Below are 88,542 nucleotides of genomic sequence, written 5' to 3' on the forward strand. Positions count from 1 at the left end.
GGGCGGGTGGATGCGGAGTTGGCAGCGGCTGCCGGGGTGGCGATGCCCGGAGACACCACGGCGTCGCGATCATTGAGCGGGGTATCGGCGCAGCCCACCAGGGCGATCGCACCTGCCACTGCAGCAGCGAACGCACACAGCCGGCTGCTGAGGAGGTCAGAGATTCGTCGGATCACGGGATCGTCTTGCTTTGGAGCGTAAGGGGTTGGCAAAGGTCTGCCATGATAGAGGAAACCCATGCGGCAAAGTTCCGAAATCTCCCGACTTAAGGGTTCTACCCGAAGGGAATGCATGCGGGATGTGCAGCAGAGTGCAGCGTAGGGCAGCACAGGGCAGTGTTTTGCCCGGCTGCACGGGCCGCCCGGGGATGGCGGCGCGAGGGGTGATACTCGAGTGCGGCACGAGTGAGCCCGGCGCGCTTGCCAGTGAGGCCCGCCACGCCATGCGCGGCGGGCCTCGCGGTGTTCAACGCCTTCGAATGCGAAAACGCTGAACCCGCTCAGATCGTCTTGACGAAGGCCTTGAGGTCGTCCAGCAGCGCGTTGAGGTCTGCCTTCAGCTTGCCGAAGCCCGCGTTGTGCACCAGGCCGACTTCGTCCATGTACAGCTTGCGGTTGATCTCAAGCTGCAGGCTGTGGCGCTTTTGCGCCGGCTGGCCCACCACGCGCACGATTTCCACGCCCTTGTAGGGGTGGTTGCGCCAGACGTCGTAGCCCATGTCCTTGAGCACGCCTTCCACGCGGTCCGTGAAGCGCGTGTCGCAGGTGGTGCCGTCGCGGTCGCCCACCACGAAGTCCGGATGCTGCAGCCCGGGATGCTCGGTGGCGTACTGCGCCGCCTGGCTGGGCATCGAGTGGCAGTTGATGTGCCAGGCGCTGCCGTGCGTGGCGATGGCCTGGTCGGCCAGCTTTTGCAGTTGCGCGTAGTAGGGCAGGTAGTACTGCGTAATGCGCGCCTGCACCTCGGCCACGCTCAGCTTGCGGTCGTAGATGGCCTCGCCGGTATCCAGCACGCGCCACACCAGGCCCTTGCCAAGACGGGTCTTGGAGGTTTCCTGGCGCGGGCCGGGCCAGGGCGCGTCGAGCACGGCTTCGTCGATTTCCTCGATGCCGCGGTTGGCATCGAGGTAGCTGCGCGGGAAGCCCGCGCACAGCAGCGCAATGCCGCGTGCGGGAGCGTCGGCGTACAACTCGTCGACGAAGGTGTCTTCTGCCTGGCGCAGCAGCGGCAGGGGCAAGCCGGCCGCCGGCCGGAAATCGGCCGGGTAGCTGGTGGCGCTATGCGGCGAATCGAGAAAGAGCGGGCTGCTCTCGCCTTGCGGCAGTTGCAGGAGGTAAGGGCTGAGCCCGGTCTTTCGGTCTGCTTCCGTCATGATGTGCGTCGTTTAATCCAGGGTGATCTTGGCTGCGGCGGCGATGCGCTTGTTCTTCGCCACTTCGGACTTGATCTGCGCGGCGAATTGCGCCGGCGTGTTGCCAACCGGCACCGCGCCCAGCTTTTCCAGCTTAGCCTTTACTTCGGGCAGCGCCAGTACCTTGACGGTGGCGTCGTGCAGCTTGGCTTGCACGTCGGCGGGCAGGTTGGCCGGTGCGATCAGGCCAAACCAGGCGGCGTCGTTGACTTCAGGCAGGCCGAGTTCGGCAAACGTCGGCACATTGGGCAGGGCCGGCACGCGCTTGGGCGAGGCCACGGCCAGGGCGCGCAGCTTGCCGCCTTCGATGAACGGCAGCGAGGACGGCAGGTTGTCGAACAGCACCTGCACCTGGTTGGCCAGCGCGTCGTTGAGCGCCGGGCCCACGCCCTTGTACGGCACGTGCAGCAGCTCGGTCTTGCTGCTCATCTTGAACAGCTCGCCCATCATGTGCGAGACGCTGCCGTTGCCGGCCGAGCCGTAGGCCATCTTGTTCGGCTGGGCCTTGGCCAGCGCGATGAAGGCTTTCATGTCGTTGGCCTTCACCGCCGGGTTGATGCTCATCACGTTGGGCACCGAAGCCAGGTTGGTGATGGTGGTGAAGTCCTTGGTGGCGTCGTACGACAGGCGCGGGTACACGGCCGGGTTGATGCCGTGCGTGGAAGCGGTGGCGATGCCCAGGGTGTAGCCGTCCGGCGCGGCCTTGGCCAGGTAACCGGTACCGATGCTGCCGCCGGCGCCGCCGCGGTTGTCCACCACCACGGTCTGGCCCAGTTGCTGGCCGAGCTTGTCGGCCACGATGCGCGCGACGATGTCGGTGGTGCCACCTGCCGGGAACGGCACAACCAGCGAGATCGGCTTGGTCGGGTACGTGCCCTGGGCAGCGGCCGACAGCGACAGGCCGGCGGCGGCGGCGCCAGTGGCGGCGGCAAGGAGGCGGAGCATGTTACGGCGTTGCATGGTTCGGTTCCTGATTGGAGGGAGGAGAGAAGGAGAGCGATTAAAGCTGTGAAAGCGGCGAAAGCGCGGAAAAGAACGGCTTCCCTGATTCTGCTTGTTCGTGCGGGCACACCGCAAACGAAATAAAATCGTGCGATCATTCCGTTTGGTAGTGAAGTAAGGGGTTATCTATGCGACGCTTATGTCCGTCGCTGACTGAATTGCAGGCCTTCGAGGCCGCCGCACGCTACAACAGCTTCACCACGGCGGCGCGGGAGCTTCACGTCACCCAGGGTGCCGTGAGCAAGCAGGTGCGCAGCCTGGAGGCCTTCCTTGGCGTGGAACTGTTCGAGCGCGTGCGCCAGCGCTTGATGCTGACCGATGCCGGCCAGCGCTACCTGGACCGCATCCGCCCGAGCCTGACCGAGATCGAGGCTGCCACGGTGGAACTGATCGCCAGGCAGGGCCGCGGCGGCACCCTGCATATCGCCAGCATGCCCACGCTGGGCGCCAAGTGGCTGATTCCGCGCTTGCCGCAGTTCTTCGAGAAGCATCCCGACGTCAGCCTTGAATTCGTCCCGCACGCACAGGGCTACGATTTTTCCCAGCCCGACCTCGATGCCGCCATCCGCTTCGGCGACGGCATGTGGCCTGGCAGCCTTGCCGACTACATGACTGGCCGCGAAGTGCTGCCCGTGTGCCGCCCGGCCCTGCTGGCCGGCGAGCCGGAAGGCATGGCGCGCGTGCCCTCTGCGCTGCTGCGTTTTCCCCTGCTGCATCACACCACCGTACCCGAAGCCTGGCCCGACTGGTTCGCCGAGCTTGGCGTGGCGACGCGCAAGGCATGGAGCGGCGCGCGCTTCGACCAGTTCTCGCTGCTGACGCAGGCGGCGATGTCGGGGCTCGGCATCGCGCTGATCCCGCGCTGCCTGATCGAGGAAGAGCTTGCCACCGGCGTGCTGGTGGTGGCGCATCCGGCGCGGGTGCTGAGCAAGAAGGGCTACTACCTTTGCTATCCCGAGCAGAAACAGCATCTGCCGGCGCTGCAGACCTTTCGCCAGTGGGTGATGGAAGGCGTCGACGTGGTGGCGTGAGCCGCGCGCCGCCGCTGTAATCAAAACTTACGCTTTTCCGCGACGGTTTTTTCCGCCCGACTGCGTTTAAGAGACAGACAGACAAACATGACAAGCCTGCGCGCAAACCGCGCCAGGCTGTGGATTGTGGACTGGAGCTTCTCATGCGCAGATCAATGCCCCTCTCATCTAGCCTTGCCCGCCTGGGCGTCGCCGTGACGGCGGCGTTCGCGCTGGCGCCGGCATTCGCTCAAACCATCGTGATCGCACCCACGGCGCCTCCGCCGATGCGCCAGGAGGTCCTGCCGCCCGCGCGTGGCGGCTATGTCTGGGATCCGGGCCACTGGCAATGGCGCAATGGCGCCTACGTCTGGGTGGGCGGCCATTGGCGCCCGGCCAGGGCGGGCTACCGCTGGGTGCCGGGGCACTGGGTGGCGCGTGGCCCGCAATGGCGCTGGGTCGAAGGGCATTGGGCGCCATGAGCGGCATGGCATTCGTCAAGTGTGATGGCAGTCACCACAGCAAGGGGTAACCGATGAAAAGCCTTCTGATCGCGGCGCTTGTCGCCGTCACGTTGTCTGGCTGTGTGATCGTGCCGGCCCGGCCCGCTTACTACCACTATCGCGCGCCGGTTTTTGTTTACTGACGAGGCAAGCCGCGCCCGCCCCAGGGGGGCGCGGCTTGCGAGAAGGACGAACCGGCAACGCGGAACCACATCCATTGAGCGACACAGATCCGGACGATGCGCTGCTGGCGCGGGTCGGCAGGCATGATGCAGCCGCAGTGCGCGAAATGGTCGCGCGCAAGCTGCCGCGTGTGCTGGCGCTGGCCACGCGCATGCTGGGCGACCGCGGCGAAGCGGAAGACGTGGCGCAGGAAGTCTTCGTGCGGTTGTGGAAGCACGCCGCGCGCTGGCAACCCGGGCGGGCGCGCTTTGACACCTGGCTGCATCGTGTGGCGCTGAACCTTTGCTACGACCGCTTGCGCGGCGCGCGCGAGCAGGCCGTGGAGCCGGTGCCCGAGCAGGCGGCGCCCGGGGCCGGGCCGGAGGAAGCGCTGGATGCGGTGGCGCAGGGCGCACGCGTAGGCGCGGCGCTGGCGAAGCTGCCCGCGCGCCAGCGCGAGGCGCTGGTGCTGCAGTATTACCAGGAGTTGCCTAATGGCGAGGCCGCCGCGCTGATGGGCATCAGTATCGAGGCGCTGGAAAGCCTGCTCGCTCGCGCACGCCGCAACTTGCGCGATTTGCTCATGCAAGACGGCCATCATGGGGATTTGCGATGACACCCGAGAGATTTCGCGCACTGACCGAGAGCTATGGCGCCGATCCGGCACGCTGGCCCGAAGCGGAGCGAGCCGCGGGCCAGGCCATGGCCAGCGCGCCCGGGCATCTTGGCGCGCTGGCCGAAGCCGCCGCGCTCGACCGCTTGCTGGCCGCGCATCAGGTGGCCGCGCCGGAGATGGCGTTGCAGCGCCGCATTGCGGCGAGCGCGCCCGCGCCGCGCGCGCCGTGGTGGTGGTCCGGGCTGGGCCTGGCCGGCGTCGGCCTGGCCGGCACCTTGGCAGGCGCGTTGCTGGTCTCGGCCGTGCTGGCCACGGTGCCGGCGCCGGCCGCTATCGATCTGCCCTACGCCCCGACTGGCTTCGGCGGCATGGCGCATAACGGGAGCGAGGAATGAACGAGCGTACGCCGAAGCGGCTCAAGGTAGCGCTGGCGGTATCCGTGCTGGTCAACGTGTTCCTGCTGGGCGCGATTGGTGGTGGCGGCTATCGCTGGTACGCCGTGGAGCGCCAGGCGGCCGCGCAGCCGCGCGGCCTGCGTTTTGCCGCCGACGGGCTGGAGGCCGAGCAGCGCAGGCAATTCCTGCAAGGCTTGCGCGCGGCGCGCCGTGCCGCGGGGGCCGATGTGGACGCCGCGCGCGACGGTCGCCACCAGGTGGAGCAATTGCTGCGGCAGCCGCAGTTCGAGCGCGACGCGCTGGCGGCGGCTTTGGCCCGCACGCGCGAGGCCGATGCCGCGGTGCGTGCCCGCCTGGAAAGCAGCGTGGTGGATTTCGCCGCCACGCTGTCGCCCGAGGAGAGGCAGACGCTGGCCGATGCACTGGTCCAGCGCGGCCCGCTGCGCACCGGCCAGGCGCGGCCCGCGAAGGCGGCGCCATGATGCGGCGATCGACCACGACCACGATGGCAATGGCGATAGCGATAGTGATAACGACAAAGTGATAGCGACAAAGCCAGCAGGCACTTCCCAGGGGAGCAACGCATGACAAACACCGCCATGACGGCCGCGGCTGTCGCGGTCAACCGGTTCGGGCTGGGCGCGCGCCCGGACGAGCCGCTGCCAGCCGATCCGCGTGGCTGGCTGCTGGGCCAGTTCGAGCACTACGAGGCCAGGCCGGCGGCCTGGAGCGCGCAGCCGGATACGGCCGCGCTGGCCGGCGAGTTCGGCGCCCAGCAGCGCGAGGTGCGCCAGGCGCAGGCCGACGCCAAGACCGCGGCGCGCCAGCAATTGCAGCGCGAGACGCGCGAGGCCTATCGGGATGCCGTCGACGCGCGCGTGACCAGTGCGCTGGTCACGCAAGCGCCATTCGTCGAGCGGCTGGTGCATTTCTGGTCCAATCACTTTGCGGTGTCGGTGGAGAAGCCGGCCGTCGCCGCGCTGGCCGGCGCCTTCGAGGCCGAGGCGATTCGTCCCCATGTGCTCGGACGCTTCGAGGACATGCTGGTCGCGGTGGAGCGCCATCCCGCCATGCAGGTCTTCCTGGACCAGGTCCGCTCGATCGGCCCCGACAGCATGGCCGCGCGGGTGGCGGCGCAGCGCGCACCTGAGCGCCAGCTCGGATTGAACGAAAACCTCGCACGCGAGATCATGGAACTGCATACGCTCGGCGTGCGCAGTGGCTACCAGCAAGCCGACGTGACCGAGTTCGCTCGCGCGCTGACCGGCTGGAGCATCGGCGGCCTGGGCGCGCGCGAAGACGGCGAGCCCGGGCGCTTCCAGTTCCGCGCGCGCGTGCATGAGCCTGGCACCCGCACTATCCTCGGCCGCAGCTACCCGCAGCAGGGCGAGGCGCAGGCGCTGGCCGTGCTGCATGATCTTGCGCAGAGCGAGGCCACGGCCAATCACCTGGCCACCAAGCTGGTGCGCCACTTCGTCTCCGATGCGCCGCCGCCCGCGCTGGTGGCGCGCTTGTCGCAGGCGTACCTGCGTAGTGGTGGCGCGCTGCCCGAGATGTACCGCGCGCTGGTGCAGTCGCCCGAGGCCTGGGCCAGCGAGCCGGCAAAATTCAAGACGCCGTGGGAGTGGACCCTTTCCTCCTTGCGCGGGTTGGGTTTGCGCGAGGCGGGCGCACTGCACTTCGCGCCCATGCTGACCCAGCTCGGACAGCCGGTCTGGCGGCCGGGCTCGCCAGCGGGCTACGACGACATTGCCGCAAGCTGGGCCGCGCCCGATGCGCTGGTGCGCCGGGTTGAGCTGGCGCAGCGGCTGGCGGCGCGCGTCGGCGACCGGATCGACGCGCGCGAACTCGGCCCCAAGCTGCTTGCGGGCACGTTGTCGGCACCAACCGCTGCCGCCATCGCGCGTGCCGAAAGCGCGCAGACCGCACTGGCCTTGCTGCTGGTGTCGCCCGATTTCCAACGGAGGTGATTGCCATGTTTTCCCGCCGAGATTTCCTCCGCGTCACGGGCGGCGCCGCCGCCATGCTTGCGTTGCCGCGCCTCACGCTCGCCAGCGTCGATTCCGATCGGCGCTTCGTCTTCGTCATCCAGCGCGGCGCCGCCGATGGCCTGAACACGGTCATTCCCTACGCCGATCCTGGTTACGCCCGCCTGCGTGGCGCGCTGGCCATCGATGCGGCGCAAGCCACCAAGCTCGATGGCACGTTCGCGCTGCATCCCGCGCTGACGGAAACGGCACGGATGTACGCCGCCGGGCAGGCGCTGTTCGTGCAGGCGGTGGCATCGCCATATCGCGAGCGTTCGCACTTCGACGGCCAGAACGTGCTGGAGACCGGCGGCGCCGCGCCCTACCAGGTGAAGGATGGCTGGATGAACCGGCTGGTGAGCCTGCTGCCCAAGCGGCCCGAGAATGCCATCGCCTTCGCGCCCACGGTGCCGGCGGCGCTGCGCGGGCCGGTGGAGGTCGGCTCCTATGCGCCATCGGCACTGCCGTCAGCGCCTGATGACCTGCTCGCCCGCGTCGGGCAGCTCTACGAGATGGACCCGCAATTGCATCCGCTCTGGAACGCGGCCATGCAGGCACGCGGGCTGGCAGGCGACGCCGGTGCGCGCCAGGACCCGGCCAGCCTCGGCCGTCTTGCCGCCGGCTTCCTGGCGCGCGCGGACGGGCCGCGCATTGCCATGATCGAGACCAGCGGCTGGGATACGCACAGCGCGCAAGCGCCACGCCTGGCGGCTCGCCTCAAGGCCCTGGACACCCTGCTGGCAGCACTGCGCGACGGGCTGGGCCCGTCATGGGAGCGCACCACCGTGGTGGTGGCCACGGAGTTCGGGCGCACCGCCGCTGCCAACGGCACCGGCGGCACCGATCACGGCACCGGCGCGGCGGCGATGTTGCTGGGCGGCGGGGTCAAGGGCGGGCGCGTGCTGGCCGACTGGCCGGGGCTGGCGCAGGGATCGCTTTACCAGGGGCGCGACCTGGCGCCGACCACGGAACTGGATGGGTTGATCGCCGCGGCAGCGGCACAGAGCTTCGGGCTGGATAGCGAGCGCGTGGCGCGCACGCTGTTCGGGCGCGGGCGGGCGGACGGGCAGGGGGGAATGCTGGGCGGACTGCTGCGCGCCTGAAACACAGGGGGCAGCAGCCCAGACCCGGTGGCGTTACTTAGAGAGCAGGCGCATCGCCTGCTCGAGTCCGCCGAGCGTGACCGGATACATGCGCGACTTCATGATCTGGTTGATCACCGTCACCGACTGCCGGTATTGCCATAGCCCTTCGGGCTCGGGATTGAGCCAGACGAAGCGCGGGAACTGCTCGATCAGGCGGTTGAGCCATACCGCCCCGGCTTCGGGGTTGTTGTACTCCACCGAGCCGCCGGGCTGCAGGATCTCGTACGGGCTCATGGTGGCATCGCCGACAAAGATCACCTTGTAGTCCGGCGTGTACTTGTGGATCAGGTCCCACGTGGCGATCTTCTCCGCATGGCGGCGGCGATTGTTCTTCCACACGTAGTCGTACACGCAGTTATGGAAGTAGTAATACTCCAGGTGCTTGAACTCGGTCTTGGTGGCCGAGAACAATTCCTCCACGCGCTTGATGTGGTCGTCCATCGAGCCGCCGACGTCCATCAGCATCAGCACCTTGACCTTGTTGTGGCGCTCCGGGCGCAGCTTGATGTCGAGCAGGCCGGCATTGGCGGCGGTGGAGTGGATGGTGTCGTCCAGGTCCAGCTCGGTTTGCGCGCCTTCGCGCGCGAAACGGCGCAGTCGGCGCAGCGCCACCTTGATATTGCGCGTGCCGAGCTCGACCTGGTCGTCGTAGTCCTTGTAGGCGCGGGTTTCCCACACCTTGATGGCGGTGCGGTTGCCCTTGGACGGCCCGCCGATGCGGATGCCTTCCGGGTTATAGCCGCCGTGCCCGAACGGCGAGGTGCCGCCGGTGCCGATCCACTTGTTGCCGCCCTCGTGTTTTTCCTTTTGCTCGTCGAGCAGTTGCTTGAGCCGCTCCATCAGCTTGTCGAGGCCTCCCATGGCTTCGATCTTGGCTTTTTCCTCGGCCGAGAGCTCGCGCTCCAGCGTCTTTTGCAGCCAGTCCAGGGGGATGTCGGATTTCCAGTCGACCAGGCTCTCAATGCCCTTGAAGTAAGCGGCAAAGGTCTGGTCGAACTTGTCGAAGTGCTTCTCGTCCTTGACCAGCGTCATGCGCGACAAGTAGTAGAACTCGTCGATCGACGGCGTGATCACCTCGGCCTTGAGCGCTTCCAGCATGGTCAGGTATTCCTTGACCGAGACGGGCAGCTTGGCGTGGCGCAGCGAGAAGAAAAAATCGATCAGCATGGTGGGCTCGCTTAGAGTTTCCCGCAGCGGGGGCGGCGGTTTGCGTGCAGGTTCACGAGGCGCGCCCCGGCAGGTCCAGGCGGTATTGCAGGTGGCGCTTCACCGTCGGCCATTCGCTGGCGATGATGGAGAACACCACGGTATCGCGCAGCGAACCGTCGGGCATGCGCTGGTGGTTGCGCAGCACGCCGTCCTGCTTGGCGCCAAGCCGGGCGATGGCGGTGCGGCTCTGGTGGTTCATCCAGTGCGTGCGGAATTCCACGGCGATGCATGCCAGCTGCTCGAACGCGTGCGTGAGCAGCATCAGCTTGCATTCGGTGTTCACGGCGCTGCGCTGCACGCGCTGCGCATGCCAGGTATGGCCGATCTCCAGGCGCCGGTTGGCACCGTCGACATTGAAGTAACGCGTCGCGCCCACCACCGCGCCCGGCACGCCATCGCGGACCTCGCGGATCACGAACGGCATCGCGCCCTGCTGCTCGCGCATCTGCAGCGCGGTGTCGGTCCATGTGCGCACCTGGTCCGGCGCCGGCACCGAGGTGTACCAGAGCTTCCACAGCTCACCATCGGCGACGGCGGCCTGTACCTCAGCCTCGTGCTCCGGGCGCAGCGGCTCCAGCAGGGCGTGCTGGCCGCGCAGGGTGACGGGTTCGATAAAGCGTGCCATGGCGCGGCGCTCAGCGGTTGGCGCGGTTCATGAAGACGAGACGCTCGAACAGGTGCACGTCCTGCTCGTTCTTCAGCAGCGCGCCGTGCAGCGGCGGGATCGCGGCCTTCTTGTCCGGGCTCTTGAGCGCTTCGGGCGGGATATCCTCGGCCATCAGCAGCTTGAGCCAGTCGATCAGTTCCGAGGTGGAGGGCTTCTTCTTCAGGCCCGGCAGGTTGCGCATCTCGTAGAACGACTCGAGCGCCGCGGCCACCAGCTCGCGCTTGATGCCGGGATAGTGCACGTCGACGATGCGCTGCATGGTCTGCGCATCGGGGAACTTGATGTAGTGGAAGAAGCAGCGGCGCAGGAAGGCGTCGGGCAGCTCCTTCTCGTTGTTCGAGGTGATGATCACCAGCGGGCGGTGGCGCGCCTTGACCAGCTCGCGCGTCTCGTACACATAGAACTCCATGCGGTCGATTTCACGCAGCAGGTCGTTCGGGAATTCGATGTCGGCCTTGTCGATCTCGTCGATCAGCAGCACCACCTGCTGGTCGGCCTCGAAGGCCTGCCAAAGCACGCCCTTGATGATGTAGTTGCGGATGTCGTGGACGCGGTCGTCACCGAGCTGCGAATCGCGCAGGCGCGACACCGCGTCGTATTCATACAGGCCCTGCTGCGCCTTGGTGGTGGACTTGATGTGCCACTGCAGCAGCGGCATGCCGAGTGCCGCGGCCACCTCCTCGGCCAGCATGGTCTTGCCGGTGCCGGGCTCGCCCTTGATCAGGAGCGGGCGCTGCAGGGCGCGGGCGGCATTGACGGCCAGCTTGAGGTCATCGGTGGCGACGTATTGCTGCGTGCCTTCGAAACGGATTTGCTGGTTCTGGCTGGCGTTGGTGGTGTTGGACATGGGGCAACCTGAAGGGGTTTGTGCGTGTCGGAATTGGCCAGTATAAAAGAGCTTTTCGGTTCGCGTGTGGCTCGCCGTGCCATGCTGGACTGCCACGTGCAGCGTGCTGTACAATGCGGCGGTTTGACGCGCCCCCCACGTCCAAGACTCCACCCCCCTCGCTTCGTCCGCCTTGTCACTCCCGCGGTCCTTGCCGGGAGGCGGCGATGACAAGAGATGGTTACAGAATGAGGCGGAGACAACGCCGAGATGCACCGGCAGCGCCAACCACGGCGCCCGGGTATCCGGCCCACGCTGGCAGCACCGCATCTACCCGCGGGCAGATACGGTCCGGCCGGACGCATTCTGAAGCCATTTCCGACCGGTTGGGCAGGTCACGCAGGGTTTAACACTTCCAATCAGCTACGACAATGAAAAAGCTCCTCACGATGGTGGTGCTGGGCGCGGCCGCAACGGCTGCGCAAGCCCAGGAAGTCAAGGGCAATGTGGACGCCGCCAAAAACAAGGTCGCGATGTGTATTGGTTGCCATGGGATTCCCGGCTATCGCGCCTCCTTCCCCGAGGTGTACCAGGTGCCCCTGCTCGGCGGCCAGAACGCCAAGTACATCGAGAATGCGCTCAAGGAATACCAGAAGGGCGACCGCAAGCACCCGACCATGCGTGGCATTGCCGCGACCCTGACCGACCAGGACATCGCCGACGTGGCTGCCTACTACGCGCAGCAGTCTTCCAGCACGCAAAACAACACCCAGAAGTAAGAGGACCCACCCATGAATACGCTTAAGACGCTTTCGCTCGCGATCGGCGCACTCGTGCTGGGCGCCTCGGCCATCACTGCCTCGGCTGCCGACCTCGCGCGCGGCAAGGCGCTGGTGGAGAAGGGCAACTGCGCGGCCTGCCACGGCGCCGGCATGAATGCCCCGATCACCCCGGATTACCCGAAGCTGGCCGGCCAGCATGCCGACTACCTGTACCACGCGCTGGCCGCCTACCAGATCACCACCAACCCGCAGGTGGGCCGCTCCAACGCCATCATGGCCGGCCAGGTCAACGCCAACCCCGGCGTGACGGGCAAGGATGGCAAGCCGCGTCCCTTCACCCGGGATGAGCTGAAGGATATCGCCGCCTACATCGAATCGCTGCCGGGCGGCCTGGTCCTGAAGAAGTAAGCCAACTGGCGCCGGCCCACGCCCGCGCGGGTCCGGAACAAGAAAAAGCCGCTGGTCCCAGCGGCTTTTTCTTTGCCCGCGCGCCCGGTGCGCTTGCGCCCCGGGCGGCGTCAGGCGGCTCAGTTGCCGGTGCCCTTGGCCAGGCGGCGTGCCTTGACGGCGCTGGCCAGGGTTTCGAGCACCTTTACCGAATCGTCCCATCCGATGCAGGCATCGGTGACCGACTGGCCGTAGGTGAGGTCTTCCACCGGCGTGCCCTGGGCGTGATCCTGGCGGCCGCCCACCAGGTGGGATTCCACCATCACGCCGACGATACGCTCGTCGCCCGCGGCCATCTGGCGGCCGATGTCCTCGCAGACCGGGATCTGGTTCTCGTGCTTCTTGCTGCTGTTGGCGTGCGAGGCATCGATCATCAGGCGCGCGGCCAGGCCTGCCTTGGAGATCGCTTCGCAGGCTTCCTGCACGCTGGCGGCATCGTAGTTGGGGGTCTTGCCGCCGCGCAGGATGATGTGGCAATCCTCATTGCCCGAGGTCGACACGATGGCGGAGTGCCCGCCCTTGGTCACCGACAGGAAATGGTGGGGCTGCGAGGCGGCCTTGATCGCATCGACAGCGATCTTGACGTTGCCATCGGTGCCGTTCTTGAATCCGACCGGGCACGACAGTCCGGAGGCGAGTTCCCGGTGCACCTGGCTTTCGGTGGTACGCGCGCCGATGGCGCCCCAGCTGACCAGGTCGGCGATGTATTGCGGGCTGATCATGTCGAGGTATTCGGTACCGGTCGGCACGCCTAGTTCGCTGATGTTCAGCAGCAGTTCGCGCGCGGTGCGCAAGCCATCGTTGATCTTGAAGCTGCCGTCCATGTGCGGGTCGTTGATCAGCCCCTTCCAGCCCACGGTGGTGCGCGGCTTTTCGAAATACACCCGCATCACGACCTCCAGCTCCCCGGCGAAACGGTCGCGCTGGACCTTGAGCAGCTTGGCGTACTCGAGTGCGGCGCGGGTGTCGTGGATGGAGCAGGGGCCGATGATCACGATCAGGCGGTCATCCATGCCGTGCAGGATCCGGTGCATGGACTGGCGCGCGCCGTAGATCACGTCGGACGCCTTTTCGGAGCAGCCGAACTCGCGGATCAGGTGCGCCGGGGGCAACAATTCCTTGAGTTCGCGAATACGCAGGTCGTCGGTGTTCTTCAGCATGATGGCTCCGGATTTTGTAGGGTCGTGTGTTTGGGGTGTCTGGGCTAGAGCTGGGTGCGGGCCGGTATAAAAAAAGCCGCCAGGTTCGCTGGCGGCTTTTTTTGAATTCTGGAGGCACTTACGATCGTCCCTCTCCATCCGCCAGCGGTGCGAGATCGCTAAAAAAGTAAAAATAAAACTTAGCGGACATGGATGGGATGCGGCTCAAATGGCGTCGGTTATTTGCGGCAACGCGTCACGAGATGGCAGAAAATTGCGCTGGCCTTGCCAATTCTGCCGGCGGAGGCGGTTGACCATCGGGTAACGAAGCATCTTTATAGCGCGTTTTAAGGGGCTTGGCAAGCGTCCGGCATTGGCCCGGCCACAATTTCCGGCCGTCCGATGGCGGGGCCCGGATCCAGCTCCAGCCCGCGCATCACGGCGGCGGTGCGGTTCTCCACACCCAGCTTCACGTACACATGCTGGAGGTGCTTTTGCACCGTGCGGGCGCTGATGCCGAGCATGCCCGCGATTTCACGGTCCGTCTTGCCGTGCGCCAGCCAGCGCAGCACCTGCTGCTCGCGCGCGGTCAGCCTGGCGAGCATGGAGAGCGCCTGGTCATCCTGGCTGTGGCTGGATGTGAGCATTGCGGCGGCTTTGGGCTGCGCGCCGGTACGCAATGCTGCGTATTGGCGCCTTCCCGTGCGTGAACCAACATGAATGAGGCCAGTATAGGCGTCGCCAGCGCGCACCGCAGTGCGGCGGCGGCACCTGCACCGGTTTGCCCGGGGGAAGACAGGCGAACACGGCGTGCCGGGCAGCCCAGGCACGCGGGGCTGAGGCGAGGGGGAGGGAAACACCATGGCGATCGATGAGGGGAGGCTAAACGCCTTCATGGGGCAGTTCGTCCAGGATCTGGGCGCGGTGATGCATGCCGCCACCATCGTGGTCGGCGATACGCTTGGCCTGTACAAAGCCTTGGCCGAGAAACCGATGACAGTGCAGGTGCTGGCCGAGAAAACCCATACCGATGCGCGCTATCTGCTCGAGTGGCTGTCCGCGCAGGCGGCCAGCGGCTATGTCGCGTACGACCCGGCCACCGATCTGTTCAGCCTGACCGAGGAGCAGGCCTTCGCGCTGGCCCAGGAGGGCAGCCCCGCTTTTATTCCCGGCGCCTTCCAGATCGCGGTCGCGCAGTTCAAGGCAATTCCCAAGATCGTGGACGCCTTTCGCAATGGGCGCGGGCTAGGCTGGCATGAACACGATCCATCACTGTTCCACGGCACCGAACGGTTCTTCCGTCCGGGCTACGCGGCGCACCTGACGGCGGAATGGATTCCCGCGCTGGAGGATGTGCAGGCCAAGCTGCAGGCTGGCGCTCGCGTGGCCGACGTGGGCTGCGGGCATGGCGCCTCCACCATCATCATGGCGCAGGCGTATCCGGCATCGGAGTTCTACGGCTTTGACTACCACGAGCCGTCGATCCGCTTCGCCACCGAGGCGGCGGCGCGCGCCGGCGTGCAGGACCGCGTGCATTTCGAAGTGGCAAAAGCCAAGGAGTATGGCGGCAAGGATTACGACCTGGTGGCCGTGTTCGACTGCCTGCACGATATGGGCGATCCGGTCGGCGCCGCCACGCATGTGCGCGAGACCTTGCGCCCGGACGGCACCTGGATGATCGTCGAGCCTTTCGCCAACGACCGGCTCGAAGACAACCTGAACCCGGTCGGGCGGGTGTTCTACTCGGCCTCGACCTTCATCTGCACGCCAGCGTCGCGCTCGCAGGAGGTGGGGCTGTGCCTGGGCGCCCAGTCGGGCGAGGCACGCATGCGCTCGGTGGTGCAGCAGGGCGGTTTTTCGCGTTTTCGCCGGGCGGCGCAAACGCCGTTCAACCTGATCTACGAGGCGCGGCCCTGAACGGCAAGGGCCCGCGCCCGACCTGCCCGACCTGCCCGACCTGCCCGACCTGCGGGACGGCAATCAGGCCGTGCCGCCCACCGTCATGTTCTCAATGCGCAGGGTCGGCTGGCCCACGCCCACCGGCACGCTCTGGCCTTCCTTGCCGCACACGCCCACGCCCGAGTCCAGGCGCATGTCGTTGCCGATCATGGTGACGTCCTTGAGCGATTCCGGGCCATTGCCGACCAGCGTGGCGCCCTTGACCGGGGCGGTGATCTTGCCGTCCTCGATCAGGTAGGCCTCGCTGGCGGAGAACACGAACTTGCCGTTGGTGATGTCGACCTGGCCGCCGCCGAAGTTGACCGCGTAGAGGCCGCGCTTGACGCTCGCGATGATCTCCTGCGGGTCGCGGTTGCCGTTGAGCATGTAGGTGTTGGTCATGCGCGGCATCGGCAGCGCGGCGTAGCTCTCGCGGCGCGCGTTGCCGGTTACCGGCATCTTCATCAGGCGCGCGTTGAGCGTGTCCTGGATGTAGCCCTTGAGGATGCCGTCCTCGATCAGCGTGGTGCACTGGGTCGGGTTGCCCTCGTCGTCGAGGTTGAGCGAGCCGCGGCGGTTGGCCAGCGTGCCGTCGTCCACCACCGTCACGCCCTTGGCCGCCACGCGCTCGCCCATGCGCCCGGCGAAGGCCGACGAGCCCTTGCGGTTGAAGTCGCCTTCCAAGCCATGGCCGATGGCCTCGTGCAGCAGCACGCCGGGCCAGCCCGGGCCGAGCACGACGGTCATCGCACCGGCCGGAGCCGGGCGCGCCTCGAGGTTGACGAGCGCCGAGGCCACGGCCTCGTCCACGTACTGGCGCAGCAGCTCATCGGTGAAATAGCCGTAGGCATAGCGCCCGCCGCCGCCGGAGGAACCGATCTCGCGGCGCCCGTTCTGCTCGGCGATCACCGTGACGGAGACCCGCACCAGCGGGCGCACGTCGGCGGCGATGACGCCGTCGCTGCGCGCCACCAGCACCACGTCGTATTCGCCGGCCAGGCCTGCCATCACCTGCACCACGCGCGGGTCCTTGGCGCGGGCCATGCGTTCCACGCGCTCGAGCAGCGCCACCTTTTCGGCGGCATCCATCGAGTCCAGCGGGTCATTGGGCGAGTACAGGTTGCGCCCGCCCTGGGAAGCCATCTTGCTCGCCACCTTGACGCGGCCGCTGCCGGCGCGGCCGATGGTGCGGGTTGCGGCGCCGGCCTTGAGCAAGGCGTCCAGGCTGATGTCGTCGGAGTAGGCAAAGGCGGTCTTGTCGCCGGACACGGCGCGCACGCCAACGCCCTGGTCGATGCTGAAGCTGCCCGACTTGACGATGCCTTCTTCCAGGCTCCACGCTTCGTTGCGGGTGTACTGGAAGTAGAGATCGGCGTAATCGACCTTATGCGTGAAGATGTCCGCCAGCACGCGCTGCAGGTTGGTTTCGTCCAGGCCGTAGGGTGCCAGCAGCAATTGCTGGGCGGTGGCGAGGTTGCGGATTCCGAGGTCGCCGGCGTTCATGGTTGTCCTTTATCGTCGTGCCGCGGTGGCGAAATGACGCCGCCGCGTAAAAATCTGGGATGCTGGCGATTCCGGGGAATCGGGGAATCGGCCAGGTCATTGCTTGTACATGCTACAGCACCCGATGGCGCAGCGCAGGCAGGTTCTGACGCACCTCGTCCAGGCGCGCGGGGTCGATCAGCCCGCTTACCACGCCTTCGCCTTCCGGCAGCACCCCCATCACCTCGCCCCAGGGGTCGATCAGCATCGAGTGGCCCCAGGTGCGCCGTCCGTTCTCGTGCTTGCCGCCCTGTGCGGCGGCCAGCACATAGCACTGGTTTTCGATGGCGCGGGCGCGCAGCAGGATCTCCCAGTGCGCCTGGCCGGTGGTGTAGGTGAAGGCGGCCGGCATCAAAATCAAGCTGGTGCCGCCGCCCGCCGCGAGCTGTCGGTAGAGCTCCGGAAAGCGCAGGTCGTAGCAGACCGACATGGCGACCCGCCCACAGGGCGCCTCGAAGCTGACCGGAGTCTGGCCGGCCAGGATGGTACGCGATTCATCGTAGCTTTCGCTGCCGCGGGTGAAGCCGAACAGGTGGATCTTGTCGTAGCGCGCCACCCGTTCGCCGCGCGGGTCGTAGGCGAGCGACGTGTTGTAGACGCGGGCTTCGTCCTCGCACCACAAGGGCAGGGTGCCGCCGACCAGCCAGATCCGGTGGCGCCGCGCGGCATCGGCCAGGAATGACTGGATCGGCCCGTCGCCGTCGCGCTCGCGGATGGCAACCTTGTCGCCTTCGCGCAGGCCCATCATGCAGAAGTACTCCGGCAGCAGCACCAGCTCGGCGCCGCCCTTGGCGGCCTGCGCGATCAGCGCGTCGGCGCGGGCCAGGTTGGCCTCAGGCGAAACCCCGCTGATGGTCTGGATGGCGGCGACGCGAAAAGGGGTCGCGCCGTGGGCCGCGCTGGGTGCTGATGCGGAGGCGTTTGCGGTCATGAAGCGGTTTCCTTGGCTTGCGGCGGCTGCGCGGCGGGGCTCGGACGGCGGGGCCAGTCGCTACGGTTATGGCGCCGGGTAGACACGATTGAACAAACCCTGCACGGGCGGCGAATCGGTCTTATTCTCCCCCACTTTGATGATCTGCGGGTTCGCCCAGCCACCGCTGATATGGTAGCGGCGGCTGAAGGCCTTGGAGAATTCGTCAGCAAACAGCAACTGCGCCGCCAGTGTGCCGATGCCGAGCGCGGGATTGATGAACGCCGCCGCTACCGAGGCGGAGGTGGCGTTGATGCGCGGCACTACCGTCACGTCCAGGTCCTGCGTTTCGCGCGGGATGTTCGCGCTGCCGGTCATCGAGGCGCGCAGTTGCCCACCCTTGAGCGCGAAGTCCTTGGTGCTGGCCACACCGTTCTCGATCGTGCCGATGCCGGTGATCTCGTCAAACACCATGCCCTGGCCCGCCACGCCGCGGAAGTCGAAGGTGGCCAGCCGCATCAGGCCTTGCAGGCTAAGCACGCCCAGCAGCTTGGCCGCGCCCGGGTCCACGCTGAGGATCTGGCCATTCTCCAGTTGCAGCTTCATCCGGCCCGACAAGGTAGGGTAGTCGATCGACAGCGGCGAGCCGCGCCAGCCGACCCGGCCTTCGAAGGTGCCATGGCCATCAGCCAGCATGTGGGGCAGGCCCATGCGTTCGAGCACCTGGCCGCCGTTGCGCACGTCGAGCTTGAAGTCGAGCAGCGTGCGGCGCTCGGCGGCAGCGCCCTCGCGCACCCGGCGCGGCAAGCGCCAGCTGCCGCTGCCGGTAAACGTGGCGCCCGGTTGCTCGATGACCAGACGGTCCAGCGTCCATACGGGCTCGCCGCCGTCTTCGCTGGAGCGCGCCTTGACCTCCAGCTTGCCGAAGTCGCGGCCGTGCAGTTCGAACCGATCGGCGACCAGGTCCAGCGCGGGCAGGTCGCCGGTGCTGCTGTCGAGCGGATCGCCGGCGCTGGCGGCGTCGCCCGTGTCGGGAATGCTCAGATGCGACAGGCGCAGCGTGAGCGCGCCTGCGGGGGTGGCCGCATCGCTGCGCCAGCGCAGTTTCCCCGCCACCTGGCGGGACTCGATCTGCATGCCCCAGCCAGCGCTCTCGCGGGTGGCCTCGAGCACGACATCGTCAAACTCGCGGCCAAAGGCGTGCAGCGTGCGCGTGCGCGCGGAAATGCGTTCAGGCAGATAGGCGGACACCGGCGCGGCATTGCCTGCGCTGGCCTTGCCGGCCTCCCCCAGCAGGGCGCGCCACGCGTCCAGGTCGAAGCGGCTGGCGGTGAGCGCCGCGGTGACGCCGCTGGCGGGCTGCGGCGCCGGCTGCTCGATGCCGATCCCTCCGGCTTGCACTTCCATGGCGTCGCCATTTCGGCGCAGCAGGTAGCGTGCATTGAGCACGTTGCCATACTGCACCAGCATCTCTTCGCTGCCGGCGCGGGCGGCTGCCGGGCGCAGCTCGAAGCGCATTGGCACGGGCTGCGCCGCGCTCTTGGCCATGGGGGCAGGCAGGTTCACCGCCAGCCCGGCCAGCTCCGATGCGACCGTGATCTGGGGCTGGTGATCGCGCACGCCGATCACGGCGCTGTAGGCAGTGCTGCCTTCCAGCTTCTGTACCAGCGCGGCCGCCGGCGAGGCGCCAAACGCCTCGCGGATGCCCTGGGCGGTGAGGTTGCCACCGGCATTGACCCGGATCGTGCCGTCGGGCTGGCTACCCCCGCCGGCGCGAATCTCGCCGCCCAGGAAGCGGGCGCGCAGGTCGTTGAGCTGGAAGCCGTGCTCGTTGAAGGCGACGACGCCGGTGGTGCCGGCCAGCACCGGCAATTGCGGGGTCAGCACCACCTCGTTGCCGGGCAGCCGGAACTGGCCGTCGACCTTGGTCGCATGCGCCTCGGTCAGCGGCAGGTCAAGCTTGAGCCGAAGCTCGCCGTTGCCCTGGGCGCGCATATCCGTCAGCACCTGGCCGGTCCAGTCGCGCACCGGGCTGGCGGCGACGAAACGCAGGAAGCCTGCCATCGACCCGCTGGCGCTGCCGTCCAGCACCAGGCGGCCATGCTCGCCGAGGTCTGCGATGCGGCCGTTGACGTCCTGCAGCGTGACGCCGGTGGCGCCTTGCACGCCGGCGCGCTGCGCGACGAACGACAGGCCGCCGCGCTCGAACAGCAAGTGGCCGCTGATGTCGGTGAAGTTCGGCCAGGCCTTGCCGCCATTGCTGGCGCTGGCGACGCTGCCCGCCGGCGCGCTCACATGGGGCGCGATCTGGTAGCTGACATGCTGGATCGGCACCTCGACCCGGAAGTCGCCGGCACCCTCGAACGGGCTGTGGAAGGGGAAGTGCTCCAGGTCGCCCTTGACCAGGAACTTGACGTCGCTGGCTTCGCCGCCGACCAGGGCGCCAGCCAGGTACTGGCGCGTGGAGGCGGGTATGCCCATGGGCAGGTAGCGCGGCACACGGCTGACCTGGGCGCGGGTCAGCTCGCCAGTCAGGTCGGCAATGCCGCCGTGCCCGTCGCCACCGGCGTGCCATGTGCCGCGTACGCTGCCGGCGGTATCCGCGTTGGCGAATTGCACGCCGTCGGTGCGCACCGCCAGCTTGCCGTTGTCATTGGTCCAGCGCACCTCGCCGTTGATCTGGTCGAACGACAGGCGCGGATCCTCGAACATGCCGGGCAGCATCAGCGCGGCATTGTTCCCTTCAAAACGGGCGCTGCCCTGGCGCTCGTCGAAACTGAAGCTGCCGGAGATCCGCGAAAAGCCCGGCACGCCCAGGTGCGGCTTGCCATTCGCGCCGACGGGCGGGTTGGCGGGCTGGCCAAGCACCGAGACGCTGCGCAGCGTGCCCTGCACGTTGAAGTGGCGCTGGCCATCGCGGCGGCTCAGCATGCCCTGGCGATCCCGGGTCCAGTTCACGTCCAGGTTGTCGACATGGCCGGAGGGCTGGAGCGCGCGCAGCTGGCGCGACAAAGCGGTGTCGAGCGGCAGCGAGGTGGCCAGCGCGCGCACGGTATTCAGGTCGAAGGTGGGTGCCTTGAGCGTGAACTTGCGCAACGCGCCCTTGTTGTCGGTGGCCCAGCCGACCACTACCTTGCGCATGCCTTCGCGCCAGGCGCCTTCGCCGCTGGCCAGGCCGGCGGCCGCGCTGGCGCCGCCGGGGGAGGCCGCTGCTGCGGAAGCCGCCTGCGCTTGCTGTGCCGGTGGCACGGCCGGCCCTTCCGCCGGCTCGGGCTGCCACAGCAGGGTGTCGATGGTGAGGATGTTGTCGCGGTCGCGCCCCGCGCGGTGCAGGACAAAGGCCTGGGCACTGGCGAGCTTGAGCGCTTCGGGTGCGCCGGAGAGCTTCAGGTCCACGCTGTTGGCGCGCAGCCGGGCCTGGCTGCGGGTGATCTGGCCGCCGCGAAACTCGATGGTGCCGTCGGTGCTGAAGGTGCCGCGCGTGACCCGGTCGAAGATCGCGAGATAGCGCTGCAGCACCGGGAGCTCCAGCCGGCCAAGGTCCCAGCTGGCTTGCCCGTACCAGTTGTGCCAGTCGCCGGTGCGGTGCAGGTATTCATGGCGGAAGTCCGCCTGCACCACCAGCGGGCGTGGCGCAAGCGTGGCCGATTGCGCTTCGAGCTTGAACGTGTGGCGCGAGCCGTGGCGCTGCACGCTGAGCTGGATATCGCCCACGTCCAGTTGCGGCAGTTTGTTCTTGTCGTCGAGCCAGCGCAGCTTGCCGTCGGTCAGCTCGACCTTGCCCTGGGACAGCAGCCAGTCGAACAGCCGGTTGTCCTGCGGCTGGGCACCGGTGGTATCCACGGCCATGCCGGCCACCTTGAGCTTGCCGTCGGCGGAGCGGCGGATCAGCAGGTCGGTCCGGCTGGCGGAGATCCGCTGGAACAGCACGTCCATGCTGAACAGGGAGCGCCATGACAGCTTGCCGTCAAGCTCGCCCGCCGCCAGCAGCACGCGCTGCTCGGCATCGACGGCCTTGACGTCGCGGGCATGGAAAGCGGGGTGCCAGCCATCCCAGTAGGTATCCAGCTGGCCGATGCTCAAATGGGCCGCGAGCGCCACCGAGCCGCGCTGCTCGAGCCAGGTGCGGGCGGCGGAGGCCTGCGGCCAGAGCACGAAGCGGATCAGGAGCCCGGCGAGCAGCGCCAGCAGCACCAGCGCCAGTGCCAGGCGCACCAGCACGCGTCCCAGGCCGCGCCAGACGGGATGGCGCAAGCCTGCGAGCAGGGCGCGGCCGCAAGCACGCACAAACGCAAGTGCGCGCAGGTTGCCTTGCTGCGGTGGGGGTGAGCCTGCACCGGCGGCCCCTTCGAGTGCCGGCGTGCCGCCGGCGGTGGCGGCGGAGGGATCGGCAGGTGGGGTGGCGCGGCTGGACATGCGCAGATTATCCGACAATACTAGGCGCTCTCCAATTCGGTGCCTGACCGGCCGTGCATAACGCGCGCGCCGGCCCAGGGCCGGCTCACGCGCTACCAAGTAACAGGAATGACTTCCACTGATCCGACGAGTTCCGCAGCCGCGCCCGATACTGCTGCAACCGAGAGCGCTGCCGGCGAACATGCGCCTGGCAACACTTCCAGCGCTGCCAGGCAGGCCGTGGCCGACATGGCCACCGGCCCGTTCTCGGTGGTGGCCGCCGTTGAACTCGTGCCGGTCGATTGCGCCGGCATGGCATTGTACTCGCCCGCCTATTCCCATTACACCCGCCGCATGGTGCAGGCCCGTCCCGAGCTGGCCGAAATCGTCGCGCTCGCGCGCGACCAGCCGCTCACGCGCGCCTGGATGGAGGCACGGCTCAAGGTCCTGCATGAGCCGTGCGCCGATGTGGACGACGCCATCAAGCGCGCGCTGCGCCGCTTGCGCGCGGAAGTGATGTGCGTGGTGATCGAGCGCGATCTGCGCGGGCAGTCGACGCTGGGCGAAGTCACCGGCGCTATGACGGATCTGGCCGAGCTCGGCATCCAGTACGGCCTGGCCATGCTGGAAGCGGACCTCGCCCCGACCTACGGCCGTCCAGTCGGGCAGAGCAGTGGGGAAGTCCAGGAGCTGGTGGTGGTCGGCATGGGCAAGCTGGGTGGCCGCGAGCTCAATGTGTCGTCCGATATCGACCTGATCTTCCTGTACGACGAAGACGGCGACACGCGCGGCGGGCAACGCAGCCTGTCCAATCACGAATACTTCATCCGCCTGGGACGGCGCCTGATCAACCTGCTGGCCGACGTGACCGGAGACGGCTACGTGTTCCGCGTCGACATGCGCCTGCGCCCCAACGGCGACGCCGGGCCGCTGGCCTGCAGCTTCGGCATGCTGGAGCAATACCTGATGGTGCAGGGGCGCGAGTGGGAGCGCTACGCCTGGATCAAGGGCAGGGTGGTGTCGGCGCTGGATACGCCGCATGCGCAGCGTACCGCCGCGCAACTGGCCAGCCTGACCACGCCCTTCGTCTTCCGCCGCTATCTCGACTACGGCGTGATTGCGGCGATCCGCTCGCTGCATGCGCAGATCCGCGCCGAGGCGGCCAAGCGCAGCGGCGGGCTGGCGGCGCCAGGCGGCGGCCAGCGCGTCAACCAGCGTGCCTTCAATATCAAGCTCGGCCGCGGCGGCATCCGCGAGATCGAGTTCATGGCCCAGGTCTTCCAGCTGATCCGCGGCGGCCAGGACCCGGCGCTGCGCATCCGGCCCACCCTGGAGGTGTTGACGGTGGCGGTGGAGCATGGGCTGTTGCCTGCGGGCCAGGCCGAGCAATTGGCGCACGCCTACCGCTTCCTGCGCCAGCTAGAGCACCGCCTGCAGTATCGCGACGATGCCCAGACGCACCACCTGCCAACCTCGGAAGAGGAGCAGCTGGCAGTGGCGAAGATGATGGGCTGCGCCGACTGGCCGGCCCTGCTCGAGCGGCTGGCATCGCTGCAGGATCCGGTGGCGCAGCAGTTCGAGGCCACCTTCTCGGACCCCGATGAAGCGCACGCGCCGTGCGAGGCGTTGTGGCCGGCGCTGATCCAGGAAGAACAGGATGAACCGCCGTGCGAACGCCTTGCCTCAGCCGGCTTCAGCGATTGCACCGGGCTGCTCGACCGCCTGCGCGCCATCGGCGGCTCGCTGCGTTACCGCGCGCTGTCCGAGCCCAGCCGGGTGCGCTTTGACCTGCTGGTCAACCGCGCGCTTGACCTGGCCTCGCGCCAGGAAGATGCCGACCGCACCATCGCCCGCTTTGTCGATTTCCTGGATGCCATCAGCCGCCGCGCGTCCTACCTGTCGCTGCTTTCCGAGTACCCGCAGGCGATGGCGCGCGTGGCCGACACGCTGCACGCATCAAGCTGGGCCGCCGCCTACCTGACCCGCCACCCGCAACTGCTCGACGAACTGCTCGACAGCGACGCCCTGGCGGGCGCGCCCGACTGGGCTGGCTTTCGCAGCCGCCTGGCCGCGCGCCTCGACGCGGCCGACGGGCAGATCGAAGCGCAGATGGACATCCTGCGCCGCGAGCACCACGCCGAGACCTTCCGCATCCTGTTGCAGGACCTGCAAGGCATGCTGACCGTCGAGCAGATCGCCGACCGGCTGTCGGACCTGGCCGATGCCATGCTCGAGGTGACCCTGCAGGCCGTCTGGCGCCAGCTGGCGACCCGCCATGCCGAGCAGCCGCGCTTTGCCGTGATCGCCTACGGCAAGCTGGGCGGCAAGGAGCTGGGCTATGCCTCCGACCTCGACATCATCTTCCTCTACGAGGACGAGCACGAGCGCGCCCCGGATGTCTATGCCGCCTACGCGCGCCGCCTGATCACCTGGCTGACCAGCCATACCGCCGCCGGCACGCTGTTCGATGTCGACACGCGCCTGCGCCCCAACGGCGAGGCCGGGCTGCTGGTGACCAGCTTCGAGGGCTTTCGCCGCTACCAGCAGCGCGAGGGCGACAACACCGCGTGGGTGTGGGAGCACCAGGCCCTTACCCGCGCGCGTTTTTGCGCGGGCGACCCCGAGATCGGCGCGCATTTCGAAAGCCTGCGCGACGAGATCCTGCGCCAGCCGCGCGACGCCGCCACGCTGCGCGGCGAGATCGTCGCCATGCGCCACAAGGTGGCCGATGGCCATCCCAACCCAAGCGGATTGTTCGACCTCAAGCATGATCGCGGCGGCATGGTCGATATCGAGTTCACGGTGCAATACCTCGTGCTGCTGCACAGCCACGAGCATCCCGCGCTCACGCGCAATGCCGGCAATATCGCGCTGCTGCGCACGGCCGGAGAAATCGGCCTGATCGATGCCACGCTGGCGCGCGAAGTGGGCGACGCCTATCGCCTGTTCCGTGCCCGCCAGCACCAGCTGCGCCTGGACGGGCAGGTTCACGCACGGGTTGCGCCGGCCGTGGTGGCGCAGCAGGCGGAACACGTGCGCACCCTCTGGCAAGCGGTGTTCGGCGAGCCGGTAGCCGCCGGCGGCAAATGAACGTGCAGGCGGCTGGCGCGGCGCGCCGGCCGGGATGGCCCGGCATGCTGGCCGTACTGGCGCTCACGGCCGCCCTGGGTGCTGCTTTTACCTTTATTCCGTGGCTGCATGCGCACGGGCTCTATCTGCGCGATGCGGTCATGGGCCAGGGCGTGGCGGGCCAGTGGTGGCGCCTGCTGACGGCAATGTGGGTCCACCTTGGCTGGCGGCACTGGCTGGCGGACCTGCTGGCCGCCGCGGGCCTGTTCCTGCTGATTGGCCGCGAGGAGCGCGCCGGCGCGATGTTGGCGGTCCTGTTCGCCTGCGGCGTAGCCGTGCAACTGGCGTTGTGCCGGGTGCCGTCGGTGGGCTGGTACGGCGGATTGTCCGGCGCGTTGCACGGGTTGGCCCTGTGGGGCGGGCTGCGGCTGCTCTATGGCAGCGGTGTGTCGCGCGTGCTCGGCGTGGCGCTCTGCCTTGGCGTGTTGGTCAAGACCTGGCTTGAGCAGTCGTGGCTCGCGCCCGTGGTGTTCGACGCGCAGTGGGGGTTCGGGGTCGTGCGCATCTCGCACGCGGCCGGCGCGCTGGCCGGCCTGGGGCTATGGCTGGTGCAGGAGTGGTGGCAGCGCCGCCGGGGCGAGCCACTGGCATAGGCGCGCTGACAAGGGGCGCTGACAAGGGGCGCGGCCGGCGCAGGCCGGACGGTGCCCCTCGGTCGCCGCGAATTCAGCGCGGTTTCAGCGCGACCGCGCCGGGCGCCGGCGGCGTCCGACCCAGTTCAACAGCGAGCCAAGCGCGCCCAGCCCGAGCGCGAGCGGCCACGAAACCGCGCCGCCGCCGCCACCCGAGGAGGTGGCTGGCGCGGCGGGCGCCGGCTGGACCACCTGCGTGCCGGCGGCCACGGCAGCATTGGCATCGAGCAGGCCCGCGCCGCAGATGCCGGCATTGGCGGGGGCCGTGCAATACGTGCCAGCCGGATGGGGCCGTGCCGAACTCTTCAAGGTGGCAAGCACCTGGGCGGGCGTGAGCGCCGGGTTGGCGGCGAGCATCAACGACACCACGCCCGATACCAGCGGCGCGGCAAAGCTGGTGCCTTGCGAATTGATGACGTTGTAATTGCCAAGCGAGGTGGTGCCGTCATTTGACAGGGTCCGGATGAACGACTCCGCCACCGAGCATTTGCCGCCCGACACCTTGGAGTTGCCGCAGCCGCCGCCCGGCGCGCTCAGCGTAACCTGCGGTCCCACATTGGCATAGCTGGCGTTCTCGCCGTCATTGGCATGTGCCGTTACGGCGACCACGCCGGTGCAGTCGGCTGGCGCCTCGACCGCGCCGGCGCTGTTGCCCGTGGCGGCAACCACTACCACGCCATTTGCGGCGAGGTCGGTCACGGCTTGCTGCTCGATGCTGGAGCAGGTCCCGCCGCCCAGGCTCACGTTGATCACGCGCGCCGGGGTGGGGTTGGCCGGCGCATTGGGTACGGAGAGGCCGCCGGCCCAGCGCATGCCATCCACGGTGTCCGAGAGCAGCGCGCCGCAGCGGCCGGAGACGCGCACCGGCTGGATGCGGGCGTTCCAGTCCACTCCGGCGATGTTCACCCCGTTATTGGTGAGTGCGCCGAGCGTGCCTGCCACGCGGGTACCGTGCCAGCTATTGTTGGTTGCGGTCGTGGTCGGCGTGGTGGTGCCTGGGCAGGTGAAGCCCGCCGGCACGCCGTCGCCGGCGTCGGTGGCATCGGCGTCCCGGCCATCGCCGTCGTTGGCGATCTTCGGATCGGTAATGAAGTCATAGCCGGGCACGATGCGGCCGGCGAGATCAGGGTGGGGCAGGTAGCCGGTATCGACCACGGCGATCACCAGGCTGCTGCTGCCGCGCGTGCGGTCCCATGCGGGCGGCAGGTTCACGCCGCCCACCACCTGGGCGGGGGTGCCGAGGTAGGGCTGGTTGAGCGCGAACTCGGGATCGTTGGGCACGGTGTCGTGCAGCCGCAGCCAGCGGTCCGGCACCACTTCCGCGATGCGCGGATCCCGGCGCAGCCGGGCGGCGGTACCTTCAGGGTCGGCGGCATCGCTGCCGGAGACGCTCAGCAGTTGCAGGCTGCCACCCATCTGGCGCTTGACCGAGAGTGCCACGCCGGTGCTCTGGCGCACGCTCAGCATGCGCTCGGACAGGCCGCTGGCAGCGGCGCTGTCACTCGCGCTGGTGGCGTTCGCGCCGGTGGTTGTGCTTGTGCTGCCGTCACGCCAGCGCACGATGAAGTTGCCGGTGTAGTGCGGCGCGGGGCGCGCGGCGGGGTCGGGGGCTGCGCTGGCTGCGGTCGGCGCACCCAGCCAGAGGGCGGTGGCCAGCAGCAGTGCCGCATGGGACGCCACGCGCCGCGTTTCGCCAGATCGAGATGGAAGCTGCTCCTGCATGTCTACGTTCTCCCGTTGAGCCCGCTTCGGACTGACCGCGGTTACAGCATTCAATCTTCAGCTTTCAGCCTTCAACGTCCAAGCCATGCATTCCGTCGACAGGAATCGGGCCGCTGCGGGATTCAGCTCGCGGGCATGTCGCGGCCGACGGGCTGGGTGCGGTTCGGCTTGAGCACACGGTCGGGTTCGGCCAGCTCGATGCGAGGGGAGCTGCGCAGTGTGGCAAGCGCCTGGTCGATCGTGGCATCGGCCGACGCGGAGATCGCGGTGACCAGCCACACGCCGCCCGACATGGGCCGCTTGACGACGAAGCGGATCGGCCCGGCAATCGACGCCAGCAAGCGATCGGCGTCTTCGGACACGGTGACGGGCGGCGCGGAGAACCGCACCATGATATCGCCTACGGCGCGATCGGCGCTGATGCTGTTGAGCGGTGGCGCAGACGGGCGCTGTTGCGCCTGGCAGGCGGTCAGGGCCAGCAAGGCCAGCAGGCCGCAGGCGGCGGTGATCCGCAGCGGGCGAGCCAGTGAGCGGGAGTGTGGCTGTTTGCCGAGTGACATGGGGAAACTCCTGAATGGTTACGGGCCAGGGCGCAGGCTGTCAGCCTGCGCTGCGCCGCGAGCGGCGCGCCTCCCGGGCCGTGCCGGTGGTGCCGCGCAGGCCTTGCGCGAGCATCTCCTCGGCGTGTTGCACTGTGGTGGCCGTCACGGTGGTCCCACCCAGCATGCGTGCGGTTTCGACCACGCGGCCGGCGGCGTCGAGGGCGCGAATGCGCGAGCGGGTGACCGAGCCTGTGCCGTCGCGCTGGCTGGTCTCCTTGCTGACCAGCAGGTGGGCGCCGGCCTGGGCGGCCACCTGCGGCAGGTGGGTCACGCACAACACCTGGCGGGCGCGGCCAAGTTCCTGCAGGCGGCGGCCCACCACCTCGGCCACCGCGCCGCCGATGCCGGTGTCGACTTCGTCGAAGATCAGGGTGGGGGTGGGCGCGGCCTCGCTGGTAATGACGGAAATCGCCAGGCTGATCCGGGCCAGCTCGCCGCCCGACGCCACTTTGGCCAAGGGGCGCGCGCTGACGCCGGCATGGCCTGCCACCAGGAATTCGACTTGTTCCAGACCGTGGCTCTGCCCTTCGTCGAGCGGGTGCAGCGCCACCGCGAAACTGCCGCCCGCCATGGACAGGCCCTGCATGGCATCCGTCACGGCGGCCGACAGGCTTTCGGCCGCCACCTTGCGGGCAGCGCCGAGGTGCTGGGCGATGGTGAGGTAGGCGGCACGGGCCGCGGCCTCGCGCGCCATCGCCTTGTTCAGGTCCTGGGCGGACTGGAGGTCGTCCAGTTGCTGGCGGCGCGCCATCAGTTCGTCCGGCAGCTGCTCGGGCGGCATCCGGTACTTGCGCGCGGTGGTGTGCAGCGCCTGCATGCGCGCCTCCACCACCTGCAAGCGTTCGGGGTCCAGGTCGATCCGGTCGACGTAGCGGTTGAGCGAGTGCGCGGCCTCCTCGACCTGGACCAGCGCTGGGTCCAGCGCTGCCAGTACGTCGCCCAGCGCGGGGTCGACGTCAGCCATCTGCCGCAGGCGCTGCACCACGCTGTTCAGCCCGGACAGCACCGAGCCATCGGCCTCGGACAGCGCCTCGAGCGCGGCGCGGCTGCCCTCGATCAGCCCGGCGGCGTGCGACAGCCGGTTGTACTCGGCCTGGATGTCTTCCCATTCGCCCGGTTGCGGCGCCAGCTTCTCGAGCTCGCCGACCTGCCATTCGAGCCGCTCGCGTTCCAGCTGCATCTCGCGCGAGCGGTGCTCGACGGTTTCGCGCTGGCGCACGCACGCGCGCCACGAGCGCCAGGCTTCGGCTACCGCACCGGCCTGCGCGGTGAGTCCGGCATGGGCATCGAGCAGCAGGCGCTGGGCGTCCGGGCGCAGCAGCAGCTGATGGGCATGCTGGCCGTGGATATCGACCAGGCGGTCGCCAATGTCGCGCAGCTGGCCCAGCGTGGCGGCGGCGCCATTGATAAAGGCCTTGCCGCGCCCGCTGGCGTCGACCGTGCGGCGCAGAAGCACCGTGCCTTCGTCGCCGGTGAGCTCGTGTTCGGCCAGCCAGGCGTCGAGCCCGGCCGGGGTGGAAAAGGTGGCGCTGATGCTGGCCCGGGCGGCGCCTTCGCGGACCACGCCGGCGTCGGCGCGCTCGCCCAGCACCAGCGCCAGCGCGTCGATCAGGATCGACTTGCCGGCACCGGTCTCGCCGGTGAAGACGGTGAAGCCCGGGGAGAAGTCGAGGTCGAGGGTATCGACAATGACGAAATCGCGGATGGACAGGCTGCGCAGCATCGTGGTCGACGGGTCGGGGCTGGGTGATGTCAGGGGACGGATCTGGGCCGGATCGGTGCGGGCCGGGGCGGATCAGAGCCGGTTGTCTTCGCTCGGGTACTCATGCCAGTGCAGCTTCTTGCGCAGCGTGGCGTAATAGTTGTAGCCGATCGGGTGCAGCAGGTCGACGGTCTTGGCCGAGCGCCGCACCACGATGCGGTCGCCGGGCAAGAGCGAGGTCAGCGACTGCATGTCGAAGTTCACGCTGGCGTCACGCGCCGTGGCGACCTCGATCGACACTTCGGCGTCGTGCGGCAGGACGATCGGGCGGTTGGACAGCGCATGCGGGGCAATCGGCACCAGCACCAGGCCCGACAGGGTCGGGTGCAGGATCGGGCCGCCCGCCGACAGCGCATAGGCGGTCGAGCCGGTCGGCGTGGAGACGATCAGGCCATCGGAGCGCTGGTTGTACATGAAGTGGCCGTCCACCGACACCGCCAGCTCGACCATGCCTGAAATGCCGGAACGGTTGACCACGACGTCGTTGAAGGCCAGCGCGGAGAAGATCACGCCATCGTCGCGCACCACCTGGGACTCCAGCAACATGCGGGTCTCGGACTCGTAGCGGCCCGCCAGCATGTCGGGCAGCACCGAATGCACGTCCTGCAACGGGATGTCGGTCATGAAGCCAAGGCGCCCGTGGTTCACGCCGATCAGCGGCACCGGGTAGCCGGCCAGCTGGCGCGCCAGGCCCAGCAGGGTGCCGTCGCCGCCGAGCACCACCGCCACATCGGCATGCTTGCCGATCTCGTCTGGCGCCAGCGCCGGATAGTCGGTCAGCCCGGTGGCCAGGGCCGTGTCTCGCTCGAACACCACATCCTGGCCATTCCTGAGGATACAGGCGGCCAGCTCTTCCAGCGGGCCCTCGATGCCGGCTGTGGCGTACCTGCCGATCAGGGCGACGGTGCGAAATGGGGCGCGCGCGGCGCCGGGCTTGGGGAGCGAAGACATGCCGGGATTAGACCATACCGCCGTGACCATTGTCAGCAGGAGGGCGCTTGGCGCCGGGCCGGATCGCCGATGAGCCGCCCGAATGGTGAAAACTTGCGTAAAATCAGGAGCATCATGGATGAACGTGCGAAAACGCTTCTCAAAACCCTCATCGAGCGCTACATCGCCGAGGGGCAGCCCGTGGGCTCACGGACCTTGTCGAAGTACTCGGGTCTCGACCTGTCTCCGGCCACCATCCGCAATGTGATGTCCGACCTGGAGGAAATGGGGTTCATTGCCAGCCCGCATACCTCGGCCGGGCGTATCCCCACGCCGCGCGGCTACCGGCTGTTCGTGGACACCATGCTGACCGCCCAGCCGCTGGATGGCGCGCTCAACCTGGCCGAGCTGACCGGCAAGATCCGGGGCCAGCTGCACGGCCAGCAGCTCGGGCCGCAGCGGATGATCACGTCGGCGGCGCACACCTTGTCCAACCTGTCGCAGTTCGCCGGCGTGGTGATGACCCCCAGGCGCGCCCAGGCGTTCCGGCAGGTCGAATTCATGCGGCTTTCGGACAAGCGCATCCTGCTGATCATCGTCACCCCCGAGGGCGACGTGCAGAACCGCATCATCCAGACCGAGCTGCCGTATTCCCCGTCGCAACTGGTCGAAGCCGCCAATTTCATCAATTCGCACTTTGCCGGCATGAGCTTCGACAATGTGCGCGACCACCTGCGCGGCGAGCTGCAGGCGCTGCGCATGGATATGTCGCAGCTGATGCAGGCCGCAGTGGAGGCGGGAAGCAGTGCCATGGCCGAGGGGGAAGACGACCACGTCTTCATCTCGGGCGAGCGCAAGCTGCTGGAGGTGGAAGACCTGTCCTCCAGCATGGAAAAGCTGCGCCGCCTGTTCGACGTGTTCGAGCACAAGACCGGCCTGCTCAAGCTGCTCGATGTCTCCAGCCATGCCCAGGGCGTGCAGATCTTCATCGGCGGCGAGAGCAAGCTGGTGCCGCTCGAAGACATGGCGGTCATTACCGCGCCCTACGAAGTCGACGGCCAGATCGTCGGCACGCTCGGGGTGATCGGGCCGACCCGCATGGCCTACGAGCGGGTGATCCCGATCGTCGACATCACCGCGCGCTTGTTGTCCAGCGCACTCAGCCAGAACTAGTGTTGGCCCGGCCCGGTCTCACAAACTGCCTGTTCCCCTCATCCTGTAAGCTCGGCGAGACCTGGCGGCCGCGCGCCCTGTGCCCGCGCCGCCCCGCCACACCGGAAATTACATGACGTTCACCCCTGAACCGGCCTACCAGCATGGCCAGGCGCCGCGCACGGCCATCCTGCTGATCAACCTTGGCACCCCGGATGCGCCAACGCCGAAGGCGGTCGGCAGCTACCTCAAGCAGTTCCTGTCCGACCCGCGCGTCGTGGAGATCCCACGTGCGGCGTGGCTGCCGCTGCTGTACGGCATCATCGTGCCGCTGCGCTCGCGCGCCTCGGCGATGAAGTATGAGTCGATCTGGCTGCGGGAGGCGCATATGACGGGTTCCCCGCTGCTGGTGCACACCGAACGCCAGGCGCACGCCTTGCAACTGCTCCTGAACCAGCAGGGCCATGAGGTGACGGTGGCGTGCGCCATGCGGTACGGCAATCCCTCGATCGGCTCGGTGCTGGAAGCGCTGCGCCGCCAGGGGACCGAGCGCATCCTGCTGCTGCCGCTGTATCCGCAATACTCCGGCACCACCACGGCGACGGGCTTCGACGAGGTGTTCCGGGTACTCAAGCGGTGGCGAAACCAGCCGGAGCTGCGGCTGGTCAAGCATTTCCACGACCATCCGGCCTATATTGCGGCCTTGCACCAGCAGGTGGGGGCATACTGGGCGCAGCATGGCACGCCGGATTTCGCGCGGGGCGACAAGCTGATCCTGTCGTTTCACGGCGTGCCGCGCCGCACGCTGGAGCTCGGCGATCCCTATCATTGCGAGTGCCTCAAGACCGGGCGCCTGCTGGGCGAGGCGCTGGGCCTGCAGCCCGGGCAGTACCAGGTCACCTTTCAGTCGCGCTTTGGCAAGGCGGAATGGCTGCAGCCCTATACCGCGCCCACCCTGCAGGAGCTCGGCAAGGTCGGCACCGCCCGGGTAGACGTGTTTTGCCCGGGCTTTCCGGCTGATTGCCTGGAGACGCTGGAAGAGATCGCCATGGAAGGGCGCTCCGGGTTCCACGTGGCAGGCGGCAAGGTGTTCCACTACATTCCTTGCCTCAACGATGCGGAAAGCTGGATTGCCGGGCTGGCGGAGATCGGCTTGCAGCACTTGCAGGGCTGGCCGCTGCGGCTGCCGCATCCGCATGAGCTGGAGGCCCGCCGCACGCACGCGCAGACGCGCGGCGCCGCAGCATGAGCGCGGCGCTGCCCAACGGATGGAGGTGACGACATGAGCGTATCTTTCGAGGCCGATGCCCGCCTGCGCATCGACAAATGGCTGTGGTGCGCGCGCTTCTTCAAGACGCGCTCGCTGGCTGCGGAGGCGGTGGACCGTGGCAAGGTGCAGGTCAACGGCCAGGCGTGCAAGAATTCGCGCGAGGTCAAGCCGGGCGACACCGTCGTCCTGGAGGCGCACCAGCAACGCTGGGAAGTCGTGGTGAAAGGGATTGCGGGGTTACGCGGCTCGGCCGCGGTAGCCCAGACGCTTTATGCGGAAACCGAGGCCAGCGAGGCGCGCCGGCGGCAGGATGCCGAGAACCGGCGGCTTAACGTGGAGCCTGCATCGCAGCTGCAGGGGCGCCCGACCAAACGCGATCGCCGCCAGATCGACGGCGTCAGGGGGTGAGGCGCACGGCGATCCAGGCTGTACGGACTCACCCGGCTGGGTCAGCGAACGTAGGGAATGATGTAGTGTTTGAATACCGCCTTGCCACTGCCGTACTCGGTGTCTCGCGGCGTGAAGGCGCCGGAGAGGCAGATGAAGACTGTCATCACCGATAATGCGGCGAGAAGGAAGACCGTCAGAACAGGCAGCTTATGCATGGCTAACCTTTCGAAAGTGGCCCCACTTGAGTTGCATCGTCGACCCCGTTATTTTTGTCATTTTTATACGGTTTCATCTTAGGGGGTGCGCTGCAGCAAAGCAATATGACCCCTATTTCCGTAGACCCCGCTTTGTAACCTTGTGTTTCAGTGCACTATCGCGGTGCGCTCTTGAAAATCCGGGGGCCTGCCACCAATTGCAGGCTACATTTGCCGATTGACCACCCGGCGGCCTGCACCAGGCAGGCCGCGCCTTTGTTTTATACGGATCGACATGGAAGAACAGAAGCAGACGCCATCCACCACGCCGCCGCTCACGCCAGCCAGCGAGGAGCTGAACACCGCCCCGGCCGGCCAGGCCGAGAACGCCGCCACCGTGGACGTGGCGGCCCAGTTGGCCGCGCTTGAAGCCAAGGCCAAGGAGAACTACGACATGTTCCTGCGGGCTACCGCGGAAGGCGAGAACATCCGCCGCCGCGCCCAGGAAGATGTCGCCAAGGCCCATAAATTCGCCATCGAGACCTTTGCCGACTACCTGCTGCCCGTGATGGACAGCCTGCAGGCGGCACTGGCCGACGGGTCGGGCGATATCGCCAAGCTGCGCGAAGGGGTCGAACTGACCGCCCGCCAACTCGTCAGCGCCTTCGAGAAGGGCAAGATCGTCGAGCTGAACCCGGTTGGCGAGAAGTTCGACCCGCACCGCCACCAGGCCATTTCGATGGTGCCGGCGCCGCAGGAGCCGAACACCGTGGTCACGGTGCTGCAGCGCGGCTATACCATCGCCGATCGCGTGCTGCGCCCGGCGCTGGTCACGGTGTCCGCGCCCAAGTAAGCGCCACCACTTTGCGGTCCGCCCGGCGGGCTGGCACAAGCAACGCCCGGTGCCGCTGGCCCGGGCGTCTGTCATTGCTGGAGACGTCTATGCCCTCAAAGCCAGACAATGCCGCCACGCCTGACACCACCGTGGATCCGGCGGCGCACCTCGACCACCTCGACCATCGTGCCTTCGACGCGTTCGGCATGCGCGAGGTGGACGGCGCCGGCATCGATGGCGCTATCGCCGCCGCAGGCGATGCACTGGTCTGCGTGTTTTTCTGGGGCGTAGACTGCTTCAATTGCGAGATGGCTAAGAAAGCCATGCTGGCCAATCCAGACCCGCTGCGGGCGCTGGAGCTGCACTGGCTGCACGCCAACGTCTATGCGCACCCGGATATGGGCAAGCGATTCGGCCTGCACGGCATTCCGGTCTTCATGTTCTTCCACAAGGGCAAGAAGCTGGGGCGGGCCACCGGCTGGCATGGGCAGGGCCAGTTTGCCGCGGCGGTGGCCAACGCGCGGCTGAAGGCCAGTGGCAAGCCGCTGGCTGGTTAGGCGCGTAAAGAGCGTCAGCGCGTCAGCGTGACAGCGCATATCCCAGCCGGAATTGCCAAGGCAGCTTGCGGTTGTAATCCAGCAAGCTCTCGCCATAGCCGATGAAATAGCCTGCCATCAGGTAACCCGCCGTGCCGGGGATCAGCCTGGCCAGCGGATACGTCACCGATGCGTCGACGCTGCCGTAATACTTCTGCGTGCCTTTGCGCAGGGTGGTGGCGAATTCCCATGAGTCCGGCTTGCCGTAGGCCAGCTTCAGGTCCATGTAGCCGCGATAGCTGGCAATGTCCGAGTTGTCGTTCTTCTCGATGTAGTAGTACAGCTTGGGCGACACACTCCAGTGCCAGTTGCTCATGTCCCCCAGGTAAAACGTGGGTTTGACGAACACCGTATTGATGCTGCGCGACTGGGCGCCATCGCGGCCATTCGATTCATGCTCCAGGCCAGCCGCGAGCGAAAGCCGGCTGATCACGCGGTTCTGCACGCCGGTATCCGACAGGTAATAGAACAGGCTAGGGCGGTAGTTGGTGTCGCGGAAGGGCCGTGAGTCGCTCGACAGATCCCACAGGGAGAACTGCGTGTAGCCGAAGTACAGGTTCTCAAGCAAGCCGTGCGAAGCCGGATTCTCGCCTTGGTAGATGCGGAACTTGAAGCTGAACTGGAACTTGGCGTTGGCCCCGCCATGCGCCCCGACCAGGAAGTACATCGGGTCGTTGAAGGTCAGCCGGCCCTGGTCGCGCAGGTCTGCCGGGACGGGTGACGCCTGGCTGGCGGCTGCTACGGGAATGACGGGCACAACCGGCGCTGCAGGGGTGCTTCCTTCGGCGCTTGTGGCGGGTGCCGGGGTCGCCGCGACCTGGGCCGATGGCGGATCGTCGGCGCGCGGGGCGCGGTTGAGCGTGACCAGCACAGGCGCGGCGTCGATGTCCACGGGATCGAGTCGGACCACGCCGCGCAGGTTGGGCGGCAATGGCGCACTGTACTCGACGGTGCGGTGCTCGCCCTTGCGCAGCTTGATCGTCGAGGGGCCCGCAGTGGCGCGCCGCATGCTGAGCCTGACAGGGGCCTGCAGATCGGCCGAAGCCGTGACGTCGATCGCCTGGGGGACCAGGAAGCTGCGGCTCGCGCCGTCAGCGCTCAGCAACAAGGTCAGGGTCAGGGGCTTGGTGCCGTCGACCACCTTCGGCGGTTGCAGCAACGCCACGGCGGCGTGGCTAGATAGCGGCCCGGCGGCCACGAGGGCGAGGGCTAGCAGGAGCGCAGGCGGCTTGGCCGTGGCGCGGCAGATCTCGGGCTTGAGCGTGCTGAGCATGGGAGGCGGTAGCGCATCCTCGTGAGGAGGTGATGCGCACGCGGCAGGAGATTGTGACGCGGCACAGCCTATCACGTGCCTATCACGCCATGCGCCAGATTTTTGTGATGATTTGTACTCAACCAATCTGGAGCTAGTACGTCACCTAGCGGGTGGCGCGGCGCTGGATCGAGGCAATGTATTGCTCGCCATCCGGCGGCATGCCGGTGCGTTGCGCCTGCCAGAGCATTTCGCCGAGGCATTCCATGACCTGATGCTGCGCTTCGTGCGGTGAGTCCAGCCGCTGCGCCAGGGATTCGTAGGCGCGGCGGATGCCGGGGGGCTGGTCAATGGAAACCTGCTCGGAAATCGACAGGTGCATGGCCAGGTGCAGGAAGGGATTGGTCTGGCCACCTTCAGGCGTGTAGTCCTGAGTCAGCGCGCCCTCCGTGTCGGTGAGCAGGCTGTGATACTCGGGATGCTCGCCGATCCAGTCGACGGCAATGACTTCGAGGGGGGTGAGGACGCTGCCTGCGCGTTGCTTCTGCCAGGCTTCGCAGAAAAAACGGCGGACTTCTTCGCGGGAGGGATTGAACATGATGGCGCTATTGTAAACGAGCTCTTCCACTGCTGCAGTGCAGCGCAAACCGGCCTCGCTCCAAGCTGACCGAATCGGCTTGCCAGCCACTAAAATGCGGCGTTGCCCGGCGTCGCCGGGTCCATTTCCTGCCAGCGCGCCACCATGTCCGCTCCCCGTTCCTCCGCCGCCCGTGTCCGGCAGCCCCTGCGCCATGCCCGCGAGCAGCTCGCGGGCGTGTTGCTGATCGCCCTGTCGGCCAGCGCCTTTGGCGCCATGGCGATCTTCGCGCGCTTTGCTTACGACGCGGGCACCGATGTCTACGGCCTGCTGGCGGTGCGTTTCGTGCTGGCCGCGCTCGCGCTGGCGCTGGCGATGCGCCTGCGCGGCGTCGGCCTGCCGGGCTGGCGCAAGGTGCTGGCGCTGGCCGCCATGGGCGGCATCGGCTATGTTGGGCAGTCGTTCTGCTTTTTCACCGCGCTCAATCATGCCCAGGCCAGCCTGGTGGCCTTGCTGCTTTACCTGTATCCGCTCTTTGTCACCATCCTCGCCGCCGTTTTCCTCAAGGAACGGCTCGGCACCGCGTCCGTGATCGCGCTCGTGCTGTGCTCGGTAGGGGCGGGGCTAACGGTCGGTGGTGGCCAGGGCTCGGCGCTGGGCATCGGGCTTGGCCTGGCCTCGGCCGCGATCTACTCGGTCTACATCATCGTGGGCGCGCGCGTGACGGCGGGTGTCAATCCTCTGGCCACCACCACCGTGGTGTGCAGTGCGGCGGCGGTGGTCTACGTCGTGGTGGGGGTGCTGCGCGCGGGAGCTGGCGTGCCACCGCAGTTCCCCCAAAGCGTCGCGGGCTGGCTGGCGCTGCTGGCGATCGCGCTGCTGTCCACGGTACTGGCGATCCTGGCCTTTTTTGCCGGCTTGCAACGGCTCGGCGCGGCGCGGGCTTCGATGTTGTCCACCCTGGAACCGGTGGTGACGGTGGTGTTGGCGGCACTTTTGCTCGGGGAGCATGTCGGGATGACGCAGGCGCTGGGCGGCGGCTTGATCCTGGCGGGCGTGCTCTGGCTGACCAGCAAGGGTTCCGGCGCGCAGGATGTGCAACAGAATTGAACCCCTTGCTCAAATCGCTTGCGTGGCGAGGCGCGGCGTCTTAGATACAATCCGGTTCTCACTTTTTGTTCAGGAACCGACCGCATGAAACCGATCGACCAGGTTGCAATCGCCCAGCTGTTTACCGAAGCGCGTACGCACAACGTGTGGCAAGACCGTCAAGTGGACGATGCCGTGCTGCACCAGATCTATGACGCGATGAAGTTTGGCCCGACGGCTGCCAACGGTTCGCCGGCCCGCATCGTGTTCGTCAAGAGCGCAGCGGAAAAGGCTCGCTTGGTCGAGTGCGTGTCAGCAGGCAACGTCGAGAAGACCCGCTCGGCCCCGGTCACTGCTATCGTCGCATTCGACAACGCCTTCCACGATCAGTTGCCCAAGCTGTTCCCGCACGCCGATGCGCGTTCTTGGTACGCCGGCCAGCCGGAAAAGATCGCCCGCGACGCGCTGATGAACAGTTCGCTGCAAGGTGGCTATTTCATCCTGGCCGCCCGGGCCCTCGGCCTGGATTGCGGCCCGATGGCCGGTTTCGATGCTGGCAAGGTGAATGCCGCCTTCTTCGCCGATGGCAAGTGGTCGGTCAATTTCCTCGTGAACCTGGGCTATGGCGAGGCCGACAAACTGTTCCCGCGCAGCCCGCGCCTGTCGTTCGACGAAGCCTGCCGCATCGTCTGAGCGCAAGCGCTGCCAGATAGGTAAAGACCCGCTTCGCGCGGGTCTTTTTTTGCCTGTCCGTTACGCCTGCGCTCAGATGCGTGGCGCCTCGGTCTTCTCGCGGTATTCGCACAGCGGCTCGATCACGCAGTGCCAGCACTCGGGCTTGCGCGCCTTGCAGACATAGCGCCCATGCAGGATCAGCCAGTGGTGCGCATCGTGCATGAACTCCTGCGGCACGGCCTTGAGCAGCTTCTGCTCCACCACTTGCACGTTCTTGCCGGGCGCCAGGCCGGTACGGTTGGCTACCCGGAAGATATGCGTGTCGACGGCAATGGTGGCCTCGCCGAACGCGGTATTCAGTACCACGTTGGCCGTCTTGCGGCCCACGCCCGGCAGGGCCTCCAGCGCGGCCCGGTCGCGCGGCACCTGCCCGCCGTGCTGCTCGACCAGGATGCGGCAGGTCGCTATGACATGCTTGGCCTTGGTCTTGTACAGGCCGATGGTCTTGATGTACTCAATCAGCCCGTCCTCGCCCAGCGCCAGCATCTGCTCCGGGCTGTGCGCCACGGGGTAGAGCTTGCGCGTGGCCTTGTTCACGCCCACGTCAGTGGCCTGCGCGGACAGCAGCACGGCAATCAGCAGCTCGAACGGCGAGCTGTATTCCAGCTCGGTGACCGGGGTCGGGTTGACTTCGCGCAGTGTCTCGAACAAGGCGCGGCACTTGGCAGCGTTCATGAGTCCTTGGGGGCGGGGTTGGCGCCAGGCGTGGCATCCGGATCGGCCTGGCCCGGTGTGGCGGTGAGGCCGGCCCTGGCGCGGCGAGCCTCGGCGGCGTCGATCTGTGCCTGCACGGCAGGCGAGACGTTCTCGGTATTGCGCGGCTGCACCGCTTGTTGCTTCAGGCGCGCCCGCTCGATGGCGGCTTGGATGATGGCCTGCTTGCGTGCCTGCGCCGCCCGTTCCTCTTCACTTTGCGGGGCTTCGGCTTGCAGCGCCTGCAGTTTGGCGGCGGCCTTGGCCGCTAAGCGCGCATCGTTCTCCTCGCGCTCGCGCACGAGCCGCGAGCGGCGGGCGAGGTAGCGCGCGTGGGCCTCGTCCGCTTGCGCCTGCGACCAGGCGGCCCAGCCGGTGCGCTGCGCGGTAACGGGAACCATGGCAATGCAGTCGACGGGGCAGGGGGCCACGCAGAGGTCGCAGCCGGTGCACCAGTCCGCCAGCACGGTATGCATCTGCTTGGGCGCGCCAACGATGGCGTCGACCGGGCAAGCCTGGATGCACAGCGTGCAGCCGATGCACAGCGCTTCTTCGATCACCGCCACCGTGCGCGCCTGCTCCACGCCCCGCTCCGGGTCCAGCGGCTGCGGCGGCGTGCCGAGCAATGCCGACAGGCGGCGGATGCCCTCTTCTCCGCCCGGCGGGCACCGATTGCTGGCCGCTTCGCCCGTTGCCATGGCTTCGGCATAGGGACGGCAGCCGTCGAAGCCGCACTTGGTGCATTGGGTCTGTGGCAGCAGGGCTTCGAGGCGATCGGCGAGGGTCTGGGAAATGGCGGTCACGACAGCTTTTGGGGTTTGCGGGTACGGCGCGGATGCCGTTCTCTTTTTTCCTGGCCGGAACGGGCACGCGGCAGGGATTATCCCCGATTTCGCCGCAGTGCAGAAACGCGCGATGATGCGCCCTTTGCCGGGCCACTGCGCGCAAGTTGCCCTGTGCCATAATCCGCGCAACGATTCACCAGCCGTCGCATGCGAAACGAAACCAGAACCAAGCGGGACCCCGAGGGAACACGCCGCCGCATCCTTGATGCGGCCACCGAAGAATTTGCCAAGGGTGGCCTGGCAGGGGCACGCGTCGACCAGATCGCGCGCCGCGCCGAAACCAACGAGCGCATGCTGTATTACTACTATGGCAGCAAGGAGGGCCTGTTCCTGGCCGTCCTTGAAAAACAATATGCGGAGTTTCGCGCCGCCGAGGAGCAGTTGCACATCGTCGAGGAGGATCCCGTTGCGGCGGTCCGCACGCTGGCTCGCTTTGTCTGGGACTGGTACTACCGCAATCCCGAGTTCATCCGCCTGGTCAACAGCGAGAACCTGCACGAGGCGCGCCACCTGAAGAAGTCCACCCAGCTGCACCAGTTGATCAACCCGGTGGTTAACGTGCTCGCGGATATCGTCAAGCGGGGCCAGCGGCAGGGGGTGTTCCGCGACAACGTCGATGTCTCGCAGCTATACCTGACGATCTCCGCGCTTGGCTACTATGTGTTGTCCAACCGTTACACCATCAGCGCGGTGATCGGGCGCGACGTGGCGGCGCAGGATGAGCACGAACGCTTTGCCGAGTTGCACACCGATATGCTGCTGGCCTACCTGGAGCGCCGCTGAGGCAGTTTGCGGCCCCATGAAAAACGCCCGCAACTTGCGGGCGTTTTTTTATGGGTGCGGCGTGCCGCTTAAGCGCCGTGGCTCAACGATGCTTGAGCACGAAATCGCGCAGCTCCGGGTAAATCTCCTGGCGCCAGCGGCGGCCGGAGAAGATCCCGTAGTGGCCGCACTTGGCCGCGGTGATGTGTTGCTTGCGCGTTTTGGGAATGCCCGCGCAGAGCTCATGCGCCGCTGCGGTCTGGCCGGCGCCCGAGATGTCGTCCAGTTCGCCCTCGATCGTCAGTAGCGCGGTGCCCTTGATGTCCTGCGGGCGCACCGGCTGGCCATCGATCTCCCAGGTGCCGTTGGCAAGCCGGAATTCCTGGAACACTTCGCGGATGGTGTCGAGGTAGTACTCGGCGTCCATGTCGAGCACGGCGTTGTACTCGTCGTAGAAGCGCACGTGGGCTTCCGCGTCGTCGGCATCGCCCTCGACCAGGTTCAGGTAGTAATCGTAGTGCGAGGACAGGTGGCGGTCGGGGTTCATCGCCACGAAGCCGGCGTGCTGCAGGAAGCCCGGATACACCTTGCGGCCATGGCCCGGGTAGTTCGCCGGCACCGTATAGATCACATTGTTCTCGAACCACTCGAACGACTTGTTGGTCGCGAGCGAATTCACGGCCGTCGGGCTGCGCCGTGCGTCGATCGGGCCGCCCATCATGGTCATGGTCTTTGGCGTCTTCTCGCCGGCGGATGCCAGCAGGGAGATGGCCGCGAGCACTGGGACCGTAGGCTGGCACACGGAGATCACATGCAGGTTCTCAGCGCCGATATGGCGGATGAAGTCCTGGATGTAGTGGATGTAGTCCGCCAGGCGGAAACGGCCGTCCTCGATCGGGACCATGCGGGCATCGATCCAGTCGGTCACGTAGACCTTGTGGTCCTGCAGCAAGGTCCTCACGGTATCGCGCAGCAGCGTGGCATGGTGGCCCGACAGGGGGGCGCACACCAGCACCACCGGCTCATCCTTGAGCAGCTTGATGGTCTCCGGATCGTCGGCATAGCGCTTGAAGCGCACCAGCTTGCAGAAGGGCTTTTCGATGATCGTCTGTTCGACGATCGGGATGTCCCGGCCGTTGGAGCGTACCGATTTGATATCGAATTCGGGTTTTTCGTATTCCTTGCCGAGTCGGTACAGCAACTCGTAGCCGGCTGCCAGTCGCGTGGCGCCGGGCACCAGGGACATCGGGCTCAGGGGATTGGTAAAGGTCTTGGCCGTAGCCTGCGCCCATGCGGTAAGCGGGTGCAGCATCGAGCGCTGGAATTCATGCAGCTGGTAAAGCATGACGTGGTCCCTATCAGGCTGGGGGCGAAGCTGGAATTCAACGCCTGGACAATACAAATACAACAAACACAGTTGCTAATGTGTTACCGATTATGCTCGTAATCGAACGATCGTGCGATGCAGCATATACCCTAAGGTACGCTCGCATCGGAAAAAGACAATAGGACAAACACTGTACTTCTCGATGACAAATGCAAAAGATCGTGAAAAATTGTCATGAGACACGAAAAAGGCGACCGAAGTCGCCTTTTTATGCACTTTTGCGTGTTTTGCGTTACAGCACGGCGGCGATGGCGTTGACCACCGCGTCGATGTTGCGGCTGTTCAGCGCGGCCACGCAGATGCGGCCGGTGCCCACGGCGTAGATGCCGTGCTCGTTGCGCAGCACATCGACCTGGGCCGAGTTCAGGCCCGAGTACGAGAACATGCCGCGCTGGGCCTTGACGAAGGAGAAGTCGCCCGGCACGCCCTTGGCGGCCAGCTTGTCCACCAGCGCATGGCGCATCAGCTTGATGCGGTCGCGCATCTCGCCCAGTTCCTGCTCCCACATGGCGCGCAGCTCCGGGCTGTTCAGCACGGTGGCGACCACGGTGCCGCCGTGGGTCGGCGGGTTGGAGTAGTTGGTGCGGATGACGCGCTTGACCTGAGACATCACGCGCTGGGCTTCTTCCTTGCCCGTGGTGACGATCGACAGCGCGCCCACGCGCTCGCCATACAGCGAGAAACTCTTCGAGAACGAGCTCGACACGAAGAACGGCAGGCCGGATTCGGCGAACAGGCGCACGGCGGCGCCGTCCGGCTCGATGCCTTCCGCGAAGCCCTGGTAGGCCATGTCGAGGAACGGGATCAGGTTGCGTTCCTTGATCAGTTCCACGACCTGCTTCCACTGCTCGGCCGACAGGTCAACGCCGGTCGGGTTGTGGCAGCAGGCGTGCAGCACCACGATGGTGTTGGCGGCGTACGACTTGAGCGATTCCACCATGCCGGCGAAATTCAGGCCGTGGCTGGCAGCATCGTAGTAGGCGTAGTTGATCACGGGGAAACCGGCTGCCTCGAACAGGGCGCGGTGGTTTTCCCAGCTCGGGTCGCTGATGGCGACCTTGGCGTCCGGGTACAGGCGCTTGAGGAAGTCGGCGCCGATCTTCAGCGCGCCGGTGCCGCCGAGTGCCTGGGCGGTCACAACGCGGCCTTCGGTGATCAGCGGCGATTCCTTGCCGAACAGCAGGGTCTGCACGGCCTGGTCATAGGCGGCGATGCCTTCGATCGGCAGGTAGCCACGCGGGGTGGCGGTGGTCAGGCGGGCCTTCTCGGCTTCCTGCACGGCGCGCAGCAGAGGGATTTTCCCTTCGTCGGTGAAGTACACGCCAACACCCAGATTGACCTTGGTGGCACGGGTATCGGCATTGAAGGCTTCATTCAGGCCCAGGATCGGGTCGCGCGGGGCCATCTCGACGGCAGAAAACAAACTCATTTGGGATCTCGTGGTCAGCTATGTAACAAAACGGGAAGGCGTAGAATGCTCCGGACTGCGCTCGGGAGTGCGGGCGACCCCCATCTTGATACCTGGCCGCCAACCCCAAGATTCTAGCGTATCTGCCCGTTTTCCTGAGGTTTTCCCCTACCAGCTTATGTCGAATCTCGTTGAAGTCGCGCCCGCGCTGGATGAAGAGAAGTTCGCGACCTTTCCCGGCTCGCCGTTCCAGCTATACCAGCCCTATCTGCCGGCGGGCGATCAGCCCGAGGCGATCCGCCAGCTGGTCGAGGGAGTGGAGGACGGCCTGTCTTACCAGACCCTGCTGGGGGTGACCGGTTCGGGCAAGACCTTCACCATGGCCAACGTGATTGCCCGCATGGGCCGTCCGGCCATCGTGTTCGCGCCCAACAAGACGCTGGCCGCGCAGCTGTATTCCGAGTTCCGCGAGTTCTTCCCGCGCAATGCTGTGGAGTACTTCGTCAGCTATTACGACTACTACCAGCCCGAAGCCTACGTGCCGCAGCGCGACCTGTTCATCGAGAAGGATTCCTCGATCAACGAGCATATCGAGCAGATGCGGCTGTCGGCCACCAAGAGCCTGCTGGAGCGGCGCGACACCATCATCGTGGCCAGCGTCTCGGCCATTTACGGTATCGGCAATCCGTCCGAGTACCACAAGATGATCTTGACGCTGCGCACCGGCGACAAGATCAGCCAGCGCGATGTGATCGCGCGCCTGATCGCCATGCAGTACACCCGCAACGAGACCGATTTCCAGCGCGGCACCTTCCGCGTGCGCGGCGATACGCTGGATATCTTCCCGGCCGAGCATGCCGAGCTGGCGGTGCGCGTCGACATGTTCGACGACGAGATCGATTCGCTGCAGTTCTTCGACCCGCTCACCGGGCGGGTGCGGCAGAAGATCCCGCGCTTCACGGTTTATCCGTCGAGCCACTACGTGACCCCGCGCGAGACCGTGCTGCGGGCGATCGAAGACATCAAGGTCGAGCTGCGCGAGCGCCTGGACTTCTTCTATAAGGAGAACAAGCTGGTGGAGGCGCAGCGGCTGGAGCAGCGCTCCCGCTTCGACCTGGAAATGCTCTCCGAGCTCGGGTTCTGCAAGGGCATCGAGAATTACTCGCGCCACCTGTCAGGCGCCAAGCCGGGCGAGCCGCCGCCTACGCTGGTCGACTACCTGCCGCAGGACGCGTTGATGTTCCTGGACGAGTCCCACGTGCTGATGGGTCAGTTCAATGGCATGTACAACGGCGACAAGGCGCGTAAGACGACCTTGGTCGACTATGGCTTCCGGCTGCCGTCCGCTCTGGACAACCGTCCCCTCAAGTTCTCGGAGTTCGAGGGCAAGATGCGGCAGGTGATGTTTGTCTCCGCCACGCCGTCCAATTACGAGAACGAGCATGCGGGCCAGGTGGTGGAGCAGGTGGTGCGGCCCACCGGCCTGGTTGATCCGATCATCCACGTGCGTCCCGCGACCACGCAGGTTGACGACTTGCTGTCAGAGATCCACCAGAAGGTCTCCGTCGGCGAGCGCGTGCTGGTGACCACGCTGACCAAGCGCATGTCCGAGCAGCTCACGGAGTTCCTGACCGAGAACGGCGTCAAGGTGCGTTACCTGCACTCGGACATCGATACGGTGGAGCGCGTGGAGATCATTCGCGACCTGCGCCTGGGTACCTTCGACGTGCTGGTCGGCATCAACCTGCTGCGCGAGGGCCTGGATATTCCGGAAGTCTCGCTGGTGGCAATTCTCGACGCCGACAAGGAAGGCTTCCTGCGCGCCGAGCGTTCGCTGATCCAGACCATCGGCCGCGCGGCCCGTAACGTCAACGGCACCGCCATCCTGTACGCGGACCGGATGACCGATTCGATGAAGCGGGCGATCGGTGAGACGGAGCGCCGCCGCGCCAAGCAGATCGCGTTCAACGAAGCCAATGGCATCGTGCCGCGCGGCGTGGTCAAGCGCATCAAGGACATCATCGACGGGGTCTACGACCCGGGCGAGGTCAAGGCCGAGCTGCTGGCCGCGGAGGAGCGCGCCAAGTACGAGGACATGAGCGAGAAGCAGGTTGCGAAGGAGATCAAGCGGCTGGAGAAGCAGATGTTCGAGCACGCCAAGAATCTCGAGTTCGAGAAGGCCGGGCAGGTGCGCGACCAGCTGGCCAAGCTCAAGCGCCAGATCTTTGGCGCCAGCGGCGATGGGGAGCACCTGCCGCCGGCTGCCGCGGCCGCGTCCTGAGGGCGTGGGCGCTGCCTCGCCCGCACGCCTGCGGGATGCGGGCGCGCGGCTTGGCTACCGCCTATAGTTGGAGTTCCTGACAGTGGTGAGGAGATGGTCCATGGTCAAGTTCGCTCTGTGGGTTCCGCTGCATGCGAAGCCCGGCAAGGAAAAGGAAGTCGAGGAGTTCCTGCTCGCCGGCTTGCCGCTGGTGCAGGCCGAAGCCGGCACCACGGCATGGTTTGCGCTGCGGCTCGGGCCATCCATGTTCGGCATCTTCGATGCGTTTCCCGATGAGGCGGGGCGCAACGCCCATCTCTCCGGCAAGGTGGCCGAGGCCTTGATGGCCAAGGCGCCCGACCTGTTCGCCAAGCCGCCTTCCATCGAAAAGCTGGATGTGCTGGCGGCCAAGCTGCCCTGAGCCGATTTGCCTGCTAGCCCTTCGGAGGCAGCGAGCGCAAACGCTTGTTGACCTCCAGCAAGGTGTCGCACTGGTCGGCGCTGGCGGCCTCGCGCTCGCTGATGAAGTCCACTATGGCGCGCAGCGGTTCGCGTTGCGCGGCGCATGCGGTGGCCGGCGCCGGTGTCGAGGCAGGGGCGGGGCAGGTTGCATCGATTTCTTTCTCCAGGCTATGCCGGACCACGGTTAGCAGGCTTTCACAGCCTGCGCCGGAGGCGGCGTCCGCGGACGGTTCGGCGGCGTCGGCCAGGCTTGCGCAAAGCAGAAGAGGCGCCAGGAGGAGTGGGCTGAGGCGGAGGTTCACCGCGCGATTATGCGGTGGGCGGCACCTTTGCGGCATTTTTTTTGCCAGGCGGCTTCAACCGGCGTGCTGGCGCACGCGTGGGCGCGGCACTGCGGGCAGGGCTGTAGAATCCGGCTTCGTTGTGGCAGCCGCGCTCGGTGCGCTGGCTGCAAGGCCATCGCGCGTGCCGCGTTTTGTCGTCTTGCTTTCGGCGCTGGATAGCGCCACACCTCTATGAAGAAATACGCCATTCTGATGTGTTGCATGGGCAATATTTGCCGTTCTCCGACCGCGGAGGGCGTGCTGCGCGCCAAGCTCGCGGCGGTCGGCCTGGCAGATCTGGTCGAGCTGGATTCCGCCGGCACGCATGGCTATCACATCGGCCGCGCGCCGGATGCGCGTTCCCAGCGCCATGCGCTGGCTCGTGGCTATGACCTCTCCGCGCAACGCGCGCGCCAGGCCATGGTGCTGGATTTCGCCCGTTTCGACCTGCTGCTGGCCATGGACCAGGACAACCTCGCGGCGCTGCGCGCCATCTGTCCGCCTGGCAGCCAGGATAAGCTGCGCCTGCTGATGAGTTTCGCCAGCCGGCACGCCGCGGACGAAGTGCCGGACCCCTACTACGGAGAGGGTGATGGCTTCGAGCGCGTGCTCGACTATGTCGAGGACGCCTGCGATGGCGTGATCGCCATGCTGCATGCCAAGGGCTTTGGCGGCGCCACCTGATCGCGCTCGCCCGTCCTTGCAGCCTTTCCATTACTTTCACGAGAATTCATGTTTCGTTCCCTGTTCCGCAAATGGCGCGAGTCGCGCAATGCCAGCCTGCAACTCGACGCAATCCTGGCGGCAGCGGACCCGGAGGCGCCGCTGGCGGACCGTAACGGCTGGCTGATCGAGCTGGGCTACTGGATCCGGCGCGACGGGCTGCCAGGCGCCGAAGGCGTGGCGGCAGACAAGAGCCGCCGGGAGCACGTGCGGCTGCGCTACCTGCTGCAGGTGCTTGGCCGCAATCCGGAAGTGGCGGGGCGCTTTGCCCACATGGTGCGTTCCATCGTGCGTGATAACGACCCGGTCACTTTGCTGTGCGACACCGGCGTGGCTTCCCACCCGGGCTTCTGGAGCGAGGTGCTGAACCGGCTGCAGGCGCGGTTTTTGCCCCCTCCGCCCAACCGCAGCGATATGGCGGGCCTGTTCGCGCTGCTGTTTATCGATGACAACGATGCTGACTGGGTCGAGGCGCTCGATGGCGACCTGCTCGAGCGGCTGGCTGCCGTGCTGCGCACCGACGACCCGCAAGCGCCGGGCGAAGCTGCCACGCCGCCCGAATGGGATCGTTTCGACCGCACGCTGGCCACCAGCATCCAGGTGCTGGTCAGCCAGGTGCGTGCTACCGGACTGAGTCAGGCGATTCGCTCGCGCCTCAAGGGCAAGGTGCAGGACACGCCGTTTTTCCGGCTGGACAGCGCCGTGCAAGCCTTGTGCGAAGAGGAGGAGGCGCCACGTGGCGACGAGGCTTTTGCGCACCGGCTCAACTATTTCCGCGCGCTGCTCGACGGCTGCCACCAGGCGGCTCAGCGTGTGTACGACGACCTCGAGGAGAACGGCGTCTCGGTGGAGGTGGTGTTCCAGATCGAGCGCATGAAGGTCCGGCTCGCGCGCATCGAGCTGTTGCTGGCCACCTGGGTTGAGCCGCAGCGGCGCGGGCGGCACGCCCACCTGATCGCGGCACTGATCCGCTCCACCCAGGCGCGGCGCAGCATCGGGCACCTGGCGGGCACTTCGTTTTCGCAATTGGCGCGCAAGGTGGTTGAGCGCTCGGCCGAGACCGGCGAGCACTACATCACGCGCGATCGCCGCGAGTATCGCGAGCTGATGCAGGCCGCTGCCGGCGGCGGCTTGATCACCGTCGGCACGGTCTATCTCAAGTTCCTGATCTATGGGCTGCACCTGGACAAGTTCATCGAGGGCCTGCTGGCCTCGCTCAACTATGCGGGCAGCTTCCTGGTGATCCACTTCGCGCATTTCACGCTGGCCACCAAGCAGCCGGCGATGACCGGCCCGGCGCTGGCGCACCGGCTCGATGCGGTCGGCAAGCCGGAGGGCCGGGAGATCTTCGTTGATGACACCATCGCCATGATCCGCTCAAACGCCGCGGCGATTTTCGGCAACCTGGCGGTGGTGTTCCCGGTGGCGATGGGCGTCCAGTGGCTCGCCAACCGCATCCTGGGCGCCAACCTGATCACACCCGCCAAGGCGATCGCCACCATCGAGTCGTTTTCCATTCTTGGCCCCACGCCAATCTACGCGATCTTCACGGGGGTACTCTTGTGGCTGTCCAGCCTCGTGGCGGGCTGGGCCGACAACTGGTTCGCGCTGCACAAGGTGCATGACGTGATGGCGTACAACCGCCGTCTGCGCTATGTGCTGGGCGCGCAGGGGGCCACGCGGATGGCGGACTTCTGGAAACGCAATATGTCGGGGATCGCTGCCAATGTGTCGCTGGGGCTGCTGCTCGGGCTGGGCCCGGAGATCATCAGCTTCTTCGGCCCCCACATGGAAGTGCGGCACGTCACATTGTCGACCGGCTCGGTGGGCACCGCGATCGGCGTGCTGGGCTTTGCCGTGCTGAAGATGCCCTCGTTCTGGCTGGCGGTGGCGGGCATTGCGCTGATGGGACTGCTGAACGTCGCGGTGAGCTTCGCGCTGGCCTTCAATATGGCGTTGCGCTCACGCAGCCTGCGCCGGGTGGATCGCCGGGCGCTGAGTTCCGCCGTGCGGCGGCGCATTCTGAAGCACCCCTGGTCGCTGATCGTGCCGCCGCGCGCGCCCGTTGGGGCGGCCTCGGCGGAGCAGGGGCAGGTTTGATGCGATGCGGCAGGGGTACTTGACTGAATTAGTCGACTTCTTTTATACTTGACCAAAATGATCAAGTACTCCCCAGCATCATGAGACTGACGACCAAAGGCCGCTTCGCGGTAACCGCCATGATTGACTTGGCCATGCGCCAGGATCAGGGCCCCGTTACGCTAGCGGGCATCAGCCAGCGCCAGAAAATATCCCTCTCTTACCTCGAGCAGCTGTTCGGTAAGCTGCGCCGCCACGAGATCGTGGAAAGCGTGCGCGGCCCGGGCGGCGGCTACAGTCTTGCCCGCAAGGCGGAAGACGTGACGGTGGCCGACATCATCATCGCGGTCGATGAGCCGCTCGACGCCACGCAATGCGGCGGAAAGGGTAATTGTAACGGAGATGAGGGAACCGGTCGCTGCATGACCCACGAGCTGTGGGCCACGCTGAACCAGAAAATGGTCGAGTATCTCGATTCCGTCTCCCTGAAGAACCTGGTCGACCAGCAGCGCGCAAAGTGTCCCGCGGTGTTGCACGACATGCGCGAGGAGTCGGCTGCGCAAACCGTGGCCGCGCCGATCGGCAAGGCGGACAAGCAGGAAAAGCCCGCGCGTGCGCGGGTGGTGAATTCGGTTTTCAGCCTGGCTCAGTCGTAAGACGGGCAGCCGGCAAGAGAACAGAGAGCAACGTCAAGCATAGCGGTCCCTAAAAGGCAGTCATAACGATGAGCACCCCACATTTCCCCATCTATATGGATTACTCAGCCACCACGCCGGTAGACCCGCGCGTGGCGGACAAGATGATTCCGTACTTGCGTGAACAGTTCGGCAACCCGGCTTCGCGCAGCCACGCCTACGGCTGGGATGCCGAGCGCGCGGTGGAAGAAGCGCGTGAGCAGGTGGCGGCACTGGTGGGCGCCGATCCGCGCGAGATTGTGTGGACATCGGGCGCAACCGAGTCCAACAACCTCGCCATCAAGGGCGCGGCCAATTTCTATTCGGGCAAGGGCAAGCACCTGATCACGGTGAAGACCGAGCACAAGGCTGTGCTCGACACCACCCGTGAGCTCGAGCGCCAGGGCTTCGAGGTGACCTACCTCGATGTGCAGGACAACGGCCTGGTCGACATCGAAGTGCTCAAGGCGGCGATCCGCCCTGACACGATCCTGGTGTCGGTGATGCTGGTCAACAACGAGATCGGGGTGATCCAGGACGTGGCGCAGATCGGCGAGATCTGCCGCGCCAAGGGCATCATTTTCCATTGCGACGCGGCCCAGGCCACCGGCAAGGTGGCGATCGACCTGAACACGCTGAAGTGCGACCTGATGTCGTTCTCGGCACACAAGACCTACGGCCCGAAGGGCGTGGGCGCGCTGTACGTACGCCGCAAGCCGCGCGTGCGCCTGGAAGCGCAGATGCACGGCGGCGGTCACGAGCGCGGCATGCGTTCGGGCACGCTGGCCACGCATCAGATCGTGGGCATGGGCGAAGCCTTCCGCATCGCTCGCGAGGAAATGGCTACGGAAAACGAACGTATCCGCATGCTGCGCGATCGCCTGTGGCGTGGCCTGTCGGGCATGGAAGAGGTCTACCTGAACGGTGACCTGGAACAACGCGTGCCGCATAACCTCAATGTCAGCTTCAACTTCGTCGAAGGCGAATCGCTGATCATGGCGATCAAGGACGTGGCGGTGTCGTCGGGCTCGGCCTGCACCTCGGCGTCGCTGGAGCCTTCGTACGTGCTGCGCGCCCTGGGCCGCAACGACGAACTCGCGCACAGTTCCATCCGCTTCACGGTGGGCCGTTTCACCACCGAGGAAGAAGTCGATTACACCGTGGAACTGCTCAAGAGCAAGATCGCCAAGCTGCGCGATTTGTCGCCGCTGTGGGAAATGTTCAAGGACGGTGTGGACCTGAATTCCATCCAGTGGGCCGCGCACTAAGCACCAGGCGCCAAGACCCACGCAAGACCCCATAAATACCGATACGCCAAGAGGTAGCCAAAATGTCATACAGCACCAAGGTTCTCGACCACTATGAAAACCCCCGCAACGTTGGCTCGTTCGACAAGAACGACGACGCCGTGGGCACCGGCATGGTTGGCGCGCCCGCTTGCGGCGACGTCATGAAGCTGCAGATCAAGGTCAACGAAGCTGGCGTGATCGAAGACGCCAAGTTCAAGACCTATGGGTGCGGCTCGGCCATCGCGTCCTCCTCGCTCGTGACCGAATGGGTCAAGGGCAAGACCGTGGATCAGGCACTGGAAATCAAGAACACGCACATCGCCGAAGAACTGGCGCTGCCGCCGGTGAAGATCCACTGCTCCATCCTGGCCGAAGATGCCATCAAGGCAGCGGTCGAGGACTACAAGAAGAAGCACGAAGGCGCCGAGCAGAAGGCCGCCTGAGTTCCGCGTTCAATCAAGGGATGAAGCAGCGATGATCACGCTTACCGAGAAGGCCGCCAAGCATGTGGCGCGCTACCTGGACCGCCGCGGCAAGGGCGTTGGCCTGCGCCTCGGCGTCAAGACCACCGGCTGCTCGGGCCTGGCCTACAAGCTGGAGTACGTCGACGACCTGTTGCCGGAAGACAGCGTGTTCGAGTCGCACGGCATCAAGGTGATCGTCGATCCCAAGAGCTTGCCGTATATCGATGGCACCGAGCTCGATTTCGCGCGTGAAGGCCTGAACGAGGGGTTCCGCTTCAACAACCCCAACGTAAAGGATGAATGCGGTTGCGGAGAGTCGTTCCGGGTTTGAGCGTGCTGGCATCAGCACGCCGGATACGATGAAACGCAGCATTGTCGGCTTTCGCCAGGACGAGGAAAGCCACTGGGTGGCGGAACTCGATTGCGGGCATGGTCAGCATATGCGCCATGATCCGCCCTGGCAGATGCGTCCGTGGACGCTGACCCCGCAGGGGCGAGCGGCCAGGATGGGCGAGCTGGTGAACTGCCTGAAATGCGATCGGGCGGAGCCGCCGGCGGATTGGGCGGGCAGCGGCGCAAAGCGCGCTGCCTGACCGGACAGCCGCCATATTGCTGGGGCCTGTGCCGCGCGGTCAGCGTGCCGCTTTCACGCTGAAGGAAGTTCAAAGGGGCGGCGCAGCCGCTCCTTTTTGTTGGGGAAGGTGTTGAAAGACGATTATTTCGCGTTGTTCGGCCTGCCGGTCGGATATGCAGTCGACGAGGCGGCGCTGGACGCCGCCTACCTGACCGTGCAATCGCAGGCGCATCCGGACCGCTTTGCCAATGCCGGCGATGCCGAGCGGCGCGTGGCCATGCAATGGGCCGCGCATGCCAACGAGGCGTACCGCACGCTGCGCCAGCCGCTCAAGCGCGCGATCTACCTGCTGACGCTGCGTGGCGTGGATATCCAGGCCGAGAGCAATACTGCCATGGCGCCCGCCTTCCTGATGCAGCAGATGGAATGGCGCGAGGCCCTGCAGGAAGCAGTTGAAGAGAATGATGTCGCGCGCCTCGATGCGCTGCTGCGCGAGTTGCGTGGCGAGAAGCGCGAGCGCCACGCGGCGCTGGGTGCGCTGCTCGATGCCGGCGATAACGCGGGCGCCGGCAGCGCGGCCAGGCAATTGATGTTTATCGAGAAAATCGAGCACGACACCAGCGAGGCGATCGACCGCCTGGAAGGCTAGGGTCCCCGAGGGACTCCAGCGCCGCCAGGCAAGTTCGCCCCAGCCATGCCACAATGGCGCCCCGGCGCAAAGCCGGCCTGTGCGACGGGCCGTTTTTGCCACCGCACGAATAAAGAAGATTCATCATGGCACTGCTCCAGATCTCCGAACCCGGCATGTCGCCGGCACCCCACCAGAAGCGGCTCGCGGTCGGCATCGACCTTGGCACCACCAATTCGCTGGTGGCAGCGGTTCGCAACAGCATTCCCGAAGTCCTGACCGACGAAAGCGGCCGCGCGCTGCTGCCTTCGGTCGTGCGCTACCTGCCCAAGGGCACGCAGATCGGCTACCGCGCGCAGGAAGAAGCGGTGCACGACCCCAAGAACACCATCGTCTCGGTCAAGCGCTTCATGGGGCGCGGCCTGCGCGACGTCGCACATATCGAGCACAGCCCCTACGATTTCGTCGACGCGCCCGGGATGGTGCAGATCAAGACTGCGGCCGGCGTGAAAAGTCCGGTGGAAGTCTCGGCGGAAATCCTGGCCACGCTGCGCCAGCGTGCCGAGGATTCGCTTGGCGACGAGCTCGTCGGCGCGGTGATTACGGTGCCCGCCTATTTCGACGACGCGCAGCGCCAGGCCACCAAGGATGCCGCGCAGCTTGCCGGCCTTGAAGTGTTGCGCCTGCTCAACGAGCCGACCGCGGCAGCCATCGCCTATGGCCTGGACAACGCATCCGAAGGCATCTACGCGGTGTACGACCTCGGCGGCGGCACCTTCGATATTTCCATCCTCAAGCTCAGCCGGGGCGTGTTCGAAGTGCTGGCCACCGGCGGCGATTCCGCCCTGGGAGGCGACGATTTCGACCAGCGCCTGATGTGCTGGATCGTCGAGCAGGCCGGCCTGCAGCCGCTGTCTGCCGAGGATATGCGCCTGCTGTTGGTGCGCTCCCGCGCGGCCAAGGAAGCGTTGTCGTCGGCTGATTCGACCGTGATCGATGCCGTGCTGAACAGCGGCGAGATCGTGCACCTGACGCTGCCGGCCTCGACCTTTGTCGAGCTGACCGCGCCGCTGGTGCAAAAGACCCTGTCGCCTGTGCGCAAGGCGCTGCGCGATGCCGGCGTCGCGGCGGACGAGGTCAAGGGCGTCGTGCTGGTTGGCGGCGCAACCCGCATTCCTTCCATCCGCAAGGCGGTGGGAGATTTCTTCGGCCAGCCGCCGCTGACCAACCTCGACCCGGACAAGGTCGTGGCCCTGGGCGCGGCCATGCAGGCCAACCTGCTGGCCGGCAACGGCGCCCCCGGCGAGGATTGGCTGCTGCTGGACGTGATCCCGCTATCACTGGGCGTGGAAACCATGGGTGGCCTGGTCGAGAAGATCATTCCGCGCAACAGCACCATCCCAGTCGCCCGCGCGCAGGAATTCACCACGTTCAAGGACGGCCAGACGGCCATCGCCATCCACGTGCTGCAAGGCGAGCGCGAACTGGCGAGCGATTGCCGCTCGCTGGCGCGTTTCGAGTTGCGCGGCATCCCGCCGATGGTGGCCGGCGCGGCACGCATTCGCGTGACGTACCAGGTTGACGCCGACGGGCTGCTGTCGGTCTTCGCGCGTGAGACGCAATCCGGCGTGGAGGCGACCATCACCGTCAAGCCGTCCTACGGCCTTGCCGACGACGAGATCGCCCGCATGCTGCAGGACAGCTTCCGTGAAGCCGAGCACGACATGAAGAGCCGTGCGCTGGCGGAGGAACGCGTAGATGCCGCGCGCCTCATCGAAGCCACGCGCCGCGCGCTGGAACTCGATGGCGACCTGCTCGCGGCCGAGGAACGTGCCGACGTGGAGCGCCTGATCACGGCCGCTAGCGACATTGCCGCAGGCGAAGATCACCACGCCATCAAGACAGCGGTGGAAGCGCTGTCCCGCGGCACCGACGAATTCGCCGCCCGCCGGATGGACCGCTCGATCAAGAGCGCGCTGGCCGGCCGCAAGGTGCAGGACCTGGGCTGATCCCCGAGGCCAATCGCACCCTATTTATATCCAGGACATTCCATGCCACAGATCATCGTATTGCCCCACGTCGAACTCTGCCCCGAAGGCGCCGTGTTCGAAGCCAAAGCCGGTACCAGCATTTGCGACGCGTTGCTCAGCAACGGCATCGAGATCGAGCACGCCTGCGAGAAGTCCTGCGCGTGCACCACCTGCCACGTGGTGGTGCGCGAGGGCTTCAACTCGCTGGAAGAGGCCGAAGAGAAAGAGGAAGACCTGCTCGACAAGGCCTGGGGCCTGGAGCCCAACTCGCGCCTGTCCTGCCAGGCCCTGGTGGCGGACAGCGACCTCACCGTGCAGATCCCCAAGTACACGATCAACCATGCCAAGGAAGAGCATTGAGCGCGGCGCGTTCGCTGACTTGCTGGCCTGAACAGAGCTGACCGGAGAGAATTCCCATGAAGTGGACCGACACCTACGACATCGCCGCCGCCCTGTACGACAAGTACCCGGACGTGGATCCCACCACCATCCGCTTCACCGACCTGCACCGCTGGGTCATGGAGCTGGACGGCTTTGCCGATGCGGCCGATCGCTCGGGCGAGAAGATCCTGGAAGCGATTCAATCCGCCTGGATTGAAGAGGCGGAATAAGGGCTGGAACGAAAAAAACCGCGGAAACGCGGTTTTTTTTCGCTCTTGCGGATGCCGGTTCAGCCGGCGACCAGCTGGCCGTCCTGCATGTGCACACGTTCCCCGATCTGCACGCCCGGATCGGCTTGATACGTGAAGGTGCGGTGGCTGCCGTTGTCCATCTGCACGCGGACCTGGTAGCTGGTGTCCTTGCGCACGGTCTTCTCGATCTGGTTGCCGGCAAAGCCGCCGCCCACGGCACCGGCCACGGTGCCCAGGATACGGCCATTGCCCTTGCCGATCTGGTTGCCGAGCAGGCCGCCGATGACCGCGCCGCCTACCGCGCCCAGGCCAGTGGCCGGCTTGGGCGCTTCGATCGGGGTGATGGCGACGACACGGCCGGCATACGCGCTGCCTTGCGCCGGCTGGCGTTCGGCATAGGCGCCGTTGTCATTGCGGCTGGCCGTGGGGCCATAGCCTGCATCGCGGCTGGCGCTGCTGCGCTCCTGGGCGCGGCGTGCAGCGGGTGCCGGTGTCGGTGCGGCCGGGGCGGGCGCCTGCGCCAGGTTCGCGGCCTCGGGCGGCCGCGTGGTGCTGCCCGGCGCCGGCAGTTGCGCGGTGTCGGCGCCATTGATGGTGCCGTTGGCGGTGCCATTGGCGGCGACAGGAGCGGTCAGGGACTGCTGCGATCCCTGCATGGCCTTGCTGGTAGGCAGCACGCCGGTCATGGCGGCGACCGCTGTCAGGCTGGCGATCACGATGGCTACCGCGGCGGCGCCGACCAGCGGATGCAGGCGGCGTTGGGTGGGCAGGGAAGCGGGCATGGCAGGCTCGTTGGATTGGTGCAAGGTCGGATTCGACATATTATTTTCCTCGCAAAACGCAGCCGGTCAGCGGTACTGATGGCTAGCGATTCGATGGACCTAGTTTGGCCCAACTCACCGCTATTTTCCGTTTGATTTTGTAAGTTTCTGTAGGCTGAAATCTTCTTTTAAATCATGGGCTTGTGTGCAAAATTACATGGCCTTCGCGGCCTGTCTTTGTAACAATCCCGCAGCCACAAGCAAAAAGCCCCACCAAATATTGGCGGGGCTTTTTGTTGTGCGAGGCAGCCCGGCGAGGTTGCCGCGCCGCGTCAGTCCTCGCGGCGCAGATGCGGGAACAAGATGACGTCGCGGATGTTCGGGCTGTCGGTCAGCAACATCACCAGGCGGTCGATGCCGATGCCGCAGCCGCCCGTCGGGGGCATGCCGTATTCCAGCGCTCGGATGTAGTCGGCGTCGAAGTACATCGCTTCTTCGTCGCCCGCATCCTTCTGGTCGACCTGCTTGCGGAAGCGCTCGGCCTGGTCTTCGGCGTCGTTCAGCTCGGAGAAACCGTTGGCAATCTCGCGGCCGGTGATGAACAGCTCGAAGCGCTCGGTGATGCCCGGCTGGGTATCCGAGGCGCGCGCCAGCGGCGAGACTTCCACCGGGTAGTCGATGATGAACGTCGGCTCCCACAGCTGGCTTTCGGCGGTTTCCTCGAACAGCACCAGTTGCAGCGTGCCGAGGCCCGCGTTGAGGAATTGCGGGGCGCCGGTGTTGATGCCGAACTTCTTCAGCTCGGCGCGCAGGAATTCCGTATCGGCCAGTTGCGCGTCGGTATATTGCGGCGCGAACTTCTGGATGGCCTGCGTGATGGTGAGGCGATGGAACGGCTTGGACAGGTCCAGCTCGCGGTCCTGGTAGGTCAGCACGGCGCTGCCGCGCGCGTCGATCGCGGCCTGGCGGATCAGGTCCTCGGTAAAGTCCATCAGCCAGCGGTAGTCCGTGTAGGCCGCGTAGAACTCCATCATGGTGAACTCAGGGTTGTGGCGCGGGCTCACCCCCTCGTTGCGGAAGTTGCGGTTGATCTCGAACACGCGCTCGAAACCGCCCACCACCAGGCGCTTGAGGTACAGCTCGGGCGCGATGCGCAGGAACATCTGCATGTCCAGCGCGTTGTGGTGGGTGATGAACGGCTTGGCCGTGGCGCCGCCCGGGATCGGGTGCAGCATCGGCGTTTCGACTTCCATGAAGTCATTGTTGGCCATGTGCCGGCGCAGCGAGCTGATGGCGTTGGTGCGGGCGCGGAAGGTGGCGCGCGTTTCCGGCGACACGATCAGGTCCACATAGCGCTGGCGGTATTTCTGTTCCTGGTCGGCCAGGCCGTAGTAATCGCCGGGCAGGGGGCGCAGGCTCTTGGACAGCAGGCGCAGCTCGGTCACCGCCACCGACAGCTCGCCGGTCTTGGTCTTCATCAGCGTGCCGCGGGCGGCCACGATATCGCCCAGGTCCCACTTCTTGAAGGCGGCGTACACGTCTTCACCAATCGCATCGCGGCTGATGTAGAACTGGATACGGCCCGAGCCGTCCTGCACGGTGGCAAAGCTGGCCTTGCCCATCACGCGCTTGAGCATCATGCGCCCGGCGATGGCGACTTCCACCGGGGTGGCTTCGAGCACGGCCTGCTCGGTCTCGCTGTACTGCGTGTGCAGCGCGGCGGCCTGGTGGGTCGGGCGGAAGTCGTTGGGGAAGGCCGGGCCTTGCTGACGCAGGGCCTGGAGCTTCTCGCGCCGTTCCGCGATGATCTTGTTTTCGTCGGCTGCGGCCGGGACGTTGGTCTCGGCGGGAGCGCGGTTGGATTCGGTCATGATGTCTTGGTGAGTCGCTCGGGCCAGGCCCGCGCGAGGTTCATGTATTGCGGATGTCGTCGAGCTCGGTGCTGCCAAAGTCAGGCCGCTCCAGGTACGCAGCGATACGCCGCGCGGTGTCGTCGGCCGAGGCCAGCTGATCGTTGTCCTTGAGGTCGCGGAAGCGCTGCACCTGCGCAAAGTCGGCGTTGCGGATGGTGGCCTGCATGCCGGTATCGACCACGCCCGGCGCCAGCGCTACCGCGCGCACGGCGCGTTCCGCCGGCGCCTGCGCGTATTCGGCGTTGATGGAGCGCACGAACATGTCCAGGCCCGCCTTGCCGGCGCAATACGCGCTCCAGCCCTCGACCGGGCGGCGCGCCGCGCCGGAGGAGATCGCCAGGATCTTGCGCGGGCAGCCAAAGCGCTCGGTGTGCGAGAGGAACGCCGCGGTCATGGTCATCGGCGTGGCCAGGTTGGTCAGCAGATGCTGCACCAGTGCCGGTTCGCGCAGGTTGGCGATGGGGCCGATCGGATCGATCATGCCCGCGTTCAGGATCAGCGTGACGCTGGCAAGCGTCTCCTCGACGACATCGAGGACGCTGCCAAGCCAGGTTGCCGACGGGCCGGCTTGGGAGAGGTCTTGCAAGTGCCAGGCTACCTTGACGCCGCTGGCGGACGCCGCCCGTTCCAGCTCGGGATTGCGGCTGCGGGACACGCATACCAGGCGGTTGCCCGGTTTGAGCAATGCCTGCGTCAGCGAGGCACCGAGCCCGCGCGAGGTGCCCGTGATGATGATCAGATGCGTTGCTGCGGTCGATGCTGCGGTCATGGTCAAGATTGTCCCGGCAGGTGAGTGGCCGCACCTGCCGCCGCCACACGCCGATCCTTGCCGGGGGCGCGTGGTGGCGGCGTGGCGCCGCTGCGTGGTTACAGCCCTTGCTTCAGGCTGGCTACGATGAAGGGATCCAGGTCGCCGTCCAGCACCTTCTGCGTGTTGGACATTTCCACGTTGGTGCGCAGATCCTTGATGCGGCTCTGGTCCAGCACGTACGAGCGGATCTGGTGGCCCCAGCCCACATCGGTCTTGGACGACTCCAGCTTGTCGGCTTCGGCCTGGCGCTTGCGCATTTCGTGCTCATACAGCCGCGACTTCAGCATCGACATGGCTTCGGCGCGGTTGCGGTGCTGCGAGCGGTCGTTCTGGCACTGCACCACAATGCCGGTCGGGATGTGCGTGATCCGCACGGCCGAATCGGTCTTGTTGATGTGCTGGCCGCCCGCGCCGGAGGCACGGTAGGTATCCACGCGCAGGTCCGCCGGATTGACATCGACCTCGAACGATTCGTCGACCTCGGGGTAGACGAAGACCGACGAGAACGACGTGTGGCGGCCGCCCGACGAATCGAACGGCGACTTGCGCACCAAGCGGTGCACGCCGGTTTCCGTGCGCAGGTAGCCGAACGCGTACTCGCCCTCGACCTTGATCGTGGCGCTCTTGATCCCCGCCACGTCGCCTTCCGACTCTTCCAGCACTTCGGCCTTGAAGCCCTTGCGCTCGCAATACTTCAGGTACTGGCGCAGCAGCATCGACGCCCAGTCGCAGGCTTCGGTACCACCGGCGCCGGCCTGGATGTCGATAAAGGCGTTGGCCTGGTCCATTTCGCCGGAGAACATGCGGCGGAATTCCATGTCGGCGACGATGGCTTCGAAGCCGGAAACGTCGGTCTCGATGGCTTCCAGCGTGTCGTCGTCGCCTTCTTCGCGGGCGAGCTCGAACAGCTCCTCGGCACCGCTAAGGTCGTCCGTGAGCTTGCTGAGCACGCCGACCACGCCCTCCAGCATTTTCTTTTCCTTGCCGAGATCCTGGGCCCGCTTGGGGTTGTTCCAGACCTCGGGGTCCTCGAGTTCGCCGTTGACTTCGTCGAGTCGTCCTACTTTGACATCGTAGTCAAAGATACCCCCGTAGATCTTCCGTTCGCGAACGGAGATCAGAGATGGCACCGGAGATGGCGTTGAGGCGTTCTGCTTCCATGATGTTCCTGCGCTTTCAAAACCTTGAATTATAGCGGATCGGGGGCTTTTGCCCCGACTCTGATCGCGTCTGTTGCGCGATTTCGAACGGTTTGCCTCCTGGAGGGTCTACAGTTGCGGGTGCGTCATGGCAGACTCGAACGCGCCGTCGGCCCAAGGCTGGCCACCCGGCAGGCTTCAAGTTAAGGACAGGGAGGGACGATAAGTACGTGATGAAGCAAAGCAACCACGACAAGACGAACGCGCGGCGCCGCGCGCTTGGCCTGCTGGCCGCCGCCGCCGCGGCGTGCCTGGCCGCCGGCTGCGGCACCCTGGCCAGCGAACCCGCGCCCGATGGTTACTACCGGGTGCAGAGTGGCGACACCTTGTACACCGTGGCCCGGCGGCACAAGCGCGCCGTGCGCGACCTGGTGCGCTGGAACCAGCTGCCCAGCGCGGACAGGATCGAAGTCGGGCAACTGCTGCGGGTCCGCCCGCCGGCTGGCGCCGTTGCCGGCACGGCTGCCGGCAACGGCCCGGTGGCGGTCGGGGATACCCCTCGGGTGGACAACAGCGCGCCGTCGCGCGCGCCCGCCACCAGCATCCGCCTGCAATGGCCGGCCGACGGCCGCGTGACCGCCGGCTACGGGCCGCCTGCCAGCAAGGGCCTGCGCATCAACACCGCGCCCGGCAGCGTGGTGCGCGCGGCCGCCGCCGGCAAGGCCATCCACGTCGGCGACCTGCGCGGCTATGGCATGCTGGTGATCGTCAAGCACGACGACAACTGGCTGACGGTGTATGGCAACCTGGACAAGCCCTCGGTCAGCGAGGGCGCTCAGGTAGCCAGCGGGCAGGAGGTCGGGCGCATGGGCACGGCCGACAGCGAGCTGCATTTCGAAGTACGCAACAACGGCAAGCCGGTGGATCCGGCGGGGCTGCTGCCGTCGCGTGGCTAAGCCACCTGCTGGCCGAGCGCGCTACTGCGCGTGCTCGATCACCATCTGTACCCGTGTGATGCCGTTGAAGGTGTTGTTGTCGAGCCGGTAGGCCACCAGCGCGCTGGCGCCCAGCGACTCCGCATGGTTGAACCAGATCGCATCGAAGCGCTGGCTGCCGCGCCCTAGCTGCAGCTTCAGGTGCTTGCCCTTGAGCACGCTCTGGCGCAGCACGTCGAACTCGCCGCAGAAGGTGGGCGCCGGGAATCCCTGGCCCCAGACCTGCTGCTCCAGCAGCGAGACGAATTCCGGGCTGAAGCAGCCATCCTCGATGTCGCCATCGGTCTCGATCACCCGCGCCAGCTGCTCGTCGCTCAGCCATTCGCGCCCCACCGCCTCGAACGCTTCCATGAACTGCCCGAAGCTGTCGGCGCTGAGGGTCAGGCCCGCCGCCATGGCGTGGCCGCCAAACTTCTTGAGCAGGCCGGGATGGCGCTTGGACACCAGGTCCAGCGCATCGCGCAGGTGAAAGCCGGGGATGGAGCGGCCCGATCCCTTGATCGTGTCTTCGTCGCCCGGGGCGAAGGTGATGGTGGGGCGGTGGTACTTCTCCTTGAGCCGCGAGGCCACGATGCCGATCACGCCCTGGTGCCACGTGTCGTTGAACACGCTGACGGTAAAGCGCGCGGCCGGATCCAGCGCGCCCAGCGGGCCTTCCAGGATCTGCAAGGCTTCCTGCTGCATGCCGGCTTCGATATCGCGCCGCTCGCGGTTCATGCCGTCGAGTTCCTGGGCGATCTCCCAGGCGCGGTTGGCGTCGTCGGTCAGCAGGCATTCGATGCCTAGCGACATGTCGGCCAGCCGCCCTGCGGCGTTCAGGCGCGGGCCCACGCCAAAGCCCAGGTCGAAGGTGTTGGCGCGCGTGGCCTCGCGCCCGGCGGCGCGGAAGAGGGCGGCCACGCCGGCGTGCATGCGGCCGGCGCGCATGCGCTTGAGGCCCTGCGCCACCAGGATGCGGTTGTTGCTGTCGAGCTTGACCACGTCGGCGACCGTGCCTAGCGCCACCAGGTCCAGCAGGGTGTCCAGGCGCGGCTGGGTCTGCGCGTCGAACACGCCGCGGCGGCGCAGTTCGGCACGCAAGGCCAGCAGCACGTAGAACATCACGCCCACGCCCGCCAGGTTCTTGCTGGGGAATTCGCAGCCGGGCTGGTTAGGGTTGACGATCACCGCCGCGTCGGGCAACTGGTCGCCGGGCAAGTGGTGGTCGGTCACCACCACGTCGATGCCGAGCGCATTGGCCGCCGCTACGCCGTCGACGCTGGCGATGCCGTTGTCCACCGTCACGATCACATCCGGCTGCTGCCTGGCGGCCAGCGCCACGATCTCCGGGGTCAGGCCGTAGCCGTACTCGAAGCGGTTGGGCACGATGTAGTCGATGCGCGCTCCCAGCATGCGCAAACCGCGCACGCCCACCGCACAGGCGGTGGCGCCGTCGCAGTCATAGTCCGCCACGATCAGCAGGCGCCGGCCCGCGGCGATGGCGTCGGCAAGGTAGGTGGCCGCGTGGTCGATGCCTTTCATGGCCGCCGGCGGCACCAGGCCGGGCAGCTCGGTGGCGAGTTCGGCCGGCTCGCGTACGCCGCGTGCCGAGAGGATGCGTGCCAGCGTGGGATGCAGGCCGAACCCGGCCAGCTTGCCAGCGTGCTCGGTGGAAAAAGAGCGAACAGCGATTTTTGTCATTGCGGGGTCTTGCGGAAAACCAGGGGATCAGGCGGCATAGGCGAGGTCGGACAGCAGCGCGCGCCAGTCGCCGCGCTGGCCCAGGCCGCGCCAGAACTTGCGCAGGTCGGCGCGGCGCACGGTGAACTCGGCGTAGTGGTTGTCGCCGGACAGCATGAGCGTGACCGCCTGCAACTGCCCGGCTTCGAGGGCGGCCAGGGCGGGCGCGAACCATTCGGCGTCGAGCGTGTGCATGCGCTCGATCCACAGGCCCCAGTCCTGGGCGATATGGGACTCGATGGCGTCGTCCAGCAGCGCCATGGCGCTGCCCTGCATCGCCTGGATTGCCTTGAAACGCGGCGGCTGGGGCTGGCATGCCGCGCCGCCGGCCAGCGCCAGGCCGCGCAGGAAGGCGTCGCCGGTCAGTACCGTGTCCGCCAGGCGTGGCACCGGCTGCAGGGTGCCGCCGCCGTGGAGCCAGACCGAATTGACGGAGAACTCTCCCGCGGCTTCCCTGGCCTGGTTCACCGGATGGTCGTACCAGGTCATCTGGATTTCGTTCTGGATCCGGCGCCAGTCGCGAGCGCGCTCGCCGGCCTGCATCCACACATCGATATTGCGGCCGGTGGCCCGCAGCGGGCTGGCGGCCACAAGTGGCCCGAACACGGCTTGCGGGATGTACCAGCGCGCCGGGTGCGGTGTTTCAAGCACAATGCCGGATTCCTGCAGCAGCCCCGCCACCGCGGCGTGCAGGGCGGCGGACTCCTCGGCCCGGATATGCAGCAGAGCCGGGTCCATCAGCACCAAGTGGTCGCGCGCGGCATGGATATGCACCGGCTGCAGGCAGGCCCAGGCCTGGCCATCGTCCGCCGTGGCACCGTTGCCGGCGGCGGTCATGTCGGCCAGGCGCATGTACGGGGCGCTGGGCACACGGGCCGTGTCGAGCCCGGCGCGCCCGGCCAGCCAGCGCTCATGCGGCAGCGCGCGCAGGAAGGGGTCGTCGTGTCGCTCGCGCGGGCCGGGGCTGGCGCGCGTGAGCAACTTTCCCAGCGCCGGCAACTCCAATTGCCGCAGCAGGGCTTCGAGCATGGCGTCGTTGCCCCCACCGTCGGCGTCGATCGCGGCGCCGGGCGGGACAGAAAAGGGCACAATCAGGGTCAGGTGCGTCATCATGGTGCCGAGATTGTAAACTTGCGGCTGGCTGGCGGCGGAAATATCGTCCCCGGCCCGGCTGCGACAGTGGCGCGAGCGGCGCCCCGGGTGAGCGGCCAGCAAGTCATCAGCGGCGTCGGCGGTGTGGCGCCGGCGTTTCTCCTTAACAACAGGAACCCTCTTGAACTTTCCTTACGAGTGGCAGATCGGTTGGCGATACACCCGCGCAAGCAAGCGCGCCAGCCGCAACACCTTTATTTCTTTTATCTCGATGATTTCCATGCTCGGCATTGCGCTGGGCGTGGCGGCGCTGATCGTGGTGCTGTCGGTGATGAACGGTTTCCAGAAAGAAGTGCGCGATCGCATGCTCTCCGTGCTGTCGCACATCGAGGTGGTCGGCCCCGGGGCGCTGCCCGACTGGCAGAAGACCGCCGCCGAGGCGATGCGTAACAAGGAAGTGATCGGTGCAGCGCCCTATGTGGCCGCGCAGGCCATGCTGACCCGCGAGGACGCCGTGCGCGGCGTGCTGCTGCGCGGGGTCGAGCCTTCGGAAGAACCCAAGGTTTCCGATATCGGCAAGCAGTTCCGGGGCGGCAGCATGGAGCGCCTGCTTCCGGGCGAGTTCGGCATCGCCCTGGGCAATGAGCTGGCCAACGCGATGGGCGTGCAGGTGGGCGACAAGGTCACGCTGGTGGTGCCGCAGGGCACCATCACGCCGGCCGGGGTGCTGCCGAGGCTCAAGCAGTTCACGGTGGTGGGCGTGTTCTCGTCCGGCCATTTCGAGTTCGACAACGCACTGGCGCTGATCAATATCCGCGACGCCGAAGCCATGTTCCGCCTCGCCGGGCCCACCGGCGTGCGTTTGAAACTGACGGACATGCAGCGCGCCCCCCAGGTAGCAGACGAACTGGCCGGCACGCTCTCGGGCGAGCTCTACCTGCGGGACTGGTCCAAGCAGAACCGCAACTGGTTTGCCGCGGTGCAGACCGAGAAGCGCATGATGTTCATCATCCTGACGCTGATCATCGCGGTGGCGGCCTTCAACCTGGTGTCCACGCTGGTCATGACCGTGACGGACAAGCAGGCTGACATCGCCATCCTGCGCACCATGGGCGCCCAGCCGAGCTCGATCACCAAGATCTTTATCGTGCAGGGCGTTGCCATTGGTTTTATCGGCACGCTCGCGGGGGTTGCCGGTGGCGCCTTGATCGCCTTCAACATCGATGTGATCGTGCCCTTTATCGAACGGCTGCTGCATGTGCAGTTCCTGCCGCGCGACATCTATTTCATCAGCGAACTGCCCTCGGATCCCCGCGTGAACGACATTGCGACCATCGGTATCGTCTCCTTCGTGCTGTCCATCCTGGCCACGCTCTACCCAAGCTGGCGTGCCGCCCGCGTCAACCCGGCGGAGGCGCTGCGCTATGAGTGAAACCCTGATGCACGCCGCACCGGCCGGCAATGCCGCGCACGCCGCTGGCAAGGCCGGCTCGGATATGCCGGTGCTGCTGGCCGAAGGCCTGACCAAGCGCTTCCGCCAGGGCGGCCTGGACGTGACCGTGCTCAAGGGCGTGGATGTCCGGGTGGATGCGGGCGAGAAAGTCGCCATCGTGGGCGCTTCGGGTTCCGGCAAGAGCACGCTGCTGCATGTGCTGGGCGGGCTCGACAACCCGGACAGCGGGCGGGTCGCCTTGAAGGGCCGGCCTTTCACCGCGCTGCGCGAGAGCGAGCGCAATATCGTGCGCAACCGCGAGCTGGGCTTCATCTATCAGTTCCACCATCTGCTGCCCGAGTTCACCGCGCTGGATAACGTGGCCATGCCGATGCGCATCCGCGGGCTGCGCCAGCCCGAGGCGCGCGCGGCGGCGATGACGGTGCTTGAGCGCGTGGGGCTGGGCGACCGGGCGCAGCATCGGCCCGGCGAGCTGTCTGGCGGCGAGCGCCAGCGGGTGGCGATCGCCCGCGCGCTGGTGGGCGGCCCGGCCTGCGTGCTGGCCGACGAGCCCACCGGCAACCTGGACGACCATACCGCGGGCGGGGTCTACGACCTGATGCTGGAGCTGTCGCGCACGCTGGGCACCAGTTTTGTCATCGTGACCCACGACCTCGACCTGGCCAGCCGCTGCGATCGCGTGCTGCGACTGCGCGACGGGCATATCCACCGCGAGCGCTGAGCGCGCCCGGGCGCCAGCGGAACCTGCCATGTGGATCGATACGCATTGCCACCTCGACGCCGGCGAATTCGATGCCGACCGTGACACCGTTGCCGCCGCCGCTGCCACGGCGGGGGTGACGGGCATCGTGCTGCCGGCGGTAGCCGTGTCGAACTTTGCCGCGGTGCGGGCGCTTGCGCATCGCCACGCCAGCTGCGTCTACGCGTTGGGGATCCATCCCCTGTGCACGCCGGGCGCGGGGCAGGCCGACCTGGACGCTTTGCGCAGCGAGGCGCAAGCCTCGCTGGCCGATCCGCGCTTCGTCGGCATCGGTGAGATCGGGCTCGATTTCTTCGTGCCCGGCCTCGATGCCGCGCACCAGGCCTGGATCTATTCCGAGCAACTCAAGATTGCGCGCGAGTTGGACTTGCCGGTGCTGCTGCATGTGCGCAAGTCGCAGGACCAGGTGGCGGCCCAGTTGCGCCGCATCGGCGTGCGCCAGGGCATTGCCCATGCTTTCAACGGCAGCGTGCAGCAGGCGCGCGGATTTATCGACCAGGGTCTCAAGCTGGGCTTCGGCGGCAACCTGACCTTCAGTCGCGCCAACCAGATCCGGCGCCTGGCGGCGGAGCTGCCGCTCGATGCCATCGTGCTGGAAACCGACGCACCCGACATCGCGCCCGCCTGGCTGTCCGACGACCAGTTCGGCGAGCAGCACAAGGCGCGCAACACGCCCGCCGAAGTGGCCGGCGTGGCGCGCGTGCTGGGCGAGTTGCGCGGGCTGGATGCCGCGCCGCTGGCGCAGGCGATGTGGCGCAACTCCGTGGCGGCCTTGCCGCGGCTGGGCGCGTTCGCGTCAACCATGTTCCCCTCGGCATTGCCTGCAGTGCCTGCATTGGCCCCGGCCGAAGCAATCGGAAACCAACCCGTTTCATCCTGACAAGTCTGGCGGCCGGTAACGGCCGTATAAGCAGACGCATCCGATATCCCATCTACCCGTTGGGGGAGTCCGCATGCGTCTGTTTTTGCTCGCCTTCGTGGCGGGCTGCTGGTGGCTGCAGCAACAAGGCTCGCTGCCGCGTGGCGGCACGGTGTGGATGTTGGCGGCTGCCGGGCTGCTGGCGGCCGCGCTCGCGCTGTGCCTGCGCACGTGCCGGCCTGGCTGGGCGCGGGTGGCCTGGATCGTAATGTCGCTGCTGGCTGGTTTCGGCTCTTCGGCGTGGCGCGCCGAGGCTCGTCTGGCAGAGCGGCTGGCGCCTGGGCTGGAAGGGGCCGACCTGCAGGTGAGTGGCGTGGTGGCCGGGCTGCCGGCGCAGGCCGCGCGCGGCCAGCGCTTCGTGTTCGCGCTTGACGATGCGGCGGGCATGCCGCCCCGCGTCTTGCTGGGCTGGGAGGATGCCCCGGCCGGCTTGCGGCCGGGCGAGCGCTACGTCTTCACCGTGCGCTTGCGGCAGCCCCATGGCCTGGCCAACCCGCATGGCTTCGATTACGAATTCTGGCTGATGGCGGCCGGGCTTGGCGCCACTGGCTACGTGCGCGATGCCATCGGCGAGCCGCAGGACGCTGTCGGCGAACGGCTCGCGTGGCGGATCGCGCGATGGCGGGCGCAGGTGCGCGATCACGTCTTGCAAAGCCTGCCACCCGATGCCCGCTTCGCCCCGGTGCTGGCGGCGCTGGTGGTGGGCGATCAGCACGGCATCCAGCAGCGGGACTGGACCTTGTTCACGCGCACCGGCATCGGCCACCTGATCAGCATTTCCGGCCTGCATATCACCATGATTTCCGGCCTGTTCTCCAGCTTCGTCTATTGGCTGTGGCGGCATTCGTTCGGGCTCGGGCGATGGCTGTCGCGGCCTTTGCCGCTGTGGTGGCCGGCGCGCCGCGCCGCGCTGGTGGGCGCGGTGATCGCGGGCCTCGTCTACGGACTGCTGGCGGGCATGCAGGTGCCGGCGCTGCGCACCGTGTCGATGCTGGTGGTGGCGGCGCTGGCATTATGGAGCGGGCGCACGCCGCCGGGCTCGCTGGTGCTGGCCTGGGCGGCGTTCGTGGCGATCGGGCTCGACCCCTGGGCGGTGCTGTCGCCCGGGTTCTGGCTTTCGTTCGGCGCGGTGGGTGTGATCTTCCTGGCCGCGGCGCAACCGGCAAACCAGTCCGCGCCGGCGCGTTGGCAGCGTGTCCGCGCCAGCCTTGCGCAGGCGGCGCGCACGCAATGGTCCGTCACGATCGGGCTGGTGCCGATGACCTTGCTGCTGTTCCAGCAGGTCTCGGTGATTTCGCCGCTGGCCAATGCGGCGGCGATCCCGCTGATCAGCCTGCTGGTGACGCCCATGGCCTTGCTGGCGGCGGCGGTGCCCGCGCCGCTGGCGGGCTGGCTGCTTGGCCCCGCGCATCTGCTGCTGCACTGGCTGGTGCTGGGCCTGGAGTGGCTGTCGGCGCCGCCGTGGGCGGTATGGCAGGCCGCGCGCGCCGGGCCGGTAGCGCTGGCGCTGGCGGTGCTCGGCTCGCTGCTGTTGCTGGCGCCCGTGCCCTGTGGCGTGCGCGCGCGCCTGCATGGCGTGGTACTGCTGTTGCCGATGGTGCTGGCGGGGCGGCAGCCAGTGGCGCACGGGGAGTTTCGCGCCACCGCGATCGATATCGGGCAGGGCACGGCGGTGCTGGTGGAAACGCGCTCGCGCGTGCTGCTCTACGATGCCGGGCCGGCTTACGGCTGGGGCGCCGCGCGTGGCGAATTGGGCAACAGTGCCGGCGCGCGGGACATCGTGCCGTTCCTGCGCGGCGCGGGGGTGCGCAGGCTGGACACGCTGGTGATCAGCCATGAAGACGCGGACCACGCTGGCGGTGCGCGCGACATCATGGCGGCGCTGCCGGTGGACAGCCTGTTATCGGGCGCGCCGGCGGGACATCGGCTGCTGGTGCCGCCGGCGAGCGCTGCGCAACTGCAGGCGCGGCCCTGCGAGGCGGGGCAGCAGTGGGAGTGGGATGGCGTGCGCTTTGCCATGCTGCATCCCTTGCCGGGCATCGCGCAGAATGCCGCCATCGACAGCAATGCGCGCAGTTGCGTGCTCAAGGTGGCAGGCAGCGCGCGCAGCCTGCTGCTGACCGGCGATATCGGCCGGCGCGACGAGGCGGCGCTGCTGGCACGCCTGTCCACGCAAGACTTGCGCGCGGACTTCCTGCAGGTGCCGCATCACGGCAGCAACACCTCATCGAGCGGGGCGTTCCTGGCCGTGGTGGCGCCGGAGGTCGCGCTGTTCCAGGTGGGCTACCGCAACCGCCACCGGCATCCTCGGCCCGAGATCTGGGACCGCTACGGCTCGCACGAGATCGCCCGCTATCGCAGCGACGAGACCGGCGCGGTCCAGCTTACGACGCGCGGCGAGTCTTACGCGCTGCAGGCTTACCGCCAGCACGCGCGGCGCTACTGGCGCGCGGCGCCGCCTGCGCCTCGCTGAGATGCGCGGGCTCGGCCTGCGCGATGCGGCGCTCGCGCAGGTGCGCCTTGGCGCGCTGCAGGCCGGCAGAGACAGTGTCGGCGCGCTCCAGGGCGACGCCCGCTGCCAGCACGTCGCCCAGCACCAGGTGGCAGATGCGGGAGGTCATCGGCGTGTAGACCTCGCTGTCTTCCTCCACGTCCGAGAACACGCAGACATCCGCCAGCGCGGCCAGCGGCGAGCCGCTGTGGGTCAGCGCCAGCACGCTGGCACCGCTGGCGCGAGCGAGCGTGGCGGCGGCCAGCATGTCCCATGTGCGCCCGCTGTTGGAGACCAGCACGGCTACGTCGCCGGGTCCAAGCAGCGCCGCCGACATGCTGAAGACGTGCGAGTCCGAATAGGCCACCGTGGGCATGCCAAGGCGGAAGAACTTGTGCTGGATATCCAGGGCGACGATGCCCGAGTTGCCGCAGCCATAGAACTCGATCCGCCTGGCCGCGGCGAGCAGCTGGATGCCATGTTCGATCTGGTCTGCCGACAGTGCATTGCGCACGGTCATCAGGGTGGCGATGGTGCGGTCGAACACCTTGCCGGCGATATCGGCGGGGCGGTCCTCGGCTTTGACGTCCTGGTGCACGAAGGGCGTGCCACCGCCCACGTTCTGGGCGAACTGGAGCTTGAACTCGCGAAAGCCGTCGTAGCCCAGCGCCGCGCAAAAGCGCGCAATGGTGGGCTGGGACACGCCCGCGCGCTCGGCCAGTTCGGGCATCGACAAGCGGATCACGCTAGCGCCGTGGCGGGCGACATAGTCGGCAAGGCGGCGTTCGGAGGGGCGAAGCGTGTCGTAGACGGCAAGAATTCGGTCGCGCATGGTAGGGCAGGGATGGGCTGTCTGTGCCGGGGAATTGTTCTGGCTTTGGCCCCGGAGTCCGTGGCTCGACGGATCGAGCGGCATGTAGATATTCTACATAATCAGAGGCGGGGTCATCGCGGCTTCAGCGTGACGGTCAGCTAGGGATTTCACCTATGTGCGCTAAATTTGCCATGAATAAAGCGCTTTGTGACGTGTCTGCATGGTGCTTTCGAATTGGCTTTCGATATAATGTAGAAAATCTACAAACAATAGCACCAGCCGGCGCCCGCTAGTCCATCAGTCCCCCAGTCCTCCCGGATACGATCAGGCATCACGACCAGGAACTCCCCAATGTCAAAAGCCCTCCACGCCGAAGTTCATGCCGTCACCGAGCGCGTGATCGCGCGCAGCCAGCGCAGCCGCGCCGCCTATCTCGCGCGCTGCGAACGCGCCCAGCAGGAGCTGGGCCCCTTGCGCGGGCTGTCCTGCGCCAACCTCGCCCACGGCCTGGCCGCGCTGCCCGCGCATGACAAGCTCAAGCTGCGGGTCGAGCACGCAGCCAACCTCGGCATCGTCACCGCGTACAACGACATGCTGTCGGCCCACCAGCCGTACGAGCGCTATCCCGGCGTGATCCGGGAGGCCGCGCGTGCCGTCGGCGCCGTGGCGCAGGTGGCGGGCGGCGTGCCGGCGATGTGCGATGGCATCACGCAGGGCAATGCCGGCATGGAACTGTCGCTGTTTTCGCGCGATGCCATTGCGATGGCCACGGCGGTCTCGCTGTCGCACAACACCTTCGATGCCGCTGTCATGCTGGGCGTGTGCGACAAGATCGTGCCGGGCCTGCTGATGGGCGCGCTGCAGTTTGGCCACCTGCCGGTGGTGTTCGTGCCGGCCGGGCCGATGTCGACGGGCTTGTCCAACAAGGAAAAGGCGCGCGTGCGCCAGCTGTACGCAACCGGCCAGGTGGGCCGCGAAGCCTTGCTGGAGGCCGAATGCGAGGCCTATCACGGGGCCGGCACGTGCACCTTCTACGGCACCGCCAACAGCAACCAGTTCCTGATGGAAATCATGGGCCTGCATATGCCGGGCTCGGCCTTCGTGCATCCGGACAGCGGCCTGCGCGACGCGCTCACCGCCGCCGCGGCCCAACGTGCGCTGGCCCTGACGGCGCGGGGCGGCGACTACCTGCCGCTGGCGCATATCGTGGACGAGCGCGCGGTGATCAATGCCGTGGTCGGCCTGCTGGCCACGGGTGGCTCGACCAACCACACCATCCACCTGGTGGCGATGGCGCGCGCGGCGGGCATCCTGATCGACTGGAACGATTTCGACCGTCTCTCGCGCATTACGCCGCTGCTGGCACGGGTCTACCCCAACGGCTCGGCTGACGTGAACCACTTCCACGCCGCGGGCGGCGTGGCCTACGTGATTCGCCAACTGCTCAGCGCCGGGTTGCTGCATGAGGACGTGGAAACCGTGGCCGGGCGTGGCCTGGCCCGTTACACGCAAGAGCCCGTGATGATCGACGGCGTGCTGCAGTGGCGCGACGGCGCCGCTGTCAGCGGTGATGCCACGGTGCTGGCCACCGCGGCCGAGCCGTTCTCCGCCGAGGGTGGCTTGCGCCTGCTGCAAGGCAATCTTGGCCGCGGCATGATCAAGGTGTCGGCTGTGGCGGCCGAGCATCGGGTGGTCGAAGCACCGGCACGCGTCTTTGACTCGCAGGAGCAATTGCAAGCCGCGTTCGAAGCCGGCGAGTTCACGGGCGACATGATCGCGGTCGTGCGTTTCCAGGGACCCAACGCCAACGGCATGCCTGAACTGCACCGTCTCACCCCGGTGCTGGGCTCGCTGCAGGACGCCGGCCACAAGGTTGCGCTGGTGACCGATGGCCGCATGTCCGGCGCTTCCGGCAAGGTGCCGGCGGTCATTCATGTGGGGCCTGAGGCGCTTGCCGGCGGCCCGCTGGCGCGCGTGCGTGACGGGGACCGGATCCGCGTGGACGCCGTGGCGGGCACGCTGGAATGGCTCGGCGCTGCCGATGGCGACGGCGACCTGGCGACGCGTGCTTCTGCTGTGCTGCCGGACGACGCCTTCACGAACTTCAGCGTTGGCCGGGGCCTGTTCGGGCTGTTCCGCCGCAACGCGCGGATCGCGGAGGAGGGCGGCAGCGCGCTGGACCTCTCCGAGGCCGACGCGCCCGGCGCTGTCCAAACGGGCGCGGCCGTCGCACAATAGGCAGCGCCCCTTAAATTTGTGTCATTTGTGTCCCCGGCAGCCGATGGCTGGCGGAGACGACCCCGAGCCGGCCCATGCGGGTCCTATCATGGCTTCATGGCTGAACGCTTGCGGTGCCGACCAGCGGCCGGCGCGGGGACTACCGACAAGGATGGGAAAACCATCCGAACATGATCATTGGAGCAGACATGATCTACATCCTGATGGGCGTTTCCGGCAGCGGAAAGACCACGGTTGGCCAGTTGCTGGCCAAGACCTTGCAATGCGGCTTCCACGACGCCGATGAATTCCACAGCGCCGCCAACAAGGCGAAGATGCACAACGGCATCCCGCTGACCGACGACGACCGCTGGCCCTGGCTGGCCGCGATGCGCGCGGCGATCGATGCGGCTCGCGCCGAGGGGCGCACCCACGTCTTTACTTGTTCCGCGCTGCGGCAGACCTACCGCGACCGCCTGACGCCCGCCGACGGCGGCGTGACCTTTGTCTACATGAAGGGCGATGCCGCGGTCATTGGCGGCCGCCTGGCCGAGCGCAGCGAGCACTTCTTCAATCCCGCCCTGTTGCAGAGCCAGTTCGATACCCTGGAGGAGCCGAATGACGCCCTGGTGCTCGATATCCGCCAGACGCCGGAGGCGCTGGTGCAGCGCATCCTGGCCGGGGTGCAGGCACAAAAGGGGGTGGCGATCGCCCGCTGAACCGATGCCAACGCCGGCCCGAAGCCAAGGCTGGCAGACATCTTGCTTATCCATGTTTGATGGCGCGAACGCCTGCCGCTTGCGGCTTTCGTGGTCATAGGTATCCTATAGGGACAGCACTTCGAAGCATGACGAGACGGTCCGCGGCCAAGCCGCCGGGCCTCGGGTGGTGATCTCAAGGTGCTGTGCCGGGAACAACAAGCCAATCAAAACGGGATAGCCGGCAGTTGGGGCGGCACCCAAATCATGGGGGAACGGCCATCATGGCGGCGCGGTTTTTCGACGAGATGCTCGATTGGCAAGATGGCGTGGCAGCAGCAATCCACGCGGGCGAGTCCCTGCCGGCAGGTGCCGTGCGGGGGCACTACAAGCAGTTCGCGGATTGGTTGGCGCGCCAGTCCGAAGGCACCATGGGCAACAAGCGCGCCGAGGCTGACCTGATCTTCCGGCGCGTGGGCATCACGTTCGCCGTTTACGGCGAAAAGGACGAGTCGAACAGCGGTACCGAGCGGACCATCCCGTTCGACGTCATTCCCCGCATCTTCCCCGCCAGCGAGTGGGCGACGCTCGAGCGCGGGCTGCGTCAGCGGGTGTCGGCGCTGAACCGCTTCATCCACGATATCTATCACGGGCAGGACATCATCCGCGCCGGCGTGATCCCGCCAGACCAGATCTACAACAACGCGCAGTACCGCCCCGAGATGCTCGGCATCGACGTGCCCCGTGACATCTACGCCCACGTGGCGGGCATCGACGTAGTGCGCGCTGGCGAGGGTGAGTTCTACGTGCTGGAAGACAACCTGCGCGTGCCCTCCGGCGTGTCCTACATGCTGGAGAACCGCAAGATGATGATGCGGTTGTTCCCGGACCTGTTCGCGCGCAATCGCGTGGCGCCGGTGGCGCACTATCCCGACCTGCTGCTCGACATGCTGCGCGGCGTCTCGCCGCAGAACATCGCTGATCCCACGGTGGTGGTGCTCACGCCCGGCATGTACAACTCCGCCTACTTCGAGCATGCCTTCCTGGCGCAGCAAATGGGCGTGGAACTGGTCGAGGGCAGCGACCTGTTCGTGCAGGACGAGCACCTCTACATGCGTACCACCCAGGGGCCGCAGCGCATCGACGTGATCTACCGCCGGGTCGACGATGACTTCCTCGACCCGCTGGTGTTCCGCTCGGATTCCACGCTGGGCGCGGCGGGGCTGCTCTCGGTCTACCGCGCGGGCAATGTCACCATCTGCAACGCCATTGGCACGGGCGTGGCCGACGACAAGTCGATCTATCCCTACGTGCCCGACATGATCCGCTTCTACCTTGGCGAGGAAGCGATCCTCAACAACGTGCCGACGTACATGTGCCGCCGCCCGGACGACCTGCAGTACGTGCTGGACCACATGAGCGAACTGGTGGTCAAGGAAACGCACGGGGCCGGCGGCTACGGCATGCTGGTGGGGCCTGCCGCCACGCGCGCGGAGATCGATACGTTCCGCGAGGTCGTGCGCGCGCGTCCCGAGCAGTACATCGCGCAGCCCACGCTGGCGCTTTCCACCTGCCCGACGTATGTCGAGTCGGGGATCGCGCCGCGCCATATCGACCTGCGTCCGTTCGTGCTGTCCGGCAAGGATGTGCGCATGGTGCCGGGCGGGCTGACCCGCGTTGCGCTGCGCGAAGGCTCGCTGGTGGTCAACTCCTCGCAGGGCGGGGGCACCAAGGACACCTGGGTGCTGGAGCGCTGACGCGCGGCGCACGCAAGGATTGTTTGTGATTCCTGCGCTGGCCGCCGCGTTGCCGGCGGCGCGCGGGCGAACAGCGCTGTACGAGGGGACTGACCATGCTTAGCCGCACCGCCGACCATCTGTTCTGGATGGCGCGCTATACCGAGCGCGCGGAGAACACCGCGCGCATGCTGGACGTGAACTACCAGACTTCGCTGCTGCCGCAATCCGCGGAAGTGGCTGAGCAAGGCTGGTGGGCCATGCTCGATATCTCCGAGCTGACCAAGGTGTTCGACGAGAAGTACGGCCTGCTCACGCGCGACGACGTGATCGACTTCATGGTGCGCGACATGACCAATGTCTCGTCCATCATGAGCTGCCTGCGCGCGGCCCGCGAGAACGCCCGCGCCGTGCGCGGCTCGCTGACCACCGAGGTCTGGGAGACCATCAACACCACCTGGCTCGACGTGCAGCGCATGATCGCCGACGGCGTGCTGCGCGAGGATCCTTCGCAGTTCTTCGAGTGGGTGAAGTTCCGCTCCCACCTGGCCCGCGGCGTGCAGTTCGGCACCATGCTCAAGGACGATGCCTTCCACTTCATGCGGCTGGGCACGTTCCTGGAACGCGCCGACAATACCGCGCGGATCCTGGACGTGAAGTTCCAGGCCAGCACGGTCGACGAGAGCGATCCCAATCGCGACGCCAACGATTTCTATCACTGGGCGGCTGTCTTGCGCTCGGTGTCGGGGTTCGAGGTGTACCGCAAGGTGTATCGCACCGTGATCACGCCCGAGCGCGTGGCCGAACTGCTGGTGCTGCGCCCTGACATGCCGCGCTCGCTGGTGTCCAGCATGGACGAGGTGGTGTCGATCCTGGCGCTGGTGCGCAACCACCTTTCTTCGGAGACCGAGCGCCAGGCTGGTAAACTCCACGCCGATTTGAAATATGCGCGCATCGACGACATCTTCGCCGTCGGGCTGCATGCTTACCTGACCAGTTTCCTGGAGCGCATCGGCGACCTCGGCAACGGCATCAGCCGGGATTTCCTCGTGCCGCTGCTCGCTGCCTGACCTATAAGAAGTGGGGAGGTTGTGCCGGCCTCGCCACATCATGAAATACAAGATTCACCACAAGACGGTCTACCGTTACGCCGAGCCGGTCCTGCGCAGCGTGCACGAACTGCGGCTCGCGCCGCGCTCGGGCCCTCTGCAGGCCGTGCAGGAGTGGAAATTGTCCGTTCCCGGCAACCTGTCCGAGGCACGTGACGGTTTCGGCAATATCGTGCACAGCTTCACTATGGCCGGGCCAGCACATACGCTGGTGATCGAGGCCAGCGGCGTGGTCGATGTGACGCCGCCAATCGATGCGGACGGGCCGTTTTTCTGCGATGCGCCGCCGGCTGGCGAGGCGCGTGTGTCGCCGCTGTATTACCTTGGCGGCACGCCGCTGACCGCCGCCAAGCCGGAGATGGTGCGTTTTGCCGCGCCCTACCTGGCGGCGGGGGCGACGGTGCCCGCGCTGCTGGCGCTGGCCAATGGCATCGCCGGGCGGGTGCGTTACCAGTCAGATAGCACCGATGTGGACACCTCGGCCAGCGACGCGTTCGCGCTCGGCAGCGGGGTTTGCCAGGACCAGGCGCAAGTGATGGTGGCATGCTGCCGGGCCCTGGGTGTGCCGGCGCGTTACGTCAGCGGCTATTTCTATGACCCGGCCGCGTCGGAACTGGCCAGCCACGCCTGGGCCGATGTCTGCGTGGATGCCGGCAAGGAGTTGTGGTGCAGCATCGACGTGACCCACGGCTGCCTGAGCGACGCGCGCCATATCCGGCTGGCGGTCGGGCGCGACTATCGCATGGCTGCACCGGTGCGCGGGGTTCGCGAAGGCGGCAGCGGCGAGCGGCTGGCGGTCGAGATCGCCATTGCGCCGTTGCAGTGAATGAAGTGGTGCGCCGTGCACCAGAAACGGGCGCGCCGCAAGGTTCCGGGCGCACCGGCGCGGCGCTAGAATGCGGCCTTGGCCCAGTCGACTGGCTTGGCGATGCGCCAGGCGTGAATGTGCACCATTACAAGACAAGATCATGACGTACTGTGTAGCCATGCGGCTGGATGCCGGGCTGGTGTTCCTATCCGATTCGCGCACCAATGCCGGTGTCGATGCGATCTCTACCGCTCGCAAGATGACCGTGTTCGAGGAGCCGGGCGACCGCGTGATGGTCTTGCTGACCGCGGGCAACCTGGCGATCAGCCAGGCGGTGCGCCAGATACTGGCGGAGGGCCGCGACGAGAAGCGCTCGCTGTGGACGGCGCGCGATATGTTCGAGGCGGCCGCCATCGTTGGCGATGCGGTGCGCCAGGTTCACAAGCACGACGCCCACGCGCTGCGCGAGGCCGGCATCGAGTTCAATGTGAGCCTGATCTTCGGCGGCCAGATCCGCGGCGAACGCGTGCGCTTGTTCCATGTATACGCTGCCGGGAATTTCGTCGAGGCCACACCCGAGAACTGCTATTTCCAGATCGGCGAGGCCAAGTACGGCAAGCCCATCATCGATCGCGTGGTCGAGCCGACGCTGCCGCTGGGCGAGGCCGCCAAGTGTGCGCTGATCTCGATGGACTCCACGTTGAAGTCGAATATCTCGGTGGGCCTGCCGCTGGACCTGCTGGTCTACGAAGGCGATTCGCTGCGTGTGACCCGCTTTGTCAATATCGACGAGAAGAACGCCTACTTCCGCATGATCCGCGATACCTGGGGGCAACGCTTGCGCCAGGTCTTCGGCGAGATCAACGATCCCGAGTGGGATGCCAACGCGCCGGCCGAGTTTCCGCTGGCGCGCCAGGGCGCGGCCGACCGCTGGGGCCAGCCTGTGCGCGCCACGCGCGAACGTGCCGGCACGCAGGACTGAGGGCGCACTGCGAATACGCCGATGCGCGACATTCTGCATTTTTCGCACGCCAATGGCTTTCCGGTCAGCACCTACCGCAAGCTGTTCGGAATGCTGGAAGACGAATTCGAGATCCGCGCCGTGGACCGTTATGGCCACGACCCCAAATTCCCGGTCACGCGCGAGTGGCCGCACCTGGTCGATGAGCTGCTGGATTCTATCGAGCAGAAGTACCGCGAGCCGGTGTGGCTGGTGGGGCATTCGCTGGGTGGTTTCCTGTCGCTGATGGCCGCGCTGCGCCGCCCGCAGTGGGTGCGCGGTGTGGTGATGCTGGATTCGCCCGTGATTGCCGGGTGGCGCGCCGCCTTGCTCAAGGCCGGTCAGCGCTTCGGCCTGGATGAGCGGCCCAGCCCGGCCGCCGCGACCCGGCGGCGGCGCACGCACTGGCCGGATGCCGATGCGGTGTGGGAGCATTTCCGCTCCAAGCCGGTGTTCGCGTCGTGGGACGAGGAAGTGCTGCGCGACTATGCGATGCATGGCACGGAGCCGACCGGCAACGACGCCGAGCGCCGCCTGCGCTTCGAGCGCGAGATCGAGTACCAGATCTACCGCACGCTGCCCACCAGCCTGGGCGCGCGCGTGGCGCGCGGCGCGCCGGTGCCGGTCAGCTTTGTCGCCGGCACGCGCTCGCGCGAAGTCCGGCAATGCGGGCTCGGCGCCACGCGCAAGCTGGTGGGCGAGCGCCTGCGCTTTATCGAGGGCGGGCACCTGTATCCGATGGAGCGGCCCGGGCAGACTGCCGGGCTGATCCGCGATCTGGTCGGGCAGATGCGGGGCGATGGCGCTGCCTGCGCGCGTCCGTAGCCGGGGCCGGATAGGGCGGGGGCGGGGACGCGAGTGCGAAGCGGCGAAAGCGTCTCAGCGGCTGCCGGGCAAGGCGACTTGTCGCAAATGCGGCGCTGCAGCAGGCGGCCTCTCATGTATAATCCCGATTTCCCCGGCAAGCTCGGTTTATGACCAAATTCGTCTTCGTCACCGGTGGTGTCGTCTCTTCTCTCGGCAAGGGCATCGCTGCTGCTTCGCTCGCGGCCATTCTCGAGTCGCGCGGCCTCAAAGTCACCCTCCTCAAGCTAGATCCCTACATCAACGTCGATCCCGGCACGATGAGCCCCTTCCAGCATGGCGAAGTGTTCGTCACGGAAGACGGTGCGGAAACCGACCTCGATCTTGGCCACTATGAGCGCTTCGTCTCGGCCAAGATGCGCAAGTCGAACAACTTCACCACGGGCCAGATCTACGAATCGGTGATCCGCAAGGAACGCCGCGGCGAGTACCTCGGCAAGACGGTGCAGGTGATCCCGCACATCACCAACGAAATCCAGGCCTTCATCGAGCGCGGCGCGGCTGCGTCCCACGGTGGCAAGGCGGACGTCGCGCTGGTGGAGATCGGCGGCACGGTGGGTGACATCGAGTCGCTGCCCTTCCTGGAAGCCGCGCGCCAGATGAGCCTGCGCATGGGCCGCAACCACGCTGCCTTCGTGCACCTGACGCTGGTGCCGTTCATTGCCAGCGCCGGCGAGCTCAAGACCAAGCCGACCCAGCACTCGGTGCAGAAGCTGCGTGAAATCGGTATCTCGCCGACCGCGCTGCTGTGTCGCGCCGACCGCCCGATTCCGGACGAAGAGCGCGCCAAGATTTCGCTGTTCTCCAATATCCCGCAAGAAGCCGTGATCTCGGTGTGGGATGTGGACAGCATCTACAAGATCCCGCAGATGCTCAACGAGCAAGGCCTCGACCGCCTGATCTGCGAGGAACTGCGTATCGATCCGAAGCCGGCCGATCTCTCCATGTGGCAGCGCCTGGTCAATGCCCAGGAAAACCCGCAGCACGAGGTCACCATCGGCATGGTGGGCAAGTATGTCGACCTGACCGAATCCTACAAGTCGCTGATCGAAGCGCTGCGCCACGCCGGCATGCACACCGCCACCCGCGTGAACATCGAGTACATCGATTCGGAAGAGCTCGAATCGGGTCACCTCGAAGTGCTCAAGCCGCTGGACGCCATCCTGGTCCCGGGCGGCTTCGGCAAGCGCGGCACGGAAGGCAAGATCCGCGCGATCCAGTACGCTCGCGAGAACAAGGTGCCGTACCTGGGCATCTGCCTGGGCATGCAGCTGGCCGTGATCGAGTTCGCTCGCCACGTGGCGGCGATGGCCGATGCCAACTCGACCGAGTTCAACCTGGAAACCGAACATCCGGTGGTCGCGCTGATCACCGAGTGGGTGGATCGCGAAGGCAAGGTTGAGCAGCGCTCCGCCGAATCCGACCTGGGCGGCACCATGCGCCTTGGCGCGCAGCGCGTGCCGGTCAAGGCCGGGACCAAGGCCAGCCAGATCTATGGTCCGGAAGTCAACGAGCGCCATCGCCATCGCTATGAGGTCAACAATCACTACGTGCCGACGCTGGAAAAGGCGGGCATGGTGATCTCGGCGCGTACACCGACCGAAGACCTGCCCGAGATGATGGAACTGCCGGAAAGCCTGCACCCGTGGTTCGTTGGCGTGCAGTTCCACCCGGAATTCACCTCCACCCCGCGCGATGGCCATCCGCTGTTCAAGGCCTACGTGGAAGCGGCGCTGGCCAGCCAGCAGAAGAAGGCGGGCTAAGCCCCGGCACCGCAAGCAGGAGATTAGCGATGAAACTCTGTGGATTTGACGTCGGCCTGGACCGGCCTTTCTTCCTGATCGCCGGCCCGTGCGTGATTGAGTCCGAGCAGATGGCGCTGGATACGGCCGGTGAGCTCAAGGCGATCACCAGCGAGCTCGGCATTCCCTTTATCTACAAGTCCTCGTTCGACAAGGCCAACCGCTCGTCGGGCCGGACCTTCCGTGGCCTGGGCATGGAGAAGGGCCTCGAGATCCTCGCCACCGTCAAGCGCGAGATCGGCGTGCCGGTGCTGACCGACATCCACGAGATCGACGAGGTCAAGCCGGTGGCGGCCGTGGTCGACGTGCTGCAGACGCCGGCCTTCCTGTGCCGGCAGACCGACTTCATCCGTGCCTGCGCGCAGAGCGGCCGCCCCGTCAATATCAAGAAGGGGCAGTTCCTCGCGCCGCATGACATGAAGAATGTCATCGACAAGGCGCGCGATGCCGCGCGCGAGGCCGGGCTGCCGGAAGACAGCTTCATGGCCTGCGAACGCGGCGTTTCCTTCGGCTACAACAACCTGGTCTCGGACATGCGCTCGCTGGCGATCATGCGCGAGACCGGCGCGCCAGTGGTGTTCGACGCCACCCACTCGGTGCAGCTGCCGGGTGGCCAGGGCACCAGCTCGGGCGGCCAGCGCGAGTTCGTGCCGGTGCTGGCCCGCGCCGCAGTGGCGGTTGGCGTGGCGGGCCTGTTCATGGAAACCCATCCGGATCCGAGCAAGGCCATGTCGGACGGCCCCAATGCCGTGCCGCTGTCGCGCATGAAGGAACTGCTGTCGGTGCTCAAGGACCTGGACACCCTGGTCAAGCGCACCGGCTTCCTGGAAGACAATTTCGGCTGGCCGGCGGCTTGCGCCTGAGCTTGCCGTGCCACCGCGGTCATGGCCGTCATCAGGCGGCCATGATCAGCCAAGTAGAATCAACATCATAAGAACTCACGGAGATACGCCATGGCCAGCGGCTATATCATTGCCCACGTCGATGTCACCGATCCCCAGCAGTATGAAGAGTACAAAGTGCTCTCCAGCCATGCCATGAAGGTGCATGGCGCCGAGGTACTGGTGCGCGGCGGCAAGACCGAGAAGCTCGAGGGCGACTGGGCCCCGACGCGCGTGGTCGTGCTGAAGTTTCCCAGCTATGACGCGGCTAAGTCGTTCCACGACAGCGAGGAATACCGCGCCGCGCGCACGTCGCGCGAGCATGCCGCGCGCATGAACATGATCGTGGTGGAAGGCGCTTGAGCGTTAGTCGGCTCAGTCAGCTGTAGCCAGCGGTAGTCCGGGGCATGGCGCCCGTGTAGTAAGAAGTCATCAAGCATCAACAGTCCAAGAGGAATCCATGAGTGCAATCGTAGATATCATCGGTCGCGAAGTTCTCGACTCGCGCGGTAACCCGACGGTCGAGTGCGACGTCCTGCTCGAATCCGGCGTGATGGGCCGCGCGGCAGTGCCGTCGGGCGCATCCACCGGTTCGCGCGAAGCCATCGAGCTGCGTGACGGCGACAAGTCGCGCTACCTCGGCAAGGGCGTGCTGAAGGCGGTCGAGCATATCAATACCGAAATCTCCGAAGCCATCATGGGCCTGGACGCTTCCGAGCAAGCCTTCCTGGACCGCACCCTGATCGACCTCGACGGCACCGACAACAAGGCCCGCCTTGGCGCCAACGCCACGCTGGCCGTGTCGATGGCCGTGGCCCGCGCCGCTGCCGAAGAAGCCGGCCTGCCGCTGTACCGCTACTTCGGCGGGTCGGGCGCGATGCAGATGCCGGTGCCGATGATGAACATCGTCAACGGTGGCGCGCACGCCAACAACAGCCTGGACATCCAGGAATTCATGATCATGCCGGTGTCGCAAACGAGCTTCCGCGAAGCCCTGCGTTGCGGCGCTGAAGTGTTCCACGCACTGAAGAAGATCCTGTCCGACAAGGGCATGTCCACGGCGGTTGGCGACGAGGGCGGCTTTGCCCCCAACTTCGCTTCCAACGAAGAGTGCCTGAACACCATCCTGCTGGCCATCGAGAAGGCTGGCTACCGTGCCGGCGAAGACGTGCTGCTGGCACTGGACTGCGCGGCGACCGAGTTCTATCACGAAGCCGAAGGCCAGTACCACCTGGATGGCGAAGGCCTGAAGCTGACCTCGACCCAGTTCGCCGACTACCTGGCCAACCTGTGCGACAAGTTCCCGATCGTGTCGATCGAGGACGGCATGGGCGAAGGCGACTGGGAAGGCTGGAAGGTGCTGACCGACAAGCTGGGCAAGCGCGTGCAGCTGGTCGGCGACGACCTGTTCGTCACCAACACCAAGATCCTGAAGGAAGGCATTGAAAAGGGCATCGGCAACTCGATCCTGATCAAGATCAACCAGATCGGCACCCTGACCGAAACCTTCGCCGCCATCGAAATGGCCAAGCGCGCTGGCTACACGGCCGTGATCTCGCACCGTTCGGGCGAGACCGAGGACAGCACCATCGCCGATATCGCGGTGGGCACCAACGCCGGCCAGATCAAGACCGGCTCGCTGTCGCGTTCGGACCGTATCTCGAAGTACAACCAGCTGCTGCGCATCGAGGAAGATCTCGGTGATATCGCCAGCTACCCGGGCAAGAGCGCGTTCTACAATCTGCGCTAAGCTCGTGCCATGCGCCGGCCGCGCACCATGCCGCGGCCGGCGCATGACGCAACTTCCCTTCTTTTGCTTAAGCGCCAGAATCCATGCGCCTGATCTCGTTGCTGTTGTTTGTGCTGTTGCTTGCCATTCAGTATCCACTATGGCTGGGCAAGGGCGGCTGGCTGCGTGTGTGGGATATGGACAAGCAGGTGCAGGAACAGAGCGCGCACAACCAGGCGCTCAAGCTGCGCAATGCCAAGCTGGAAGGGGAAGTGAAGGACCTGCAGGATGGCACCGGCGCCATTGAGGAGCGTGCCCGCTATGAGCTGGGCATGGTCAAGGATGGCGAGGTGTTCGTGCAGTTCGTGGCACCGGCCCCCAAGGTCAGCGCCACGCCGCCGCTGCCGCCGCCGGCGAACTCCCCGGCATTCAATCGCCACTAAGCTGGCGTCTTTCCCGTTTTCTGTCTCGTTTCTGTCTCGTAGCGTCTGCCACCGTTGCTCCGCAACGGCATGGATGAAGCATGCTCGCGTCCTTGGTCGCTTGCTGCACCAGTTTCGTCGGCTGCTTACCGCTGCTCACCACCAGTACGGATAGCCACCGTAGCCCCAGCCCCGGTATCCCGGGCTGCTGAATCCGACTCCGCCGCCCCAGTGCCCGCCGCCCCAGCCGCCGTAGTACAGGTTCCAGCTAGGGGAGGGATACGCATTGTAGGTTGCCGCCCGCGCCATGGCTTCCGCCTGTTGCTGGCGGGCAATCGCGGCATCCTGCTCGCGCAGTACCTGGCGGTTCAGCTCGCCGATCTTCTGGATATCTTCCGCGGTGACGGGCGGCGGCGGCACGCCGTTGGGCGCCAGGCGGGCAGTCGGCGGCGAGCCGTTGAGGTCGCGCGGCAACTGGGCGCAGCCGCCGCAGGCCAGCACGGCGCCGAGCAGCATGGCGCTGATGGTGGCGCACGGGTGAGAGGACAAAGCGGACATGATGACTCCCTGATTCTGGTGGGGCGCTGACGCTTGGACCCCGGCGCGGGGCAGAAAGGTTCCTGCCGTCGCGCTTCCCATCGTGGCTCGCATCGTCGTTCGCATCGCCGTCCCGCGCGCTGCACGCTCAGTGCTGCTGGCCCGCGCCGTCGCCGGCGCCGGTAGCCACAGGGACCGGCGTGAACAGCTGCGCGCAATCGACCGGGTCGAAGTGGTATTGCTGGCCGCAGAAATCGCATTGGATTTCCACTTCGCCGCGCTCCACCAGGATGTCTTCAATCTCCACGCGGCCCAGGTTCTGCAGCATGCCCGCCACCTTGGCGCGCGAGCACGAGCATTGGAAGTGGGGAGTCAGCGGCTCGAACACACGCAGGCCGGTGGCTTCCAGGTCTTCCCAGAACAGGCGGCGCAGCAAGGTGTCCGGCGTCTCGGCCAGCAGTTCGGCGTCCTTCAGCGTGGCGCCGAGCTGGCAGGCACGGTCCCAGGTGTCGAGGTCCTGCGCGCGGGCGGTGTCCGCCAGCGGCGCGCCGGTTTCGCCCACTTGCGCGGGCTCACGCTCGGCGTGGCCTTCCAGCGTGCCGCCGTAGGAGGGCAGCTTTTGCAGCAGCATGCCTGCGGCAACCTTGTCGTCGGCGGCCAGCCATAGCCGCGTGTCGAGCTGCTCGGACGTCTGCATATAGTGCTCGAGCACGGCGGTCATGGATGTCATCGGGCCATGCTCGTCGGCCAGCGGCACGATGCTCTGGTATGGCTGCTGCCCGGGCAGCTTGTCCTGCGGGTCCAGCGTGATGGCAAAGCGGCCGTGGCCGCTGACGTTGACGAGATCCGCCAGCGTGGCGTCGTCGGCCAGCGTCACGCCTTCGGCCAGCTTGGCCGTTGCTCGCATCGACAGGTCGGACAGGCACTCCACCACCAGCATGCGCACCGGGCCATCGCCGTGCACTTGCATCACCAGCGCGCCGTTGAACTTCAGGTTGGCCGAAAGCAGGGCGGCGGCCGACATCATTTCACCCAGCAGCCGGCGCACCGGGGTGGGGTAATGATTGCGGCGCAGCACTTCTTGCCAGGTGGCCTGCATGCGTACCAGCTCGCCGCGTACGGGGGCCGCGTCGAACAGGAATTTCTGCAGGGTGTCAGGGGTGGTGGTGTCAGTCACGATGATCCGTCGGTAATTCGGAGCCGCTGGCGCGGCGCCTTGGTCGCTTAGTCGATGCGTTTGAGTTGTGTCTTGTACATGGCCTGGCGGGTGGCGTAGGTCTCGGCATTGCGATACAGGTTGGCCACGTCCTGCTCGGTGAGCTCTCGCACCACCTTGGCCGGCGCGCCGAGGATCAGCGAGCGGTCCGGGAACACCTTGCCTTCGGTGACCACGGCGCCGGCGCCGACAAGGCACTCCTTGCCGATCACCGCACGGTTCAGGATCACCGCCTGGATGCCGATCAGCGAGCCCTCACCCACGGTGCAGCCGTGCAGCATGGCCTGGTGGCCGATCGAGACCTTGTCGCCGATGGTCAGCGGGCAGCCGGGGTCGGTGTGGAGCACGGTGCCTTCCTGCACGTTGCTGGACTCGCCCACCACGATCGGCTCGTTGTCGCCTCGGATCACCACGCCTGGCCATACGCTGGCACGTGCCTTGAGCGTCACGTTACCGATGATGGTGGCCTCCGGCGCCACGTAGGCATCCGGATCGATGGTGGGGGCAACGTCGCCGAGCTGGTAAAGCGCCATGGGGTCTCCTGCACAAGTTCGTATGGGTATATGGGGTTTGCCGCCGGGCTTTAAAGGGTCGTGGCCGGGCCTGCTGGCATAGGATGCCAACTGCCGGGCCCTACAATGGCGGCAAACCGGATTTTACGCTTATGCCAGCAAACCTACCCGATGCCGCGTCTCCTGGCGCCCCTGACCCCGATCGCGGTGCCGCGCCCGGCGCTTTATCCGGCGTGGCTGCGCCGTCCTTGCGCCGTCAGGCGCTTGCCATCCTGTGCCTGAGCGACGCGCACGAGAAGGCCGCGGCCACGCGCCGGATGCGGCTGGCGGCCGAGGCCATGGCGCCGGAGGCCCTGGGCATCGGCGAGGCGATCGCGGCCGAACTGCCGCTGCCCGGCCGACCGCCGCTGCCCGAACTGGTGGCGCCGCAGCGGGTGGAGCGGCGGCGGTCCATCCATACGCCCGCCGGCCGCGCGGCGCTGATCCACGCGCTCGCGCATATCGAGTTCAATGCGATCAACCTGGCGCTGGATGCCCTCTGGCGATTCGATGCGATGCCGGTAGCCTTCTACCTGGACTGGCTGCGCGTGGCCGACGAGGAGGCGCTGCATTTCAGCCTGCTCGCGCAGCACCTGGCCACGCTGGATGCGCGCTACGGCGATTTTCCGGCGCACAACAGCCTGTGGGAGATGGCGGACAAGACCGCCGGCGATGTGCTGGCGCGCATGGCGCTGGTGCCGCGCACGCTGGAGGCGCGCGGGCTGGATGCCTCGCCGCCAGTGCGCGCCAAGCTCGCGGCCGCGGGCGATCATGAGGCCGCTGCCATCATCGACATCATCCTGCGCGACGAGGTGGGTCACGTAGCCATCGGCAACCGCTGGTACCGCTGGCTATGCGCCTGCCGTGGCCTGGACCCCGTTGCCACCTACGCCGAGCTGGCCGCGCGCTACCAGGCACCGCGCCTGCGGCCGCCCTTCAACCTGGCGGCGCGCCGCGCGGCGGGTTTCGACGAGGATGAGCTGGCGTGGCTCGAGGGACAGGCCGCTCAGTTGTATTCCGTCACCACGACATAGCCCTGCTTGTTGCCGCCACCAGGGCCCGCCGAGAATTGCACGGGCACGACAAAGGCGCGCGCGGTCGCCAGCTGGACGGCCCGGCCAGGCAGCAGCGGCAGGGAGGCAGACTCCGCGGAATGGGCGCCGTTCGCCGGGCAACTGATCGAGGCGGTCCCGCTCGTGCTGATTTGCGTATTGCAGGGGGGCGCGAAGATGGCCCCCCGGAAGTAGATCACGCCATCCGCGGCCCACGCGGATACCGAAAGCAAAGCACTCGCCAAGGCCAACGGCAGCCGGAGCGCGAAGCGGTGGGAGGCGGCGCGGCCGGTGCTTGCAAACGTGCTCATCGTGATCTCCTGTTGGTCATTAACTTGAAGCACATTGGGAAATTTCTGCGTGCTCGTTGGGAACTTTATTTCCCAAGGTTGGGAAAAACAATCAAGATAATCCGAGTTTTCCCAACCCTTTTTTTGCACTAATCTGTTAGGTCAGGTTGCGGAATTCGCCGCTATCCACCGTATTGATGCTACTGAGGGGTATAGGAATTCCCCTTGTTAAAAGGGCGAAAATGGAATGGTTCCGATTGGCATTTATACGAATAATCTTATAAATTTTTCGGAAAAAATGAGCTGGCATGGATGCCCCCTCCGCGACTGGAACGTGTGGTCTGATCTGCCGAATGGGATGCGCCATGGCGATGCGCTCCGCATGTCCTTGCTAACGTCAGATTCGGCGAAAACTTGACTGCCGGGAGGGCGACGCATATCGATGCGCGCGTTCGGCTGTCGGTCGCGCGGCAGGTTGTGCCGGCCGGACGCTGGGAGGCGGGGCTTGGGGGCCGGTTTGAGTGCCAGGGGCAGGGG

84 protein-coding genes are annotated in these 88,542 nt (G+C 66.6%); 51 read left to right on the forward strand and 33 right to left on the reverse strand.

Features of this window, described 5'->3' with window-relative positions; genetic code table 11:
- Positions 1–499 precede the first annotated feature (499 nt).
- Together A9975_RS28330 and A9975_RS28335 are read right to left on the reverse strand one after the other, a co-directional pair.
- On the reverse strand, positions 500–1,372 hold the full coding sequence (locus A9975_RS28330; RefSeq protein ID WP_174422873.1) for an N-formylglutamate amidohydrolase: 873 nt from the start codon (positions 1,370–1,372) through the stop codon (positions 500–502).
- Between the two features lie 12 nt (positions 1,373–1,384).
- A complete protein-coding gene (locus A9975_RS28335) occupies positions 1,385–2,371 on the reverse strand; it encodes a tripartite tricarboxylate transporter substrate binding protein BugE (RefSeq protein WP_150983798.1) in 987 nt (328 codons plus the stop codon).
- A 170-nt stretch (positions 2,372–2,541) separates the two neighbouring features.
- Here A9975_RS28335 and gcvA point away from each other — a divergent pair, with 170 nt between their 5' ends.
- The 7 genes from gcvA to A9975_RS28370 all read left to right on the forward strand — a co-directional run bounded on the left by gcvA (position 2,542) and on the right by A9975_RS28370 (position 8,229).
- On the forward strand, positions 2,542–3,444 hold the full coding sequence (gene gcvA, locus A9975_RS28340) for a transcriptional regulator GcvA (RefSeq protein ID WP_150983799.1): 903 nt from the start codon (positions 2,542–2,544) through the stop codon (positions 3,442–3,444).
- A gap of 155 nt (positions 3,445–3,599) precedes the next feature.
- Positions 3,600–3,905, forward strand: a complete 306-nt coding sequence (locus A9975_RS28345) for a YXWGXW repeat-containing protein (RefSeq protein ID WP_150983800.1) — start codon at positions 3,600–3,602, stop codon at positions 3,903–3,905.
- A gap of 238 nt (positions 3,906–4,143) precedes the next feature.
- Complete coding sequence (locus A9975_RS28350) at positions 4,144–4,704, forward strand: RNA polymerase sigma factor (RefSeq protein ID WP_183035643.1); 561 nt, start codon at positions 4,144–4,146, stop codon at positions 4,702–4,704.
- Complete coding sequence (locus tag A9975_RS28355) at positions 4,701–5,099, forward strand: hypothetical protein (RefSeq protein ID WP_183035644.1); 399 nt, start codon at positions 4,701–4,703, stop codon at positions 5,097–5,099. The genes A9975_RS28350 and A9975_RS28355 overlap by 4 nt, the downstream gene beginning before the upstream one ends.
- A complete protein-coding gene (locus tag A9975_RS28360) occupies positions 5,096–5,581 on the forward strand; it encodes a periplasmic heavy metal sensor (protein WP_183035645.1) in 486 nt (161 codons plus the stop codon). The genes A9975_RS28355 and A9975_RS28360 overlap by 4 nt, the downstream gene beginning before the upstream one ends.
- Before the next feature lie 102 nt (positions 5,582–5,683).
- A complete protein-coding gene (locus A9975_RS28365; protein WP_183035646.1) occupies positions 5,684–7,069 on the forward strand; it encodes a DUF1800 family protein in 1,386 nt (461 codons plus the stop codon).
- 5 nt (positions 7,070–7,074) lie between these two features.
- Positions 7,075–8,229, forward strand: coding sequence for a DUF1501 domain-containing protein (locus A9975_RS28370; protein ID WP_183035647.1), 1,155 nt, complete (start codon positions 7,075–7,077; stop codon positions 8,227–8,229).
- A gap of 33 nt (positions 8,230–8,262) precedes the next feature.
- On the opposite strand, the gene A9975_RS28375 is transcribed toward A9975_RS28370, so the two are convergent.
- The 3 genes from A9975_RS28375 to A9975_RS28385 are packed head-to-tail and all read right to left on the reverse strand — an operon-like array spanning position 8,263 to position 10,994.
- Positions 8,263–9,438: a VWA domain-containing protein gene (locus tag A9975_RS28375; RefSeq protein ID WP_183035648.1), complete on the reverse strand. Its 1,176-nt coding sequence runs from the start codon at positions 9,436–9,438 to the stop codon at positions 8,263–8,265.
- Between the two features lie 52 nt (positions 9,439–9,490).
- A complete protein-coding gene (locus tag A9975_RS28380; RefSeq protein ID WP_183035649.1) occupies positions 9,491–10,105 on the reverse strand; it encodes a GNAT family N-acetyltransferase in 615 nt (204 codons plus the stop codon).
- Between the two features lie 10 nt (positions 10,106–10,115).
- Positions 10,116–10,994 carry a MoxR family ATPase gene (locus tag A9975_RS28385; RefSeq protein ID WP_183035650.1) on the reverse strand — a complete coding sequence of 293 codons (879 nt, stop codon included), beginning with the start codon at positions 10,992–10,994 and terminating at the stop codon, positions 10,116–10,118.
- 410 nt (positions 10,995–11,404) lie between these two features.
- Between A9975_RS28385 and A9975_RS28390 the strand changes: the two genes are divergently transcribed.
- The gene (locus tag A9975_RS28390; protein WP_043344837.1) at positions 11,405–11,752 is read left to right on the forward strand and encodes a cytochrome c; all 348 of its coding nucleotides are present in this window, start codon (positions 11,405–11,407) and stop codon (positions 11,750–11,752) included.
- A 12-nt stretch (positions 11,753–11,764) separates the two neighbouring features.
- The gene (locus A9975_RS28395; RefSeq protein WP_150983806.1) at positions 11,765–12,163 is read left to right on the forward strand and encodes a c-type cytochrome; all 399 of its coding nucleotides are present in this window, start codon (positions 11,765–11,767) and stop codon (positions 12,161–12,163) included.
- 119 nt (positions 12,164–12,282) lie between these two features.
- Here the strand turns inward: A9975_RS28395 and aroG are convergent, their stop codons facing one another.
- Together aroG and A9975_RS38300 are read right to left on the reverse strand one after the other, a co-directional pair.
- Positions 12,283–13,362, reverse strand: coding sequence for a 3-deoxy-7-phosphoheptulonate synthase AroG (gene aroG, locus A9975_RS28400; RefSeq protein WP_043344840.1), 1,080 nt, complete (start codon positions 13,360–13,362; stop codon positions 12,283–12,285).
- 326 nt (positions 13,363–13,688) lie between these two features.
- Positions 13,689–13,988 (reverse strand): helix-turn-helix transcriptional regulator, encoded by a 300-nt coding sequence (locus tag A9975_RS38300; protein ID WP_370565684.1) that lies wholly within the window; start codon positions 13,986–13,988, stop codon positions 13,689–13,691.
- A gap of 214 nt (positions 13,989–14,202) precedes the next feature.
- Here A9975_RS38300 and A9975_RS28410 point away from each other — a divergent pair, with 214 nt between their 5' ends.
- On the forward strand, positions 14,203–15,258 hold the full coding sequence (locus A9975_RS28410; protein ID WP_183035651.1) for a class I SAM-dependent methyltransferase: 1,056 nt from the start codon (positions 14,203–14,205) through the stop codon (positions 15,256–15,258).
- Positions 15,259–15,321: 63 nt separating this feature from the next.
- On the opposite strand, the gene tldD is transcribed toward A9975_RS28410, so the two are convergent.
- The 3 genes from tldD to A9975_RS28425 form a co-directional block, all read right to left on the reverse strand.
- The gene (tldD, locus tag A9975_RS28415; protein WP_043344843.1) at positions 15,322–16,782 is read right to left on the reverse strand and encodes a metalloprotease TldD; all 1,461 of its coding nucleotides are present in this window, start codon (positions 16,780–16,782) and stop codon (positions 15,322–15,324) included.
- Positions 16,783–16,894: 112 nt separating this feature from the next.
- Positions 16,895–17,752, reverse strand: coding sequence for a carbon-nitrogen hydrolase family protein (locus A9975_RS28420; RefSeq protein ID WP_183035652.1), 858 nt, complete (start codon positions 17,750–17,752; stop codon positions 16,895–16,897).
- Between the two features lie 66 nt (positions 17,753–17,818).
- Positions 17,819–22,147 (reverse strand): YhdP family protein, encoded by a 4,329-nt coding sequence (locus A9975_RS28425; RefSeq protein ID WP_183035653.1) that lies wholly within the window; start codon positions 22,145–22,147, stop codon positions 17,819–17,821.
- A gap of 228 nt (positions 22,148–22,375) precedes the next feature.
- On the opposite strand from A9975_RS28425, the gene glnE reads away from it, so the two are divergent.
- Together glnE and rrtA are read left to right on the forward strand one after the other, a co-directional pair.
- Positions 22,376–25,216, forward strand: coding sequence for a bifunctional [glutamate--ammonia ligase]-adenylyl-L-tyrosine phosphorylase/[glutamate--ammonia-ligase] adenylyltransferase (glnE, locus tag A9975_RS28430; protein ID WP_370565706.1), 2,841 nt, complete (start codon positions 22,376–22,378; stop codon positions 25,214–25,216).
- Positions 25,213–25,848, forward strand: a complete 636-nt coding sequence (gene rrtA, locus A9975_RS28435) for a rhombosortase (RefSeq protein WP_183035655.1) — start codon at positions 25,213–25,215, stop codon at positions 25,846–25,848. The genes glnE and rrtA overlap by 4 nt, the downstream gene beginning before the upstream one ends.
- 84 nt (positions 25,849–25,932) lie before the next feature.
- On the opposite strand, the gene A9975_RS28440 is transcribed toward rrtA, so the two are convergent.
- From A9975_RS28440 to A9975_RS28455, 4 genes are all read right to left on the reverse strand, one after another.
- Positions 25,933–27,609, reverse strand: coding sequence for a S8 family peptidase (locus A9975_RS28440; RefSeq protein ID WP_183035656.1), 1,677 nt, complete (start codon positions 27,607–27,609; stop codon positions 25,933–25,935).
- Positions 27,610–27,731: 122 nt separating this feature from the next.
- Positions 27,732–28,169: a hypothetical protein gene (locus A9975_RS28445; RefSeq protein WP_183035657.1), complete on the reverse strand. Its 438-nt coding sequence runs from the start codon at positions 28,167–28,169 to the stop codon at positions 27,732–27,734.
- A gap of 40 nt (positions 28,170–28,209) precedes the next feature.
- Positions 28,210–29,934 (reverse strand): DNA repair protein RecN, encoded by a 1,725-nt coding sequence (recN, locus tag A9975_RS28450; protein WP_183035658.1) that lies wholly within the window; start codon positions 29,932–29,934, stop codon positions 28,210–28,212.
- A gap of 72 nt (positions 29,935–30,006) precedes the next feature.
- Entirely contained in the window at positions 30,007–30,924 is a 918-nt protein-coding gene (locus tag A9975_RS28455; protein WP_183035659.1) for an NAD kinase, read from the reverse strand.
- 114 nt (positions 30,925–31,038) lie between these two features.
- Between A9975_RS28455 and hrcA the strand changes: the two genes are divergently transcribed.
- The 3 genes from hrcA to A9975_RS28470 all read left to right on the forward strand — a co-directional run bounded on the left by hrcA (position 31,039) and on the right by A9975_RS28470 (position 33,733).
- Positions 31,039–32,076, forward strand: coding sequence for a heat-inducible transcriptional repressor HrcA (gene hrcA / locus A9975_RS28460; protein WP_150983818.1), 1,038 nt, complete (start codon positions 31,039–31,041; stop codon positions 32,074–32,076).
- A gap of 112 nt (positions 32,077–32,188) precedes the next feature.
- A complete protein-coding gene (gene hemH / locus A9975_RS28465) occupies positions 32,189–33,304 on the forward strand; it encodes a ferrochelatase (protein ID WP_183035660.1) in 1,116 nt (371 codons plus the stop codon).
- 33 nt (positions 33,305–33,337) lie between these two features.
- Positions 33,338–33,733: an RNA-binding S4 domain-containing protein gene (locus A9975_RS28470; protein WP_183035661.1), complete on the forward strand. Its 396-nt coding sequence runs from the start codon at positions 33,338–33,340 to the stop codon at positions 33,731–33,733.
- 41 nt (positions 33,734–33,774) lie between these two features.
- Here A9975_RS28470 and A9975_RS28475 read toward each other — a convergent pair whose 3' ends face one another.
- Positions 33,775–33,930: a hypothetical protein gene (locus tag A9975_RS28475; protein WP_006160162.1), complete on the reverse strand. Its 156-nt coding sequence runs from the start codon at positions 33,928–33,930 to the stop codon at positions 33,775–33,777.
- 274 nt (positions 33,931–34,204) lie between these two features.
- On the opposite strand from A9975_RS28475, the gene grpE reads away from it, so the two are divergent.
- Positions 34,205–34,762: a nucleotide exchange factor GrpE gene (gene grpE, locus A9975_RS28480; RefSeq protein ID WP_174422852.1), complete on the forward strand. Its 558-nt coding sequence runs from the start codon at positions 34,205–34,207 to the stop codon at positions 34,760–34,762.
- Between the two features lie 89 nt (positions 34,763–34,851).
- Complete coding sequence (locus A9975_RS28485) at positions 34,852–35,301, forward strand: thioredoxin family protein (RefSeq protein WP_220810928.1); 450 nt, start codon at positions 34,852–34,854, stop codon at positions 35,299–35,301.
- Positions 35,302–35,323: 22 nt separating this feature from the next.
- Here the strand turns inward: A9975_RS28485 and A9975_RS28490 are convergent, their stop codons facing one another.
- Together A9975_RS28490 and A9975_RS28495 are read right to left on the reverse strand one after the other, a co-directional pair.
- Entirely contained in the window at positions 35,324–36,613 is a 1,290-nt protein-coding gene (locus tag A9975_RS28490; protein ID WP_183035662.1) for a phospholipase A, read from the reverse strand.
- A gap of 145 nt (positions 36,614–36,758) precedes the next feature.
- Entirely contained in the window at positions 36,759–37,190 is a 432-nt protein-coding gene (locus tag A9975_RS28495) for a DUF1841 family protein (RefSeq protein ID WP_043351469.1), read from the reverse strand.
- A gap of 144 nt (positions 37,191–37,334) precedes the next feature.
- Between A9975_RS28495 and A9975_RS28500 the strand changes: the two genes are divergently transcribed.
- Positions 37,335–38,279 (forward strand): DMT family transporter, encoded by a 945-nt coding sequence (locus A9975_RS28500; protein ID WP_183035663.1) that lies wholly within the window; start codon positions 37,335–37,337, stop codon positions 38,277–38,279.
- A gap of 84 nt (positions 38,280–38,363) precedes the next feature.
- Positions 38,364–38,951, forward strand: a complete 588-nt coding sequence (locus A9975_RS28505) for a malonic semialdehyde reductase (protein ID WP_043344864.1) — start codon at positions 38,364–38,366, stop codon at positions 38,949–38,951.
- A gap of 72 nt (positions 38,952–39,023) precedes the next feature.
- Here A9975_RS28505 and nth read toward each other — a convergent pair whose 3' ends face one another.
- Both nth and rsxB read right to left on the reverse strand, forming a co-directional pair.
- Entirely contained in the window at positions 39,024–39,668 is a 645-nt protein-coding gene (gene nth, locus A9975_RS28510; RefSeq protein WP_183035664.1) for an endonuclease III, read from the reverse strand.
- Entirely contained in the window at positions 39,665–40,489 is an 825-nt protein-coding gene (gene rsxB, locus A9975_RS28515; RefSeq protein ID WP_183035665.1) for an electron transport complex subunit RsxB, read from the reverse strand. The genes nth and rsxB overlap by 4 nt, the downstream gene beginning before the upstream one ends.
- A gap of 189 nt (positions 40,490–40,678) precedes the next feature.
- Between rsxB and A9975_RS28520 the strand changes: the two genes are divergently transcribed.
- Positions 40,679–41,314: a TetR/AcrR family transcriptional regulator gene (locus tag A9975_RS28520; protein WP_043344870.1), complete on the forward strand. Its 636-nt coding sequence runs from the start codon at positions 40,679–40,681 to the stop codon at positions 41,312–41,314.
- An 82-nt stretch (positions 41,315–41,396) separates the two neighbouring features.
- Here the strand turns inward: A9975_RS28520 and A9975_RS28525 are convergent, their stop codons facing one another.
- On the reverse strand, positions 41,397–42,638 hold the full coding sequence (locus A9975_RS28525) for a polyhydroxyalkanoate depolymerase (protein WP_183035666.1): 1,242 nt from the start codon (positions 42,636–42,638) through the stop codon (positions 41,397–41,399).
- A 274-nt stretch (positions 42,639–42,912) separates the two neighbouring features.
- A complete protein-coding gene (locus A9975_RS28530; RefSeq protein WP_183035667.1) occupies positions 42,913–44,109 on the reverse strand; it encodes an amino acid aminotransferase in 1,197 nt (398 codons plus the stop codon).
- A 157-nt stretch (positions 44,110–44,266) separates the two neighbouring features.
- On the opposite strand from A9975_RS28530, the gene uvrB reads away from it, so the two are divergent.
- Entirely contained in the window at positions 44,267–46,369 is a 2,103-nt protein-coding gene (gene uvrB / locus A9975_RS28535; protein WP_183035668.1) for an excinuclease ABC subunit UvrB, read from the forward strand.
- A gap of 100 nt (positions 46,370–46,469) precedes the next feature.
- Entirely contained in the window at positions 46,470–46,769 is a 300-nt protein-coding gene (locus A9975_RS28540; protein ID WP_150983831.1) for a putative quinol monooxygenase, read from the forward strand.
- 13 nt (positions 46,770–46,782) lie between these two features.
- Here A9975_RS28540 and A9975_RS28545 read toward each other — a convergent pair whose 3' ends face one another.
- Entirely contained in the window at positions 46,783–47,112 is a 330-nt protein-coding gene (locus tag A9975_RS28545; protein ID WP_183035669.1) for a hypothetical protein, read from the reverse strand.
- Positions 47,113–47,325: 213 nt separating this feature from the next.
- On the opposite strand from A9975_RS28545, the gene A9975_RS28550 reads away from it, so the two are divergent.
- The 11 genes from A9975_RS28550 to iscX all read left to right on the forward strand — a co-directional run bounded on the left by A9975_RS28550 (position 47,326) and on the right by iscX (position 56,205).
- Positions 47,326–47,817, forward strand: coding sequence for a low molecular weight protein-tyrosine-phosphatase (locus A9975_RS28550; RefSeq protein ID WP_183035670.1), 492 nt, complete (start codon positions 47,326–47,328; stop codon positions 47,815–47,817).
- 48 nt (positions 47,818–47,865) lie between these two features.
- Positions 47,866–49,956 (forward strand): site-specific recombinase, encoded by a 2,091-nt coding sequence (locus A9975_RS28555; RefSeq protein WP_183035671.1) that lies wholly within the window; start codon positions 47,866–47,868, stop codon positions 49,954–49,956.
- A gap of 80 nt (positions 49,957–50,036) precedes the next feature.
- Complete coding sequence (gene iscR, locus A9975_RS28560) at positions 50,037–50,591, forward strand: Fe-S cluster assembly transcriptional regulator IscR (protein ID WP_183035672.1); 555 nt, start codon at positions 50,037–50,039, stop codon at positions 50,589–50,591.
- A 62-nt stretch (positions 50,592–50,653) separates the two neighbouring features.
- Positions 50,654–51,877: an IscS subfamily cysteine desulfurase gene (locus A9975_RS28565; protein WP_318230773.1), complete on the forward strand. Its 1,224-nt coding sequence runs from the start codon at positions 50,654–50,656 to the stop codon at positions 51,875–51,877.
- Between the two features lie 62 nt (positions 51,878–51,939).
- Positions 51,940–52,341 (forward strand): Fe-S cluster assembly scaffold IscU, encoded by a 402-nt coding sequence (gene iscU / locus A9975_RS28570; protein ID WP_006160178.1) that lies wholly within the window; start codon positions 51,940–51,942, stop codon positions 52,339–52,341.
- Between the two features lie 31 nt (positions 52,342–52,372).
- Positions 52,373–52,693: an iron-sulfur cluster assembly protein IscA gene (gene iscA, locus A9975_RS28575; RefSeq protein ID WP_017229301.1), complete on the forward strand. Its 321-nt coding sequence runs from the start codon at positions 52,373–52,375 to the stop codon at positions 52,691–52,693.
- A 28-nt stretch (positions 52,694–52,721) separates the two neighbouring features.
- On the forward strand, positions 52,722–52,955 hold the full coding sequence (locus A9975_RS28580) for a DUF3565 domain-containing protein (protein ID WP_183035674.1): 234 nt from the start codon (positions 52,722–52,724) through the stop codon (positions 52,953–52,955).
- Positions 52,956–53,066: 111 nt separating this feature from the next.
- Complete coding sequence (hscB, locus tag A9975_RS28585; RefSeq protein ID WP_183035675.1) at positions 53,067–53,585, forward strand: Fe-S protein assembly co-chaperone HscB; 519 nt, start codon at positions 53,067–53,069, stop codon at positions 53,583–53,585.
- Between the two features lie 125 nt (positions 53,586–53,710).
- Complete coding sequence (gene hscA / locus A9975_RS28590) at positions 53,711–55,573, forward strand: Fe-S protein assembly chaperone HscA (protein WP_183035676.1); 1,863 nt, start codon at positions 53,711–53,713, stop codon at positions 55,571–55,573.
- 42 nt (positions 55,574–55,615) lie between these two features.
- On the forward strand, positions 55,616–55,954 hold the full coding sequence (gene fdx / locus A9975_RS28595) for an ISC system 2Fe-2S type ferredoxin (RefSeq protein WP_150983839.1): 339 nt from the start codon (positions 55,616–55,618) through the stop codon (positions 55,952–55,954).
- A gap of 56 nt (positions 55,955–56,010) precedes the next feature.
- On the forward strand, positions 56,011–56,205 hold the full coding sequence (gene iscX / locus A9975_RS28600) for a Fe-S cluster assembly protein IscX (RefSeq protein ID WP_183035677.1): 195 nt from the start codon (positions 56,011–56,013) through the stop codon (positions 56,203–56,205).
- A gap of 59 nt (positions 56,206–56,264) precedes the next feature.
- On the opposite strand, the gene A9975_RS28605 is transcribed toward iscX, so the two are convergent.
- The 4 genes from A9975_RS28605 to prfB form a co-directional block, all read right to left on the reverse strand.
- A complete protein-coding gene (locus A9975_RS28605) occupies positions 56,265–57,047 on the reverse strand; it encodes a glycine zipper 2TM domain-containing protein (protein ID WP_183035678.1) in 783 nt (260 codons plus the stop codon).
- Positions 57,048–57,319: 272 nt separating this feature from the next.
- Positions 57,320–58,858, reverse strand: coding sequence for a lysine--tRNA ligase (lysS, locus tag A9975_RS28610; protein WP_183035679.1), 1,539 nt, complete (start codon positions 58,856–58,858; stop codon positions 57,320–57,322).
- Between the two features lie 40 nt (positions 58,859–58,898).
- Positions 58,899–59,669 (reverse strand): SDR family oxidoreductase, encoded by a 771-nt coding sequence (locus A9975_RS28615; protein ID WP_183035680.1) that lies wholly within the window; start codon positions 59,667–59,669, stop codon positions 58,899–58,901.
- Between the two features lie 98 nt (positions 59,670–59,767).
- A protein-coding gene (gene prfB, locus A9975_RS28620; RefSeq protein ID WP_183035681.1) for a peptide chain release factor 2 occupies positions 59,768–60,872 on the reverse strand; the annotation gives its coding sequence in 2 pieces (ribosomal slippage) (positions 59,768–60,790 and positions 60,792–60,872; 1,104 coding nt in all).
- Between the two features lie 211 nt (positions 60,873–61,083).
- Between prfB and A9975_RS28625 the strand changes: the two genes are divergently transcribed.
- Positions 61,084–61,806: a peptidoglycan DD-metalloendopeptidase family protein gene (locus tag A9975_RS28625; RefSeq protein WP_183035682.1), complete on the forward strand. Its 723-nt coding sequence runs from the start codon at positions 61,084–61,086 to the stop codon at positions 61,804–61,806.
- 21 nt (positions 61,807–61,827) lie between these two features.
- On the opposite strand, the gene recJ is transcribed toward A9975_RS28625, so the two are convergent.
- Together recJ and A9975_RS28635 are read right to left on the reverse strand one after the other, a co-directional pair.
- A complete protein-coding gene (gene recJ, locus A9975_RS28630) occupies positions 61,828–63,525 on the reverse strand; it encodes a single-stranded-DNA-specific exonuclease RecJ (RefSeq protein WP_183035683.1) in 1,698 nt (565 codons plus the stop codon).
- A 27-nt stretch (positions 63,526–63,552) separates the two neighbouring features.
- Positions 63,553–64,677, reverse strand: a complete 1,125-nt coding sequence (locus A9975_RS28635) for a hypothetical protein (protein ID WP_183035684.1) — start codon at positions 64,675–64,677, stop codon at positions 63,553–63,555.
- Between the two features lie 160 nt (positions 64,678–64,837).
- On the opposite strand from A9975_RS28635, the gene A9975_RS28640 reads away from it, so the two are divergent.
- The 4 genes from A9975_RS28640 to A9975_RS28655 all read left to right on the forward strand — a co-directional run bounded on the left by A9975_RS28640 (position 64,838) and on the right by A9975_RS28655 (position 70,261).
- Positions 64,838–66,088, forward strand: a complete 1,251-nt coding sequence (locus tag A9975_RS28640) for a lipoprotein-releasing ABC transporter permease subunit (protein ID WP_150983847.1) — start codon at positions 64,838–64,840, stop codon at positions 66,086–66,088.
- Complete coding sequence (gene lolD / locus A9975_RS28645) at positions 66,081–66,830, forward strand: lipoprotein-releasing ABC transporter ATP-binding protein LolD (RefSeq protein ID WP_183035685.1); 750 nt, start codon at positions 66,081–66,083, stop codon at positions 66,828–66,830. Before A9975_RS28640 ends, lolD begins: the two co-directional genes overlap by 8 nt.
- Before the next feature lie 28 nt (positions 66,831–66,858).
- Complete coding sequence (locus tag A9975_RS28650) at positions 66,859–67,749, forward strand: TatD family hydrolase (protein WP_183035686.1); 891 nt, start codon at positions 66,859–66,861, stop codon at positions 67,747–67,749.
- 73 nt (positions 67,750–67,822) lie between these two features.
- Positions 67,823–70,261: a DNA internalization-related competence protein ComEC/Rec2 gene (locus tag A9975_RS28655; RefSeq protein ID WP_183035687.1), complete on the forward strand. Its 2,439-nt coding sequence runs from the start codon at positions 67,823–67,825 to the stop codon at positions 70,259–70,261.
- Here A9975_RS28655 and A9975_RS28660 read toward each other — a convergent pair.
- A complete protein-coding gene (locus A9975_RS28660) occupies positions 70,173–71,111 on the reverse strand; it encodes a MurR/RpiR family transcriptional regulator (protein ID WP_150983851.1) in 939 nt (312 codons plus the stop codon). The two genes, A9975_RS28655 and A9975_RS28660, sit on opposite strands and share 89 nt — an antisense overlap.
- A 333-nt stretch (positions 71,112–71,444) precedes the next feature.
- Between A9975_RS28660 and edd the strand changes: the two genes are divergently transcribed.
- The 12 genes from edd (at position 71,445) to ftsB (ending at position 84,380) form a co-directional block, all read left to right on the forward strand.
- On the forward strand, positions 71,445–73,331 hold the full coding sequence (edd, locus tag A9975_RS28665) for a phosphogluconate dehydratase (RefSeq protein ID WP_183035688.1): 1,887 nt from the start codon (positions 71,445–71,447) through the stop codon (positions 73,329–73,331).
- 188 nt (positions 73,332–73,519) lie between these two features.
- On the forward strand, positions 73,520–74,029 hold the full coding sequence (locus A9975_RS28670; RefSeq protein ID WP_183035698.1) for a gluconokinase: 510 nt from the start codon (positions 73,520–73,522) through the stop codon (positions 74,027–74,029).
- Between the two features lie 263 nt (positions 74,030–74,292).
- Entirely contained in the window at positions 74,293–75,765 is a 1,473-nt protein-coding gene (locus A9975_RS28675) for a circularly permuted type 2 ATP-grasp protein (protein WP_043344922.1), read from the forward strand.
- 95 nt (positions 75,766–75,860) lie between these two features.
- The gene (locus A9975_RS28680; protein ID WP_150983853.1) at positions 75,861–76,814 is read left to right on the forward strand and encodes an alpha-E domain-containing protein; all 954 of its coding nucleotides are present in this window, start codon (positions 75,861–75,863) and stop codon (positions 76,812–76,814) included.
- Positions 76,815–76,854: 40 nt separating this feature from the next.
- On the forward strand, positions 76,855–77,679 hold the full coding sequence (locus A9975_RS28685; RefSeq protein ID WP_183035689.1) for a transglutaminase family protein: 825 nt from the start codon (positions 76,855–76,857) through the stop codon (positions 77,677–77,679).
- 142 nt (positions 77,680–77,821) lie between these two features.
- Positions 77,822–78,643 carry a peptidase gene (locus tag A9975_RS28690; protein ID WP_183035690.1) on the forward strand — a complete coding sequence of 274 codons (822 nt, stop codon included), beginning with the start codon at positions 77,822–77,824 and terminating at the stop codon, positions 78,641–78,643.
- A 21-nt stretch (positions 78,644–78,664) separates the two neighbouring features.
- A complete protein-coding gene (locus A9975_RS28695; protein ID WP_183035691.1) occupies positions 78,665–79,486 on the forward strand; it encodes an alpha/beta fold hydrolase in 822 nt (273 codons plus the stop codon).
- Positions 79,487–79,635: 149 nt separating this feature from the next.
- On the forward strand, positions 79,636–81,288 hold the full coding sequence (locus tag A9975_RS28700) for a CTP synthase (protein ID WP_043344927.1): 1,653 nt from the start codon (positions 79,636–79,638) through the stop codon (positions 81,286–81,288).
- Between the two features lie 29 nt (positions 81,289–81,317).
- Positions 81,318–82,190 carry a 3-deoxy-8-phosphooctulonate synthase gene (kdsA, locus tag A9975_RS28705; RefSeq protein ID WP_150983856.1) on the forward strand — a complete coding sequence of 291 codons (873 nt, stop codon included), beginning with the start codon at positions 81,318–81,320 and terminating at the stop codon, positions 82,188–82,190.
- A 90-nt stretch (positions 82,191–82,280) separates the two neighbouring features.
- Entirely contained in the window at positions 82,281–82,571 is a 291-nt protein-coding gene (locus A9975_RS28710) for a DUF1330 domain-containing protein (protein WP_183035692.1), read from the forward strand.
- Between the two features lie 97 nt (positions 82,572–82,668).
- Positions 82,669–83,958 (forward strand): phosphopyruvate hydratase, encoded by a 1,290-nt coding sequence (gene eno / locus A9975_RS28715; protein WP_150983858.1) that lies wholly within the window; start codon positions 82,669–82,671, stop codon positions 83,956–83,958.
- A gap of 83 nt (positions 83,959–84,041) precedes the next feature.
- Positions 84,042–84,380 (forward strand): cell division protein FtsB, encoded by a 339-nt coding sequence (gene ftsB / locus A9975_RS28720; RefSeq protein ID WP_174422818.1) that lies wholly within the window; start codon positions 84,042–84,044, stop codon positions 84,378–84,380.
- Positions 84,381–84,515: 135 nt separating this feature from the next.
- Here the strand turns inward: ftsB and A9975_RS28725 are convergent, their stop codons facing one another.
- The 3 genes from A9975_RS28725 to A9975_RS28735 all read right to left on the reverse strand — a co-directional run bounded on the left by A9975_RS28725 (position 84,516) and on the right by A9975_RS28735 (position 86,645).
- Entirely contained in the window at positions 84,516–84,917 is a 402-nt protein-coding gene (locus A9975_RS28725) for a hypothetical protein (protein ID WP_183035693.1), read from the reverse strand.
- A 127-nt stretch (positions 84,918–85,044) separates the two neighbouring features.
- The gene (locus A9975_RS28730) at positions 85,045–86,073 is read right to left on the reverse strand and encodes an Hsp33 family molecular chaperone HslO (protein WP_183035694.1); all 1,029 of its coding nucleotides are present in this window, start codon (positions 86,071–86,073) and stop codon (positions 85,045–85,047) included.
- A 47-nt stretch (positions 86,074–86,120) separates the two neighbouring features.
- A complete protein-coding gene (locus A9975_RS28735) occupies positions 86,121–86,645 on the reverse strand; it encodes a gamma carbonic anhydrase family protein (protein ID WP_006160208.1) in 525 nt (174 codons plus the stop codon).
- Positions 86,646–86,776: 131 nt separating this feature from the next.
- On the opposite strand from A9975_RS28735, the gene A9975_RS28740 reads away from it, so the two are divergent.
- Positions 86,777–87,697: a ferritin-like domain-containing protein gene (locus A9975_RS28740; protein ID WP_254615377.1), complete on the forward strand. Its 921-nt coding sequence runs from the start codon at positions 86,777–86,779 to the stop codon at positions 87,695–87,697.
- Here A9975_RS28740 and A9975_RS28745 read toward each other — a convergent pair.
- Complete coding sequence (locus A9975_RS28745) at positions 87,670–88,026, reverse strand: hypothetical protein (protein ID WP_183035695.1); 357 nt, start codon at positions 88,024–88,026, stop codon at positions 87,670–87,672. The genes A9975_RS28740 and A9975_RS28745 overlap by 28 nt on opposite strands.
- Positions 88,027–88,542 lie beyond the last annotated feature (516 nt).

Origin of the sequence: Cupriavidus sp. UME77, from assembly GCF_014170355.1 — a bacterium.
GTDB classification, from domain to species: Bacteria; Pseudomonadota; Gammaproteobacteria; order Burkholderiales; family Burkholderiaceae; genus Cupriavidus; species Cupriavidus basilensis.

What these genes read in the sequence shown, in the direction of transcription:
- A9975_RS28360 (WP_183035645.1), top strand. Translation starts at nt 5,096, where the DNA reads ATGAACGAGCGTACGCCGAAGCGGCTCAAGGTAGCGCTGGCGGTATCC.
- A9975_RS28445 (WP_183035657.1), bottom strand. Translation starts at nt 28,169, where the DNA reads ATGTCACTCGGCAAACAGCCACACTCCCGCTCACTGGCTCGCCCGCTG.
- A9975_RS28470 (WP_183035661.1), top strand. Translation starts at nt 33,338, where the DNA reads ATGAGCGTATCTTTCGAGGCCGATGCCCGCCTGCGCATCGACAAATGG.
- A9975_RS28710 (WP_183035692.1), top strand. Translation starts at nt 82,281, where the DNA reads ATGGCCAGCGGCTATATCATTGCCCACGTCGATGTCACCGATCCCCAG.
- A9975_RS28555 (WP_183035671.1), top strand. Translation starts at nt 47,866, where the DNA reads ATGTTTCGTTCCCTGTTCCGCAAATGGCGCGAGTCGCGCAATGCCAGC.
- A9975_RS28680 (WP_150983853.1), top strand. Translation starts at nt 75,861, where the DNA reads ATGCTTAGCCGCACCGCCGACCATCTGTTCTGGATGGCGCGCTATACC.
- rrtA (WP_183035655.1), top strand. Translation starts at nt 25,213, where the DNA reads ATGAACGTGCAGGCGGCTGGCGCGGCGCGCCGGCCGGGATGGCCCGGC.
- fdx (WP_150983839.1), top strand. Translation starts at nt 55,616, where the DNA reads ATGCCACAGATCATCGTATTGCCCCACGTCGAACTCTGCCCCGAAGGC.
- A9975_RS28475 (WP_006160162.1), bottom strand. Translation starts at nt 33,930, where the DNA reads ATGCATAAGCTGCCTGTTCTGACGGTCTTCCTTCTCGCCGCATTATCG.
- aroG (WP_043344840.1), bottom strand. Translation starts at nt 13,362, where the DNA reads ATGCTGAAGAACACCGACGACCTGCGTATTCGCGAACTCAAGGAATTG.
- uvrB (WP_183035668.1), top strand. Translation starts at nt 44,267, where the DNA reads ATGTCGAATCTCGTTGAAGTCGCGCCCGCGCTGGATGAAGAGAAGTTC.
- A9975_RS28345 (WP_150983800.1), top strand. Translation starts at nt 3,600, where the DNA reads ATGCCCCTCTCATCTAGCCTTGCCCGCCTGGGCGTCGCCGTGACGGCG.
- A9975_RS28605 (WP_183035678.1), bottom strand. Translation starts at nt 57,047, where the DNA reads ATGTCGAATCCGACCTTGCACCAATCCAACGAGCCTGCCATGCCCGCT.
- A9975_RS28615 (WP_183035680.1), bottom strand. Translation starts at nt 59,669, where the DNA reads ATGACCGCAGCATCGACCGCAGCAACGCATCTGATCATCATCACGGGC.
- grpE (WP_174422852.1), top strand. Translation starts at nt 34,205, where the DNA reads ATGGAAGAACAGAAGCAGACGCCATCCACCACGCCGCCGCTCACGCCA.
- A9975_RS28745 (WP_183035695.1), bottom strand. Translation starts at nt 88,026, where the DNA reads ATGAGCACGTTTGCAAGCACCGGCCGCGCCGCCTCCCACCGCTTCGCG.
- A9975_RS28500 (WP_183035663.1), top strand. Translation starts at nt 37,335, where the DNA reads ATGTCCGCTCCCCGTTCCTCCGCCGCCCGTGTCCGGCAGCCCCTGCGC.
- iscR (WP_183035672.1), top strand. Translation starts at nt 50,037, where the DNA reads ATGAGACTGACGACCAAAGGCCGCTTCGCGGTAACCGCCATGATTGAC.
- glnE (WP_370565706.1), top strand. Translation starts at nt 22,376, where the DNA reads ATGGCCACCGGCCCGTTCTCGGTGGTGGCCGCCGTTGAACTCGTGCCG.
- A9975_RS28355 (WP_183035644.1), top strand. Translation starts at nt 4,701, where the DNA reads ATGACACCCGAGAGATTTCGCGCACTGACCGAGAGCTATGGCGCCGAT.
- A9975_RS28670 (WP_183035698.1), top strand. Translation starts at nt 73,520, where the DNA reads ATGATCTACATCCTGATGGGCGTTTCCGGCAGCGGAAAGACCACGGTT.
- A9975_RS28735 (WP_006160208.1), bottom strand. Translation starts at nt 86,645, where the DNA reads ATGGCGCTTTACCAGCTCGGCGACGTTGCCCCCACCATCGATCCGGAT.
- eno (WP_150983858.1), top strand. Translation starts at nt 82,669, where the DNA reads ATGAGTGCAATCGTAGATATCATCGGTCGCGAAGTTCTCGACTCGCGC.
- A9975_RS28525 (WP_183035666.1), bottom strand. Translation starts at nt 42,638, where the DNA reads ATGCTTTACCAGCTGCATGAATTCCAGCGCTCGATGCTGCACCCGCTT.
- tldD (WP_043344843.1), bottom strand. Translation starts at nt 16,782, where the DNA reads ATGAACGCCGGCGACCTCGGAATCCGCAACCTCGCCACCGCCCAGCAA.
- iscX (WP_183035677.1), top strand. Translation starts at nt 56,011, where the DNA reads ATGAAGTGGACCGACACCTACGACATCGCCGCCGCCCTGTACGACAAG.
- A9975_RS28660 (WP_150983851.1), bottom strand. Translation starts at nt 71,111, where the DNA reads ATGCGCGACCGAATTCTTGCCGTCTACGACACGCTTCGCCCCTCCGAA.
- A9975_RS28635 (WP_183035684.1), bottom strand. Translation starts at nt 64,677, where the DNA reads ATGATGACGCACCTGACCCTGATTGTGCCCTTTTCTGTCCCGCCCGGC.
- A9975_RS38300 (WP_370565684.1), bottom strand. Translation starts at nt 13,988, where the DNA reads ATGCTCACATCCAGCCACAGCCAGGATGACCAGGCGCTCTCCATGCTC.
- A9975_RS28375 (WP_183035648.1), bottom strand. Translation starts at nt 9,438, where the DNA reads ATGCTGATCGATTTTTTCTTCTCGCTGCGCCACGCCAAGCTGCCCGTC.
- hscA (WP_183035676.1), top strand. Translation starts at nt 53,711, where the DNA reads ATGGCACTGCTCCAGATCTCCGAACCCGGCATGTCGCCGGCACCCCAC.
- A9975_RS28490 (WP_183035662.1), bottom strand. Translation starts at nt 36,613, where the DNA reads ATGCTCAGCACGCTCAAGCCCGAGATCTGCCGCGCCACGGCCAAGCCG.
- A9975_RS28530 (WP_183035667.1), bottom strand. Translation starts at nt 44,109, where the DNA reads ATGAGTTTGTTTTCTGCCGTCGAGATGGCCCCGCGCGACCCGATCCTG.
- hemH (WP_183035660.1), top strand. Translation starts at nt 32,189, where the DNA reads ATGACGTTCACCCCTGAACCGGCCTACCAGCATGGCCAGGCGCCGCGC.
- A9975_RS28650 (WP_183035686.1), top strand. Translation starts at nt 66,859, where the DNA reads ATGTGGATCGATACGCATTGCCACCTCGACGCCGGCGAATTCGATGCC.
- recJ (WP_183035683.1), bottom strand. Translation starts at nt 63,525, where the DNA reads ATGACAAAAATCGCTGTTCGCTCTTTTTCCACCGAGCACGCTGGCAAG.
- nth (WP_183035664.1), bottom strand. Translation starts at nt 39,668, where the DNA reads ATGAACGCTGCCAAGTGCCGCGCCTTGTTCGAGACACTGCGCGAAGTC.
- A9975_RS28385 (WP_183035650.1), bottom strand. Translation starts at nt 10,994, where the DNA reads ATGTCCAACACCACCAACGCCAGCCAGAACCAGCAAATCCGTTTCGAA.
- A9975_RS28580 (WP_183035674.1), top strand. Translation starts at nt 52,722, where the DNA reads ATGAAACGCAGCATTGTCGGCTTTCGCCAGGACGAGGAAAGCCACTGG.
- A9975_RS28540 (WP_150983831.1), top strand. Translation starts at nt 46,470, where the DNA reads ATGGTCAAGTTCGCTCTGTGGGTTCCGCTGCATGCGAAGCCCGGCAAG.
- A9975_RS28425 (WP_183035653.1), bottom strand. Translation starts at nt 22,147, where the DNA reads ATGTCCAGCCGCGCCACCCCACCTGCCGATCCCTCCGCCGCCACCGCC.
- A9975_RS28365 (WP_183035646.1), top strand. Translation starts at nt 5,684, where the DNA reads ATGACAAACACCGCCATGACGGCCGCGGCTGTCGCGGTCAACCGGTTC.
- A9975_RS28370 (WP_183035647.1), top strand. Translation starts at nt 7,075, where the DNA reads ATGTTTTCCCGCCGAGATTTCCTCCGCGTCACGGGCGGCGCCGCCGCC.
- A9975_RS28495 (WP_043351469.1), bottom strand. Translation starts at nt 37,190, where the DNA reads ATGTTCAATCCCTCCCGCGAAGAAGTCCGCCGTTTTTTCTGCGAAGCC.
- A9975_RS28390 (WP_043344837.1), top strand. Translation starts at nt 11,405, where the DNA reads ATGAAAAAGCTCCTCACGATGGTGGTGCTGGGCGCGGCCGCAACGGCT.
- edd (WP_183035688.1), top strand. Translation starts at nt 71,445, where the DNA reads ATGTCAAAAGCCCTCCACGCCGAAGTTCATGCCGTCACCGAGCGCGTG.
- A9975_RS28550 (WP_183035670.1), top strand. Translation starts at nt 47,326, where the DNA reads ATGAAGAAATACGCCATTCTGATGTGTTGCATGGGCAATATTTGCCGT.
- A9975_RS28410 (WP_183035651.1), top strand. Translation starts at nt 14,203, where the DNA reads ATGGCGATCGATGAGGGGAGGCTAAACGCCTTCATGGGGCAGTTCGTC.
- A9975_RS28675 (WP_043344922.1), top strand. Translation starts at nt 74,293, where the DNA reads ATGGCGGCGCGGTTTTTCGACGAGATGCTCGATTGGCAAGATGGCGTG.
- A9975_RS28700 (WP_043344927.1), top strand. Translation starts at nt 79,636, where the DNA reads ATGACCAAATTCGTCTTCGTCACCGGTGGTGTCGTCTCTTCTCTCGGC.
- lolD (WP_183035685.1), top strand. Translation starts at nt 66,081, where the DNA reads ATGAGTGAAACCCTGATGCACGCCGCACCGGCCGGCAATGCCGCGCAC.
- A9975_RS28505 (WP_043344864.1), top strand. Translation starts at nt 38,364, where the DNA reads ATGAAACCGATCGACCAGGTTGCAATCGCCCAGCTGTTTACCGAAGCG.
- A9975_RS28380 (WP_183035649.1), bottom strand. Translation starts at nt 10,105, where the DNA reads ATGGCACGCTTTATCGAACCCGTCACCCTGCGCGGCCAGCACGCCCTG.
- A9975_RS28455 (WP_183035659.1), bottom strand. Translation starts at nt 30,924, where the DNA reads ATGTCTTCGCTCCCCAAGCCCGGCGCCGCGCGCGCCCCATTTCGCACC.
- hrcA (WP_150983818.1), top strand. Translation starts at nt 31,039, where the DNA reads ATGGATGAACGTGCGAAAACGCTTCTCAAAACCCTCATCGAGCGCTAC.
- A9975_RS28520 (WP_043344870.1), top strand. Translation starts at nt 40,679, where the DNA reads ATGCGAAACGAAACCAGAACCAAGCGGGACCCCGAGGGAACACGCCGC.
- ftsB (WP_174422818.1), top strand. Translation starts at nt 84,042, where the DNA reads ATGCGCCTGATCTCGTTGCTGTTGTTTGTGCTGTTGCTTGCCATTCAG.
- recN (WP_183035658.1), bottom strand. Translation starts at nt 29,934, where the DNA reads ATGCTGCGCAGCCTGTCCATCCGCGATTTCGTCATTGTCGATACCCTC.
- A9975_RS28690 (WP_183035690.1), top strand. Translation starts at nt 77,822, where the DNA reads ATGACGTACTGTGTAGCCATGCGGCTGGATGCCGGGCTGGTGTTCCTA.
- A9975_RS28395 (WP_150983806.1), top strand. Translation starts at nt 11,765, where the DNA reads ATGAATACGCTTAAGACGCTTTCGCTCGCGATCGGCGCACTCGTGCTG.
- A9975_RS28330 (WP_174422873.1), bottom strand. Translation starts at nt 1,372, where the DNA reads ATGACGGAAGCAGACCGAAAGACCGGGCTCAGCCCTTACCTCCTGCAA.
- A9975_RS28725 (WP_183035693.1), bottom strand. Translation starts at nt 84,917, where the DNA reads ATGTCCGCTTTGTCCTCTCACCCGTGCGCCACCATCAGCGCCATGCTG.
- A9975_RS28485 (WP_220810928.1), top strand. Translation starts at nt 34,852, where the DNA reads ATGCCCTCAAAGCCAGACAATGCCGCCACGCCTGACACCACCGTGGAT.
- kdsA (WP_150983856.1), top strand. Translation starts at nt 81,318, where the DNA reads ATGAAACTCTGTGGATTTGACGTCGGCCTGGACCGGCCTTTCTTCCTG.
- A9975_RS28625 (WP_183035682.1), top strand. Translation starts at nt 61,084, where the DNA reads ATGAAGCAAAGCAACCACGACAAGACGAACGCGCGGCGCCGCGCGCTT.
- lysS (WP_183035679.1), bottom strand. Translation starts at nt 58,858, where the DNA reads ATGACCGAATCCAACCGCGCTCCCGCCGAGACCAACGTCCCGGCCGCA.
- gcvA (WP_150983799.1), top strand. Translation starts at nt 2,542, where the DNA reads ATGCGACGCTTATGTCCGTCGCTGACTGAATTGCAGGCCTTCGAGGCC.
- A9975_RS28685 (WP_183035689.1), top strand. Translation starts at nt 76,855, where the DNA reads ATGAAATACAAGATTCACCACAAGACGGTCTACCGTTACGCCGAGCCG.
- A9975_RS28420 (WP_183035652.1), bottom strand. Translation starts at nt 17,752, where the DNA reads ATGACCGCAAACGCCTCCGCATCAGCACCCAGCGCGGCCCACGGCGCG.
- A9975_RS28740 (WP_254615377.1), top strand. Translation starts at nt 86,777, where the DNA reads ATGCCAGCAAACCTACCCGATGCCGCGTCTCCTGGCGCCCCTGACCCC.
- A9975_RS28440 (WP_183035656.1), bottom strand. Translation starts at nt 27,609, where the DNA reads ATGCAGGAGCAGCTTCCATCTCGATCTGGCGAAACGCGGCGCGTGGCG.
- A9975_RS28335 (WP_150983798.1), bottom strand. Translation starts at nt 2,371, where the DNA reads ATGCAACGCCGTAACATGCTCCGCCTCCTTGCCGCCGCCACTGGCGCC.
- A9975_RS28695 (WP_183035691.1), top strand. Translation starts at nt 78,665, where the DNA reads ATGCGCGACATTCTGCATTTTTCGCACGCCAATGGCTTTCCGGTCAGC.
- iscA (WP_017229301.1), top strand. Translation starts at nt 52,373, where the DNA reads ATGATCACGCTTACCGAGAAGGCCGCCAAGCATGTGGCGCGCTACCTG.
- iscU (WP_006160178.1), top strand. Translation starts at nt 51,940, where the DNA reads ATGTCATACAGCACCAAGGTTCTCGACCACTATGAAAACCCCCGCAAC.
- A9975_RS28655 (WP_183035687.1), top strand. Translation starts at nt 67,823, where the DNA reads ATGCGTCTGTTTTTGCTCGCCTTCGTGGCGGGCTGCTGGTGGCTGCAG.